At 65.0% G+C, this 109672-nt stretch carries 117 protein-coding genes (2 of these 117 only partly in view); 46 read left to right on the forward strand and 71 right to left on the reverse strand.

The features are described 5' to 3' along the window. From HWV23_RS04265 to HWV23_RS04275, 3 genes are all read left to right on the forward strand, one after another. On the forward strand, positions 1–256 hold the 3' portion of the coding sequence (locus HWV23_RS04265; RefSeq protein ID WP_178289184.1) for a DUF7523 family protein. Its footprint begins 224 nt before the window's first position; only the last 256 of its 480 coding nucleotides appear in the window; its start codon lies beyond the left edge, outside the window; the stop codon is at positions 254–256. A 39-nt stretch (positions 257–295) separates the two neighbouring features. Beyond that, positions 296–1789, forward strand: coding sequence for a cysteine--tRNA ligase (cysS, locus tag HWV23_RS04270; protein WP_178289185.1), 1494 nt, complete (start codon positions 296–298; stop codon positions 1787–1789). A 107-nt stretch (positions 1790–1896) separates the two neighbouring features. Then, a complete protein-coding gene (locus HWV23_RS04275) occupies positions 1897–4233 on the forward strand; it encodes a hypothetical protein (protein ID WP_178289186.1) in 2337 nt (778 codons plus the stop codon). A gap of 23 nt (positions 4234–4256) precedes the next feature. Here the strand turns inward: HWV23_RS04275 and HWV23_RS04280 are convergent, their stop codons facing one another. Together HWV23_RS04280 and HWV23_RS04285 are read right to left on the reverse strand one after the other, a co-directional pair. Further along, positions 4257–4742, reverse strand: a complete 486-nt coding sequence (locus tag HWV23_RS04280) for a PadR family transcriptional regulator (protein WP_178289187.1) — start codon at positions 4740–4742, stop codon at positions 4257–4259. Positions 4743–4861: 119 nt separating this feature from the next. Continuing rightward, positions 4862–6721 carry a metallophosphoesterase family protein gene (locus tag HWV23_RS04285; protein WP_178289188.1) on the reverse strand — a complete coding sequence of 620 codons (1860 nt, stop codon included), beginning with the start codon at positions 6719–6721 and terminating at the stop codon, positions 4862–4864. Positions 6722–6866: 145 nt separating this feature from the next. On the opposite strand from HWV23_RS04285, the gene HWV23_RS04290 reads away from it, so the two are divergent. Next, entirely contained in the window at positions 6867–7502 is a 636-nt protein-coding gene (locus tag HWV23_RS04290; RefSeq protein WP_178289189.1) for a DUF6517 family protein, read from the forward strand. Here HWV23_RS04290 and HWV23_RS04295 read toward each other — a convergent pair. The 6 genes from HWV23_RS04295 to HWV23_RS04320 form a co-directional block, all read right to left on the reverse strand. Next, positions 7491–8714 carry a tripartite tricarboxylate transporter permease gene (locus tag HWV23_RS04295; protein ID WP_178289190.1) on the reverse strand — a complete coding sequence of 408 codons (1224 nt, stop codon included), beginning with the start codon at positions 8712–8714 and terminating at the stop codon, positions 7491–7493. The two genes, HWV23_RS04290 and HWV23_RS04295, sit on opposite strands and share 12 nt — an antisense overlap. A gap of 110 nt (positions 8715–8824) precedes the next feature. Further along, the gene (rpl12p, locus tag HWV23_RS04300) at positions 8825–9169 is read right to left on the reverse strand and encodes a 50S ribosomal protein P1 (RefSeq protein WP_178289191.1); all 345 of its coding nucleotides are present in this window, start codon (positions 9167–9169) and stop codon (positions 8825–8827) included. 6 nt (positions 9170–9175) lie between these two features. Next, positions 9176–10237: a 50S ribosomal protein L10 gene (locus HWV23_RS04305; protein ID WP_178289192.1), complete on the reverse strand. Its 1062-nt coding sequence runs from the start codon at positions 10235–10237 to the stop codon at positions 9176–9178. Next, entirely contained in the window at positions 10234–10872 is a 639-nt protein-coding gene (locus HWV23_RS04310; RefSeq protein WP_178289193.1) for a 50S ribosomal protein L1, read from the reverse strand. Before HWV23_RS04310 ends, HWV23_RS04305 begins: the two co-directional genes overlap by 4 nt. A 124-nt stretch (positions 10873–10996) precedes the next feature. Then, positions 10997–11449 carry a thiol-disulfide oxidoreductase DCC family protein gene (locus tag HWV23_RS04315; protein ID WP_178289194.1) on the reverse strand — a complete coding sequence of 151 codons (453 nt, stop codon included), beginning with the start codon at positions 11447–11449 and terminating at the stop codon, positions 10997–10999. 63 nt (positions 11450–11512) lie between these two features. Further along, positions 11513–12004, reverse strand: a complete 492-nt coding sequence (locus HWV23_RS04320) for a 50S ribosomal protein L11 (RefSeq protein ID WP_178289195.1) — start codon at positions 12002–12004, stop codon at positions 11513–11515. Positions 12005–12152: 148 nt separating this feature from the next. Here HWV23_RS04320 and HWV23_RS04325 point away from each other — a divergent pair, with 148 nt between their 5' ends. Further along, on the forward strand, positions 12153–13046 hold the full coding sequence (locus HWV23_RS04325) for a CbiX/SirB N-terminal domain-containing protein (protein ID WP_178289196.1): 894 nt from the start codon (positions 12153–12155) through the stop codon (positions 13044–13046). Position 13047: 1 nt separating this feature from the next. Further along, positions 13048–14133, forward strand: a complete 1086-nt coding sequence (locus HWV23_RS04330) for a DR2241 family protein (RefSeq protein WP_246282729.1) — start codon at positions 13048–13050, stop codon at positions 14131–14133. Here the strand turns inward: HWV23_RS04330 and HWV23_RS04335 are convergent, their stop codons facing one another. After that, the gene (locus HWV23_RS04335) at positions 14134–14697 is read right to left on the reverse strand and encodes a DUF7524 family protein (protein WP_178289198.1); all 564 of its coding nucleotides are present in this window, start codon (positions 14695–14697) and stop codon (positions 14134–14136) included. An 81-nt stretch (positions 14698–14778) separates the two neighbouring features. After that, complete coding sequence (locus tag HWV23_RS04340) at positions 14779–14973, reverse strand: methytransferase partner Trm112 (protein WP_178289199.1); 195 nt, start codon at positions 14971–14973, stop codon at positions 14779–14781. A gap of 87 nt (positions 14974–15060) precedes the next feature. Between HWV23_RS04340 and HWV23_RS04345 the strand changes: the two genes are divergently transcribed. Continuing rightward, positions 15061–15477 carry a GIY-YIG nuclease family protein gene (locus HWV23_RS04345; RefSeq protein ID WP_178289200.1) on the forward strand — a complete coding sequence of 139 codons (417 nt, stop codon included), beginning with the start codon at positions 15061–15063 and terminating at the stop codon, positions 15475–15477. Between the two features lie 27 nt (positions 15478–15504). On the opposite strand, the gene HWV23_RS04350 is transcribed toward HWV23_RS04345, so the two are convergent. Then, positions 15505–16398, reverse strand: a complete 894-nt coding sequence (locus HWV23_RS04350) for a DMT family transporter (RefSeq protein ID WP_178289201.1) — start codon at positions 16396–16398, stop codon at positions 15505–15507. A 98-nt stretch (positions 16399–16496) separates the two neighbouring features. Between HWV23_RS04350 and HWV23_RS04355 the strand changes: the two genes are divergently transcribed. Both HWV23_RS04355 and HWV23_RS04360 read left to right on the forward strand, forming a co-directional pair. Then, complete coding sequence (locus tag HWV23_RS04355; protein WP_178289202.1) at positions 16497–17357, forward strand: DMT family transporter; 861 nt, start codon at positions 16497–16499, stop codon at positions 17355–17357. A gap of 79 nt (positions 17358–17436) precedes the next feature. Further along, entirely contained in the window at positions 17437–18330 is an 894-nt protein-coding gene (locus HWV23_RS04360; RefSeq protein WP_178289203.1) for an SDR family NAD(P)-dependent oxidoreductase, read from the forward strand. 6 nt (positions 18331–18336) lie between these two features. On the opposite strand, the gene HWV23_RS04365 is transcribed toward HWV23_RS04360, so the two are convergent. Further along, positions 18337–18489, reverse strand: coding sequence for a DUF7550 family protein (locus tag HWV23_RS04365; RefSeq protein ID WP_178289204.1), 153 nt, complete (start codon positions 18487–18489; stop codon positions 18337–18339). Positions 18490–18597: 108 nt separating this feature from the next. On the opposite strand from HWV23_RS04365, the gene HWV23_RS04370 reads away from it, so the two are divergent. Continuing rightward, on the forward strand, positions 18598–19392 hold the full coding sequence (locus tag HWV23_RS04370) for a creatininase family protein (RefSeq protein WP_178289205.1): 795 nt from the start codon (positions 18598–18600) through the stop codon (positions 19390–19392). Positions 19393–19395: 3 nt separating this feature from the next. Here HWV23_RS04370 and HWV23_RS04375 read toward each other — a convergent pair whose 3' ends face one another. Beyond that, on the reverse strand, positions 19396–19863 hold the full coding sequence (locus tag HWV23_RS04375) for a pyruvoyl-dependent arginine decarboxylase (protein ID WP_178289206.1): 468 nt from the start codon (positions 19861–19863) through the stop codon (positions 19396–19398). 89 nt (positions 19864–19952) lie between these two features. Beyond that, entirely contained in the window at positions 19953–20837 is an 885-nt protein-coding gene (locus tag HWV23_RS04380; RefSeq protein ID WP_178289207.1) for a 3-hydroxyacyl-CoA dehydrogenase family protein, read from the reverse strand. A gap of 88 nt (positions 20838–20925) precedes the next feature. On the opposite strand from HWV23_RS04380, the gene HWV23_RS04385 reads away from it, so the two are divergent. The 5 genes from HWV23_RS04385 (at position 20926) to HWV23_RS04405 (ending at position 26168) form a co-directional block, all read left to right on the forward strand. Beyond that, positions 20926–22119 (forward strand): alpha-hydroxy-acid oxidizing protein, encoded by a 1194-nt coding sequence (locus HWV23_RS04385; protein ID WP_178289208.1) that lies wholly within the window; start codon positions 20926–20928, stop codon positions 22117–22119. Positions 22120–22697: 578 nt separating this feature from the next. Next, positions 22698–22961, forward strand: a complete 264-nt coding sequence (locus HWV23_RS04390; protein WP_178289209.1) for a hypothetical protein — start codon at positions 22698–22700, stop codon at positions 22959–22961. A gap of 106 nt (positions 22962–23067) precedes the next feature. Continuing rightward, positions 23068–23232: a hypothetical protein gene (locus tag HWV23_RS04395; protein ID WP_211693312.1), complete on the forward strand. Its 165-nt coding sequence runs from the start codon at positions 23068–23070 to the stop codon at positions 23230–23232. A gap of 269 nt (positions 23233–23501) precedes the next feature. Continuing rightward, entirely contained in the window at positions 23502–24458 is a 957-nt protein-coding gene (locus tag HWV23_RS04400; RefSeq protein WP_178289211.1) for a transcription initiation factor IIB, read from the forward strand. A gap of 123 nt (positions 24459–24581) precedes the next feature. Continuing rightward, positions 24582–26168, forward strand: a complete 1587-nt coding sequence (locus HWV23_RS04405) for a succinic semialdehyde dehydrogenase (protein WP_178289212.1) — start codon at positions 24582–24584, stop codon at positions 26166–26168. Between the two features lie 43 nt (positions 26169–26211). On the opposite strand, the gene HWV23_RS04410 is transcribed toward HWV23_RS04405, so the two are convergent. Further along, positions 26212–27588 carry an adenylosuccinate synthase gene (locus HWV23_RS04410; RefSeq protein ID WP_178289213.1) on the reverse strand — a complete coding sequence of 459 codons (1377 nt, stop codon included), beginning with the start codon at positions 27586–27588 and terminating at the stop codon, positions 26212–26214. Between the two features lie 243 nt (positions 27589–27831). Here HWV23_RS04410 and HWV23_RS04415 point away from each other — a divergent pair, with 243 nt between their 5' ends. Next, a complete protein-coding gene (locus HWV23_RS04415) occupies positions 27832–28137 on the forward strand; it encodes a hypothetical protein (protein WP_178289214.1) in 306 nt (101 codons plus the stop codon). A gap of 66 nt (positions 28138–28203) precedes the next feature. Here the strand turns inward: HWV23_RS04415 and HWV23_RS04420 are convergent, their stop codons facing one another. The 12 genes from HWV23_RS04420 to HWV23_RS04475 all read right to left on the reverse strand — a co-directional run bounded on the left by HWV23_RS04420 (position 28204) and on the right by HWV23_RS04475 (position 41543). Then, positions 28204–30534 (reverse strand): DUF4200 domain-containing protein, encoded by a 2331-nt coding sequence (locus tag HWV23_RS04420; RefSeq protein ID WP_178289215.1) that lies wholly within the window; start codon positions 30532–30534, stop codon positions 28204–28206. A 448-nt stretch (positions 30535–30982) separates the two neighbouring features. Then, positions 30983–31330, reverse strand: coding sequence for a helix-turn-helix transcriptional regulator (locus HWV23_RS04425; RefSeq protein ID WP_178289216.1), 348 nt, complete (start codon positions 31328–31330; stop codon positions 30983–30985). Positions 31331–31356: 26 nt separating this feature from the next. After that, positions 31357–32103: an NRDE family protein gene (locus HWV23_RS04430; protein ID WP_178289217.1), complete on the reverse strand. Its 747-nt coding sequence runs from the start codon at positions 32101–32103 to the stop codon at positions 31357–31359. A 25-nt stretch (positions 32104–32128) separates the two neighbouring features. Further along, entirely contained in the window at positions 32129–33634 is a 1506-nt protein-coding gene (menE, locus tag HWV23_RS04435) for an o-succinylbenzoate--CoA ligase (protein ID WP_178289218.1), read from the reverse strand. A 16-nt stretch (positions 33635–33650) separates the two neighbouring features. Next, positions 33651–34655 (reverse strand): mandelate racemase/muconate lactonizing enzyme family protein, encoded by a 1005-nt coding sequence (locus tag HWV23_RS04440; protein WP_178289219.1) that lies wholly within the window; start codon positions 34653–34655, stop codon positions 33651–33653. Further along, positions 34652–35602 (reverse strand): 1,4-dihydroxy-2-naphthoate polyprenyltransferase, encoded by a 951-nt coding sequence (locus HWV23_RS04445; RefSeq protein WP_178289220.1) that lies wholly within the window; start codon positions 35600–35602, stop codon positions 34652–34654. The genes HWV23_RS04440 and HWV23_RS04445 overlap by 4 nt, the downstream gene beginning before the upstream one ends. A 271-nt stretch (positions 35603–35873) precedes the next feature. Further along, the gene (locus tag HWV23_RS04450) at positions 35874–36569 is read right to left on the reverse strand and encodes a hypothetical protein (RefSeq protein WP_178289221.1); all 696 of its coding nucleotides are present in this window, start codon (positions 36567–36569) and stop codon (positions 35874–35876) included. A gap of 244 nt (positions 36570–36813) precedes the next feature. Further along, a complete protein-coding gene (locus HWV23_RS04455; RefSeq protein WP_178289222.1) occupies positions 36814–37704 on the reverse strand; it encodes a 1,4-dihydroxy-2-naphthoyl-CoA synthase in 891 nt (296 codons plus the stop codon). Between the two features lie 51 nt (positions 37705–37755). After that, on the reverse strand, positions 37756–39519 hold the full coding sequence (gene menD / locus HWV23_RS04460; protein WP_178289223.1) for a 2-succinyl-5-enolpyruvyl-6-hydroxy-3-cyclohexene-1-carboxylic-acid synthase: 1764 nt from the start codon (positions 39517–39519) through the stop codon (positions 37756–37758). Beyond that, entirely contained in the window at positions 39519–40856 is a 1338-nt protein-coding gene (locus HWV23_RS04465) for an isochorismate synthase (protein WP_178289224.1), read from the reverse strand. The genes menD and HWV23_RS04465 overlap by 1 nt, the downstream gene beginning before the upstream one ends. A 67-nt stretch (positions 40857–40923) precedes the next feature. Further along, the gene (locus tag HWV23_RS04470) at positions 40924–41202 is read right to left on the reverse strand and encodes a UPF0058 family protein (protein WP_178289225.1); all 279 of its coding nucleotides are present in this window, start codon (positions 41200–41202) and stop codon (positions 40924–40926) included. A gap of 128 nt (positions 41203–41330) precedes the next feature. Next, positions 41331–41543, reverse strand: coding sequence for a ribbon-helix-helix domain-containing protein (locus tag HWV23_RS04475; RefSeq protein WP_178289226.1), 213 nt, complete (start codon positions 41541–41543; stop codon positions 41331–41333). Between the two features lie 177 nt (positions 41544–41720). Here HWV23_RS04475 and HWV23_RS04480 point away from each other — a divergent pair, with 177 nt between their 5' ends. Together HWV23_RS04480 and rbsK are read left to right on the forward strand one after the other, a co-directional pair. Continuing rightward, positions 41721–42308: a sulfite oxidase-like oxidoreductase gene (locus HWV23_RS04480; protein ID WP_178289227.1), complete on the forward strand. Its 588-nt coding sequence runs from the start codon at positions 41721–41723 to the stop codon at positions 42306–42308. A 292-nt stretch (positions 42309–42600) separates the two neighbouring features. Continuing rightward, positions 42601–43524 carry a ribokinase gene (rbsK, locus tag HWV23_RS04485; RefSeq protein WP_178289228.1) on the forward strand — a complete coding sequence of 308 codons (924 nt, stop codon included), beginning with the start codon at positions 42601–42603 and terminating at the stop codon, positions 43522–43524. 15 nt (positions 43525–43539) lie between these two features. Here rbsK and HWV23_RS04490 read toward each other — a convergent pair whose 3' ends face one another. The 3 genes from HWV23_RS04490 to HWV23_RS04500 are packed head-to-tail and all read right to left on the reverse strand — an operon-like array spanning position 43540 to position 46403. Further along, positions 43540–44004, reverse strand: coding sequence for a MaoC family dehydratase (locus HWV23_RS04490; protein WP_178289229.1), 465 nt, complete (start codon positions 44002–44004; stop codon positions 43540–43542). After that, complete coding sequence (locus HWV23_RS04495) at positions 44001–44441, reverse strand: PaaI family thioesterase (protein WP_178289230.1); 441 nt, start codon at positions 44439–44441, stop codon at positions 44001–44003. The genes HWV23_RS04490 and HWV23_RS04495 overlap by 4 nt, the downstream gene beginning before the upstream one ends. A gap of 6 nt (positions 44442–44447) precedes the next feature. Next, on the reverse strand, positions 44448–46403 hold the full coding sequence (locus HWV23_RS04500) for a 3-hydroxyacyl-CoA dehydrogenase/enoyl-CoA hydratase family protein (RefSeq protein WP_178289231.1): 1956 nt from the start codon (positions 46401–46403) through the stop codon (positions 44448–44450). 182 nt (positions 46404–46585) lie between these two features. Here HWV23_RS04500 and lrpA1 point away from each other — a divergent pair, with 182 nt between their 5' ends. Together lrpA1 and HWV23_RS04510 are read left to right on the forward strand one after the other, a co-directional pair. Continuing rightward, positions 46586–47011, forward strand: coding sequence for an HTH-type transcriptional regulator LrpA1 (gene lrpA1, locus HWV23_RS04505; RefSeq protein ID WP_178289232.1), 426 nt, complete (start codon positions 46586–46588; stop codon positions 47009–47011). A gap of 71 nt (positions 47012–47082) precedes the next feature. After that, positions 47083–47562 carry an SRPBCC family protein gene (locus HWV23_RS04510; protein ID WP_178289233.1) on the forward strand — a complete coding sequence of 160 codons (480 nt, stop codon included), beginning with the start codon at positions 47083–47085 and terminating at the stop codon, positions 47560–47562. A 44-nt stretch (positions 47563–47606) separates the two neighbouring features. Here HWV23_RS04510 and HWV23_RS04515 read toward each other — a convergent pair whose 3' ends face one another. After that, positions 47607–47930, reverse strand: coding sequence for a hypothetical protein (locus HWV23_RS04515; protein ID WP_178289234.1), 324 nt, complete (start codon positions 47928–47930; stop codon positions 47607–47609). A 65-nt stretch (positions 47931–47995) separates the two neighbouring features. After that, entirely contained in the window at positions 47996–48574 is a 579-nt protein-coding gene (locus tag HWV23_RS04520; protein ID WP_178289235.1) for a diacylglycerol/polyprenol kinase family protein, read from the reverse strand. 104 nt (positions 48575–48678) lie between these two features. Here HWV23_RS04520 and HWV23_RS04525 point away from each other — a divergent pair, with 104 nt between their 5' ends. Genes HWV23_RS04525 through HWV23_RS04535 form a run of 3 tightly spaced genes read left to right on the forward strand, consistent with a single transcriptional unit; the run spans position 48679 to position 52723 of the window. Next, positions 48679–50013: a hypothetical protein gene (locus tag HWV23_RS04525; RefSeq protein WP_178289236.1), complete on the forward strand. Its 1335-nt coding sequence runs from the start codon at positions 48679–48681 to the stop codon at positions 50011–50013. 53 nt (positions 50014–50066) lie between these two features. Beyond that, positions 50067–51833: an ABC transporter substrate-binding protein gene (locus HWV23_RS04530; RefSeq protein ID WP_178289237.1), complete on the forward strand. Its 1767-nt coding sequence runs from the start codon at positions 50067–50069 to the stop codon at positions 51831–51833. Then, positions 51833–52723 (forward strand): phosphatase PAP2 family protein, encoded by an 891-nt coding sequence (locus HWV23_RS04535; RefSeq protein WP_178289238.1) that lies wholly within the window; start codon positions 51833–51835, stop codon positions 52721–52723. Before HWV23_RS04530 ends, HWV23_RS04535 begins: the two co-directional genes overlap by 1 nt. Here the strand turns inward: HWV23_RS04535 and purL are convergent. Continuing rightward, positions 52701–54854 carry a phosphoribosylformylglycinamidine synthase subunit PurL gene (gene purL / locus HWV23_RS04540; RefSeq protein WP_178289239.1) on the reverse strand — a complete coding sequence of 718 codons (2154 nt, stop codon included), beginning with the start codon at positions 54852–54854 and terminating at the stop codon, positions 52701–52703. The genes HWV23_RS04535 and purL overlap by 23 nt on opposite strands. A 117-nt stretch (positions 54855–54971) precedes the next feature. Between purL and HWV23_RS04545 the strand changes: the two genes are divergently transcribed. From HWV23_RS04545 to HWV23_RS04555, 3 genes are read left to right on the forward strand one after another with little or no spacing between them, the layout of a single operon-like run. Beyond that, positions 54972–55649, forward strand: a complete 678-nt coding sequence (locus tag HWV23_RS04545; RefSeq protein ID WP_178289240.1) for a PHP domain-containing protein — start codon at positions 54972–54974, stop codon at positions 55647–55649. A gap of 32 nt (positions 55650–55681) precedes the next feature. Further along, positions 55682–56761 (forward strand): asparagine synthase C-terminal domain-containing protein, encoded by a 1080-nt coding sequence (locus HWV23_RS04550; protein ID WP_178291602.1) that lies wholly within the window; start codon positions 55682–55684, stop codon positions 56759–56761. Positions 56762–56795: 34 nt separating this feature from the next. Continuing rightward, positions 56796–56945 (forward strand): hypothetical protein, encoded by a 150-nt coding sequence (locus tag HWV23_RS04555; RefSeq protein ID WP_178289241.1) that lies wholly within the window; start codon positions 56796–56798, stop codon positions 56943–56945. Between the two features lie 7 nt (positions 56946–56952). Here HWV23_RS04555 and HWV23_RS04560 read toward each other — a convergent pair whose 3' ends face one another. After that, positions 56953–57348 (reverse strand): universal stress protein, encoded by a 396-nt coding sequence (locus tag HWV23_RS04560; protein ID WP_178289242.1) that lies wholly within the window; start codon positions 57346–57348, stop codon positions 56953–56955. A 109-nt stretch (positions 57349–57457) separates the two neighbouring features. Between HWV23_RS04560 and HWV23_RS04565 the strand changes: the two genes are divergently transcribed. Continuing rightward, positions 57458–58513, forward strand: coding sequence for a CNNM domain-containing protein (locus HWV23_RS04565; RefSeq protein ID WP_178289243.1), 1056 nt, complete (start codon positions 57458–57460; stop codon positions 58511–58513). A gap of 18 nt (positions 58514–58531) precedes the next feature. On the opposite strand, the gene HWV23_RS04570 is transcribed toward HWV23_RS04565, so the two are convergent. Beyond that, a complete protein-coding gene (locus HWV23_RS04570) occupies positions 58532–59002 on the reverse strand; it encodes an NUDIX hydrolase (protein ID WP_178289244.1) in 471 nt (156 codons plus the stop codon). A gap of 57 nt (positions 59003–59059) precedes the next feature. Beyond that, entirely contained in the window at positions 59060–60025 is a 966-nt protein-coding gene (locus tag HWV23_RS04575) for a transcription initiation factor IIB (RefSeq protein WP_178289245.1), read from the reverse strand. A gap of 252 nt (positions 60026–60277) precedes the next feature. On the opposite strand from HWV23_RS04575, the gene gatC reads away from it, so the two are divergent. Together gatC and gatA are read left to right on the forward strand one after the other, a co-directional pair. Beyond that, entirely contained in the window at positions 60278–60547 is a 270-nt protein-coding gene (gatC, locus tag HWV23_RS04580; RefSeq protein WP_178289246.1) for an Asp-tRNA(Asn)/Glu-tRNA(Gln) amidotransferase subunit GatC, read from the forward strand. Next, positions 60547–61815, forward strand: coding sequence for an Asp-tRNA(Asn)/Glu-tRNA(Gln) amidotransferase subunit GatA (gene gatA, locus HWV23_RS04585; RefSeq protein ID WP_178289247.1), 1269 nt, complete (start codon positions 60547–60549; stop codon positions 61813–61815). Before gatC ends, gatA begins: the two co-directional genes overlap by 1 nt. 17 nt (positions 61816–61832) lie before the next feature. On the opposite strand, the gene HWV23_RS04590 is transcribed toward gatA, so the two are convergent. The 12 genes from HWV23_RS04590 to HWV23_RS04645 form a co-directional block, all read right to left on the reverse strand. Beyond that, positions 61833–62651 carry a CPBP family intramembrane glutamic endopeptidase gene (locus tag HWV23_RS04590; RefSeq protein WP_178289248.1) on the reverse strand — a complete coding sequence of 273 codons (819 nt, stop codon included), beginning with the start codon at positions 62649–62651 and terminating at the stop codon, positions 61833–61835. Between the two features lie 37 nt (positions 62652–62688). After that, positions 62689–62874, reverse strand: coding sequence for a hypothetical protein (locus HWV23_RS04595; RefSeq protein ID WP_178289249.1), 186 nt, complete (start codon positions 62872–62874; stop codon positions 62689–62691). A gap of 4 nt (positions 62875–62878) precedes the next feature. After that, on the reverse strand, positions 62879–63400 hold the full coding sequence (locus HWV23_RS04600) for an Lrp/AsnC family transcriptional regulator (protein WP_178289250.1): 522 nt from the start codon (positions 63398–63400) through the stop codon (positions 62879–62881). Positions 63401–63406: 6 nt separating this feature from the next. Further along, positions 63407–64267, reverse strand: a complete 861-nt coding sequence (locus HWV23_RS04605; protein WP_178289251.1) for an alpha/beta fold hydrolase — start codon at positions 64265–64267, stop codon at positions 63407–63409. Beyond that, the gene (locus HWV23_RS04610; protein ID WP_178289252.1) at positions 64264–65409 is read right to left on the reverse strand and encodes an acyl-CoA dehydrogenase family protein; all 1146 of its coding nucleotides are present in this window, start codon (positions 65407–65409) and stop codon (positions 64264–64266) included. The genes HWV23_RS04605 and HWV23_RS04610 overlap by 4 nt, the downstream gene beginning before the upstream one ends. Before the next feature lie 79 nt (positions 65410–65488). Next, positions 65489–66280, reverse strand: a complete 792-nt coding sequence (locus HWV23_RS04615) for an enoyl-CoA hydratase/isomerase family protein (protein WP_178289253.1) — start codon at positions 66278–66280, stop codon at positions 65489–65491. A 146-nt stretch (positions 66281–66426) separates the two neighbouring features. Next, the gene (locus HWV23_RS04620; protein ID WP_178289254.1) at positions 66427–67143 is read right to left on the reverse strand and encodes an ABC transporter ATP-binding protein; all 717 of its coding nucleotides are present in this window, start codon (positions 67141–67143) and stop codon (positions 66427–66429) included. After that, a complete protein-coding gene (locus HWV23_RS04625) occupies positions 67140–67871 on the reverse strand; it encodes an ABC transporter ATP-binding protein (protein ID WP_178289255.1) in 732 nt (243 codons plus the stop codon). Before HWV23_RS04625 ends, HWV23_RS04620 begins: the two co-directional genes overlap by 4 nt. Next, complete coding sequence (locus HWV23_RS04630) at positions 67868–69013, reverse strand: branched-chain amino acid ABC transporter permease (RefSeq protein ID WP_178289256.1); 1146 nt, start codon at positions 69011–69013, stop codon at positions 67868–67870. Before HWV23_RS04630 ends, HWV23_RS04625 begins: the two co-directional genes overlap by 4 nt. Continuing rightward, positions 69006–69896, reverse strand: coding sequence for a branched-chain amino acid ABC transporter permease (locus HWV23_RS04635; protein ID WP_211693315.1), 891 nt, complete (start codon positions 69894–69896; stop codon positions 69006–69008). The genes HWV23_RS04630 and HWV23_RS04635 overlap by 8 nt, the downstream gene beginning before the upstream one ends. 3 nt (positions 69897–69899) lie before the next feature. Beyond that, on the reverse strand, positions 69900–71240 hold the full coding sequence (locus HWV23_RS04640; protein ID WP_178289257.1) for an ABC transporter substrate-binding protein: 1341 nt from the start codon (positions 71238–71240) through the stop codon (positions 69900–69902). 91 nt (positions 71241–71331) lie between these two features. Beyond that, positions 71332–72087, reverse strand: coding sequence for an SDR family NAD(P)-dependent oxidoreductase (locus HWV23_RS04645; protein WP_178289258.1), 756 nt, complete (start codon positions 72085–72087; stop codon positions 71332–71334). A 107-nt stretch (positions 72088–72194) separates the two neighbouring features. Between HWV23_RS04645 and HWV23_RS04650 the strand changes: the two genes are divergently transcribed. Beyond that, on the forward strand, positions 72195–72479 hold the full coding sequence (locus HWV23_RS04650; protein WP_178289259.1) for a DNA-directed RNA polymerase subunit L: 285 nt from the start codon (positions 72195–72197) through the stop codon (positions 72477–72479). A 646-nt stretch (positions 72480–73125) separates the two neighbouring features. Here HWV23_RS04650 and HWV23_RS04655 read toward each other — a convergent pair. Then, a complete protein-coding gene (locus HWV23_RS04655; RefSeq protein WP_178289260.1) occupies positions 73126–73593 on the reverse strand; it encodes a pyridoxamine 5'-phosphate oxidase family protein in 468 nt (155 codons plus the stop codon). A gap of 168 nt (positions 73594–73761) precedes the next feature. Further along, the gene (hisF, locus tag HWV23_RS04660) at positions 73762–74577 is read right to left on the reverse strand and encodes an imidazole glycerol phosphate synthase subunit HisF (protein ID WP_178289261.1); all 816 of its coding nucleotides are present in this window, start codon (positions 74575–74577) and stop codon (positions 73762–73764) included. Positions 74578–74676: 99 nt separating this feature from the next. Between hisF and HWV23_RS04665 the strand changes: the two genes are divergently transcribed. Beyond that, entirely contained in the window at positions 74677–75264 is a 588-nt protein-coding gene (locus tag HWV23_RS04665; RefSeq protein WP_178289262.1) for an MBL fold metallo-hydrolase, read from the forward strand. 1 nt (position 75265) lies between these two features. Here the strand turns inward: HWV23_RS04665 and HWV23_RS04670 are convergent, their stop codons facing one another. The 4 genes from HWV23_RS04670 to HWV23_RS04685 form a co-directional block, all read right to left on the reverse strand. Beyond that, complete coding sequence (locus tag HWV23_RS04670) at positions 75266–76111, reverse strand: ATPase (protein WP_178289263.1); 846 nt, start codon at positions 76109–76111, stop codon at positions 75266–75268. Beyond that, entirely contained in the window at positions 76112–76375 is a 264-nt protein-coding gene (locus tag HWV23_RS04675; protein ID WP_178289264.1) for a DUF5827 family protein, read from the reverse strand. A gap of 89 nt (positions 76376–76464) precedes the next feature. Next, complete coding sequence (locus HWV23_RS04680) at positions 76465–77046, reverse strand: DUF4382 domain-containing protein (protein ID WP_246282730.1); 582 nt, start codon at positions 77044–77046, stop codon at positions 76465–76467. A gap of 57 nt (positions 77047–77103) precedes the next feature. Further along, positions 77104–77586 carry a hypothetical protein gene (locus HWV23_RS04685; protein WP_178289266.1) on the reverse strand — a complete coding sequence of 161 codons (483 nt, stop codon included), beginning with the start codon at positions 77584–77586 and terminating at the stop codon, positions 77104–77106. A 241-nt stretch (positions 77587–77827) separates the two neighbouring features. Between HWV23_RS04685 and HWV23_RS04690 the strand changes: the two genes are divergently transcribed. Both HWV23_RS04690 and HWV23_RS04695 read left to right on the forward strand, forming a co-directional pair. Further along, positions 77828–78925 carry a helix-turn-helix transcriptional regulator gene (locus HWV23_RS04690; RefSeq protein ID WP_211693317.1) on the forward strand — a complete coding sequence of 366 codons (1098 nt, stop codon included), beginning with the start codon at positions 77828–77830 and terminating at the stop codon, positions 78923–78925. Between the two features lie 49 nt (positions 78926–78974). Next, complete coding sequence (locus tag HWV23_RS04695) at positions 78975–79904, forward strand: RAD55 family ATPase (protein WP_178289268.1); 930 nt, start codon at positions 78975–78977, stop codon at positions 79902–79904. A gap of 69 nt (positions 79905–79973) precedes the next feature. Here HWV23_RS04695 and sod read toward each other — a convergent pair whose 3' ends face one another. The 4 genes from sod to HWV23_RS04715 all read right to left on the reverse strand — a co-directional run bounded on the left by sod (position 79974) and on the right by HWV23_RS04715 (position 85042). Beyond that, complete coding sequence (gene sod, locus HWV23_RS04700) at positions 79974–80579, reverse strand: superoxide dismutase (RefSeq protein WP_178289269.1); 606 nt, start codon at positions 80577–80579, stop codon at positions 79974–79976. A 131-nt stretch (positions 80580–80710) separates the two neighbouring features. Continuing rightward, positions 80711–82102 carry a cryptochrome/photolyase family protein gene (locus HWV23_RS04705; RefSeq protein WP_178289270.1) on the reverse strand — a complete coding sequence of 464 codons (1392 nt, stop codon included), beginning with the start codon at positions 82100–82102 and terminating at the stop codon, positions 80711–80713. 112 nt (positions 82103–82214) lie between these two features. Then, a complete protein-coding gene (locus tag HWV23_RS04710; protein ID WP_178289271.1) occupies positions 82215–83150 on the reverse strand; it encodes a thiamine pyrophosphate-dependent enzyme in 936 nt (311 codons plus the stop codon). A 2-nt stretch (positions 83151–83152) separates the two neighbouring features. Continuing rightward, positions 83153–85042: a 2-oxoacid:acceptor oxidoreductase subunit alpha gene (locus HWV23_RS04715; protein ID WP_178289272.1), complete on the reverse strand. Its 1890-nt coding sequence runs from the start codon at positions 85040–85042 to the stop codon at positions 83153–83155. A 248-nt stretch (positions 85043–85290) separates the two neighbouring features. Between HWV23_RS04715 and HWV23_RS04720 the strand changes: the two genes are divergently transcribed. The 4 genes from HWV23_RS04720 (at position 85291) to HWV23_RS04735 (ending at position 91044) form a co-directional block, all read left to right on the forward strand. Then, positions 85291–86016, forward strand: a complete 726-nt coding sequence (locus HWV23_RS04720; protein WP_178289273.1) for a DICT sensory domain-containing protein — start codon at positions 85291–85293, stop codon at positions 86014–86016. 153 nt (positions 86017–86169) lie between these two features. Further along, on the forward strand, positions 86170–87939 hold the full coding sequence (locus tag HWV23_RS04725) for a COG1361 S-layer family protein (RefSeq protein ID WP_178289274.1): 1770 nt from the start codon (positions 86170–86172) through the stop codon (positions 87937–87939). After that, positions 87940–90405, forward strand: a complete 2466-nt coding sequence (locus tag HWV23_RS04730; protein WP_178289275.1) for an efflux RND transporter permease subunit — start codon at positions 87940–87942, stop codon at positions 90403–90405. It begins immediately after the preceding gene. 81 nt (positions 90406–90486) lie between these two features. Beyond that, positions 90487–91044, forward strand: a complete 558-nt coding sequence (locus HWV23_RS04735; protein ID WP_178289276.1) for a DUF7504 family protein — start codon at positions 90487–90489, stop codon at positions 91042–91044. Here the strand turns inward: HWV23_RS04735 and HWV23_RS04740 are convergent. Continuing rightward, positions 91041–91841 (reverse strand): N-acyl homoserine lactonase family protein, encoded by an 801-nt coding sequence (locus HWV23_RS04740; protein WP_178289277.1) that lies wholly within the window; start codon positions 91839–91841, stop codon positions 91041–91043. The two genes, HWV23_RS04735 and HWV23_RS04740, sit on opposite strands and share 4 nt — an antisense overlap. A 92-nt stretch (positions 91842–91933) precedes the next feature. Here HWV23_RS04740 and HWV23_RS04745 point away from each other — a divergent pair, with 92 nt between their 5' ends. The 3 genes from HWV23_RS04745 (at position 91934) to HWV23_RS04755 (ending at position 94803) form a co-directional block, all read left to right on the forward strand. After that, the gene (locus tag HWV23_RS04745; protein WP_178289278.1) at positions 91934–93031 is read left to right on the forward strand and encodes a glycosyltransferase family 4 protein; all 1098 of its coding nucleotides are present in this window, start codon (positions 91934–91936) and stop codon (positions 93029–93031) included. A 24-nt stretch (positions 93032–93055) separates the two neighbouring features. Next, positions 93056–94147 carry a glycosyltransferase gene (locus HWV23_RS04750; RefSeq protein ID WP_178289279.1) on the forward strand — a complete coding sequence of 364 codons (1092 nt, stop codon included), beginning with the start codon at positions 93056–93058 and terminating at the stop codon, positions 94145–94147. 182 nt (positions 94148–94329) lie between these two features. Further along, positions 94330–94803: an ester cyclase gene (locus HWV23_RS04755; protein ID WP_178289280.1), complete on the forward strand. Its 474-nt coding sequence runs from the start codon at positions 94330–94332 to the stop codon at positions 94801–94803. A gap of 289 nt (positions 94804–95092) precedes the next feature. Here HWV23_RS04755 and HWV23_RS04760 read toward each other — a convergent pair whose 3' ends face one another. Further along, a complete protein-coding gene (locus HWV23_RS04760; protein ID WP_178289281.1) occupies positions 95093–95530 on the reverse strand; it encodes an FxLYD domain-containing protein in 438 nt (145 codons plus the stop codon). A 427-nt stretch (positions 95531–95957) separates the two neighbouring features. On the opposite strand from HWV23_RS04760, the gene HWV23_RS04765 reads away from it, so the two are divergent. Then, on the forward strand, positions 95958–96821 hold the full coding sequence (locus tag HWV23_RS04765) for a GAF domain-containing protein (RefSeq protein ID WP_178289282.1): 864 nt from the start codon (positions 95958–95960) through the stop codon (positions 96819–96821). Between the two features lie 247 nt (positions 96822–97068). Here the strand turns inward: HWV23_RS04765 and HWV23_RS04770 are convergent, their stop codons facing one another. The 3 genes from HWV23_RS04770 to HWV23_RS04780 form a co-directional block, all read right to left on the reverse strand. Beyond that, positions 97069–97275 carry a cold-shock protein gene (locus HWV23_RS04770; RefSeq protein ID WP_178289283.1) on the reverse strand — a complete coding sequence of 69 codons (207 nt, stop codon included), beginning with the start codon at positions 97273–97275 and terminating at the stop codon, positions 97069–97071. 136 nt (positions 97276–97411) lie between these two features. Then, on the reverse strand, positions 97412–97840 hold the full coding sequence (locus HWV23_RS04775) for an FAD synthase family protein (RefSeq protein WP_178289284.1): 429 nt from the start codon (positions 97838–97840) through the stop codon (positions 97412–97414). Beyond that, positions 97837–98340, reverse strand: a complete 504-nt coding sequence (locus tag HWV23_RS04780) for a JAB/MPN domain protein-containing protein (RefSeq protein WP_178289285.1) — start codon at positions 98338–98340, stop codon at positions 97837–97839. Before HWV23_RS04780 ends, HWV23_RS04775 begins: the two co-directional genes overlap by 4 nt. A gap of 107 nt (positions 98341–98447) precedes the next feature. Between HWV23_RS04780 and han the strand changes: the two genes are divergently transcribed. Next, a complete protein-coding gene (gene han, locus HWV23_RS04785; protein ID WP_178289286.1) occupies positions 98448–100355 on the forward strand; it encodes a Hef-associated nuclease in 1908 nt (635 codons plus the stop codon). Here the strand turns inward: han and HWV23_RS04790 are convergent, their stop codons facing one another. From HWV23_RS04790 to HWV23_RS04800, 3 genes are all read right to left on the reverse strand, one after another. Further along, a complete protein-coding gene (locus tag HWV23_RS04790) occupies positions 100356–102011 on the reverse strand; it encodes a phospholipase D-like domain-containing protein (RefSeq protein ID WP_178289287.1) in 1656 nt (551 codons plus the stop codon). It abuts the gene before it with no gap. 39 nt (positions 102012–102050) lie between these two features. Continuing rightward, on the reverse strand, positions 102051–103340 hold the full coding sequence (locus tag HWV23_RS04795) for a HEAT repeat domain-containing protein (protein WP_178289288.1): 1290 nt from the start codon (positions 103338–103340) through the stop codon (positions 102051–102053). A gap of 387 nt (positions 103341–103727) precedes the next feature. Then, positions 103728–104411 carry a protein sorting system archaetidylserine synthase gene (locus HWV23_RS04800; protein WP_178289289.1) on the reverse strand — a complete coding sequence of 228 codons (684 nt, stop codon included), beginning with the start codon at positions 104409–104411 and terminating at the stop codon, positions 103728–103730. A 94-nt stretch (positions 104412–104505) separates the two neighbouring features. Between HWV23_RS04800 and HWV23_RS04805 the strand changes: the two genes are divergently transcribed. Further along, on the forward strand, positions 104506–104931 hold the full coding sequence (locus HWV23_RS04805) for a cupredoxin domain-containing protein (protein ID WP_178289290.1): 426 nt from the start codon (positions 104506–104508) through the stop codon (positions 104929–104931). A gap of 69 nt (positions 104932–105000) precedes the next feature. Here HWV23_RS04805 and HWV23_RS04810 read toward each other — a convergent pair whose 3' ends face one another. The 5 genes from HWV23_RS04810 to HWV23_RS04830 all read right to left on the reverse strand — a co-directional run bounded on the left by HWV23_RS04810 (position 105001) and on the right by HWV23_RS04830 (position 108182). Next, the gene (locus HWV23_RS04810) at positions 105001–105630 is read right to left on the reverse strand and encodes a 30S ribosomal protein S3ae (RefSeq protein ID WP_178289291.1); all 630 of its coding nucleotides are present in this window, start codon (positions 105628–105630) and stop codon (positions 105001–105003) included. After that, complete coding sequence (locus tag HWV23_RS04815; protein ID WP_178289292.1) at positions 105627–105857, reverse strand: KEOPS complex subunit Pcc1; 231 nt, start codon at positions 105855–105857, stop codon at positions 105627–105629. Before HWV23_RS04815 ends, HWV23_RS04810 begins: the two co-directional genes overlap by 4 nt. After that, complete coding sequence (locus tag HWV23_RS04820) at positions 105854–106927, reverse strand: hypothetical protein (protein WP_178289293.1); 1074 nt, start codon at positions 106925–106927, stop codon at positions 105854–105856. Before HWV23_RS04820 ends, HWV23_RS04815 begins: the two co-directional genes overlap by 4 nt. A 6-nt stretch (positions 106928–106933) precedes the next feature. Beyond that, entirely contained in the window at positions 106934–107398 is a 465-nt protein-coding gene (locus tag HWV23_RS04825) for a 30S ribosomal protein S15 (RefSeq protein WP_178289294.1), read from the reverse strand. A gap of 226 nt (positions 107399–107624) precedes the next feature. Further along, a complete protein-coding gene (locus HWV23_RS04830; RefSeq protein ID WP_178289295.1) occupies positions 107625–108182 on the reverse strand; it encodes a DoxX family membrane protein in 558 nt (185 codons plus the stop codon). Positions 108183–108313: 131 nt separating this feature from the next. Between HWV23_RS04830 and HWV23_RS04835 the strand changes: the two genes are divergently transcribed. The 3 genes in view from HWV23_RS04835 to HWV23_RS04845 are tightly spaced (at most 48 nt apart) and all read left to right on the forward strand, a layout consistent with a single transcriptional unit that may run on beyond the window. After that, positions 108314–108586, forward strand: coding sequence for a ribonuclease P protein component 4 (locus HWV23_RS04835; RefSeq protein WP_178289296.1), 273 nt, complete (start codon positions 108314–108316; stop codon positions 108584–108586). 48 nt (positions 108587–108634) lie between these two features. Further along, a complete protein-coding gene (locus HWV23_RS04840; RefSeq protein ID WP_178289297.1) occupies positions 108635–108883 on the forward strand; it encodes a YhbY family RNA-binding protein in 249 nt (82 codons plus the stop codon). Then, positions 108880–109672, forward strand: the 5' portion of a protein-coding gene (locus tag HWV23_RS04845; RefSeq protein ID WP_178289298.1) for a mechanosensitive ion channel family protein. 110 nt of this gene lie beyond the right edge of the window; 793 of the gene's 903 nt are visible here — the first part of the coding sequence; it begins with the start codon at positions 108880–108882; its stop codon lies off the right edge, out of view. Before HWV23_RS04840 ends, HWV23_RS04845 begins: the two co-directional genes overlap by 4 nt.

Below are 109672 nucleotides of genomic sequence, written 5' to 3' on the forward strand. Positions count from 1 at the left end.
CGACGAGGAAGGCGAGTCCACATCCAGTGCACTGCTACAAATCGGCGAAATCGCCTTCACCGCTGACGGCGGGGACTACACCGCAGTCGTCGCCGAGGGCGACGTCGATGCGAACGCGCTCGCGGACGTGTTGGGTCGGCTTCGAACCGCCGACGTCGAGGTCGAAGCCGCCGGCGCTTCCGGGGGAACGCTGACGGTCGTCGTCGGCCGTCGTGCGGGCGCCAACGCCGTCCGAGCGGTCGAGGACGCCCTGTAAGCGACGGATTGAAACCGTCCGCGGGCGAGCCTTCGACTAATGACGCTCCGCGTGCTGAACACCCTCTCGGGCGAGCGTGAAGAGTTCGAGCCGGCCGACCCCGACGATGTCTTACTGTACTACTGTGGGTTGACCGTCTCCGATTACCCACATCTCGGGCACGCGCGCACGTGGACACACGTCGATGTAATTCACCGCTGGCTGGAGCACCTCGGCTACGGCGTCCGCCACGTCGAGAACATCACCGACGTCAACGAAAAAATCGTCGCCCGCATCGGCGAGCGAGTCGACGACGATACCCTCGGCGACAGCGAGAACGACGTCGCCCGCCACTTCATCGACCAACTGCTGACCGACATGCGGTCGCTCAACCTCAAGCGTGCGGAGGTCTATCCCCGCGTCTCCGAGCACGTCCCCGAAATCATCGACCTCATCGAGACGCTCATCGAGAAGGGCTACGCCTACGAGTCGGAGGGGTCAGTCTACTTCGACGTGACCGAGTTCCCCGACTACGGCAAACTCTCGAATCAGGAACTCGACGAGGTCGAAGCCCAAGGGCCGGACGAGGAACGCGCCGAAAAGCGCCACCCTTCCGACTTCGCCCTCTGGAAGGCCGGCGGCGTCTCCGAGGAGGCAGTCCACGAACACCGCGACGACGAGGGCGAGTACGAGGCCGATACCCCCGAAGGGACGACGTGGGATTCCCCGTGGGGCGAGGGGCGGCCGGGCTGGCACATCGAGTGTTCGGCGATGTCGATGACCCACCTCGACGACACCATCGACATCCACATGGGTGGCCGCGACTTGGTTTTCCCGCACCACGAGAACGAAATCGCCCAGAGCGAGGCCGCGACCGGCCAGGAGTTCGCCCGCTACTGGCTTCACGCGGACCTCTTCGAGATGGGCGAGGAGAAGATGTCCTCCAGTCTCGGGAACTTCATCCCCGTCGGCGAGGCCGTCGACCGCTTCGGGACGAACCCGCTGCGGATGTTCTTCCTGTCGGCTTCGTATAACTCCACCCAGACCTACAGCGAGGAGGCCATCGAGGAGGCCCTGGAACGCTGGGACCGCCTCGAAAACGCCTACGACCGCGCCGCCGAGGCCGTCGATTCCCCCGACGCCCACACGAAGGTCGAATCCGAACTCCGGGAGGTCGTTCCGCAAGTCCGCGCGGAGTTCACCGAAGCGATGAACGACGACTTCAACACCCGCGAGGCCATCGCCGCGCTCTTCAACCTCGCGGCGGCGGTCCACACCCACCTCGACGAGACCGACGACCACGACTACCGCGGCCTGCGAGCGGCCGTCGAGGCCTTCGAGGCGTTCGGCGAGGACGTTCTCGGCTTCGACTTCTCGGGGACCGCCGAAGGCGAAGCCACCCTCGCCGAGGAACTGGTCGGACTCGTCCTCGACGTCCGCGAGGCCGAACGCGAGGCGGGCAACTACGAGCGGGCCGACGACCTCCGTGACGACCTCGAAGCCCTCGGCGTCGAGGTACAGGACACCGACGACGGGCCGACCTATCGACTGTAGCGGTCTGTCTTTGGTTTCGACACTTCGACCGCGTTGAGGCCGCTCGCTTATAATAAACAGTAAACTTGTGGTAGAAATCCTAAACGTGGGGAGATGCATCACCGGATATGCCAGACGAACTATCACGTCGAGCAATCCTTCGGGCGGCCGGGGCGGCCGGCGTCGCTCCCGCACTCGTGAACCAGGCCAGCGCGAACCCCGTCGAGGACGCTATCGACGAACTCCGAAACCGTGACCCGGGCATCGAGAACGCCCTCGTGAAATCGACCGCCTGTGTCAAACCACAGGAAGACCCCGAACTCTACGGGCCGACCGATATCGATGCCCAATCGGGCAACCGGGGCCTGTCGGTCGCGCTCAACGACGAGGGCACGGTCACCGTCTGCAAGTGGCCCTCGCCGTCCTTCTACGACCATGTCAAATACCACACTACTTCCCGCGACGAACCTCGGTGGGGCGTCAACGCCAACGAGGGAATGTTCCTCGGCATCCATACGGGCGATGAAACGACGTGGCTCCGCGAGATGGACACGGAACAACGCTACGAGAAAGACCGCTCGGACAGCATCGAAACAGTCCACCGCGACGACGAACTCGGACTGACCGTCCGGGTGCGCTCAGTCGTCGCTTCGGACGCCGACACCTTCGTCCGCGGAGTCACGGTCGAACGGGCTGCCGACGGTCCCGAATCGGTCGGCCTCGTCGCCTTCGCGAACGTCAATCCCGTGACGACCAAGCACGTCGGCAACCCGACGCAGGACTGGTGTTTCGAGGAGACCAACGACGGCCTCGGCCGCTACGACGCCGACGCGGACGCCGTCTTCGTCGAGGGAGAGGGCGTCGATGATTCGACCGGTGAACGGACACAGGTCAACCTCGCGCTGGGCTTCGACGGCGACTCGGCAGGACATCAGGTCGGCGGCGACGCCCACGACCCGGCGGCCGCGCCCGCCGACGCAGGTCCAACCCGTGACGCCTACGACGCTGCCAGCGAGGGCACGTTCCCCGGCAACGACCAGTACGTCGGTCAGGTCACCGCCAGCCTCCTAACGGATCTCGACCTCTCCGATGGTGGGGCGACCGAGACGGTGACGCTCGCGGCCGGCGAAACCGCCAGCGAGGCCACCGAAGCCCTCCGAACGGAACAGGACCGGGCCATCGACTCGGTCATCGACGCCAAACGCGAGTGGTTCGCCGACTTCCTCGCCGACGCGCCGATGCCGAACACCGACGACCAGCGCGTCCGGACGGTCTGTAACCGCGCGCTTGTGACGCTCATCACGAACGCCGACCGCGAAACGGGCGCCATCGTCGCCTCCATCGCGACCCAGCCGCCCTACGGCGAGGACTGGCCCCGCGACGGCGCCTTCTTCAACCACGCACTGGACCTCATCGGCCTCCACGACGTCGTCGACACGCACAACCGCTGGTACGCCGGCCTCCAGCAGCGGGCCGGCGACCCCAATCTCCAGGACCCCAAGACGCCGCCCGGCAACTGGGCGATGAACTACTACGCCGACGGCGCCGTCGGCGGCCCCGTGCCGTGGGAAATCGACCAGACCGGTTTCACGGTCTGGACGCTGTGGGACCACTACGAGGCCACCGGCGACCGCGAGTATCTCGAAGACGTCTATCCGGCTATTCAAGCAGCAGCGGACTTCTTCGTCGAATACCGTGACCCCGAAAACGGCCTGCAGGGACGTGCCCACGAGGACGACAATGCGGCCTACACCCAGACCATCGTCGGCGCCGCGCCGGTGTGGCTGGCGTTGGATTGTGCGGTGGCTGCGGCGAACGAACTCGACAACGCCGAGGACGCCGCCCGGTTTGCCGCCCGAAAGACCGAACTCGGCGCCGCCATCGACCGCGAACTCTATACTGACGGCGCCTACCGCAAGGACCCCGACGTCCCACGTCCGGGCGGCATCCCCGTTTCGCCGTTCCCCGGGATTTACGCGCCCGTCGCCTGGCCCGTCTGTTTCAAGGACTTCGACAGCGACCGGATGCAGAGCCACCTCGACATCATGTGGGAGGGCGTCTCCGAGACGTTCGACCAGCCGAAACCAGACAGTGATGGCGCCTTCGGTGGCTACGAACTGAAATCGCTCGTCGTCCTCGCGAAGGCCTGGAAGGACGATGAAGAGAAACTCGCGCAAGTCCGTGAGGGCATCGATTGGGTCGCCCACGAACACGCCCGGCAGTCGGGTATCATCGGCGAGTTCTGGATGGTTGACGACAACGAGGTCGTCTCCATCAACGCCCAACCCCACACCTGGGAGCAGACCCTCTTTTATCTCGCCGCGCTGGAGGCGTACCCGCCCGCGGACATCGCGGCCCGCGCCGAGCAGTTCGCTGACTGTGGCGGGGCTATCGAGGCACTCCGGAACCGTGACCGCGGAAAGGCCGACACGAACGGCAGAAACACCAACCGCTCAGCGGAGTAAGTCGACCGAAAAGCGAGGAGTCGTTATTCGTCGTCGGCGTCGAACTCGTCGAGGGCTCGGTGGAACACCATACCGAGGGCGAGATGCTGGGTCATCGCCTCGCGGAGTTCGTCGCGAACGGCGTCGGCGTCGTCGATGGCGTACTCCTTGGTCTGGACCAGTTCGCGCATCTCGAGGAAGCCTTCCTCTTCGAGGTCGTGAAGCAGCGGGTAGACCGTCCCCGGACTCAGTTGTGCACCGAAGAAGCGGTTGAGGTCCTCCATGACGCCCTTGCCGTGGGTGTCGCCCTCGCGGAGGCCGACAAGCAGCATGAGCAGTTCCGGTAGGGATTCCTTTACCAGTCCGTCGTCGATGGTCGGCGTTCCGTCATCGAAGAGGTCAGTGGACGCATCCTGAACGACGGTTTCGGTCCGAACCGCCGGGTCCGACGAGGAATCCGACTGGTTGATGCCGTTCAGTTCGCCTATCAGGCTCTGTAACGTCGCGTCGGAACCGCCCTGTGAGCTCATTTGTCCGCCTCCTGCGAATCTTCCATACCTGCTGGTGGACGTCATGGCATATAAATTACTGGTAATGAACCACTAATAGTACGCGTGGAAGAAACCCTGAACCGGCCACTACCGGGCGGTTAGTGCTGCTTACCGGCAACGGTGGCCGAAGCACACGCGACTATTATATCGTGGGTCTCGCCGGCGGGAACCGAGAAGGCTACACGAACGTCCTGCCGGTCGCCATCGATGCGCTGCCAGCGCTTTTCGCCCCCATCGACGCGCACGCCGGGACAGGCGCCGAGCGGGACCGTCACCGCGCCTTCGAACTCGCGCGCGAGGTCGTTTTCGAGCCGAACGACCGTCCGCTCGGCGGACCGCTCGACGAACGACGCATCGAAACGATAGGACGGCATCGAGTAGAGTCCGAGGTCGGCGTTCGTCGCACTCCAGAGACCCGGTTCAAGCGCCCGCCCGCTCAGGAACCCGTCTGTCGCCGGATAGCCGAACGTTCGCGGGTCGACGCGGCTCCCGTCCCGTGCGAGCGGGACGGTCCGCCAGCCCCAGTACTGGGTCGTTCCTGAGGCTGCGGTCGTCGCCTCGACGAACAGCGTCCCGTCGCCCTCCGCGAGGACGGCTTCGGCGTCGCCCTCAACCGGGTTGCCGTCGGGGTCGACGTATTCGAGGCCGGTCCCTGTCGTCGCAGCGATGTTGTCCGCCCCGTCGTTGCGGGCGATGCGGTCCCGGTGGGCGTGGCCGGAGACGTGCAGCGAGACGCCCACATCCCGGAGGAGCGTTCGTATCGCCTCGCGGTTCTTGCCGAGCCAGCCGCCACCGGACCCTTCGGCGCCGCGGCCGACCTGCTCTGCGGCCGGGATTCCATCGGTCGTCCGGGTCACCTCCCCGCCCTCGGTCTGTCGCCACGAGGGGTTGTGATGCGAGAGCGTCAGGATGGTGCCGTCGTTTTCGGCCCGCCACGAGCGGAGGTCCTCGGCGACCCACGCGAACTGCTCGTTGCGGACCTGTCCGCCCCACGTCGAGGGCACTGCCGACGGCGCGATGCGGTCCAGCGCCGGCCAGTCGTAGGAATCCATCGAGAGGAGATGGAAATCGGGCCGAATATCGACGCTGTAGTGCCACGGCGCGAAGTAGCGCCGCCAGAGTTTCTTGCCGTCGATGCCCGCGCCCGGCGAGATGTAGCCGTCGTGGTTGCCCAGCGTCACGAACGTGGGGGCGTCAATCTGGTTCAGAACCCGGTAGGCATCCTCGTATTCCTGATAGTAGCCCGGCGACCCGAAAGCGAGGTCGCCGATGACGAGCACGATATCGGGGTCGGAGGCGTTCACTTCGGCGTTGGCCCGCTGGAAGGCGCCCCAGCGGTCCTCCTCGGTGCCGGTCCCGAACGTCTCCCGATAGCGAAACAGGAACGGTTCGGGACCCCGCTCCTCAACCGATTCCCGTCCGCCATCCTGAAACGGCCGCGGGTCGCCCACATGGGGGTCGCCCATAATGGCGACATCCGGTTCGTCGGGGAACGATTCGTGGATGCTCACCGCCAGTGGTTGGCCGTCGACTTCGCCGTCGACGGTCACGCGGAGGTCGTACATCCCCTCGGTGAACCGCCGGTCGAGACTCGGAATCTCGAACTCGGCGACGGTGTATTCCTCGCCGGTTCGAACCCAGATATTGCTCGGTTTTCGGCCGTCGGACAGGGATTCCAACCGTAGGTCCGTCTCCGGTTTCGCGGTACCGAAGGAAGGAACAAGTGTCGCCGATACCGACTCGACGTCGGCATCGAGTTCGACCCGCAGTGTCTCGTTCGGTTCCTGAACCGCGGGGACGCCGACCAGCGGATAGCGGAGCGTGTCGATTCGCCGGCCGACTTCGCCGAAGACGCTGGGGGCGGTTCGGGCGGCGGCGTCGACCGCGTCGCCGACGGGGGCGGCGGCACCCCCACCTATCGCGAGGGGAAGTAGTCCGGCACCGGCTCCACGAAGCACCGTTCGTCGGGTAGGACGGGACACGGATACCGACTCATCGAAACCGCCGTGCTAAATCTTGACGCGGGGTAATACCGGCATATTAAGTGAGAGGTGCCGAGCGATGGCCACGTAACTTATGGGCGCCCGATGGGTATGAATCGGCATGAAACGTCGCGCGCTACTGGCAGGTATTCCGATGGCGCTGTTCGCTGGCTGTACGAGCCTCGTGGTCGACGGGGAAGCCGAGTTCGAGGCCCAGACGGCGACCGTCTCCGAATCGGCCCGCTCCGAGACCGACTACGAGGAGGTCGAAGTCACGGAGAACACCGTCGAGCGGGAACTACCGGCTGGTCGAACGGTTCGCGTCGTCAACTCCCTCGCGGAATACTCCCGGACGGTCAATACCGGCCTGGGTGTCAGCGGCGAACTCGCCCGCTTTACGGCAGTCGCCACCCCGGAAGTCGATATCGCCGGGCAGGCGATGAACCCCGTCGCTGACATGGATAACGACGAACTCGCCGAACGGGTCCAACAGCAGTACGACAACGTTCGGAACATCGAAAGCGTCGGCGACCGAACCACGACGGTCGGCGATACCGAAACCACCGTCTCGAAATACGACGCGGAGGCCCAGACGAACGGCCAGAACGTCGATATCAACATCCATATCTGCCGTATCCAAAACGAGGGCGACTTCGTCATCTGTGCCGCGGTCCACCCGCGCGATATCGACGAGGAATCCCGCGTCGACACGCTTCTCGCGGGTATCCAGCATCCGACGAATTCCTCATCCGAGTAATATCGGCCCGATGAGCACCCCCATCAGGTGGACGCGCCGAGCGTGAAACCGGGCGGGGACCAGCCCGATTACCGCCGCTGCGATATAACACCCGATACCGACGGGACCCGCGAACAGATACCCGATAGCGCCGAGGCCGACCAGCACGGTGACCGATAGTCGCGTCGGGTCGATGCGACCGACCACCCGGAGGTACCGGTCACCGAGGGTCACCACGAGACAGAACCCGACTACCGCAGCGAGAGCCACCGCGGCGAGCAGGTGCGGGACCGAAAGCGGCACGCTCGCCTCCTCGACGGCGACGAGCACGCCGGTTCGTGGCGCACCGAGTGCGACCAGCGCGAAGAGGGCGAAAATCGTGTTCGCAGTGTTGACCCCGGACGTCGTCACGACGAATCCCCGGGCGCCGTAGCGGCCCGGCACCGCGAGCAGGGACAGCGTCGCGGCAACGGCACTGGAGACGGCGGGCACGTAGCCGACGATAGCACCGGCGACGGTTCCGAGCCCCGACAAGCCAGTCATTCCGAGTTTCGAGACGGCGACGGCAGGGTCGTCCTGCGGTGGGACTCCTTCGCCGCCGATGGCGTCGATGAGTACGGGCGCGCCGAACAGGCCAGCGAAAAGCGGTGCGAGCACGCCCCCGGCCGCAAGCGGGGCATCCGGTGAGAGGTCCAGCGTCGCAATCCCGAGCATCGCGCTCGTGACGAAGGCGAAGGCCCCGACGGCCATCGAGACGAAGTCCCGTTCGGTCAAGAGAAGGACGCCGACGAGGGCCAGCAGGACGACGGAGAGGTTCGCCCGCACCAGCGGCCACAACGAGACCATCGTCCGTGTGACCGGAACCGCGAGCGGGACCGCAAGCAGAACGGCGATGCCACTACCCAGCGCCGACAGGCGGAGCGCCTCCCGCCCCCGCCCTTCGAGGACGAGTCGGTGGCCCGGAAGTGCCGCGACGGCCATCGCCGGGTCGGGGACGCCCAGCGCCAGCGTCGGCACGATTTCGAGGAACGTGTGGACCACGCCGGCCGACAACATCGCCATCCCCACCGACAGCGGCGGTCCCGGTACCGACGGCGCGATGCCGGCCAACAGCAGCGCCATATTGTTCGCGTGAAGCCCCGGAATCAGTCCGCTGGCCGTTCCCAGCGCGATACCTCCGGCGACGAACGCCAGCGCTGTCAGCGTGCTTCGGGGCGCGAGGGCCACCTCCATCGCGAGTGGGTGGCCGCGTGTTCGTACTTAAATCCGCGCTCGGTCGGCGGCGCGAACGACGGCGCTGCGGCTATCCGGTCGATAAATAGAGAAGGTTGCTGTTGGCCAGTTTAGCCGAACAGTTCGCCGAGGCCCTCGCCGCCGTCCTCGTCGTCGCCGTCTTCCTCTTCGTCGGCTTCGGCTTCTTCTTCGGCTTCTTCCTCGGCCTCGTCGGCCTCGGCCTCTTCGTCGGCAGCACCGGAAGCAGCGCCGCCAGCAGCGGCGCCGCCCGCGGGTGCGGCCGCGGCCGTCTCGATGGCCTCTTCGACGTCAACGTCCTCCAGCGCGGCGACGAGCGCCTTGACGCGGGATTCCTCGACGTCGACACCGGCCGCCTCAAGGACGCCCGTCAGCTTGTCTTCGTTGATCTCTTCGCCAGTCTCGTGCAGGATAAGTGCTGCGTAAACGTATTCCATGATGTATCACCCGAACATGTCGCCGAGAGCGTCGCCGCCGTCTTCTTCCTCGTCGTCGGCGCCTTCCTCGGCTTCCGCTGCTTCTTCGTCGCTCGATTCTGCTTCTGCGTCCTCGTCCTCCTCGTCGGACGCCTCGGATTCGGCTTCCGCCTCTGCTGCGGGCGCCTCGACGCCGCGGAGCTCCTCGGGGAGCGCCTCCTCGTCGTCGATTTGCGCGGCCAGCGCGCGAACCTGCGCGTCAGCCGTCGAGACGAGGTCGTCCGCGAGGTCCGGGCTCTCGACGGACGCCGAGAGACCGACGGACTTGGCCTCGCCCGCTGCCTTCGCCAGCAGCGAGGGGACCGTCCGTGAAGTCGGGTACTCGGAGTTGACCGCGAGGTTCCGGGCTGCGGCCGCGGCGGACTCGATGTCCGCGCGGTACTCCTCGACGTCGATGGCGAGTTCCTCGGGCGCGAACAGCACGCCGTCGGAGAACACGCCACGCAGGTCGAGGCCGACCTCTTTCGGCTCGATGCCGAGTTCGCTGAGGACGTTCGCGAGGTCCTGGGAGACCTCCTCGCCAGCGTCCAGAACCTTCGAGTCCTCCATCACCTGGATGGAGCCCTCTTCGATGCGAGCGTTCGCACCGACGGCCTGGAGGTCGCCGACGAACGGACCCGGGTCGACGCCCGTGTCACCCTCGGGGATGACGATGTCGTTGGGCGCGACCTCACCGGCGCCGATAGGCGCGGGGGTCTTGGATTCCTCGAGCTGCTGGTAGAGCCCGAAGGGGTTGTCGTTCGTGCCGATGAGTCCGACCTGTCCGGAAACGTGTTCGGTCAGGTCTTCGAGGCCGTCGTCGACCTCTTCGAGGGCACGAACCACGAGCGTGTTCCGCGAGACGCGCAGGGCTGCGGTACCGTGCAGGCCACGGCGCATGTCCTGCAGTTGGCGGCTCGGGATGCCGGCGATGTCGACGACGCCGACCGAATCGTATCGCTCGACGAACTCGATGAGGTCGTCGACTTCCTCACGCTTCCACTGCGGAATCGTTTCGGTTTTGCGTTCGGATTCGGCTTCGGCGCTCATGCGGGCACCTCCACGGCCGGCCCCATCGTCGTCTTCACGTAGACGGCGTCGATGTTCTGCGGCCCCTTCTCGAGGTCCGTGAACAGCCGACGCAGAATGACGTCGATGTTGTCGGAAATGTTCTCGGCGTCCATGTCCTCGGCACCGACGCGCGTGTGGAACGTACGTCGGTCACGGGAACGGACCTGAACGGTGTTCTTCATGCGGTTGACCGTCTCGACGACGTCGTCGTCGGGGTCCAGCGGGGTCGGCATCTTCCCTCGGGGACCGAGCACGGTACCGAGGTAGCGACCGATGTCCTGCATCATGTTCTCTTCCGCGATGAAGAAGTCCGTCTCTTCAGCGAGGTCTTTCGCCGCGTCATCGTCGTCGCCGAGGTCTTCAAGGTCGTCGCTGTCAAGCACGTCGTCAGCAACGTCCTCGGCCTGGAGGGCCGTTTCACCTTCGGCGAACACGACGATACGCGTGTCCTGGCCCGTACCCGCAGGTAGGACGATACTCTCGTCTACACGGTTGTTGGGGTCGTCTAGGTCTATGTCGCGCAGGTTAATCGCGAGGTCGACCGTTTCACGGAAATTCCGCTCAGGGGCCTCCTCGAGTGCGCGATTTACTGCGTCCTCTATCGAATTTGCCATCGTTCACCTCCGTAGTTGCAGCCACAAGGGCTACTACGGTGTGAAACAGGCTGCGCCTGTCTCGTGCGAAACGACGGGGATGACGCACTTAAGGCCGTCGAACCAGCGGTGTCCGAACCGGGTTTCACCGCGCGTCGCCGTCGATAAATCGGTCTTCGAGGTCCGACGGCGGCACCAGACATCGGTCCCGCTGGCCGAACCAGTCGTAGCGGTTGGCCGCCACGAACTCGTAAACCCGGTCGCGAATCGAGCGCGGAACGGCGACGAAGGGATAGAGGAGCGAATACGGGAACCCGAGCCGCTTCAGCATCCGAAGCGCGGCGGTCGACTTCGTATAGTAATCCTCGCCCTCGATGAGCACGAACGTCTCGAAGCGTTCGGTCGGCAAGCCATGCCGTTCCAGCAACTGCTGGCCGGCCTCGGACTGCAGCGCCGCGAACCGGAAGCGTGCCTCGGGGTCCCGCTCGATGACCCACTGAACGAAGCCGTTACAGAGGTTGCAAACGCCGTCGAACAGCAGTATCGGCTTGTCAGTTGGGATTGCGACGCCGCTGTCGACTGGCTCGCCGTTTGCCACACACGATGCTACGCCTGCGAGGAGTAAAAAGAACGCGAGAAACGCACCGAAAATCGAACCGGTTTACGCTGCCGCTTCAGCCTCGGCGAAGGTGTCGTCGTACTCGCCGTCTTCGAGCCGCTGCTTGTAGGTACGGGCGTCCTCGCCTTCGATGGTGACACCGAGGGAGACACACGTACCGGCGACCTCTTTGGAGGCGCCGCGGGCGTCGTAGGCGAGCAGGTCCGGGAGCTTCTGCTCGGCGATTTTCTTGAGCTGTTCGACGGACATGTCGGCGACGAAGTCCTCCTGAGGTTCGCCCGAACCCGTCTCGAAGCCGAGTTCGTCCTTGATGAGGGCGGCCGTCGGCGGGACACCGACCTCGATTTCGAAGGAGCCGTCGTCCTCGTATTCGACGGTCACGGGGACTTCGGTGCCGTCGAAGGCTTCCGTCTGCTCGTTGATTTCGTTGACAACCGCCTGCACGTCCACGGGCGTCGGGCCGAGTTCGGGGCCGAGCGGCGGCCCGGGGTCGGCCTGCCCGCCGGGGACGAGCACTTCGATAGTTCCAGCCATACACGACACGAGTGTCGCCGCGGTTTTAAGGGTTGTCGATTCCGTTCGCCGTGCGACTGCGGGGCATAGCGCCCGAAACCCCGCGAGAATCCAGCAAGCGACAGCGGGTCCCGAAGGTCATAAGCCCGCAGTTGCCCACAGTAGAGGTATGCAGGCGCTCGTCATCGTCGCCCACGGGTCGCATCTGAACCCGGACGCGAGTACCCCGACCTACGAGCACGCCGACACCATCCGCGAGGCCGGCGTCTTCGACGAGGTCGAAACCGCGTTCTGGAAGGAGGAACCGTCGTTCCGCGAGGTCCTGCGAACCCTCGAGAGCGACGAAGTGTACGTCGTCCCGCTGTTCATCTCGGAGGGATACTTCACCGAGGAGGTCATCCCCCGGGAACTCCGCCTCGACGACTGGGACGTCGAGGAATGGGATTCGGACGGTACGAGCGCCACCCACGCGACGCTGGAAGCCGACGACGTCGCAAAGACGGTCCACTACTGCGGGCCGGTCGGTACCCACGACGCGATGACCGACGTCATCGTCCGCCGCGCGGAGACGGTTACCGGCGACCCCGACGTAGGGGACGGCTTCGGCCTCGCCGTCGTCGGCCACGGCACCGAGCGCAACGAGAACTCCGCGAAGGCCATCGAGTACCACGCCGAACGCGTCGCCGAACGGGACCGCTTCGACGAGGTGAAGGCGCTGTTCATGGACGAGGACCCCGAAATCGACGACGTGACCGACTTCTTCGAGGCCGAGGACGTCATCATCGTCCCGCTGTTCGTCGCCGACGGCTACCACACACAGGAGGACATCCCCGAGGACATGGGCCTGACCGACGACTACCGGAAAGGCTGGGACACGCCCGCGGAGGTCGACGGCCACCGCATCTGGTATGCGGGCGCCGTCGGCACCGAGGCGCTGATGGCCGACGTCGTCCTCGAACGGGCGGCGGATGCCGGCGCCGATGTCGGCAACGCCATCGAGGAGATTCGTCGCCGCACGCGCGTTGCGGGAACCGAAGATGCCAGCGCGAGCGCGGGGGACTGACGTGAACGACACACAACTCACCGCGCTCGTCGAGGCGACCGACGAGGGCATCGACTACGACGGACTCTCCGTCGCCCGCGACGGCGACACCTACACCTTCGAGACCCCCGGCACCTCCCACGAGGGCCTCGACGAGGACGGCCTCCACGAGGTGGCTACCGAGAACCCGTGGTTCGTCTCGAACTGGTACTTCTGGACGCAGGCGGATCGCCCCGACCCCGAAGAGGCGTTCCTCCGGTGGCTGGAGGGCGCCGACGAGACGCCCGTTCCGGAGCGCTACGAGGCGATGGCCGACGGCGGCCTCACCGAATCGTGGGGGCAACTCCACATCGACATCTCGCTTGGACAGGACGGCCAGCGCGTCTACACCCTCCGAAACGAGGAAGACAGCGACGCCGACGTTGAGGCCCTGGAAGTCCACACCGACCCGCTGGACGCTCGCGAACTCGTCAAACACGACGACCGCGGGCGCTACCGGCCGCTGAAAACGGCGCCGACGCTCCCGACCGGATGGGCGTTCGTCGACCTGGACGGCCGGGCGCTCGGTCGCGCCGTCGACGTCATCTATCCGGTCACCATCGCCAACTGGCATCTCGAACGGCAGGGCGACCTCGACGTCTCCCACTGGGTGCCGACCATGGAACGGCAGACCGGCATCTACGGCGTCATCCAGACGTGGGACCGCGGCGAGGGCCACGAGCACGTCAACTGGGTTGCCGAGGCCTGTTGTGACGACTCTCAATGCCTGAAGCGCCGCGAGTGGGAGTACGACGAGGAGACGGACCTCGACGTCGACGGCGGCGACGGCGAGTTCCCGTGTCGGGAGCCCTGTTCGATGGTCGTCGCGGCCGCACGCCAGTGGACCAAGCTCGAAGCCGAGGAGCCGAAAACCTACGAGTTCGAACTCACGCCGAGCGAAAAGGAGCAAATCGAGGCCATCATCGACACCGTCGCCGAGGGCGAGGCCGACGAGGTCCGAGAGGCCGACGTCTACGACGACGCCAACCGCTACCGGACGCGCTTTTTGCGGGCGAAACGGTTCGACGAGGAAGGAAACCTCTGTGGCGTCCCGACCGACGACGAGTAATCAGCCCAGCAGGAAATTCGCGGCGACGGCACAGCAGACGCCCGCCAAGATCGCGAAGGCACCGAGGATGAAGTTGATGCCGTCGGCGGCGAACAGCGCGCCGATAGCGAGGAGAAGTGCAACGGCGCCAAGGACGCCGACGGGCAGGGCGCGCATCGCCGGCGAGACGCCCGTTTCTTCGGTTTGCTGCGGTTTCGAAAGGTCGGGATCGACTTCGACCGGCTCCTTTTCGGGGGTGCGGTCGAACCGGACGTCGGTGTAGTGGGTCTCCCGTCCGTGGCCGGTGACGACTTTCAGTTTGCCGCGGACGATATCCGAGGGCCACTCCGTCGGGTCGCGGGCCTTGACCTCGATGTGGCGCGTCTCGTCGGATTCGAGGTAGTGGTTCGTGGCCTCGATGCGCGCTATTTCCGAGAGACGGTCGTCGAGATGGACGTGAACGTGGGCCGGCTCGCCGTGGTTCGTCAACGCGATGGCGAAGGGGCCGTTCGCCTCGAAGGTGGTCTGCGCTTCGAGCGTATGCAGCCCCGTCCGGTTGACATCGACGCCGAGCGTTTCGGTCACGGCCAACGACTCGCGGGGTGGCCTAAAAAAGGCTGCTGCTAGACGGGCTTGCGGCGGGTATCGGAGGTAGCCCCGTCGACGTCAGGCTGCCGCTTCCTCGCGCATGTCCGGCGGCAGGAGGTTCGGGATGCCGTCCTCGATGGGGTATTCCTCGCCGCAGTCGGTACAGACCAGCCGCCCCTCCAGAATCTCGTCGTCGTCCTCGCGGATGACCTCCAGTTCGAGGTCGCTTTTGTCGAGCGGACAGCACAGGATATCCATGAGCGACTCCTTCATGTAGCAGTCTCCGGCGGGCCGGGCCAAAAGTATGGCGGGTCACGCCGCTTCGGGGGAGTTTTGCCGACCGGCGACGAAGGCGGGGGTGTGACCGGCGGTACCTACACCCTGCTCGTCGAGGTGCCCGAAGCGACGACCATCAGCGTCGGCGCCCTCGGCGACCAGCAGTTTCCCGCAGGCTGGTACGCATACACCGGCAGCGCGCTCGGAACGGGCGGCTTCGGCCGCGTGGACCGCCACTACGAACTCGCCGCTGGCGACCGGGAGACCCGCCACTGGCATATCGACTACCTGCTGGGCCATCCCGAGAGCCGGATTCGCGGCGACGTGCGAACGCCCGATTCGGACATCGAGTGTGCCGTCGCCAGCGGGCTCCCTGAAGGGCCAGTCGACGGCTTCGGCGCCTCCGATTGCGATTGTGAAAGCCACCTCGCCTACGCCGAGACGGGCGCCGAACTGCAAACGGCCGTCGCCGACGCGCACCGACAGGCCCGGTCGGAGTAAGCGACACGCTCACGTCTCAAGCCGAAATCAGGCGCGCGCAGTCGACGTGATATAAATGCCGAACAGCACGACGGCACCGCCGGCGACGGTCGGCAGGCCCGGGACTTCCGCGAGTAACAGCACACCGAGCAGCGTCGCACCGACGGGTTCGCCCAGAAGGGAGACGCTGACGACAGATGATTCGACGTGTTCGAGCGCCCAGTTGATGACCGTGTGGCCGAAAATCCCCGGCCCGACGGCCATCCCGAGGAAGATGAGCCACTCGCGGGTCGGATAGCCCGTCAACTGGAGGTCCTGCACCAGCGCGACGACGAACAGCGTGAGCGCGCACGCGGAGTAGACCACCATGACGTAGGGGACGAGGGCGATCCGCTGCCGGAGCGACCGCCCGACGAGGACGTAGATAGCTGCCATGAACGCGCCGAGGACGGCCAAAGCGTTGCCGAACAGCGGGCGGGTTCCGGCGACGGCCGCCCCGGAAACGAACTCGCTTGCCGACATCGCCACGATACCGACGATGGCGATGGCGATGCCGACGGCCTTCCGGGCGCCGATACGCTCGCTCAAAAGCAGCGCGGCGCCCAGCGCGACGAAGACGGGCTGGGACTGGACCAGCGTGACGCTGGCGGCGACGCTGGTCCATTCGAGGCTCTCGAAGTACGCCGAGAAGTGGACCGCAAGCGCCGCACCTGTCAGTCCCGCAATCAGCAGGTCGCGCAATCCGAAGGCGTCGAACTCCCCCCGGTATCGAGTGAAGACCAGCGGCGCGATGAGTAGCGTCGTCAACAGCACCCGATAGAACGCCAAGACGACGGCGTCGGCCGCGCTCCAGCGGGCGAGAATCGCGCTCGTCGAGACGGCGACGATGGCGACCGCCAGCGCGGCAAGCGGCGGCGTCCGGGCTTCGAGACGGGCCAGCACACACGGACGAAACAGGGGCGGTGACAAGTCGGTTCCGCAACCGGCCGCGCCCGCGGGCGATTCACAATCGCTTTCCCCGCCCGGGCGGTGCCTCCCACATGAATGATGCCCGCGTCGGCGCGCTGTTCGTGCTCTGTTCAGCCGTGGGCTTCGGTACGCTCGGCATCTTCGGCACCGTCGCCGGCGACATCGGCCTCTCGATTCCGACGGTCCTCTTCTTCCGCTTTTTGCTGGCGACGGTGCTGGTGTGGGCTCTCCTCGGCGTTCGCGGCCGCCTGAAACTCCTCCGGGGGCGCGACCTGCTCGCGGGCGTCGCTCTCGGTGCCTTCGGCTACGCCGCCATGTCCGGGCTCTACTTCCTCGGCCTCGAATTCATGACCGCCGGTATGGTCGGAATCATCCTCTATACCTACCCCGTCTTCGTCCTCGTGCTCGCGGCGGCCTTCCTGAACGAACCCGTCGGCCGCCGAAGCATCGCGGCGCTGGCGGTCACCCTCTCGGGCATCGCCCTCATCACCGGCGCGGACCCCGCGGCCGCTGACCTCCGCGGCGTCGGCATCGTTCTGCTGGCGGCACTGGTCTACGCCAGTTACATCACCGCCAGCCGAACCACACTGGAGGACGTGGCCGCGCCGATTCTGACCGCCCACGTCATGCCCGCCGCTGCGATTACGTTCCTCGTTATCGGCCTCGGCACCGACTCGCTTGCGATACCCTCCGGTACCGTCGCGTGGGGAACCATCCTCGCTATCGCCGTCTTCGCCACTGCCGTCCCGATTTTCACCTTCTTCGCCGGCCTCTCGCGTATCGGCGCCGGCCCGGCAGCGATTCTCAGCACCGTCGAGCCCGTCATCACCGTCGCGCTGGGCGCGCTCTTCCTCGCCGAACCCGTTTCTGCTGTCGTGGTCGGCGGTGGGTCACTCGTGCTACTCGGCGTCCTGCTCGTACCGCGACGGTAGGCGGGACTCGAGTCTCCGGCTAAAGCCACCGCCCGTAGACGGCACCAACTTATAACGGGGTGCCGGCGAACCCGAAGGCATGCTCGACGACACGGTCTGTATCGTCTGCGGTGGCGGCGGCGGCATCGGCGAGGAAACGGCAGCGGCGTTAGCCGACGAAGGCGCGAGGGTCGTCGTCAACGACCTCGGGGTCGACGTCTCCGGCGAAGGCTCCGACGAACAACCAGCCCAAGAGACGGTCGATAGAATCGAGCAGGCCGGCGGCGAGGCGATGGCTCACTTCGGCGACGTGACCGACCTCGACTATACGGAACGACTCATCGCCGACACCGTCGACGAATACGGCGCCGTCCACGCGGTGGTCAACTTCGCGGGCATCCTCCGTGACGGCATGCTGTTCAAGATGGACGAAGACCAGTGGGACAGCGTCATCGACGTCCACCTCAAGGGCCATTTTTCCCCGCTCCGCAACGCCGCCGCTCACTGGCGAAAGCGCTACAAGGAGTCGGACGGCTTCGAGCGTGAGCGCTCGTTCATCTGTGTCTCCAGCGGCGTCTCGGTCGGCAACATCGGACAGGCCAACTACTCGGCGGCGAAGGCGGGCATCCTCGGATTGATGCGAACCGCCGCCCTCGAACTCGACCAGTACGACGTCCGCGTCAACGCCATGTGGCCAACGGCACTGACCCGGATGACCGAGGACCTGCCCGGCATGGCCGGCGTCGACGAGGGGGATATGGGCCCGCAGCACACGACGGGTGTACCCGTCTTCCTCGCCAGCGGCGAGGCCGAAGGAATCACCGGTTGTACCCTCGCCGTCGCGGGCGACAGCGTCTCCATCGTTTCGGACCCCGAACGCGAGCGGAGTCTCTCGACGGATTCGGAAGAGGGCTGGTCCGGAGACGAACTCGCCGACCGATGGGAAGAACTCACCGACGGTTACGAGACGCGGCGGTTGAACAGCGGCTATTAAAAGGCCTCAGGCCAGCAGGAACGGGATGCCGAAAATCACGAGGAGGCCGATGACGGCGACGACCGCGCCGATGGCGACATCGCGGCCCGAGTAGTCGCTCTGCGGTGCGGTGGTGCGTCCCTCTTCGGCCTCGTCTACGTGGTCGTCGTGGTCAGTCATACGCGGTTCTGCGGCGGGCGGCTACTTTGTCCTATCGTTCCCGACTCGGCCGCCAAACAAGCGCAGCGTCGGGCGGGATTCTTTGTGGAGCCAGTCCATAGCGGAGATATGTATCTCGCAGACGCCGCCTGGCCCGAGGCCGGCGAGCAACTCGACGACGAGTCGTTGGCAATCGTCCCCGTCGGTTCGACCGAACAGCACGGCCCGCATCTCCCGCTCGCGACCGACCACATCATCGCCCAGGGGCTGGCCCGCGAGGCCGCAAGCAGGGCGGACGTGGTCTGTACGCCCACCGTCAAAATCGGCGTGAGCCCCCACCACCAGCAGTTCCCGGGGACGCTGTCGGTCGACCCGCCGGCCTTTCGCGACTACATGGAATCGCTCGTCGAGAGCCTCGCCTATCAGGGCCTGAACCGCGTGGTCTTCGTCAACGCCCACGGCGGCAACGTCGACCACCTCCGGGAGGTCGGCCGCCGCGTCCGCGAGGACCGGACCGCCTACGCCATCGAGTGGATGTGGGACGAGTCCATCCCCGATCTCGTCGACGACCTGTTCGACCACAACGGCCCCCACGGCGGCCCCAAGGAGACGGCGATGGTGATGCATCTGGCCGAACGCTTAGTCCACGAGGACCGACTGGCCGAAGCCCGCGACGGCGGCGTGCTGGATTTCGACCCGCACACGACCGGCCGCCAGTTCGGCGCCCGGACGTTCTACGACGCTATCGACAACAGCGACAACGGCGTCTTCGGCGACCAGACCGACGCGACACCTGAAAAGGGCGAAGAACTGTTCGAGGCCGCGACCGAGCAACTCGTCCGACTCTGTGAGTGGCTCGACGACCAGCCCTTCGAGAGCCTGATGCCGAAAGACCGGGTCGACGTCGACAACCGAGACCGATAACCGCTACTCCAGCGACAGCGGCCGGTAGACGGCGGCGGTGACGACCGACGTGACCTCCTCGGTCGTCGCCTCGACGATTTTGGTGCGTGGTTCGCCCGTCCAGTTCCACTCGCGAGTCTCGCGGGCGTCTTCGAGGTTCCGCAGCAACTCGTGTTCGCACTCCTCTCGCGTCCCGCAGGAATGCTCCATGAAGACGCCGCCTTCCTCAGCAGTCATCCAGCCGAGACCGGCGGCGATTTTCTCGCCAGGTTCGGTGCCCGTCTTTTCGGCCGTGACGACGGCGACGACCTCACCGACGCCCCAGCGCCCGGGTTCCAGTGCGCCGCGTTCGACGACGGACGCGCCCTCGGGGATGACCGACGAGAGGGAAACGAGATTGTAGTTGTGGATGTTGGCTTCGCTGAGGGCCCGGTCGAACGACCCGAGGGAGGTCCGGCCCTCGCCGACGCCCCAGACGAGATCGATTTCCATCGTGGTGGCCTACCCGATTGCCGGATAAGTCACTTACGAGAGCGGCCTCGGAGGACGAAAGCGACGCCCTCGATGTGGGAGCGTCGCCGTCAGTTCTCGGGCGGTTCGTCGGCCGGTCGGACGGCCTCGCCGTCCTCCCAGACGTAGAAGCCCTCGCCCGATTTCTTGCCGAGGTTGCCGGCGCGGACCTTCTTACGGAGCGTCTGCGGTGGTCGGAAGCGTTCGCCCAACTCCTCGCGGAGATATTCGGCGATATCGAGGCGAACGTCCAGCCCGACGAGGTCGGTGAGTTTCAGCGGCCCCATCGGGTGGCTGTAGCCTTCCTCCATCGCGGTATCGATGTCCTCGACGCTGGCGACGCCGCTTTCGACCATCCGGATGGCTTCGAGGCCGAGCGCGACGCCGAGACGGGAGGACGCGAATCCGGCGCTGTCCCGAACGACGACGGCCTCCTTGTCGAGGCCCTCGACGTACTCGATGGCGGTATCCTCGACGGCCGCGCTCGTCTGTTCGGCGATGACGACCTCGACGAGGTCCATGATGTGCGGCGGATTGAAGAAGTGGAGGCCGACCGCTCGTTCGGGATGGTCCAGCGCGCTGGCGAGTTCGGTGACCGACAGCGAGGAGGTGTTCGACCCGATAATGGCGTCCTCGGGGGCGGCCGCCTCCACGTCGGTGAAGACGTTCTTCTTGAGGTCCATGTCCTCGGGGACGGCCTCGACGACGAGGTCCGCATCCGAGACGGCATCCGCGAGGTCCGGGCCGGCCTCGATACGGTCCAAGGCGGCGTCCCGTTCCTCTTCGGTGACTTTGCCGCGCTCGACGCCGCCGCCGAGGTTCTCCGCGATGGACTCGATGCCAGATTCGATGCGGTCCTCGTCGACGTCGTTCAGTCGGACGTCGTGGCCGGCCATCGCCGAAACCTGCGCGATGCCGTGGCCCATACTACCAGCGCCGATGACGGTTATCTGCATACTAGAGTGGGCGGCCGCCATTACCGAGAAAGTTCGCTTCTCGGATGCGGTCTGAAAGTATATGCCACACCCGGACATGAGACGGCACATGAGCGAGTCCAACCGCGGGTCGGACCGACAGGTCGAGATATTCATGGAGGGGATGGCCGACATCACGCCGGACGTCCCCCCCTCCTTCGAGGAACTGGAGGAAGCCGCTCTCGAAGTGATGGACGAGAAGGCCTACGGCTACGTCGCGGGGGGTGCCGGCGGCGAGCGGACCATCAGCCACAACCGCGACGCGTTCTCGGAGTGGCGCCTGTGGCCCCGGATGCTCCGGGACTTCTCCGAGCGTGACCTCTCCGTCGAACTGTTCGGTACCGAGTTCTCGGTGCCCGTCCTGCTTGCGCCCATCGGCGTCCAGTCCATCATCCACGAGGAGGGCGAACTCGGTACGGCACGGGCGGCATCGAACCTCGACGTTCCGCTCGTGGCCTCCTCGGCCGCCTCCCACACCATGGAGGACATGGCCGACGAATTGGGCGATACCCCGGGCTGGTTCCAGCTTTACTGGTCCTCGAACGACGACGTCGCCAAGAGCTTCGTCCGCCGGGCCGAGGAGGCGGGCTACGAGGCGCTGGTCGTCACGCTGGATAACAACATCCTCGGATGGCGCGAACGCGACATCAGCGACGCCTACCTCCCCTTCCTCGACGGCGAGGGTGTGGCCAACTACTTCGCCGACGGAGCGTTCCGCGACCTGTGTGACGCGCCGCCCGAGGAAAACGAACTGCCCGCCATCCGCACATTCATCGATATCTTCGGCGACGCCTCGCTCACCTTCGACGACCTCGAATGGCTCTGTGAGTTCGCCGATATCCCGGTCGTCGTCAAGGGCGTCCTCCACCCCCAGGACGCCGTCGAATGCGTCGACCGCGGCGCCGAGGGCGTCATCGTCTCGAACCACGGCGGCCGACAGGTCGACAACGCCGTGCCGGCCATCGACGCCCTGCCGCACGTCATCGAGGCGCTGGACGGCGAGGACGTGCCGGTCCTCTTCGATTCGGGTATCCGCCGCGGCGCCGACGCGCTCATCGCCTTGGCGCTCGGCGCCGACGCCGTCCAACTGGGGCGCCCCTACGCCTACGGCCTCGCTATCGACGGTCAGGACGGCGTCGAAGCCGTCGTCAAGAACTTCCTTGCCGACCTCGACCTCACGCTGGGCCTCATCGGCTACGACGACGTGAGCGACGTCGACCGCGAGGCGGTCATCCGCGCGGCCGAGTTGCAGGACGGGCCGTAGGTTCGCGCGCGCTCGCTGAGATTCTCATAGACGGTGGACAGTCGGCAGAACCTGTTATTCGATAGATAAGACGTGCCGAACAGATTCGTCTGCCGATGGACAGTTCCGTCCACGAGAGTGGCGGAAATAACCGTGTTAGGACCTCACACCCCGGGGAAACTACTAATACGAACCCGCTTACACGCTGAAATAACTCGGAGCGATTCCCAATGACCACTCGCACTCGCATGCTCGTGTATGCCGCCGCTGCCAAGCGGTGCGTCACGGCTGCGAACGGGTGGTCCCTCGCTCCGTCCGCATCCGTGATTCGCGCCGCATAACCCGGTTCGGCGGCGCGGCGGGCTTTCTCCTGCCGACTACGAGGGAAAGCCCGTGCTGCGGGTGCGGACCCGCTTTCTGCGCCGTCGATACTCGGGAGCCGAGGGTCTCGCTGCGCTCCGTCCCTCGCTACTGAGGTCGAGGGTCTCGCTGCGCTCCGACCCTCGCTACCCCTCGCGCGAATCGCAGAGAGACATCCATCCCCGTTAGCAGCAGGTCCCGCCATCGTGCGGGGCGGGTTCGACTCCCGCCGGGGACCTATGCTCGCACAGACCTACCGAGCACGGCTGTCGGTCCGCGTCCCCCGGGGCGCGGCCGGCGACGTAGAGGGCGGCGTCCGCGACCTGCTCGCGGACGTCGACGGTGTCGAACACGTCGACGTCGAGGATTTGGAGGGCGTCCGCCCGGACGCGCTCGACCTCTACGTCGACGCTCGCGCGACGGTCGGCTTCGCCGACGCGACCGACGCACCCGAAGCCCGGCTGCAGGACGGCTTCGGCGTCCTCGAAGCGACCGTCGAGTGATGCCGTCGGACGGTTCCGGGCCAGTCGGGGCCCTGCGGGTTCGACCCCCGCCGGAACCCTGGGGCATCGCCCCGTGATTCGAATGCGAACGGCACTTCGGCCCTCCATGCTGTACCGCTCCGACCGCCCCCGCGAACTGCCCGCGATGTCGGCCCTCCTAGCGCTCAACGCCGCCTGCGTCCTGCTGCTGTTGGCGGCGCTGTCGCCCTTCCTGGCCGTCTCGGGCCTGTTCGCCGGTGCGGTCTGTCTCGTCGCCGTCCGGAACTCCTGACCGGACGTCGCTTACTTACCTTTGGTCGTTCCGTAACTTGAAGCGCATCCTATCGGATGTCGGTCATGACCGTGCGTTCGGACCGCGCGCGAACTGACTTTCGACGTGAATTCGACCCAACCGCCCCCTCGCCCGCCCCGAATAGGAGCAGGAATTTCCGGAATCGTGTGATTCGGTGCCGTCCGACGGGAACGAGGTGGACGTTTTTGGGGCAACAAGCGAGTAGTGCAAAGACTTTATATGTGGAGTAGGCAAACCATATAAGCATAATGCCAGGGCCCACCCGCCAGCGTGAGCGCACCAGCGAAGACGAGACAGAAAGCGAGGAAGAAACTGGCTGTCCGGAGTGCGAATCCGATTCACTCGTCAGGAGCGCCGATGGCGGGGGTGAGCTCGTCTGCGAGGACTGCGGGCTCGTTATCGAGGAGGAGAACATCGACCGCGGCCCGGAATGGCGTGCGTTCAACCACTCCGAGCGGCAATCGAAGTCCCGGGTCGGCGCGCCGACCACCCAGACGATGCACGACAAGGGGCTGACCACCCAGATCGACTGGAAGGACAAGGACGCCTACGGCCGCTCGATTTCTTCGGAGAAGCGTTCCCAGATGCACCGACTCCGCAAGTGGCAGGAACGCATCCGGACCAAGGACGCCGGCGAACGAAACCTGCAGTTCGCCCTCAGCGAAATCGACCGGATGTCCTCGGCGCTGGGCGTCCCTCGCTCGGTCCGCGAGGTCGCCTCGGTCATCTATCGGCGTGCGCTCGACGAGGACCTCATCCGTGGCCGCTCCATCGAGGGCGTCGCCACCGCCGCGCTGTATGCCGCCTGCCGACAGGAGGGCATCCCGCGCAGCCTCGACGAAGTCGCCGAAGTCGCCCGTGTCGAACAGAAGGAAATCGGCCGGACCTACCGCTACATCGCACAGGAACTCTCCCTCGGCCTCGAACCGGTCGACCCCGTCCAGTACGTCCCGCGCTTCTGCTCGGAACTCGGCCTCAGCGAGGAGGTCGAACAGAAGACCCGCGAAATCATCGAAGTCACCGCCGAGAAGGGCATGCTCTCGGGCAAGTCCCCGACCGGCTACGCCGCCGCGGCCATCTACGCCGCCTCGCTGCTCTGCAACGAGAAGAAGACCCAGCGTGAGGTCGCCGAAGTCGCACAGGTGACCGAGGTCACCATCCGCAACCGCTATCAGGAGCAGATCGAAGCGCTCGGCATCCACTAATCGGTATTCGCTGATTCGTTTTCATCGGTACTTCGCCCGCTACCGGCAGGTACCGTCGGCAACGCTCCCCGCGTTTTCGCTCGTTCCCGTATGGTTAACACACCGTAGAGCGAATACCTCACCATGACAGTTTCCGAGTCCACGACAGAGCCGGATATCGGCTCAACCGAACACGAGTCACTCGAAGGGCTCGAATCGTACGTTACCACCGCCGGTGGCGTCGACGAACGCTTCGATGTCGAGGCGCCGTTCGACGGCTCCATCATCGGCCGGTTGCCCGCCTGTGACGCCGACGACATCGAACTCGCCTTCGAGCAGGCCGACCAGGGCCAGACCGCCTGGGCCGACTGGAGCGTCGAGGAACGCGCCGAGGTCATCATCGACTATCACGACCTCGTCCTCGAACACGCCGAGGAACTGCTGGATATCGTCCAACTCGAAAGCGGGAAGGCCCGCCGCCACGCCTACGAGGAAATCCTCGACGTGGCGATTACGGCCCGCCACTACGCCTACCGTGCCGAGGACTACCTGAAAATCGAACAGCGCGATGCCGCGATTCCGGGCCTGACCGAAACGACGGTCCACCACCACCCGAAGGGGACTATCGGCATCATCTCGCCGTGGAACTACCCCCTCTCGCTCGCGGTCTCGGACGCCCTCCCTGCCATTCTGGCCGGCAACAGCGTCGTCCTCAAACCCGCCGAACAGACCTCTTACACCGCACTGAAGGCCGTCGAACTGCTCCGGGAGGCCGGCGTCCCCCGCGACGTCTTCCAGGTCGTCACCGGCTTCGGTCCGACGCTCGGCGAACCGCTCGTGAAGAATTCGGATTACGTCTGCTTTACGGGCTCCGGCAAGACGGGCCGTATCGTCGCCAGTCAGGCGGGCGAACACCTCACCGACGTCTCGCTGGAGTTGGGCGGCAAGAACCCCGGTATCGTCTGTGAGGACGCCGACATCGACCGCGCGGTCGAAGGCCTCATCCGCGGCTGTTTCACCAACGCCGGCCAGCTGTGTATCTCGCTGGAACGACTCTACGTCCACGAGGACGTCTACGGGCAGTTCGTCGAGGCCTTCGTCAGCGCAATCGAGGACCTGCATATCGGCACGGGCTACGGCCACGACGTCGACGTCGGCAGCCTCATCTCCGAAGACCAGTTCGACAAGGTCACCGAACACGTCGAGGAAGCCAAAGCCGAGGGCGCGACCGTACTCACCGGCGGCACCGCACGCCCCGACCTCGGCCCGTACTTCTACGAACCGACTGTCCTCACCGATGTCGACGAGTCGATGGCCCTCTGTACCGAGGAGACGTTCGGTCCCGTCGTCTCTATCTACAAGTGGAGCGACGAGGACGAGGTCATCGAGCGGGCCAACGACACCGACTACGGCCTCAACGCCTCGGTCTGGACCGAAGACACCGAGCGCGGTAAACAGATTGCCAAACGAATCGAGGCCGGCACCGTCAACGTCAACGAAGCCTACGCCGCCGCGTGGGTCTCACTGGACGCCCCGATGGGCGGGATGAAGAACTCCGGTATCGGCCGTCGCCACGGTGACGAGGGCTTCATGAAGTATACGGAACCCCAGACCGTCGCCGTCCAGAAGCACCTCGGCATGACGAACCCGCCGGGCGTGCCGCATTGGCTCTACGCGAAAATCATGACGAAGGCGCTGAAAATTCAGCGCCACATCCCTGGCATGCGCTAGGACTTCGAAACGACTGCCAGCAGAAACCGACGGCCGAGCGATTCTAGGTCAGGTCTTCGACGACGATGGTCTGCTCGCGGCCAGGGCCGACGCCGACGGCGTAGACGGGCGTGTCCAGTTCCTCGGCGATGTAGTCCAGATATTCGCGAGCGTTCTCGGGGATGGCCTCGTATCCTTCTTCAGCGACGGCGTTCCAGTCGACGTCCTCCCAGCCCTCGAAGGACCGGAGGTTCGCCTCGCAGTCGCCCCACTTCTCGGTCGTCGGGGGCATCGTGAAGACTTCCTCGCCGTCGAGGGTGTACGAGTGGCCGACTTTCACTTCGTCGAGGCCGGCGAGCACGTCGATGTGGTTGATGGCGAGGCCGGTAAAGCCGTTCGCGCGGGCGGCGTGGCGGAGCATCGGGATATCGAGCCAGCCGACGCGGCGCGGGCGGCCGGTGACGGTGCCGTATTCGCCGCCCTCGTCGCGGATGTACTCGGCGAGGTCGGCCTCGGAGGGTCGGCCGCCGTCGTCGGGCGTCTGGCCGTCGACGGAGCCGAGTTCGGTCGGAAGCGGGCCGGTACCGACACGGGAGAGGTAGGCCTTGACGATGCCGACGACTTCGCCGTCGCCGATAACGGTGGGACCGAGGCCAGTGCCGACGGTCGCGCCGCCAGCGGTGGGGTTCGAGGAGGTGACGTAGGGGTAGACGCCGTGGTCGATGTCGATGGAGGTGCCCTGTGCGCCCTCGAACATGAGTTCCTCGCCCGAATCGAGGCGGTCGGCGAGGAACTCACCGCAGTTGACGGTCATGCCTTCGTTGGCGAGGCGGTCGCCGAAGTCGCGGTACTGCTCGAAGAGGGCCTCGATATCGAAGGCGTCGGCGTCGATGTCCTCGTGGTCCTCGATGGAGATGTCGTAGACCTCTTCGAGGAGCGCGCGCTTCTGGGGAACGACGTATTCGAGCCGGGAGCGGAGCGTCTCGGGGTCCAGCAGGTCGCCGATGCGGACGCCGCGGCGGCCGGCCTTGTCCTCGTAGGTCGGGCCGATGCCGCGGCCGGTCGTACCGGCGGCGAGGTCGTCGTCGGATTTGACGTCCTCTTCGAGGGTGTCGATAACGCGGTGGTAGGGAAGAATCGCGTGAGCGCGTTCGGCGACCCGGACGTCGGGGTCGAGGCCGCGGTCGCGGAGCGTGTCGATTTCCTCGAAGAGCGTGCGCGGGTTGACGACACAGCCGTTGCCGAGGACGCCAATTTTGCCTCGGACGGCGCCCGACGGAACGAGGGAGAGTTTGTACTCGTCGCCTTCGTGGACGACGGTGTGGCCGGCGTTATCGCCGCCCTGATAGCGAACGACGACATCGGCGATATCGCCGTAGACGTCGACGATACCCCCTTTGCCCTCGTCGCCGAGCTGCGAACCGACGATGGTTACGGTCATCGGGACGACGTTTCGCCCAAGGTGGTAAACCGATTACGGTCTGGCCAGCCTCCCGCCGACGCTCCGCCGCGCGCGAGGGCGGATTCCGCCGCCTGCACCGCTCTGAACGCCTGCCATATGGGCCGGCGTCACAAGGCATATAAACAGCACTCTCGAACTACGTTTCAATACCCCAGATGTGCCGGGGATGGGCCCAAACGGACAGCAACTTTTAAACCCTGCAAACACGAGTTAACAAATGCCATGATAGATCGGCTTGAGAAGGAAGTAGACATGCTGGAGCGCCATCTGCAGGTGCTGCGGATGGTCATCGAGAACGAGCCTATCGGCATCGTCAAGATGTCCAACGAGACCGGCTACCCCCACCACAAGGTTCGCTACTCGCTGCGCGTTCTCGAAGAGGAGAACCTCATCGAACCCTCCAGCCAGGGCGCAATCACGACCGAGGATACCGTCGAATTCGTCTCGGAACTGGATACGAAGGTCGACGAAATCATCGAAAAGCTCGAAGGGATGAAGATCGACGAAGTCCCGGAAATCGAGAACTGAACGGCTTTTCTCTACGTTTCTCGCTTTGCTGGAAAGCGCGGGCTACCGCGCGATATCGCCTGTCGCCTACAACTCCGGCATCGTCATGTGGAACGACTCGTCGCGGGACTCCACCAGACAGAGGTGGAAGCCCTTGTTGCGCGAGAGTTTCACGAAGTTGCGGTATTTCTCCCGGCTGAGGAGGCTCCCGCTCGTCGCCTCGCGGGCGGCCTCCAGCGCGTCCGGTTCGAAGTAACTCGACGTGACCGCGAAGGCGCCGGCAAATCGGTCGGCGTCCATCCCGATGTCGGATGCGTCGTCGATGAGCGGCTCCAGCGAATCGGCATGGGTGGGGTCGCGGCTCTCGTCCATGTTGGCGACGACGAGCGGGTCGCCCATCCGGTCGCGCGCGACGACGTCGAACTCGATGTCCCGGCCTTCTTCGTCCTCGCCCACGGCAACCGTATCGTCGAAGCTTATGCGGTCGATTTCCGGCAGCGCGTCGTAGAGCGGCCGCATCACGCTCTCCGAACGCGTCGACTGAATCTCGAACAGGAGGGAAGTGAGCAACCACTCCGCGAAGGCATAGCGCGGCGACGACGTGAGGAACGCATCGAACGGTTCGCCGTCGACGGTTGCGCCTTCGTCTTCGAACTGGGTGTGGTACTCGATACGGAGATTCTCGTCCAGTTCGTCCGCGTCGACGTTGCCTGCGTGTGCGTCCTCCAGCGTCGGGCCACCGGGTCCCTCATCGCGGACGAAGAGGCTCGTCCCCGCGAGCGCGCGGTCCGGCGTCAGGCTGACGCCGCTTGCGCCTGCCCCCGCGCCGCCAGCCGATTCTTCGGCGGCTTCGAGCGTTTCGACCCGCTCCTGTAGTCGGTCGCGCTCTGCTCGCAAGGCGTCCAGTTCCGACCGCAGGGAATCCAGTTCCGCCTCGTATTCCTGCCGAACCTCCATGATGCGGTCCTGAACCTCGTCCTCCGGGACCGTCTCCTCAGCCGATTCGGCATCCGGGGGCGCAGCCGCTTGTTCGGACGCCGGTTCCGATTCCGGTTCGGGTTCCGGCTCCGGCTCGGAGGTTGCCTGTGTCCGTTGGGTCTCCGCCGCCGACGTCGCCGCAGCAGCACCTCCGGCGGCCGTTTCACCGTCGCTGGTCTGCCCGCGACCGGTGTTCTCCGGGTCGATGGAGGGGACCGACCGCGCGGTGATACCGTCCATGACCGACCCGGTCGGGTCCGACGTCGAATCGCTGGTCGGAGGCTGTGACTCCGTCGAGTTCCACGAGGAGCCCGACGGCTCCCGCCCGTCCGATTCGGTGTCCGCCGCTGGCGTCGTCGACTCCTCGGTGTCAGTCGCCGTCTCCGTAGCCTGTGTCGATACCGGCTCCGTTTCGGGTTCGGTTGCCGCCGCGGCATCCGACGGGTCGTCGGGTTGCGGCGTCGCGGCCGACCCCGGGGACGCGTCGTCGTCCTCGCTATCGGTCTCGGTGTCGGCTGTGGGCGACGTCTCTGCCTCCGAGTCGGCCGTCGGTTCTGCCGTCGGTGCCGGTTCGGCCGGCGATTCCGGCCCCGTTTCCGGTTCGACGGCGGGGTCGGATTCTGCCTCTCCTGTCGGTTCGGCTGCGGGTTCCGACTCCGACTCGGGTGCCGGCTCCGAGGCCGGCTCCGAATCCGCTTCGGGTTCCGAAACCGAAGCCGTAGTCTCCGATTGAGCCTCGGCATCGGACTCGGGGGCGGGTTCGCTTTCCGGTTCGGGACCAGAGTCAGCTACCGGCGTTGGTTCAGTCGTCGATTCCGGCTCCGACTCAGGTTCGGTGTCCGAGACCACGCCCGCAGCGGCCGTCCCGGCATCCGGTTCGGATGGCTCCGGAATCTCGACGTCGGGCAAGGAGACGGCAACGACGTCGTAGATGCCGATTTCACCCTCGGCTTTCTGCTGGGCCTCCTCGTCGGTAATCAGCCGCCCGCTGGCGCTGATGTAGCCGATGTAGTCCTCGTCGCCGTCCTCGTAGACGACGAAGTAATCGCCGCTGAGAACGTTCTCCGAGAGTTCGATATAGCCCGTGAACCCGCCGCCCGAAAGCGTCTCGTGGACTCTCGATATCGGCGTGTCGTCGCTGAAATACCGACCCCGAACCTCGCCATCGAGAGCGAGCATCGCGGCCAGCGACGCCGTCGCCGGCGCCGACGCTTCGTGAAGTCGGCCGGCAGCGTCCTCGAAGACGTCGATGCGTCCCTCCCGGGGATCTTCCTCGAAGTTCGAGACGACCGCCAGCGGTTCCCCCTCACGGAGGAATAACCGGCTGTCGCCGACCTCAACGGCGCCGCTGAACCGCCGCGACTGCAGGTCGCGGAGGCCGTCGAACCCGCCGTCGAAGGGCGAAACCTCCCACTCCTCAATTACGGTGTGGGCATCCATACACGCCGAAAGCCACAGGACGGGTATATAGGCTTCGCCCCAACCTTTTTTAGCGGGGGCATCGGCGGCGCGAAGCGCCGCCTCAACCCCCGCTAAAAAACGTTGATGAAAAAAGGCCGGACGCTCACTCCGTTCGCGTCCGGGGAACCGCGCTCGCTTCGCTCGCGCGGATGCTACCTGACTATTGCTGTTTTATTCGTCTGAATAATGATGAGGGTAACCGCCACTGTTTCGAACTATTGAATTCAAAGTCAAGAGTGCATCCGCCGAGGGGGCGTCCGGAGGTCGCCCCCGAGGCGGTTCCCGGCGCCGACCGCAGGGAGGCGCCGTAGCGACGAGCGACTACCGCGCCGCGAAGCGGCGCGACAGGAGCGAGTCGCGCATATTTTCACCATGTTTTTGCCCGACTGAGCGCGCCGCAGGCGCGCGAAGGAGGTGCAAAAAGTGGTTATTGATAGGCGAGATTCATCACCCAGTGCGAGAAGGCGTCGCTCTGGGGGTCGATTTCCTCGTCGCCGACGAACGGCGAGAGCATATCGCCGGCCATCAGGAGGGAGAAATCGAGGTCCTTCGGGTCGCGAACGGGGGTGATGTAGTAGGTGTTGTGACCCTCGTAGACGGTTTCCTCCCGGTCGACGAGGCCCATGTCGGCCAGTTTGTCGATGATGCGGCTCCCCTTCCGGGAATCGACGTCCAGTTCCTTCCAGAAATCGCTCTGATGAATACCGCCGCTCTCGCGAATCAGTTCGAGGCCTTCGCGTTCGGTCTCCGAGAGGTCCTCCTCAGAAGCGCTCATTGTGTATACGTGGGCCTGCGAGCCTTTTAAAGCCTCTCTTCGACAGCCTCGTAGGGAGTCTCGCAGGGCGGGCCGTCGGCAAAGGCGAAATGCTGCTCGTCGCCGAGGCGGACGAGCGACGACGAGCGGGTGCCAAAGCCGTCGCGGTGGACGCAGACGCCGTAGTCGTGGTCACCGAGATACTCGCTTGCGCGGGCGGTCCAGTCGGCGGCCGTCTCGCCGTCACGTGGCTGGAGGTCGGTCTGGAGGCGCTCGGCGTTGGCGGCCTGCTGCTTGCCGACGTCGGGGCGTGCCGAGGGGACGAACCACTCGTCGGCAGTGCCCACGTTGACGATGACATGAATGCCGGGGGCGAAGGACTCGGTAACGTAGCCGCCGCCGGTTTCGTCGCCACGGTTCGCGACGAACAGGCAGTCCTCGCTGTCGGCAAGCAAGAAATGGAAGGGCGCGTATTCGCGTTCGTCGAGTTCCGCCTCGACCCGGGCGAGGGCGTCGTCAGCGGTCGGTTCCGCGAGGGCGTCGTTTACCAGCAAGCCGCGGGAACGGTCGCCCTCGCCGGCCTCCCAGCGGTTAGTGACGGCCGCGAAGACGCCGTGTTCGTTGTAGCCGATCCACGTCCCGCCGGCCCGCTCGTCGCGGGGTGCGAGCACGCGGGGCGGCCCCTCACGGACCGTCGGCGGCGTGGCTGGTCGGTCGAACGCCTCGTCGCGGTTCGCGGCGACACAGATCGGCGCATCATCGAAGACGCGCCATGCAACAGTGAGGGTGCACACGCCTCAGGCTAGGGCCGGCACCGGTTTAAATCTCGTCGGCATGCCCGTCGGCTTCACGGAGTCGCGCCGTAACGGCCTCCCGGTCGACCGTGCCCGAGGCAGTGCGAGGCAACGCCTCGGCGAAGGCGATGGTTCGGGGGAGCTTGTAGCCCGCGAGTCGATCTCGGCAGTGGTCCCGAATTGCGTCGGCGGAGGTTTCGGCGCCGTCGACTGGGACGACCAGCGTGGCGACGCGCTCGCCCCACTCCTCGTCAGGGAGGCCAACGACCGCACAGTTCTCGATGGCTTCGTGGGCGCGAATCGCAGCAGCCACCTCGGACGGGTCGACGTTCTCCCCGCCGGTGATAATGGTGTCGTCAACCCGCGCGTGGACGTAGACCTGCCCCTCCTCGTCGCGATGGCCGAGGTCGCCCGTCCGGAGGCCGCCGTTAGTGAAGGCCTCGATAGTCGCCTCATCGTCCAGATAGCCGGGCGTGACCATCGGGCCGGTGACGACGAGTTCGCCCGTCTCGCCGGCCTCACAGATTGCGCCAGCCTCGTCGACGACGGTTAGCTCGGCGAACATAACGGGGTTGCCGACCGTCTCGGGGTTGCGCCGGGCCTGTTCGGGCGTCGCCGTCGCTATCTGGGAGGCGGCTTCGGTCATCCCGTAGGTCGGCGCGACCGGAACGTCCCGATTCTGGGCGCGCTCCAGCAGGTCCGGCGGGCAGGCGGCACCGCCCAGCAGGACGAACCGGAGGTCCGAAAGCGGGCCGGCGTCGACATCGGTATCGAGCAGTCGCTCCAGCATCGTCGGGACCAGCGAGACGGCGGTCGTGCCGGCCGCTTCCATCGCGGCCAGCGCCGCTCGGGGTTCGAAATCACGCTGAACGGATATCGTCGTCCCGTAGAGCGTCGACCGATAGACGGGCGCCAGTCCGCCCATGTGGTACATCGGCAGGCAGACGTGCCAGCAGTCGGTATCCCGGAGGCCGAGCCGGAACGCCGAGGCCGTCGCGCTCGCGAGGACGTTGCCCATCGTCAGGACGACGCCCTTCGGGTCGCCGGTCGTTCCCGAAGTGAACATGACGACGAGCGGATTGTCGAGTTCCCATTCGGGGAGGTCGAAGGGTTCCGGCTGGACGCTCGCCAGCGCCTCGGCGCTCCCTTCAGGCTCGTCGACCGACAGAACGTTTGCGTCGGTGGCCTCGGTGACGGCCGCCTCCGTGTCGGCCTCGCAGACGACGACTGTAGGATTCACGCGGTCGAAGCGAACCGACAGTTCGGCGGCCGACAGGCGGGCGTTGACCGGCACCAGCACGGCCCCGAGCCGCTGGGCCGCGTGGGCGAGTTCGACGAACTCCGCGCGGGTTTCGGCACAGACGACCAGCGCGTCGTCGACGCCGACGCCGCGTGCGGCGAGGCGGCCGGCGAGTACCTCGACCCGCTCGTCGAGGTCCGCGTACGTCTTGGCCCGGTCGACGTCGCCAGCGGCGGCTATCGCGGTTGCCGTCGGCGTCGCGCTCGCCCGGGTCGCCAGCCAGTCTCGCATCGTAGCGTAGCCTCTTTCACGAGGGGGGAATATTTCCTTTTCCTTGTGGAACGACGGCCGCCCCCGACCGTATCGGGGCGACGTTCTCCCGGATATCCTCGACGAGGAGGCTTCTCGTCGCCAATCCACAGGCACGAACCCGCGGGAGTGCAGCCGCGAGGTGGACCGCGGCAGCCCGGGCCACCGCGCCGTCGATGGTCGTCGTGACAACGACATCGAGGCCCTCATCGAGAGCACGGCGAGCTACATCCGCAGCCCGGTCGATACCGCCCAGCGCCATCGGCTTACAGACCACGACGTCGGTGGCCCCCGCCTCCAGTACCGCATCGATACCGTGCTCGTGGAGTCCCTCGTCCAGGGCGATACCGACGGTACCACCGCTGAGAGCGGCATGGCCAGACAAATCGTCGGCTGGCAAGGGCTGTTCGACGAAGGCCACATCGAGGTCGGCGAAGGCCGACAGCGCACGCTCGGCGGTCTCGCGGTCCCACGCACCGTTGGCGTCGGCCCGGAGTTCGATATCCGGGCACCGCTGTCGGACGGCTTCGAGACGGTCGATATCCTCCGAGAGCGACCGCGAACCGACCTTGAGTTTCACTGCCGGATACCCTTCGGCGACGGCATCGGCGGCCGCCTCGGCAGTCGCCTTCGCGTCGTCGTCACCGACCGTCGCGTTGACCGGGACGCGTTCGATGCGGGAATCGGCGCCAAGGTAGCGATATAGCGGCACGTCAGCAGCGCGTGCGCGGGCATCGAGAGCGGCCAGCGAGACACCGTGTCGAGCGGCCGGTGTCCCATCGAGCCGGCCGCTATCGAGCGCGGCTTCCGGGTCCGCGACATCCCGGAGTGCGGCCTCGCAATCGTCGAGCGATTCCGTCCAGCCCGGAAGCGGCGTCGCCTCGCCGAGTCCCGGCGTGCCGTCGATATCGAGACGTACGAGGAAGCCCCGGCGCTCGTCGATAGTACCGGCGGCGGTCTCCAGCGGCGTCGACAGCGACAGGGAAAAGGGGTCGATTCTCATACGAGCGTCGGGAAGGCGAACCCGATGGCAAAGAGCAGCGAGTGGGCAAAGAGGAGCTTCCCGGTCTGCTCCAAGGCGGGATTCAGCGCCGCACCCTCGGTGTGGGTCCAGACCGTGTGGCCGAGACGAGCGGCGAGCGGCGCGGTCAAAAGCGGCAGCAGGACGGCGGGCGTGTAACCGTCCGCCCAGAAGACGACCGGGACGACGTAGGCCATCCCGACCATTGCGGTCCACTCGATGCGACTGAGACGATAGCCGAGCATGACCGCCAGCGTCCGTTTGCCGGCGGCGGCGTCGGTCTCCTTATCTCGGATGTTGTTTACGACGAGGATGGCCGTCGAGAGGCCGGCCACGGGCAGCGCGGCGACGACGGCGGCGACGGGGAGCGTTTCAGGCGGGACCGAGAGCGGAAGCGGGTCGGCAACGTAGGTGACCGCCTGTACGTAATAGGTGCCAGCGACGGCGACGAGGCCGAAGAAGACGAAGACGAAGACGTCTCCGAGGCCGCGGTAGCCGTAGGGCAGCGGCCCGCCCGTGTAGGTGATACCGGCGACGACGCTGGCGAGGCCGATGACGACGATTGGGAGGCCGCCGATATAGACGAGATAGACCCCGATAACGATAGCGAGGCCGAAGGTCGCGTACATCGCCGCCTTGACGCGACCGGGGTCGATGATTCCGCCGGCCGTCACGCGGGTAAAGCCCTCCCGGTCCTCCGTGTCGGCGCCGCGGACGGCGTCGTAGTAGTCGTTGGCGAAGTTGGTCCCGATTTGCAGCAGGAGCGCGCCGACGAGCGCGAAGACGGCGGGCAGCGGTGCGAAAACGCCTTCGTGAATCGCCAGGCCGGTCCCGACGATGACGGGCGCGGCGCCAGCCGGGAGCGTCTGGGGCCGTGCCGCCATCAGCCACGCCTTCACCGGAGAAACCGCCTCGGTCGTTTCGGTCATGGATACCTGATTGTCGATACTCGGGCCGGACGCAGTATAAGGCCCGGTGGTCCGCCCTGACGTTTCGTCCATCAGTCGGGAGACGTTTTCGTGGGACGTTCCGCAGTCGGATGTCGGCCGCCACTACTGCGATTCCTCGCAGGCGGACGAGGAAACGATGGAATACCTCGAAGGAGACGCTCTCGGCCGGGAAGTGCGGCCGCTGTCGGCGGTGGCGTCGAAAGGGAGGAATGGGATACGAGGGTGCCTACGGGAGGACGGGGACTGCGACTTAGGCGGAAGTCGCTTCGTCGGCGGCGTCCTCGACCTGACTTGCGACGTCGTCGGCAGCGTCCTGAACCTGCTCGGAGACGTCCTCGACCTGTTCGGTCACGTCTTCGACCTGTTCGGAGACGCTTTCGGCCTGCTCCTCGAACTGCTCGGAGATGGTGTCGAGCTGGTCTTCGACCTGCTCCTGGAAGTCGTCGCCCTGCTCTTCGAGCTGTTCCTGAAGGTCCTCGATCTGCTCTTCGAGCTGTTCGAGGGCGTCGATAGTCTGGTCTTCGAGGTCCTCGTTGGCCTCGAGAAGCGCGTCGACCTGCTCGTCGAGCTGGTCGAGGAAGTCATCGAGGAACTCCTCGAGGGAGTCGTTGCCGTCACGGAGGTTCTCCTCGAGCGTGTCGAGGGCGTCCGTCTGGCTCTCTTCGAGCGTGTCGAGCTGCTCGTCGATGCTGTCGCGGAGGTCACCGAAAACGTCCTGTTCGGCGGGGACAGCAGATTCGACGGCGTCGAGGTAGCTGTCGACGGTCGTCCGCAGGAGGTCGTTGCCGCGGTCGGAGACGTCGCGGGCCGGGTCGATGGTGTCGAGGACCGTGGAGTTGACCTGCTTCTGGATTTCGACGCCGCGGGAGACGGCGTTGTGGGTCTGCTCGATGGTGTTACGCTGCAGTTCGAATACCGTTTCGACGGGGTTCGTGTTCTCGCTCATCGTATTACCGATTAGTACCCCTTGGCATATAAATTTGACTCTAAAAACCACTCAGAACCATTGAGTTACATTGAGTGTCTCAGGAAAGTGGACCAATGGTTGGCGGGTGGAGGTCACCCGCCGGACAGCCCGACATGGTGTCGGCGCTGACAGGCGTCTCTACGGATTCCATCTCCGAAGGGGTACTGCCAGCAATTGCCGCCGGGTTTATGAGACAGATAGGAAGCAGACGGGCGTTCGCGCCTCAGTAATACCAATCGTACTTCTCGAAGTTCGGTTCGCGGTTCTCGTTGAACGCCTGCCGCCCCTCGCGGGCTTCATCAGTCATGTAGCCGAGACGCGTCGCCTCCCCCGCGAACACCTGCTGGCCGATGAGGCCGTCCGTATCCATGTTGAAGGCGTATTTGAGCATCCGGATCGCCATCGGCGACTTCGAGAGGATTTCGTCGGCCCACTCTAAGGCGACCTCCTCCAGTTCCTCGTGGGGGACCGCCTCGTTGGCCATCCCCATATCGACGGCCTCCTCGGCGGAGTAGGTCTTTCCGAGGAAGAACACCTCACGAGCCTTCTTCTGGCCGACCTGTTGGGCGAGATACGCCGACCCGAAGCCGGCGTCGAAGGAAGCGACGTCGGGGTCGGTCTGGAGGAACTTGGCGTTCTCCTCGGAGGCCAGCGTCATGTCACAGACGACGTGCAGCGAGTGACCACCGCCGACGGCCCACCCCGGCACGACGGCGATGACCGGCTTCGGAATGTGCCGAATCAGCCGCTGGACTTCGAGGATGTGTAGTCTGGGGGCATCCTGCTGCTCAGCCTCGTTCTCATCGTCTTCATACTCGTAGCCCGCGTCCCCGCGAATCCGCTGGTCGCCGCCCGAACAAAACGCCCAGCCGTCGTCCTTCGGCGAGGGGCCGTTGCCCGTCAGGAGGACACAGCCGATGTCGGTCTGGCGCTTGGCGTGGTCCAGCGCCGTGTAGAGTTCGTCGACAGTCTCCGGGCGGAAGGCGTTCCGCACCTCCGGACGGTCGAAGGCGATTCGGACCGCGTTGACGTCCGTCCCGCGGTGGTAGGTGATATCCTCGAAATCGTCCGTAATCGGCTCCCAGCGGTCGGGGTCGAAGAGGTCTGAGACCATACCGGAACCGGGAGCGCCGACAGCAAAAACCCACCCGACTGCGGCCAGTCGTTAGGACAGTTCGGCGAGGACGCGCTCCTGGAGGGCCTGGCGTTCCTCGTGGCTCCGCTCGCTGTCGGTGACGACTTCGATGACCTGCGTACCCTCGCTGCCGACGGACTCGGTATACAGGTCGCGGAACCCCTCACGGTCCCTCGTGCGCGCGAACTCGATATCGTAGATGTCCGCGGACCCCTCGAAATCCAGTCCGTGCGGCGTCCGGAACCACTCCTCGAAGGTGTCGTGGTCCTCGATTGGGAGCAGGCGGAAGATGCCGCCCCCATCGTTGTTGATACAGACAATAGTTGCGTCGACGTCACAGCGCGAGACCGCCAGCAGGCCGTTCATGTCGTGGTAGTACGCGAGGTCTCCCAACACGGCTATCAGCGGGTCGTCAGTTCCGGACCCGGCACCAAGAGCGGTCGATACGATGCCGTCGATGCCCGACGCGCCGCGGTTTCCGAGGACGGTCAGATTCGCTTCACGCGGCCGGGCGAATCGGTCGAAATCCCGGACGGGCATCGAGTTCGAGACGAAAACCGTCGCCGGGTCCGGCGCCAGTTTTGCGATGTCAGCAAGCACAGCACCCTCCTCAGGTTCGTTCCCTTCGACCACACCCCAGTAGTCGGCTTCGGCCTCGCGGAAACGTTCGCTATAGGCGCCCGGTTCGCGGCCGACCGCACTCGCCAACTCCGTCGCCAGTCGCGTTTCGTCGGCCACCACGAGGTCCGTCGCCGTGAACGTCGCCTCGCGCCACCCGCCGGCCGGGTCGACGACGAACTGCCGGGCACCCGAGTCACGGAGGTACTGTCGCAGCGGTTTCGAGGTCGGTGAAGCGCCGAACCGGAGAACGACGTCCGGCGACTCCTCGATAGCGCCGATATACGAATCGTAGCCGCCGCAAATCGGCGTCTCGGCCATCCCCAGATGAGCGCCGAACCGCTGGCCCGAAAGCGGGTCCGCGAGTACCGGAAAGCCCGTCTCGCGTGCGAGGCCGAGCAGGGCATCGCGGGCCGGCGTCGGACGGTTGGCCGGTCCACAGACGATGAGTCCCGAGGTAGCGTCCTCGATTGCGTCGGCCATCGTTCGCCGGTCGGTCTTCGAGAGGCCAGCGCGGCCCTGCGTGACGTCGACGAACGGTCCGTCACGGCCCTCGATGGCGAGGGGATGCTCCGCGGCAAAATCGTCGGACACGGTCGCATCGGGGACTGCCTCGGAGAGGTCCGCCGCGCGGGCGCCCGGTTCCAGCGGCTTTCGGAGCGGGACGTTCAGGTGGACCGGACCGGGTTCGGTGCCAGTCGCCGTTCCGACGGCCCGACAGAGCGTCGTCCGCAACGAGCGGAGTTTTCGGTCGGCAGCCTCGGGTTCGGGGAGCGTCCGATAGTCCCGAACCGCATCGCCGTAGATGTCGTGCTGGTCGATGGTCTGGTTGGCACCGCTGTCCTGCAGTTCGGGTGGCCGGTCGGCCGTCAACAGCAGCATCGGGACGCGGGCCTGATTGGCCTCGACGACGGCCGGATGGAAGTTTGCCAGCGCGGTTCCGGAGGTACAAATCAGGGGGACGGGGTCGCCGGTCCGTTTCGCTCGGCCAAGCGCAAAGAAGGCCGCCGACCGCTCGTCGAGCAGCGACAGCGCCTCGATATCGGGGTGTTCCGCGAAGGCGACCGTTAGCGGCGTCGACCGACTTCCGGGCGCAAGTACGGCCGTCTCGATGCCCGCCTTCGCCAGTTCGCCCGCAATTATTTCGGCCCAGAGGCTGTTGACGTTCCGGGCCATTACTCCAGTTCGTCCAGAATCGGCCGATATTTCAACTGTACCTCGTCCCACTCGCGGTCCGGGTCCGAATCCGCGACGATGCCGACGCCCGCAAACAGTGTCGCCATGTCGCCGCGGGCAACCGCCGAACGAATGGCGACCGAAAACGAGCCGTAGCCTGCGGCGTCGAACCAGCCGACGGGGGCGGCATACCAGCCGCGCTCGAAGGGTTCGGTATCCCGAATCGTCCGCAGCGCCTCGTTCGGGGGGAGGCCGCCGACGGCGGGCGTCGGATGCAGCGCCTCCACCAGCGTCAGAACGTGTTCGTCGTCCGCCAGTTCGGCCGTAATCGGCGTCTCGATGTGCTGGACCGTCGCCAAGCGCCGGATGCGGCGCTGGCCGGTCTGGATGGCCGCGGCGTAGGGGTCCAACTGCTCGCGGATGGCGTCGGCGACCAGTTCGTGTTCGTGGACGTTCTTGTCGTCGGCCAGCAGTTCCTCGGCGAGCCACTCGTCTTCCTCGGGAGTGTCACCACGGCCAGTCGTCCCCGCGAGCGCGCCGGTCTCGACCGTCCGACCGCGGAGGCCGACCAACTGCTCGGGCGTCGCACCGAAGAAGCCGGCACTCCCGTCGTCGGGTTCGAAAAGGAATCGGAAACAATCCGGGTAGGTGTCGCCGAGTCGGGCCAGCACGTCCGGCAGCGAGAGCGGTCGTTCCAGCGACGCCTCCAGCGCCTGTGCGAGGACGACCTTCCGGAGTTCGCCGGCCTCGATGCGGTCAGTCGCCGCGGTGACACTCTCGCGCCATTCGCCCTTCGAGGTGGTCCGCTCGCGGGCGCGAACCCCCGGCGGGTCGGTGCCCTCGCCGGCCGGTGGGAGCGAGGCGAGGTCCTCCTCGGCGGCCTCGAGTCGCTGCTCGACGGCGTCGGGGTCGGCATCGACCGCGTTGACGGTGAGCCACGCGCCGTCGTCGGTGTAGGTGAGTTGGATGCGCGGCAGGACGAACCCCGCGCCCGGGTAGCCCGCCCACGGGTCGTCGCCGGTGTGTTCGTCGTGAAACGCGAAGCCGCCGAAAAACCGAGGGCGGGCCGCGAGCGCGCCAGCGTGGACGTCCCCGACGGCGAACAGGTCAGCGGCCGATTCCCGGACGGCCCGAAAACGGTCGGGGCCGTCGGCGGTTATCGTCGCCGCCGTTCCGCTGCCGACGACCGTCGCCTCGTCGGGCGCCGCCCAGAAGGTCCGGGGGGCGTCCGCCGCCGCAAGCGCCGCCTTCGGCTCTGGCGCCGCGGGCAGTCGCATCGACCGGCTGACGAGCCCCGCCGAGGACGGGGCGGCCTCCTCGCTCCGCAACGGTTCCATTACCACCGTCTTGGGACCCCACCGTTTTAGGTTACCCGTTCAGGGACGGCGCCATAGAAGAGCCGACTTACAGTTTCGATTCCGCGTCGTCCGCGAGTTCCTGCATCCGCTTGCCGATACGGCCGGCATCCGAGAACTCGTCTTCGCTCATCACGTTCGCCAGGGCGTTTCCGAGGACGAACACCGCGTGTTTGTGTTCACTTTTGGACTTGTGAACGTCGTCCGGCGTCACGTCCAGACCTTCGTAGGCGTCGAAAATCGAGCTATCGACGCTGTCCATGTCCTGAAAGTGTTCCATAATCGACACCATCTTGGCGTGCAGCTCCAGAAGCTCGTCTTTGTGCATATTCGTGGGTACTGGAAGACGGCGTTTAACGCTTGCGCGGCAACGCGGCACACACCAGCACGCGGATACCGAACTGTACGTACGAGTACAGCGCAGCCGCTAGACGGGCGACAAGCCGGAAAAACGGGTTAGAAGACGTACTCGTCGTCGTGGCCCATCATACCGTCTTCTTCGAGACCGGGGTCTTCGTCCTCCATCGGACCGCTCGTCTTGTAGGCTCGAAGACCGGTCGAGAGTAACTCTTCGATTGCTTCCTCCCGGTTTACGAATTCGCCCTTCTCTACGAGCTGGGCGATCTGCATCTCCAGATGCTCCGGGATAGTCAGGTGTACCTTCGGCATCGGAACGTTGGAAGCTTCGGGGATGGGGTATTTAACGTTGACGGGCTTTTTTTGCCGCGAGCAAATTCAACCCTCGGTGACCGAAAGTATCTTTTGTGAACCGTTCACTCCCGTTGCCCGCGAGAGGTGCCAACCCCGAACGACAGGCCTACCTGTTTTCGACTCGAATCGCCGGCCATGAAGGACGTTACGGACCTCCACCGGGAGTTCGACGGCAAACGCCTCCCGCCCGGCCAGCGGGAAACCAGTCGCTTTCCCGTCCTCTCGAAGGGCGAGACGCCATCGGTGCCGACCGACTGGACCTTCGACGTCTGGGGAGCCGTCGACGACGAACTCGCCCTCTCCTTCGCGGAGTTCAAAGACCTCCCCAGCGAAACACAGACGCAGGATTTCCACTGTGTAACCGGCTGGTCCCGCTTCGATTGTGAGTTCCGCGGCGTCACCTTCCCCACGCTCGCCGAGCACGCCGGGGTCACCGACGACGCCGTCCACGTCATGTTCCACGCCCACGACAGCTACACTACGAACCTCCCACTCGAAGACTGCATGCGCGAGGAGGTCCTCTTCACCTGGGAACTCGACGGCGAACCACTCCCCGCCGAACACGGCGGCCCCATGCGCGTCGTCACGCCACACAAATACGCCTACAAGGGCGCCAAGTGGGTCTCCGGCGTCGAGTTCCTCACCGAACCCGAACGCGGCTACTGGGAGAAGCGCGGGTATTCGAATACGGCGAATCCGTGGGAAGAACAGAGATACGCATAGCCACTTTTTGCACGCTCCGGCGGCCTGGCGCGCTACGGCGCCAGACCCGCCTCCGCAGTCATCAGATTCCCGCGGGAATCTGATGGGCAATCAGACCGCTTCGCGGTCTGATGACGGCAAAAACATGGGGAAAATATGCGCGACTCGCTTCGCTCGTCTTCCAACGCTCTCGTTCGCTGCGCTCACGAGACCTTCGGACGCCCCCTCGGAGGATGCTATCCCTATTGATTTTATAATCAAGCTACGCCCGTCCGCCCCCACGCTTTTCGTCGCGCCGGACGCTGGTTCGCACATGTCGAACGACGAGTCGGCCTCTATTGCCGTCGTCGGGTCCTACAACCACGACATGTCCGTGACGGTACCGGGGATTCCGGTTCCCGGCGAGACGGTTATGGGCAAGGATTTCGAGCAGAACGCCGGCGGGAAAGGCTCGAATCAGGCCATCGCGGCCGCACGAAGCGGTGGCGAAGTAGCGTTTATCGGAGCCGTCGGTGACGACCGATTCGGCGAATTCGCACGGGAGTTGTGGGACGAGGAAGGTATCGATTGCTCGGATGTCGTCACTGCTGATTCGTCAACGGGTGTCGCACTCATCCACGTCGAAGAGGGCGGCGAGAACGCAATCGCCGTCGCACAGGGGGCGAACCACGAACTCAATGGGGCTGACGTCCGCGAGGCGGCGGCGACCATCGGGGGTGCTGACGTTCTGCTCACACAACTGGAGACCACCATCGACTCCGTTCGAGCGGCCGCTACGGTCGCCGACGAAGCGGAGACGGAGGTCATCCTCGACCCCGCACCCGCCCAGGAACTCCCCGACGAACTCATGGCCGCCGTCGACGTGGCGACGCCGAACGAAAGCGAGGTGCGCATGCTGGCCGGCCACGACCCCGACGCTGCCATCGACGAGGAACGGGCTGCCCGCGACGTGCTGGACCGGGGTCCCGACGCCGTCGTCGTGACGCTCGGTGCCGACGGCGCGCTCGTGGTGACCGACGGGGAGTCGACGACAGTATCGCCCATCGAGGCCGAAGTGGCGGATACGACTGGCGCCGGCGACGCGTTCAACGGCGCGTTCGCGGTCGCTCGCGGTGAGGGACGCGGCATCGTCGAGGCAGCCGAGAGAGGGGTCGCTGCGGGCGCGGCCGCTTGCACCGAACGCGGTGCCGTCCCGTCGCTCCCCTCGCGTTCGGCCATCGACTCGTATCTCGACTGAAAAAGGAAGAACAGCCTACTTCAGCAGCGAAATCATCTCACAGGAGATGACCGTCTGGTCGCGCTGATTGACGATTTCGACCTCGTTCTTGACGGTGCCGTTGCCGGGGCCCTCGTCTTTCTCGCGGGTTTCGACGACTTCCGTCTCGACGTGGATGGTGTCGCCGATGAGGACCGGTTGGCGGAACCGGAGGTTGTCCATGCCGTAGAAGGCCACGACGGCCTCCCGTTCCTCCGGTGTGCGGTTCTGCCACAGCAGGCCGGTCGCGGCGGAGAGGACGAGCATGCCGTGGGCGATGCGCTCGCCGAACGGCGAGTCGCTCATCCGCTCTTCGTCGGTGTGCAGGTGGTTGAAGTCCCCGGAGATGCCCGCGAAGTTCATCACGTCCGCTTCGGAGATGGTTCGGCCCTGCGTGCGGTCGGTGTCGCCTTCCTCGATTTCGTGGAAGACGCTGGGTTCGTCGGTGTTAGTGTCGCTCATTGGTCTCTGAAGAGTCGGTAGCTGGTGCCGCCGGTAGCGACGACTTTCTCCTCGCCGTCGTGCAGCGTCGTGACCTCGCTTTCGGTAAAGCCCATCGAGCCGCCCGCGCGGACGACTTCGGCTTCGACCCGCAGGTCGTTGCGGGCGGGCCGGACGTAGCGGACGTTGAGGTCCGTCGTCGTCAGCATCGCGGACTCGGGGTTCTCGAACGTCGACCGGAGCGCAAAGCCCGAGGCGGTGTCGATGACCGTCGCAGTGACGCCGCCGTGGACCGTCCCCGAGGCGATGTTGGCGAACTTGTCGTCGAAGGGCAATTCGAAGACGACGTGGCCGGGTTCGACCGTCTCGATGTCGAGGTTCAGCCACTGGAAGAGGCCGTGCTCCTGAAGTGCGGCCTCCAGCACGTCGTCGTGGTCGGCGGCACCCTCGCTACTCATCGTGGCTCACTTCCCTTCGAATTCGGGGTCGCGGTCCTCCATGAACGCCGAGGCGCCTTCCATCATGTCGTCGGTCGACAGCAGGAGGCCGAAGGCCTGCGATTCGAGTTCGAGGCCGGCGGAGATGTCCTGGTCGCGGCCCTCGTTCATCACCTTCTTGGCCTTCCGGAGGGCGATGGGCGCGCCGTTGACGAGGTCATCGAGGAACTCCTCGACGGTCTCGTCGAACTCGTCCTCGGAGACGGCGCGGTTGATAAGGCCCCAGTCCTCGGCGGTTTCAGCGTCGATGCGCTCGCCGCGGAAGACGAGTTCCTTCGCGCGGGCCTCGGTCAGCATGCGGATGGCGCGCTGGGTGCCGCCGCCGCCCGGCAGCAGGCCGAGATTGATCTCGGGGAAGCCGAACGACGAATCCTCGGTGGCGATACGGAGGTCACACGCCAGCGCGAGTTCGTGGCCGCCGCCGAGACAGAAGCCGTCGATTTTGGCCAGCGTGGGTCGCGGGAAGTCGTTGACCGTCTGGAAGACGGGCGTGACCTCGACCTCGTGGGGGTCGATACCGGAGAAGCCGGTGATGTCCGCGCCGGCACAGAACGCGCGGTCGCCCGCGCCTTCGAAGGTGACTGCGCGAACCTCGTCGAGGTCGGCGTTCTCGAGGACGTGGACGATTTCGTCCATCATGTCGTCGTTCAGCGCGTTCATGCGGGCCTGCCGGTCGAGTTCGACTTCGAGCAGGCCGTCGTCGTTCAGGTCGACGTTGATGGTCGTGTAATCACGCTCGCTGTCCTCGCCGTACTCGTAGAAGCCCTCGCCGGCGTCCTCGCCGGTCTTGCCGTCCGCGACGAGGTCTTCGAGGTAGTCGGCGGGTTCGTAGCGCTCGGCACCCGTCTCCTCGTGGAGGGTTTCGAGTTTGTCGAGCACTTCGTCGAGGCCGATCTTGTCGGCGCGGCGGCAGGGGCCTTCGGGGAAGCCGGCACCGAGACGGAGACCGGTGTCGATGGCGTCGGGCGTCGCGACGTCGTTGCCGATGAGTTTTGCAGCCTCGTTGATGATGCGTGCCTCGACGCGGAGCCAATCGAAGTCATCGGAGACGTCCTCGGGGCCGTAATCGGCACCCTCGCCGTCCTCGTAGTCGTAGTAGCCCTTGCCGGTCTTCTGGCCGAGTTCCTCGGCTTCGACCTTCTCCTCGACGATGGGCGGCACGGGCTGTCCGGCTTCCTTGCGGACGTGATAGCCGATGTCGATGCCCGTCAGGTCGCCGAGTTCGAACGGTCCCATCGGGTAGCCGCGCTCGTGGACGAGCGTGGCGTCGGCCTCCCGAATCGTGGCCTCGCCGTTGCTGACCATCCAGCCGGCCTCGTCGCCGAACGGGCCGAGCACGGAGTTGACGACGAACCCGCGAACGTCCTTCCGGACGTAAATGGGCGTCTTGTCGATGGATTCGACGAAGTCGTAGGTTGTCTCGGCCGTCTCGTCGGAGGTTTCCTCGCCGTAGATGACCTCGACGAGGTCCATCTTCACCGGCGGGTTGAAGAAGTGCATCCCGACGACCTGTTCCGGTCGGTCGGTCGCCTCCGCGATGTCCGTGATGGGAAGCGAGGAGGTGTTGGAGGCGAGGATGGCGTCCTCGGGAGTGTACTCGTCGAGGTCCGAGAAGATGTCGTGTTTGATGTCCATCTCCTCGGGCGCGGCCTCGATGACGAGGTCGACGTCCTCGACGGCCGCTTCGAGGTCCGTCGTCGTGTCGATGCGGTCGAGGACCTCGGCGGGCGCCTCGTCGATGCGGCCCTTCTCGGCGAGTTTTTCGAGGGACCACGAGATGTCCTCGTAGCCGTCCTCGACGAACTCCTCTTTGATGTCACGCATCGTGACGTCATAGCCCGCGAGCGCGACGACTTCCGTAATACCGTGTCCCATGTTGCCCGCGCCGAGTACGGCGACGCGGTCGATGGCATCGAGAGTCATACGACTGCTTCTGTCGGCGGAAACCCCTTAAGGCTACCTCATGTCGTTATCGTTGTTAGGCACACAGCCAGATGTGCTAAGGGTTGTAAACCAGACGTCACCGAAACGAATCCGTTGTCCGAGGTGTTGAGAGTGTTTTCCGGTTCGGAAGATATTTTTTCACGCACGGAAAAGAAACACCCATGAGCGCGGAGACGGAGGATCGCATTCTCGAGGTCCTCGAAGACGATGCGCAGGCCTCCTACGCGGAGATTGCCGAGCGCGCCGACGTATCGAAACCGACCGTCCGGAAATACATCGACAAACTCGAATCCGAGGGCGTCATCGTCGGCTACTCGGCCGACATCGACCCCAAGAAGCTCTCGGGGAAATCCATCGCCCTCGTGGGCATCGACGTGGCCAGCGAACGCTACGTCGAGGCCACTCAGGAACTGAAGGCTCTCGATGCCGTCGAGTCGCTGTACACCTCCAGCGGCGACCACATGCTGATGGCCGAGGTCCGCGCGCCCGACGGCGACGCCGTCGGCGAGGTCATCGCCGAGGAAATCCTCGAAATCGAGGGCATCGAGGCCGCCCACCCCTCCTTCCTGCAGGAACGCCTGAAATAACCCGCCGTCCGTCTCCGCCCGCGGCTTTCCGTCGCCCGTGCTGTTTTGCCGGTCGCCGCCCAACAGTAGCTATGGCCACCTACCAGCGCGAGACCTGGGTCGACGCCCCGCTCGAAGACGTCTGGGCGTTCCACTCCACCATCGAGGGCCTCGAAAATCTCACCCCCGAATACATGCATCTCGACGTCCACGAGGTCGTCGGCCCGGACGGCCAGTCGGACCCCGAGATTCTGGCCGCCGGCACGCGCATCGAGATGTCCATCCGGCCGTTCGACGTGGGGCCACGACAGGTATGGACCTCGCTCATCACCGAGCGCGCCGAGTGGGAGGGCGCCGCCATGTTCCACGACGTGATGGAGGAAGGCCCGTTCCCGACGTGGGAACACACCCACCGCTTTTTCGCCGACGACGGCGGGACAGTCGTCTCCGACCGCGTCGAATACGAACTCCCGGGCGGTCCGCTCGGGAAGGCGGTCTCGCCGCTCGGCTGGGTCGGCTTCGAACCCATGTTCCGCGGCCGCCACCGGACGACGAAGCAACTGCTAGAGTAACGTCCGGAGATGCGGCGTCACGCGAGAAGTGAACCCACGAACCGCTACTCGACTGCTCGCCAGGTGGGAGCGGCCTCGAGTTCCCGCATGGCTGTCCGAACCTCGGAACGGATAGCGCCGTAAAACTGCTCGCGTCCGACCGGCGTGCGAATCCGGATGACGGCCGTCTCGCCGGTGACGCCGAAGACCGATAGCGACCAGTTGTCGTTCCGGCGTTCCCAGCGCCCGAGGGGCTCGGCCGTCTCGTCCTGAACGGTTCGCGACCCGAGTTCCCAACTCATCCGGGTCAGATGGGACAATTCGAATGGAACGAGGGATGGGAGAGAAGCGGCACCAGCGGTCCCGTTCGGACTGTCATGAACTGCCATATCACGAGAAGTGGCGTCGCGCGGCAAAAACCCATCTATTTCCACGAGAGGAGTTGCCAATGCCCTTACAGGCTCAGTGCGGCCCACATCAGGACGCTAGCGAGGATAGGTATGGTGAGGTTGTCGTCGACGACCCATCCGCGGATTATCGGCTTGACGCCGTCGGCGACCATCGCACCGAAGGCGCCGGCGGCGGCCGCAAGCGGCGGGACGAACGGGTAGGCAAGCGCGAAACTCACGAGGAACATACTGACGAGCACCCGCGGGCGGGCGACCGGGCGGAGTTCGTCGCTGGAGAGGATACCGCCGATGGGGTCGGCCAGCATCAGCATGAACAGCGCCGGAACCGCGATATCCGGCCGAAAGACCAGCACGACGATGGTACTGCTGAGGACGTACAGCGCATACCCCGCGACGGAATCCTGTTCGTACTCCCGGGTCAACTGCTCGTAGATGGCGTGTTCGAGGCCGCCGTAGAGGCGGGCGGCTTCCAGGAGGGCCGTCACGACGAGTCCGACGGCCGCGAGGGCCTGCACGACCCGCCAGGTGACGAGTCCGACCCCGTAGTGGGCGTCCAGCAGATAGGCAGCGGGGACCACCGCCCCCGAGGCGTGGACGACCCGGCGGCGAATCTCGAAGGACATATCCGGTCCGTCGGCAGCGGGGGACTTAGATTCGGTCGGTTTCGACCGCGGCGACATCCCAACGGCCACCAATATATTTGTCCGTTCCATCCAACGGGGGGATGATGAGCCAACAGGACCCCCCGGTCGACCTCGGGAGCGACGCCGCATGGGTCGCCGCCGCAATCTTGCTTGCGGCGTGTCTCAGCGGCGCCGTCGTCCTCGCCGAGTGGCCCTTCTGGGGGGTCCAGATCGACCAACCGGAGGACCCCGACCTCGTTACCGTCGGCGACGCCGAAACCGAACTGTGGCCCTACACGGCCCGCGCAAAGCGGTTCGAGGCGCGCACGCTCGGCATCAACGTCGTCTTCTACGACGACCCCGAGAGCGTCGAAACCGCACTCAGGGAGCGGTCGGCGTTACGCTGGGAGGAACAGTCCATCGATACCGTCGGCAACGAGACGACGAACGGGACGGCAACCGAGACAGCAGCCGAACCGACAAACGGGACGGCGGACGGAACGTCGAACGGAACAACGACGGAGACGCCCGCCGAAGAGCGCGTGGAGTTCGACCCCGACGCCGAGCGCATCGAGGACGCCATCAAGTTCCGCGAAGCAGAGGGCGCAAAGCGGTACACCTACGTCGAAACCGACGGCGAGGGCGTCTGGCTCGAAGAATCCTACCAGTTACACTCCGGGGACTATCTCGGCGCCCGGATGCATATCCGGGCCTACAACGACCCCAACGACGAGTGGACGGCAGTACAGGTCCACGAGGAGCACTGGGACTGGTTCCGCCTCCGCCATACCGTCACCGGCATCGACGACCCCCAGCGGAAACTGGAGGCGGACTTCATGGGTGAACCCTACGTTGCCGAAGTGGTCAGACAGCCGTTCGGCAACCGGACGGCCGACGGCGACGGCTGGGCGTCGGTCATCTCGCTCGCGGCCGCTTCAGTGATGTTCTTCGGCCTCATGGGACGAATCCGACACGTCAAACGAGCAACGCGCCGGTTCACCCGCCGTCAGCGCCGCGAACTCGCGCTCGGTGTCACCGTCTTCGCGCTGTATCTGAGCGTTCGTGCTCTCGGCATCCTCGGCGAAACGCTGGCGACCGACCTCTCGCCGAAGGTCATCGCCGCGCCGCTGTATCTCCTCTTGGCGGTGGGGACGCCGACCGTCGCGTATCTGCTCGGCCGGGGGACCGACCGCACGTGGGGCTTTGCCTTCGCCGCTGCGGGCCTCGGGACGGCCTTCGTCGTCGACTTCGCCCTGATGGGCGTCTCGCTCATCCCGCTTCGGGTCGTCCTCCACCGGGGGGCGGTCGTCATCGCGCTCGGCCTCATCGCCCTCGGCGGGGCGCTGGCCGCCAAGCAGGACGAATACCCATCACCGCTTTTCGTCGGCGTTCTCGGGTGGTTAGCGGCGCTTTTCGCCCCGCTTTTCGGCTACCTCTGAGGCTCGGCCGACGAAGAAGCTTATAAGCATCCACATGTGAGATATCCCTATCCGTGGCATCCGACCCCTCCCTCCAGCGCAGGGCCTTCCTGACTGGTGCAGCCGGCACGGCAGCGGCGACCAGCGGCTGCATCGGTAACCTGCGAAACCTCATCGGCCGCGACGCCGCCCAGCAACTCTCCCTGAACATCGCGACGCTGCCGGCATCGGCGGACCCCTATGCGGTCCGGATAGCCAACCAATTGAGCAAGAACCTGAATCTGGCCGGCATCGACGCCGGGCCGCCGGAGCCGATGGAACCCGACGTCCTGCTTCGGAACATCCTCATCAACCAAGATTTCGACCTCTACGTGCTCCAGTACCCGAGCGAGGGCTATCCCGGCGAACTCCGGTCGATGCTCTACTCGGCGTACGGCGAGGAGGCCGGCTGGCAGAACCCCTTCGGGTTCAGCGACCTCGAGATGGACGACCGCCTCGACGCCCAACAGGCCGCCGGGCCCGACACGCGCGTCGAGGCCGTCCGCGAGACACAGCGACAGGTCGTCCGCGTCCAGCCGTTTACTGTCGTCGCCTTCCCCGACCACATCGCCGGCGTCCGGACCGACCGGTTTACCGGCTGGGATGCGGGCGGACTGCCCGAGACGGCGAACTACTTCCAGCTCGAATCTACCGGCGAAACCGACGAACTGTCGCTGCTGTTGCAGGACCCCCGTGCGACGAAAAACCGGAACCCCATCGCCGTCGAACACCGGAACCGCGGCGTCGTCATCGGCCTCTTCTACGACCCGCTGGTGCGGCGCATCGGCGGGACGCCGACCCCGTGGCTGGCCAGCAGCGTCGAGTGGGACGAACGCGGCGACGGCCTCGCCGCGACCATCCGCCTCCGCGAGGCCGACTGGCACGACGGCGAACCGCTCACTGCCTCCGACGTGGCCTTTACCTACGAGTTCCTGAACGATACCTCGCTCGGAACCTTCGAGACGTCGGTGCCGACGCCGTGGCGTCGCGGCCGGGTCGACCTCGTCGACGACGTCGAGGTTCAGGACGACCGGACCCTCCGGATGGCGTTCACGACCGAAAACGTCGACACCGCAAACCGTGCGCTGGAGGTGCTGATGTTGCCCGAGCACGTCTGGTCCGAACGGACCGACCCCGCCGACCTGGCCGGCGTCGAACTCGCCGGCCAGACCACCGAAGCCCTCGTCTGGGCCAACGAGGACCCGGTCGGCAGCGGTCCGCTCCGGTTCGAATCCGCCCAGCGCGACGAGAACCTCAACCTCGTCCGCTTCGAGGACCACTTCCTCCACCGCGGCGACACCGAGGGGATTCCAGATCCCTACGCCAGCGGCATCGACTTCGAGCGTCTCAATTTCGAGGTGATGCCGTCGGCCGACACCGCCGTCGAGGTGCTCGAAAACGACAACGCCGATGCCTCCGCGAACAGCCTTGAGGCGTCGGTTGTCCCACGCATCGGCCGCAACGACGACATCACGCTAACGATTACCCGAGGACAGTCCTTTTATCACATCGGATATAATTGTCGTGAAGCACCGATGTCCGACCCCCGTTTCCGCCGCACCGTCGCTCGCCTCATCGACCGCGAGCACCTGATATCGTCGGTGTTCGACGATTACGCGGAGGCGAGCGAGGTTCCCTTCACGGGCGAGTGGACGCCGGAGGGACTCGAATGGGACGGTACCGCGGAACTGTCGTTCCTGGGGGCGGACGGCGAACTCGCCGTCGACGCCGCTCAGGAGGCCTTCATGGACGCCGGCTACCAGTACGAGGACGACCGACTGGTCCGACGAGGTGGTGACTAATGCTGCAACAGGTCCTGCCGCAACTGCTGGCGGTCATGCTGGTGATGCTCGCGACGGCGGCGCTGGTTTTCGTCGGCCGCGAACGCCTTTCGCGGACCCGCTACGAATACCGCGACCGGTTCAGTGCGGTCGCGCCGTACGTCGGCCTGCTCTGTATCGTCCTCATCGCCAACAAGATAGCCCGCGACATCGGCCCCGAACTGTCGTGGCTCATCGGCATCAGCATCACGCCGCTGCTTCAGCGCGTCGACGGGGTGATTCTGTGGCCGCTGTTCGGCACCGAGACGCCACAGTTCGTCATGTGGATTCAGACGCTGGCGACGCCGGAACTGACCGCGTACTTCTCCTTTATATACATCTACGGCTACGTCTTCCTGCTCGTCTTCCCGCTAATCGCGTACTTCGCGCTACCGAAGCCCGAACCGCTCCGGCGAACCATCGTCGCCTACGGCGCCAACTACATCATCGGCGTGCTCTGTTATATCGTCCTCATCGCCTACGGACCCAGGCTCATGATTCCGGAGCAGGTCGACGGCCTGCTGTTTACCCACTACTCGGAGTATCAGTTCCTCACCAAGGAGATCAACGACCAGACGAACGTGTTCCCGTCGCTGCACACCTCGATGGCCGTCACGGCGGCCCATCTGGCGTGGCTGAGCCGTGACGAATACCCGACGTGGGCGCCCCTCGCGGCGGTAATCGCGGTCAGCGTCGTCATCGCGACGATGTATCTCGGCATCCACTGGGCGACCGACGTCATCTTCGGCATCATGCTCGGCTACGTCAGCGTCCGTATCGGCGTCTACATGGAGGACACCCCGCCGAGTCTCGAAAAAATCCGCGGCCGTGCGGACAGCCTCTGGCGCGCTATTCCAGGTCGTTCGCGATAACGTCCCGCAGCGCGGCGATTTCTTCGGCGTCGTAGACCAGTTCTTCCTCGCCGACGCCCAGTTCGAGACGGCCCGAATCCGTCGCTTCGCCCAGACGCTCGACCGGCGCGATGCCGTCGAAGCGTTCGCGGACCGCCTCGGGGTCGGTCGTCTCGACGACGACGCGGCCGACACACTCCGAGAAGAGCAGTTCCGCAGGGGAAGCGTCCCCATCGAGTTCGACGTCAGCGCCGGCCTCGCCGACCATCTCGGCGAGCGCGACCGCGAGGCCGCCGTGGCTCACGTCGTGGGTGGACAGCGTCGACTCGTCGTTGGCCACGTCGGCGATGGCCGCGACCAGTTCCCTCGCGTGCTCGGGCGGTTTGGGGAAGCGGTCGGATCCGCCGAACTGCGCGAGGAGTTCGGAACCACCGAGTTCGGTTCGGTCGGGGCCAACGACGAGTAGTTCTCCGTCGCCGTCCAGTTCCGCGGTCGGGGCGTCGTAGCCCTGTTTCGTCCCAGTCATTGCCAGCGTCGGCGTCGGTGGGATGGGCCCCGAGGGCGAGTCGTTGTACAGCGAGACGTTGCCGCCGACGACGGGCACGTCGAGTTCGCTGCACATGTCCGCGAGGCCGTCGACGATGTTCCGGAAGCCGCCGTAGACGTCGGGTTTCTCGGGATTGCCGCCGTTGAGACAGTCGACGGCTGCAAGCGGCGTCGTCCCCTTCGCCGCGAGGTTCGTGGCGTTCTCCAGCGCGATGGCGCGGGCGCCGTCGTAGGGCGCCGCGTCGGTCCAGTTGGGGTCGGCGCCGGAGGAAAAGCCGAGGCCGACGCCGGGCGAATCGTCGTCGCCGACCTCCCGGATGGCCATCAGTGCCGCGTCGTCGCCGGGCTTCATCGCCGTTCGGGTGCCAACCTCGTGGTCGTACTGCCGGTAGACCCACGATTTCGAGGCGGTGTTCGGCGAGGCGACGACGGCCTCGAAGGCCTCGGTGAGGTCGACGTCGGGCAGGTCCCGCTCGGACTCCTCGGGTTCGACGTGGTCGAGGTCGTTCATCGGCGCGCCCTCCGCGAGGTAGTAGGCGTCGACGTCGACGACGGTCTCGCCCTCAAAGGTACAGACGTAGTTGCCCTCGGTCACCTCGCCGATGACCGAACAACCGAGGTCGTACTTCTCGGCGATTTCCTCGACGGCCTCGACGTCCTCGGGACGGACCTCGTAGCACATTCGCTCTTGGGATTCCGCCAGCAGGATTTCCAGCGCGTTCATGTTCGGTTCGCGCTGGTGAACGCGGTCGAGTTCGATGTGGGCGCCCAAATCGCCCTTGGCGACCAGTTCGGAGGAGGCACCGCCGAGGCCGGCCGCACCGAGGTCGCGGGCCGCGCGAATCAGGTCCGCATCGACCAGTTCCTCGTTGGCCTCGATGAGTCGTTTCTCGGCGTAGGGGTCGCCGACCTGCACGGCGGGCCGGTCCTCGGTTTCGGCGTCCTCGCTCAAATCCTCGCTGGCGAAGGACGCGCCACCGAGGCCGTCGCGGCCGGTGCCGTTGCCGACCAACACGAGTTTGTTGCCGGGCGTTTGGGCCTCGGCGGTGACGAGTCGCTCCTCGTTGGTCAGGCCGACACAGGCGACGTTGACCAGCGGGTTGCCCTCGTAGTCGTCGTGGAAGGCGACGCTACCGGTGACGGTGGGGACGCCGATGCAGTTGCCGTAGTGGGAGATACCCTCGACGACGCCTTCGAAGAGGTACTTGGAGTGTTCGGCCTCGAAGTCGCCGAAATAGAGGCTGTCGGCGAGCGCAATGGGGTAGGCGCCCATCGACATCGTGTCGCGGACGATGCCGCCGACGCCCGTCGCGGCGCCGTCGAAGGGGTCGACGTACGAGGGGTGGTTGTGGCTCTCGATGCCCATCGTGATGTACGTCTCGCTGTTGTCGCCCGACGCGTCCGGGAGGGCGACGACGGCGGCGTCGTCCCCGGGGCCGACGACGACCTGTGAGCCCTCACTGTCGAAGGCCGACAGCAGGGGCCGCGAGGAGCGGTACGCACAGTGTTCGCTCCAGAGGTTCTCGAAGAGCGTTTCTTCGGCCGGAGTCGGGTCCCGGCCCAACTCCTCGACGACGAGGTCGCGGTCCGACGGCGAAAGAGGCATTCACCTGTATGCTGTCTTTACCGGGATAAATCGCTTTTCATATGCACGTTTATGGATATAAATACCGTCCGACGCCCAACCGGGGCGCTTTTCTCGGGGGGTGTCCTATGCCCGCCCGTGCTGTCGGTCGAGCTTCATACGCATTCGGCGCTGTCCTACGACGGGCGCGACCCCGTCGACCTCCTGTTGGAACAGGCGGAAGCGGTGGGTCTCGACGCGCTCGCCGTGACGGACCACGACGAAATCGACGCCTCGCTGGAGGCCGCCGCGAAGGCCCAGGAATACGACCTCGTGGGTATTCCCGGCATGGAGGTCTCCAGTTCCGCCGGCCACGTGCTGGCACTCGGCGTCGAGGAGTTGATACCCGCCGGCCTCTCCTTCGAGGAGACGCTCGACCGCATTCACGACCTGGGTGGTATCGCCGTCGTTCCCCACCCGTTCCAGAAATCTCGCCACGGCGTCGCGCCGCATATCTCGCGGGAAACCCTCGCGAGTGCCGACGCCATCGAGGTGTACAACTCGCGGCTCTTTACCGGCCGCTCGAACCGGCAGGCCGAACGCTTCGCCGAGGACCACGGCCTGCCGATGACCGCCGGCAGCGACGCCCACATCGCCGAGATGGTCGGACAGGCCGTCACCGAGGTCGACGCCTATCACCCGAGCGCCGAGGCGATTCTCGACGCCATTCAGGAGGGCCGCACCAGCGTCGTCGGCAAGCGCACCCCGTGGTTCATCAGCATCGAGCAGTTCGGGGGCGGGGTGAAACGACGCATCGCCTCCATGCTGCCGTGGTGATGACGGGAGACACTACGAGCGCCGACGACTCCATGCAAGGCGCCGCCCCCGCGACGGTCAGACAGGCGCTGGATACGCGAAACCCGCTAATCGGCACCCGTGGGTTCGCCGGAACAGTCGACGGCGCTCTCGTCCGGGACGTGCTCGGTCGCTATCCCCTCTTTTCGGAAGCCGGCACACCGTCCGTTTTCAGCGCCGACCCGACCGACCTCCGCGAACCCGAGGCCGTTCCGGCAGGCCACCGCCGTACGGAAGAGGGGGATACGCGCGTGTGGACGCTGCCGAACCCCGACCCCTACGTGGCCGCCGAACGGGCAATCGAGACGGTTCGGGCGGCCATCGTCGATTCGGTCGACGACGCGGGCGAGGAAACCGACGGCGAGGTGCCCGTCGCCTTCTCCGGCGGTATCGATTCCTCGATTCTCGCCTCGAAACTGGACGGCCCGCTCTACGTCGGCGGCTTCGCCGAGAGCCACGACGTCGAGGCTGCGCGGACGGCCGCCGGGGCGCTGGACCGGGAGGTAAACGTCGTCGAGTTCTCTCACGACGACCTCGTTCGCGCGGTCCCCGAACTGGTACGTGCGACCGGCCGGACCAACGCGATGGACATCAACATCGCCCTCCCGCTGTATCTGGTCGCCGAACGGGTCGCCGCGGACGGCTACGACCGACTGGCGGTCGGACAGGGAGCCGACGAACTGTTCGGCGGCTACGCGAAGGTCGCCAAGGCTCCCGAGGACCCCCGCGTTGACGCCGAAACGGTCCGGGGCGCTACCCGCGAAGTCATCGCCTCGCTGCCCGACCAACTGGAACGGGACGTGCTGGCCCTGCGGGCGGCGGGCGTCGAACCCGTCGCGCCACTCTTGGACGACCGGGTGGTCGAAACGGCGCTTCGGCTGCCAGGCGAGTTGCTCGTTTCGGGCGAAACCCGAAAAGTGGCCCTCCGGGAGGCGGCCGATTTCCTCCCCGACGCGGTTCGCGAACGGGATAAAAAGGCCGTCCAGTACGGGACGCTGGTCTCGCGAGAACTCGACCGACTGGCCCGGCAGGCCGGCTTCAAGCGGCGGATGGACGACCACGTCGGCCAGTATATCGACTCGCTGTGTGAGTGAGACGTTTTAATAGGGCGGTCGTCCAGCCCCGGATATGGCTCGGCTCACGATACAGGGGCGACTCGTCGTCGCGGGCATCGGGCTACTCTTCGTCGTCCTGTTCGGCCTGCTGATGCCGTGGTGGCTCTTCGTCCTCTTCGTCGTCGTGATGCTGCCGATGTTCTACAAACTGCTGGCGACGTGAGAAGGGGTTACTCCCCGGACGGACAGAACAGGACCGGGACGTCGCTGTCCAGCATGACCGACTGGGAGACGCTGCCGAAGAGGGCCTTGCCGGCCGGCGAGCGCTTGCGCCCGGCGACACAGATGACGTCGGCGTCGGTTTCGTCCGCGTAGGAGAGGACGCGTTCGGCAGGGTCGCCGCTGGATTCGTCGGCCGACACCTCGATGTCCGCCGCCTCCAGAATGTCGATGGCCTCGCGGGCGGGGCGGAACTGGGTGATGCCCGCCCCCTCGATGTTGTCGGTGAAGACGTGGAAGACCGTCACCGAGAGGTCCTCACGGTTCAAATCGAGGTCGACTATGCGTTCGGCCTGCAGTTCCGCTCGCTCCTCGTCGTCGTCGACGGCCAGTAGTACGTGCGTCATGCCTCGTCGGGGCCTACGAGCGCCTCCCCCATTATAGGTCGCCACGAATCCCGACCGGAAAGACCGAATCCGGGGTTTCTTTCATGTCGGCAGACGAACCCGTCCGACGATGACGCCGCTCGAAATCGGGCTTCGGCTGGTCGCAGGAATCCTGCTCATCCTCGCGAACGGATTTTTCGTCGCCATCGAGTTCGCGCTGACCCGGGTTCGTCAGTACACCGAATCGGAGTTCGACGAACCCAGCCTCCGCCGGGCCTGGGAGATGACCCACGAACTGGAGATCTATCTCACCAGTTGTCAGGTCGGCATCACCGCCTCCAGTATCGCGGTCGGTATCGTCGCCGAACCGGCGCTGGCAGCCCTCTTCGAGCCGCTTTTCCGCGGGAGCACGCTCGCGGCTATCGGTGCCGGCGGTATCATCGCCTTCGTCATCATCAACCTCGTCCATCTGACCCACGGCGAGCAGACGCCGACCTATCTCGGCGTCGAACGCACCAAGACCGTCTGTCGGTACGGTGCGACGCCGCTGTACTACTTCACCAAACTCATCCGCCCGGTGATGGAGATCGGCGACACCGTCGCCAAATGGACCCTCAGCCTCTTCGGCGTCGAGATGACCGGCGCGTGGCTGGAGACCGGCGAGGAGGTCATCGAGAACCGCGCGCAGTTGCGCAACCGGCTGGACTCGCTGCTGGAACGCGGCGACCTCTCCGAGGAGCGCCACGAGGAAATCGTCGGCGCGCTCGATGCCGGTCAGATTCCCGTCGAGAGCGTGATGGTCGACGCCGACGACGTCGTCTTCCTCTCGACGGCCGACAGTCCCGAGGAGAACTTCGAGCGAATGTTCGAGACGCCGCACACGCGCTATCCGCTGGTCGGCGAGACGACCAACGACTTCGTCGGCATCATCTACGTCCCCGCGGTTCTCGACCGTATCGACGAGATTCGAGCGGAGGAGACCACTTTCGAGGAAATCGCCGCGCCGCCGATGACCGTCTCGCCCGAAACGAGCGTCAGCGACGCCATCGACCAGTTTCAGGCCGAAAGTCAGGAACTCGCTCTAGTCATCTCCGAGGGGGAGGTGGTCGGCCTCGTCACGGCGACCGACGCTTTCGAGGCCGTGATGGGCGAACTCGAAGACCCCCTCGACGAAGCCATGGGCTGACCCTCGCCGGGGTCCGTTCTATCCCAACTGCTCGATTGCCTGCTTGCCGAGGTCGCAGATATCGGCCGCCAACTCGTCGTGTGCGTCCAGTTCCTCGGCGGTGAACCACGCCCACGCGTCCGCCGCGGTTTCGTCGTGGCCCGCCGGGTCGATTTCGCGGCTTTCGGCGCGCCCGAAGTAGACGAAATCCATGTGCTGGTGAGCAACGCGGCCGCTCTCGTGAACGTCGATGTCCTCCAGCAGGAAGGCGTCAGGCTGCGGCAGGGATTCGGCCTGTTCGGTGTCGTAGGGGCCGGTTTCGGCGACGAGGTCGGGTTCCAGTCCCGTTTCCTCGTAGGTCTCCCGGAGGGCGGCCTCGTGGGGGAGTTCGTCGCGGTCGATGTGGCCGCCCGGCGGCAGCCACATGTCCAACTTCTCGTGTTCGTGCAGCAGAGTTGCGCCGTCGTTGACGGCGTACATCGTCGCCACGAAATGTCGTGTCGTCTCCATACCGACAGCGGGCGGCGAGGCGGTTTCGGCGTTTCGCTCTCGGCGAGAAAAAGCCCGTCAGACGTCCAGGCCTTCTTCGGCTTCCAGCAGTTCGTGATACCGGTTCCGAATCGTCACTTCGGAGATATCGGCGACTTCGCTGACCTCGCTTTGGGTCACTTTCTCGTTGACCAGCAGCGAAGCGGCATAAACCGCGGCGGCAGCGAGGCCGACGGGCGATTTTCCGGAGGTGATGCCGGCCTCGGCGGCGCTGTCGAGCAACTGACGGGCGCGGCGCTCGGCTTCGTCGGAGAGTTCGAGGTCGCTGGCGAAGCGCGGGACGTAGCTCTTGGGGTCGGCGGGTTGGATTTCCAGGCCGAGTTCGCGGACGACGTAGCGGTAGGTGCGGGCGATTTCGTCCTTGTCGACCCGCGAGACGTTCGTGACCTCGTCGAGACTCCGCGGAGTTTTGGCCTGTCGGGCGGCGGCGTACAGCGACGCGGTGGCGACGCCCTCGATGGAGCGTCCGGGCAGGAGGTTCTCGTCGAGTGCGCGGCGGTAGATGACGGAAGCAGTCTCGCGGACGTTATCCGGGAGGCCGAGTGCGCTCGCCATCCGGTCGATTTCGCCCAGCGCCTGCTTGAGGTTGCGCTCCTTGGAGTCACGCGTCCGGAAGCGCTCGTTCCAGGTCCGCAGGCGTTGCATCTTCTGGCGCTGGCTGGACGAGAGCGAATTGCCGTAGGCGTCCTTGTCCTGCCAGCCGATATTGGTCGACAGGCCCTTGTCGTGCATCATGTTCGAGGTAGGGGCACCGACCCGGCTCTTTTCGTCCTTTTCGGCGCTGTCGAAGGCGCGCCACTCGGGGCCGCGGTCGATTTCGTCCTCGTCGACGACGAGACCGCACTCGCTGCAGACGGTCTCGCCGTGTTCGGTATCCGCCCGGAGGGACCCGCCACACTCCGGACACACCAGTTCGGACTCGTCGCTCTCGGTGGTTTCCTCCTCTTCCTCGCGTTGCGAACGTCTGACGGTACTGTCAGTCATTTTGAACAAACGGCAGTTGGTGGAGGAACTGCGCTATTAATCTGTTGTCGCGTCACCGACTTAAATATTGGGGCCGAGGAAGGCGCTGAAACGCGGTTTAGACCGCTTCTAGCGGCCGTTCTGTCCGAGGCCCGTCATCGGTGAGAATCAGGGAACGGCGCGGTATTTCCCTAAATAGTCGTGACGGTGGTTCGAAACCGGCGCGCAGGGCCATTCGAAACCCTTAGTGACACCCCACGCCCACAACCGACCATGACCGTCGACGAGGAGGAAGTCCGCCACGTCGCCTCGCTGGCCCGCGTCGACCTCGACGAGGAGGAGGTCGACCGGTTCACCGAGCAGTTCGCCGACATCCTCGACTACTTCGAGGCCCTCGACGAGGTGCCCGAAGTCGAGGCCGAAGCGGAGTTAGCCAACGTGATGCGGCCCGACGAGGTCCACGAGGGCCTCTCTCAGGAGGAAGCCCTCCAGAACGCGCCGGAGACCGAGGACGGCTACTTCAAGGGGCCGAAGGTATCGTAATGAGCCACAACGCATTCATCACCGAGGAGACCGTCGAGGGCGCCGACGAGGGGCCCCTCTCCGGCGTCACCGTCGCCGTCAAGGACAACATCTCGACGGAGGGCGTCCGCACCACCTGCGGGTCGAACATGCTCGAAGACTACGTCCCGCCCTACGACGCCACCGTCGTCCAGCGCCTCAAGGACGCCGGTGCGACCATCGTGGGCAAGGCCAACATGGACGAGTTCGGCATGGGGACGACCACCGAAACCTCCGCATTCGGCCCGACGGAAAACCCCGCTGCCGAGGGCCGAGTCCCCGGCGGTTCGTCGGGAGGCTCCGCCGCTGCCGTCGCCGCCGGCGAGGCCGACATCGCACTCGGCTCCGATACCGGTGGCTCGGTCCGCTGTCCGGCCGCCTTCTGTGGCGTCGTCGGCATCAAGCCGACCTACGGCCTCGTCTCCCGCTACGGACTGGTCGCCTACGCGAACTCCTTGGAGCAAATCGGCCCGCTGGCCCCGACCGTCGAGGAGGCCGCCGAGGCGCTGGACGTCATCGCCGGCCCCGACGAGAACGACGCGACGACACGGGAGAACGGCGCCGGGTCGAACTACGCCGCCGCCGCGGACGGCGACGTCGACGGCCTCACTATCGGCGTCCCGACCGAACTGCTGGAAGGCGCGGACGAGGGCGTTCGTGAAACCTTCGAGGCCGCCCTCGAGGACCTCCGGTCGCAGGGCGCGACCACCGAGGAAGTCTCGCTTCCCTCCGTCGAGACGGCCGTGCAGGCCTACTACGTCATCGCGATGTCCGAGGCTTCCTCGAACCTCGCGCGCTTCGATGGCGTCCGCTACGGCAAGTCGGGCGGCCACGAGGGCAACTGGAACGAATCCTTCGCCAACGCCCGTGAGGAGGGCTTCGGCGAGGAGGTCAAACGCCGCGTCCTGCTCGGTACCTACGCCCTCTCGGCCGGCTACCACGACAAGTACTACAAACAGGCTCAGGACGCCCGCGCGTGGGTCAAGCAGGACTTCGATTCGGCGTTCGAGGACGTCGACGTACTCGCCTCACCGACGATGCCCGTCCCGCCGTTCGAGATGGGCGAGAGCCTCGATGACCCCCTCCAGATGTACCTCGCGGACGCCAACACCGTCCCGGTCAACCTCGCGAACCTGCCCGCCATCTCGGTCCCGGCGGGCGAAACCGATGAAGGGCCGGTCGGCCTGCAGTTGGTCGGGCCCGCCTTCGACGAGGAGACGATTATCCGCGCCGGCTCCGCGCTGGCCTGATTTCCTGACGCTCCCTTTTATACCCCGACGATTGCTGCGACCGTCCGCAGAGTGACAGCGGCTGCCTCGGGGTCGCTGAACCGAACGCCGAGATACCCGAACGTTGCCTGCGTCAGGTTGTAGAGGCCGTGAATGGCCGCGACGACGACGAGGTTATCCGTGAACTCGTAGACGAGCCCCAACACGAGGCCGACCAGCAACAGCACCGACACGCTCAACAGTGCGCCGCCGATGCTCCCCGGCAGAAAGCCGGTGATGTGGGCGAACGCGAACAGCGTCGTCGCGATGCCGACCCCTCCGACGGGACCGAACGTCTCCCGCAGGCGCGTCTGGATGACGCCACGGAAGAGCAGTTCCTCGGCCGGGCCGACGATGAAAAGCGAAAGCACCCCGATGAGCAGGAAGATGAGCGGGTCCTGCTGTGCGATTTCGATGATGCCCTGCTGTTGGCGCTCGATGCCGAGGCGGTTGCCGATGATGAAGGTCCCGATGGCGCCGACGAGCCAGACGACTACCATCCCGACGTAGCCGGCGCCGAGGGAAATCCAGCCTTCGAGGGAGGGCACCTCGACGCCGATATCGGCCAGCGTGCGGTCCCGATAGCGGAGATACCCGAGCGAGACGGCACTGAACGCGACCAGTTGAAGCGTCACCACCGACAGGACGACCGCCCGGCGCGGCGTGATGTCGATACCCGCCGAATCGAGCGCGATAGCCAGAAGCGCTGCGGCACCGTTACCGACGATGAACGCCAGCGCCGCGAGGCCGATGGCGACGGCCACCGCGAGGACGGGCGCGGGAAGCCGGTCGGCAAGCGCGGCATCGATATCCGACATGGGCGGGCCTACGGCCGGTCACGCAAAAAGGTCGTCCCTACCCGTAGCGGACGTACCAGTAAATCAGTCCGAGGACGGCCGGGATTACGATTACGAGCGGCAGGGTCAGCACGCCCTCGGGGCGGCCCGCGAGCTGGACGGCCACCAGCACGGCGGCGAAGACGAAGGCGAGCGAACCGACCACGAGTGCGACCGTCGAAAACGGGTCGCCGTCCGCGTCCATCACGTCAATCGTCGGCGTCGTGGAGGCTCTCGAGGATTTCGGGGTCGGTACGGAACTTCAGGACGTTCGTCACGACGGAGTTGCGGAGGTTGTGGACGATATCGCCGTGTTCCTTGTAGAACTCGTGAATCCACTGGGACTGGGCGTCCCGGGTCGGGAACATCATGACCGACTTCCACTGGTATTCCCCATCCGAGAGGAAGTAAAACAGCGTGTTGGGCGAATCCCGGATGAACTCCATCGCCGGACGCCACTGCTCGTCGAAGTTCTCGGGGTTGAACTTGAACTCGAAGAGCGCGAAGTGAAAGTACTCCTCGTTGGGGATGATGGCCTCCCGAAAGACGCCCTCCTCGCGCATCCCTCGGATGGACTCCGAAACGGTGACGTGGGAGACGTCGATGTCGTACTTCTCGTCCAGAATCCGGGCCAGGTCCCGCGAGGACAACTGCGGGTCCCGGGAGAGTTCCCGAAGGACCAGCACGTCCCGTTCTTTGAAATCCCAGCTAGGGGCGTCACTCGATGGCATGGCCGGCTACTCACTCCCCTCCAAGGTGTCAGTTTCGGTGAGGAACCGCCGCAGTTCCTCCCGGTAGGTCTCCGAGCGGTCCTCGACGACCCAGTGGTAGGCCTCGTCGAGTTCGACGACCTCACCACCGAGGTCCTCGGCGAGCCGCTGGCCGTACTCCAGCGGCTGCATGACGTCGTCTGTCGCCCACAGACACAGCACCTCGGCGTCGATAGCGTCGTAGGGAATCTCGGTCGTGTGGTTGGTGTTCGTAGCGACGGCCGCTCGTGCGATAGCGCGCTTGCCGTTCTCGCGAAGCCACGGCGCCTTCATTCCCGCGACGAACTCGGGGTCGGCATCGCCGTAAGCGCCCTCGGCGAAGGCGAAATCGAGTTTGGCCTCGAACTCCTCGTCGTCGAGTTCCTCGGTTCCCGGCAGGCCGAGGTTCGAGATGAACTCGACGGGCCAGGAATCGTAGCAGACGATGTTCGACGCGACGAACCGGTGGACGCGCTCGGGGCTGTGGGCCGCGAAACGAAGCGCCGCACCGCCACCGATGTCGTGCGCCACGAGCGTTACGGAGTCTTCGCCGAGCGTATCGAGGAGGTCTTCGAGCATCGCCTCCTGAGCGCGAATCGAGCGGTCGAAGCCCTCGTGGCTCGCGGAGTTGCCGTACCCGAGCATGTCGGGGACGACGACGCGGTAGTCGTCGGCGAAGGCGGGTGCGACGTCACGCCAGAGGAACGACCACGTCGGCACGCCGTGGACGAAGACGAGCGTGTCCTCGGGGTCCTCGGGGCCGTCCTCGTAGTACGCGACCGACAGGTCGTGGCCGTCGACGGTGACAGTCGTCTCCGACTGTGCGTCGGTCCACGCTTCGTGATTCATAGGAGGCGGTCGGAGATGATGTTCTTCTGGATCTCGCTGGTACCCTCGTAGATCTTCGTGATACGGGCGTCACGGTAGATGCGCTCGACGGGGTGGTCCGAGACGTAGCCCGCGCCGCCGTGTACCTGAATCGCCTCGTCGGCGATGTCGACGGCGTTCTCGGAGGCGAACAGTTTCGCCATCGAGGCCAGGCGGACGGCGGTGTCGTCCTTGTCCTCCTCGACGTGGGAGGCCGCACGGTAGGTCAGCGAGCGGGCGGCTTCGAGGTTCGTCGCCATGTCGGCGATCTTGTGCTCGATAGCCTGGAACTCCTTGATCTTCTGGCCGAACTGCTCGCGGTCGTTGGCGTAGTCGATAGCCGCGTCGAGCGCGCCCTGTGCGGCGCCGACCGCCTGGGAGGCGACGCTGGTTCGACCGGAGGCGAAGAAGTCCATCAGCTGGTAGAATCCCTTGTTCTTCTCGCCGATGATGTTCTCCTCGGGGACGCGCACGTCGTCGATGACGACCTCCGCGAGGTCCGATGCGCGGATACCGAGCTTGTTGTTGATTTTCGTCGGCTTGAAGCCGTCCTTGTCGGTGGGGACGAGGAAGGCGGTGATACCGCGGTGTGGCGGCTCCGCGTCGGGGTCGGTCTTGGTCATGACGACCGCGACGTCGGCGACGGTGCCGTTGGTAATCCACATCTTGTTACCGTTGAGGACGTACTCGTCGCCGTCCTTCTCGGCGTGGGTTTCGATGCCGGCGACGTTCGAGCCGTGGGCCGGCTCGGAGATACAGGAACAGGATGCCGATTCGCCGCTGGCGATTTTCGGCAGCCACTCCTCTTTCATCCACTCGTCACCGTACTCCACGATCATCGAGGAACCGAAGCCGGCCGAGCCGATGGCCGAGCCGATGCCGGGGTCCGCACGCCACAGTTCCTCGGTGACGATGGTGCGGCCGATGGCGTCCATGCCCGCGCCGCCGTATTCGACGGGGATGTGCGGGGAGACGAAATCCAGTTCCGCAGCCTGCCGGCGCAGGTCCTCGGGATACTCCTGACTTTCGTCGTGTTCACGGGCGACGGGCGCTATTTCTTCCTGTCCGAACTCGCGGACAGCCTCACGAATCGCCTCGTGCTCAGCGTTGAGCTTAAAGGACATGTACGGACCATTAGCTTCCGATGCAAAATAGATTGCCCCTCATATCGAACAGCGTTAATTCGATGCGCGGACGGACGTACTATTCTCCCTTGAAGTCGGGTTCGCGGCCTTCCATGAAGGCGGTCGCGCCCTCCTCGTGGTCGTCGGTCGCGAAAACGGCCGCCTGCGCGGACGCCTCGTTGTCGAGGGCCTCCTTCAGCGAGGCGTCGAAGCCCTGGTTGAGAGCCTGCTTCGAGTTCCGGAGCGCGATGGTCGGGCCGTTCGCGATGGGGTCGATGAACTCCGCGGCCTGTTCCTCGAAGTCCTCCTCGAAGACGTGGTTGAAGAGGCCGAGGTCCGCGGCGTCGTCCGCGTCAAGCAGTTCGCCGGTGAAGACCAGTTCCTTGGCCTTGCTGAGGCCGACTTCGCGGGGCAGCAGGTAGGAGGTGCCCGTGTCGACGGCGAGGCCGACCTGCCGGAAGCCGAAGGAGATGCTCGCGTCGCCCGAAGCAAGCGTGATGTCCGCGGCGATAGCGAGGTTCGCGCCCGCACCATAGGCGACGCCGTCGACCTTCGCGATGGTCGGCAGGTGGAACTCGGCGATGCGCTGGATGGCGCGGCTCGTCTCGTGTTGGATGCGTTCGACGGCCTCGTGGAGTTCGGCCTGGTCGCTCATCAACTCGACCATGGAGTTGACGTCGCCGCCCGCACAGAAGGTGCCCTCCTTGCCCGTGATGACGAGACAGCGCACATCGTCGCTGGCTTCGGCCTCGTCGACCGCATCGACGATAGCGCCGGACATCTCGCTGGACAGCGCGTTGCGGCTGTCCGGGCGGTTGAGCGTAATCGTCGCGATGCCGTCCTCGATATCGAGGGTCGCTGCGTCACTCATGATACACCACCACATACGACCCCTCCCTCTAAAGCCTTCCCAATACGCTGACCAGCGTTTAGGCTTTGTAGTATATTCCTAACGATTGAAAGAATAGAACCGCACGTGGTTTCGGTTGCTCAAAGCGGCCGTTCGCGAGGGACGCCCTATGTGACGCCGATGTAGGCGTCGCGGACGTACTCGCTTTCCTTGAACTCCTCGGCGGTCCCGGAGAGTTCGATGCGGCCGTTCTCGATTAGATAGAGGCGTTCGGCGTGTCGCAGCGCGAACGTCGAGTTCTGCTCGACCAGCAGGATGGTCAGGCCCTCGTCGAGCAGTCGCTCGATGGCGTCGCTGATGTCGTCGATGATGACCGGCGCCAACCCGAGCGTCGGTTCGTCGAGCATCAGCAGTTCGGGGTCGCTCATCAGCGCGCGGCCGACGGCGAGCATCTGCTGTTCGCCGCCGGACATGGTTTCGGCTTCCTGCTCGCGACGCTCGTCAAGGCGGGGAAAGAGGTCGTAGACCATCTGGAGGTCCTCTTTGACCGCCTCGCGGTCGTCGCGGAACTGCGCGCCCATCAGCAGGTTCTGCTCGACGGTGAAGAACGGGAAGAGGTCCCGGTCTTCCGTACAGTAGACGAGGCCGTCCTCGATGAGTTGTTGGCTCGATACGGCCGCGACGTCCTGGTCGTGGTAGTTTATCGACCCCTCGAAATCGAGGAGGCCGGCAACCGTATCCAGCATCGTCGTCTTGCCGGCCCCGTTCGGGCCGATGACGCCGACGATTTCGCCGCGGTCGACCGACAACGAGACGTCGTCGAGCGCTTGGGTCTTCCCGTAGTATACGTCGAGGTTTGCTATTTCGAGTAGTGGGTCGCTCATATGTCGCCCTCCGTCGAGAGGTAGGCTTCCTGTACGTCCTCGTTGTTCGCGATCTCCTCTGGCGTGCCTTCCGCGAGTTTGGCGCCGTTATGCAGGACGACGACGCGGTCGACCAACTCCATGAGACTGCTCATGTTGTGGTCGACGACGACCATCGTCATGCCCTCCTCGCGGAGCCGTTCGATCTGGTCGGAGAGTTTGCGGATCTCCGCCTGATTCATGCCGGCAAAGGGCTCGTCGAGCAGCATCATCGACGGCTCCGTCGCCAGCGCCTTGGCGATTTCGAGTCGCCGCACGTCCGCGTGCGGCAACTCATCGGGTGTCTCGTGGAGCACGTCGTCGATGTCGACCCGCTTGGCGTAGCCGGCGATTTCCTCGTCGGAGGCACCGCCGTGTAGCGACGTGATGCTGTTCGGCAGCGTGAACAGCTTGATGTTGCCGGCCACGGGCAGGATGTCGATGGGGTTCGACTCCTGGGAGACCCGCGAGAGGCCCTGATTGACGATTTCGTGAGTATCCAGTTCGGTGATATCCGCACCGTCGAACCGGACGTGACCGTCGGTCACGTCGTAGATACCCATCGTACAGTTGAACACCGTCGACTTCCCGGAGCCGTTCGGGCCGATGAGGCCGAGGATTTCGCCCTCCTCGACGTCGAAGGAGAGGTCGTCGACTGCGACGAGGCCGCCGAACCGCTTGGTCAGCCCGTCGATTTCGAGGATGCTCATTGTTCGTCACCTCCGACGGCGCCGAGTCGATGCCAGACCTTGCGGAACAGGCCGTTCCGCGCGAACACGAGCACGGACAGCACGGCCGTCCACAGCAGGAGGTACCGAACCGATGTTTCGAGGTCACCGAGAATCTCGTGGTTGAGGAACTCGAAGAGGAAGGCTCCACCGAGCGGACCGAGGATGGAGCTCATCCCGCCGAGGACCGCAATCGCGATTATCTCGATGCTGTTGTCGACGATGACGAAGGTACTCGGGTCAACGTTGCCCGTAAAGCCGACGAGCAGAACGCCGCCGATACCCATCGGAATCGAACTGAGGACGAACGACCCGATCTTGAACTTCGTGGGGTTGATGCCGGCAGCCGAAACCGCCGCCTCGTTTTCCCGAATCGCGATCAGGATCATCCCGAGGTTCGACCGCGCCAGATACGTCAGTACCAGCGCGATCAGCAGCATCGGGATGACCATGTAGTAGTACCGCAGCATGGGGTCCCACGTGAAGACGCTCGGCTCTTGGAAGCCGGGAATCCCGCCGAGCGCGCTGTAGGCGGTCGTCAGCCGATAGAACAGCAGGACCGACACGAACGTAATCAGCGAGAAGTACGGTCCTTCCAGCCGTAGCGTCGGCAGCGCAACGAGCAGGCCGACGATGAGCGCCGCAAGCACCGACAGCGGTGCCGTGATGAAAAGCGACATCTCGGGGTTGACATTGACCAGCAGGAGCGCGGTCGTGTAGCCGGCGGCACTCGACAGCACCGAGTGGCCGAAACTGATGTAGCCGGTGTAGCCGCTCTGGATGTCCCAGCTCATGGCGAAGATGGCCCAGATGCTGGCCAGCGCCAGCGTCCGGAGCATGCTGCCGCTGACGAGCGGGGCCCAGACGCCGGCCGTCAGTAGGCCGACGAACGTGACCAGCAGGAAGAGGAACTGTAACCCCGTCAGTTCGCCGAAGTAGTCGCCGAGCCGTGCGTTGAACGCGTTCGCGACCGGCGACAGCGCGCGGTCGACCGGCGCCAACACGCGGTCGAAGACGCGGCCGAGCGGGGCCAGTACGTTCTCACGAATCGATCCGACCGCCTCCTGAACCGAACCGGAGGCGGCAGCCAGGATAGTACCGATGAAGAAAAGCGGGTTAGTCATGGACGAACTCCCTCCCGTAGATGCCTTCCGGCATGTAGAGGATGAACAGCAGGAGCAGCGCCAGCGAGAGGATGCCGCGGAACTCCTGCCCGATGAAGGTGACCGTGAACTGTTCGAGGAACCCGACGAGGTACGCAGCGACCACCGAGCCCTTGACCGAGCCGATACCGCCGATGACGACGATGATAAAGGCCAGCGCGAGCGGGTTGAGCCACATCAGCGGCGTGGCGCCGTTCGACGAACCGAGGAAGACCCCGGCGATGCCGGCCAGCGCACCCGCGATGAGCCACGTCTTGGCTCGCACCGAGTGCAGGTCGACGGCCGTGAGCACCGCACCGCGTTCGCTCATCGAGGCCGCGAGGATGGACCGGCCATCGTCGGTCTGGGTGATGTAGTAATACAGCAACCCGATGGCGATCCACGAGACGACGAAGCCGACGATTTCGACGTTACGGATGCGGATACCGATACCGTACTGTCCGAGGTTCTGTGCCCCCGAGATGAGCGTCATCCCGAATGGGGTCGAACCGAACTGGTAGATGACGAACTCGGTGGCCATCGTCGCGAGGATGACCGTCGCAAGGAACGTGATGACGACGTCGTCCTCGATGTATTTGATCAGTATTTCGTACATCGCCAAAGAGAGAACCGCGATAGCGATGACGGCGATCGGAAACGCGATAGCCGGATGTATCGCCGGGACGACCGCATCCCGGACGAGGAGGCCGAAGACGTAGGCCCCGGCCATGATAAGCGCGCCGTGGGCGAGGTTCAGGATACCCCCCACACCGAAAATCATCGTAAAGCCGATTGCGATCAGGGCGTAGACGGCACTAATCATCGCGCCCTGAATAATCAGCGAGGATACCTGGCCGAAGACCATCGCTTACCGCATCCACGCCGGCATGACGTGTTCTTCCGTACGGTTCTTCGACGGATAGACACACTCGATTTCCCCGCCCTCCTGCCACTGGGTAACCGGGAAGTTCGAGATGTCACCGTTCTCGTCGCGGGTCTCCTTGAGGTCATGCGGGTAATCCGAATCCTGCCCGTAGAACTCGATGTTGCCGGCGACACCCGTGTAACTCGTATCCAGCATCGCGTCGATGAACGAGTCGAGGTCCTGCCGGGGCACGGCGCCGTTGGCGACGGCGTTCTGTGCGATAAAGAGGCCGTCGTAGGTGTTGAAGCCCATGTACATCGGCGCCCGGAACGGCGGGTTCTCGGCGTCGCCGTACTGCTCGCGGTAGGCTTCGGTGAACGGAACCGTCTTCTCGGTGATGTCGGTGACGCCGGCTGCCCCCGTCTGCGAGGTCGTCTCGTAGAGCGCGACCCCTTCGGTCGCGTCGTAGTAGGCGGGCAGCATCGACGCGACGTGGATGCCCTCGATACCGAACTCGTATTCGCCGTCGTGCCAGAGGCCGAGCATCTGGCCGGCCTGAATGTGGGCGAAGAAGCGCAGGACGTAATCCGCACCCGAATCGTCCACGTCGCTCATGATGGGCGAGAAGTCCGAGGTGTTGATGTTGAGTGCGCTCTCGTGGACGATTTCGATGTCGCGCTCTTCGAGGTAGCCCGGAATCAGTTCGGCGAACGGTTCCGTCCAGGCCGCCTGGTCGCGCAGGAAGGCGACCTGGTCCCAGCCGTGTCGCTCCTTGAGGTACTCACAGTAGCCGGCCATCGCTTCCGCCTGGAAGTCGGAGTTGACGGGGCCGATACGGAAGACGTTCTTGTACGTCTCGTAATCCTCGCCCGCGAAGTCGGCCGTCAGCGCCGGCGATGCGGAGCCGGTGATGAAGTACGGAACGTCGAAGTTGGAAGTCAGGTCGACGACGGCCTGTGAGGCCTCGGAGGCGAACCCACCGATGAGGAGGTCGACTTCCTCCTGCTGGATGAGTTCCTCGGTGACCGACTGCGCCTCGCTGGGGTCGGCACGCGTGTCTTCGGTGACCAGTTCGACGTCGCCGTTGTTGATGCCACCGTTTTCGTTGATTTCCGCGATAGCCATCTCGGCGCTTCGGGCCGAACCGATACCGAGGGGGTTGGACATCGGCCCAATGTGGCCGATCTTGAACCCGTCCGATTCACCGCCGCCGCCATCACCGAGACAACCGGCCATCGAGACACCGGCCGCGCCGGCCCCGGTTGCTTTCAGGAAGGCCCGGCGGTCGACGCCGCGGTACCCAGTTGTGTCCGTTGACCGACTACTTTTGCCATTGTTAACCATTGGTCCGGTACCTTCTTACAGAAGATACCCCTTAAATCTGCGGTACGTTTTGGACCAGTTGCCCAGATGAAATAAACCGCCGTCGCAAGTTTTACCGCGCCGTCCAGCCACCGTCGACCGCGAATACCGACCCCGTGGCATACGACGCGAGGTCGCTGGCCAGGAACACGGCCGGACCGGCGATTTCCTCGGGGTCCGCAAAGCGGTCCATCGGCGTCCGGTCGAGAATCGACTGCCGGAGGTCCTCGTCTTCCTGCAGGTCCTCGGTGAGGTCCGTCGCGACGTAGCCCGGCGCGAGGCAGTTGACCCGTACCTCGGGAGCCCAATCCAGCGCGAGGCTCTTGGTCAGGCCCACGAGACCGTGCTTCGAAGCGACGTAGGGGTGCTGGCGGGGGAGGCCGACCAGCCCGCCGACCGAGGCGACGTTGACCAGCGAACCGCCGGATTCCCGCAGCGACGTTTCGGCGGCCCGAGCACAGGCGAAGGCCCCGCCGAGATTGACGTCCATCACCTGCTCGTAGCCCTCCTCGGGGACCGACTCGGGAGTGCCGAGCGCCGATGCCGGATTGATGCCCGCGTTGTTCACCACGACGTCGATACCGAGATCCTCGTCGATGCGCTCGAAGACCGCCTCGACTGCCTCGGTGTCGGCGACGTCGACGGTTTCGACGCGGCTCTCGACGCCGCGCTCGCGGACCTCGTCGACGACTGCTTCGACGGACGATTCCGTCCGGGACAGCGGGACGACGTTCGCGCCAGCGTCGGCGAAGCCAAGCGAAATCGCCCGCCCGATGCCACGCGTGCCGCCGGTGACGACGGCCGTCGTGCCGGAAAGGTTCAGGTCCATATCGGGACTCGCGTGGCGGGCCGGCAAAAAGCCCGTGGCGCGGCTCACCATCCGAGCGTCCGTCCGGTTCGTAACGCTCATACGGCCGATGGGTCTACATACCCGTAATGGACCTGCGCGTCATCGAGAACCTGGAGACCGAACTGTCCATCGAGATTCAGGACGAAGACCACACCTTCATGAACGTCCTCAAGGACGCCCTGCTGGAGGTCGACGGCGTTGCCGCGGCGACCTACGACATGAACCCCGAACAGTCCGGTGGCCAGACCGACCCCATCGTCACCATCAAGACCGACGGCAGCATCGACCCCCTCGATGCGCTCGAAGCGGCCGCCGACGGCGTCAAATCCAAGACCGACGCCTTCCGCGACGCCTTCCAGTCCGCCGCCTGAATTTTTCGGTGAATCCGTATGATGTCGGTTTTCCTTTCAATCCCGAATAGACACTAGTTCTATTTTATAAACCGAACTTGGCGACTGCTCGGGCACAAACAGCCGGAAGGAGTAGTTGGTAGCACGGGTTCTTTATTCGGCATTGGTCGAAGTAGCTGTAAGGACGAGCGTGGAGATCGGCCGAACTCTCTCTGCCCCCAAAGGTAGATAGTCAGAGGTTCGAACTGTGAACGATTCTCGGGTTGGTCATACGTCTCGGACGAATCAGTTTGTCCAATAGAGTCTGCCACCGTTTGCCAGAAGAGTGATTCCCAATAAGGAGGCCAGAATGAAGACTGGCCACGCGAAATCGTATACATACTGGCATCTTCGGTACACGATTTGACCTGCCTCATTCAGATGTAACCCTTGCGGTGGCACCGTCCTCTCACAGGCATGTTGCCCCAGAGTGACGAACCCAAGACCCTCACCCCAACCGACATACAGCGTCAAAAATCCAGCAAGAATACTTCCGAACGCGAGGATGTTGGTTCGTTTCACAGGGCCACACACCAGCCCATTTGTATATTAATTCGGGGTCTTGTACTGGCTGGTTCGTAGATTCCCTCTACTGAACGATTTCTCTCACTAGTCGATTATACCGGGATTACTCGTTGTCGCCCCGAACAGGGAGACTAGCCGCAGTCGCATCGATTTCGAAATCTGGCCCTTTCCTGCCAGAGACCGACCCTGGTTCAAGAACGAATGCCCTGACTGTTGAGGTATCTTGGCCCGGAAAGACATGGCTGGAGGGGAACTGGTCATTTTGTGCGAGGGCCATTCCGGCTTCTTGGCCGTCTTCGGAGAGTTGGTCGAGTGACCCCTGAACAATCACACTCGCGAAGTCACGCGCTGTTTTCGCATCCTGAACGGTGAAGCAGGCGGTGTCTGTTTGAGTTAGAAAGGTTCGTCGTTTGCTCTCTGCGGGCATCGCTAACTCGAAATAGAGCTTTCCGTTCCGATAGCCGAAGGATTCGGGAGTACCGTAGGCTTCTGCGTCGGCACAAGTAGAGAGGACACCGGTTTCCTGCTGCTGAAGGAAGGCCCCAATCTCATCGGCGGTCATCTTGAGCATACTGTTAATTCAAATAGCAGACACATATGTTATTTCCCCGGGACGAGCCGAATATGAATTCTGCATTGATTACCCCACCGCCCACCCCATCAACCGATTTCGTTTTTCGACCTTCCGAGCAGCAATCACCCGCGAGTCGGCAGATGAGAAACGAAAAAGAACCGCTGGTTAAATCCGAACCGGAACGCCCCGCTCGTCGAGGTACTCCTTGACTTCCTCGATGGTGTACTCGCCGAAGTGGAAGATAGAGGCCGCAAGCGCGGCGTCAGCGCCTGCCTCCTCGAAGACTTCGTAGACGTGTTCGGGGCTGCCACAACCGGAGGAGGCGATGACGGGCGTCGAGACGTTGTCGCAGACAGCCTTTATAAGCGGAATATCGTAGCCGTCCTTCGTACCGTCGCGGTCGATGGAGTTGACGAAGAGTTCGCCGGCGCCGCGGTTCTCGGCCTCGCGGGCCCATTCGACGACGTCGATACCGGTGCCCTCGCGGCCACCCTTCTTCGTGCATTCGAACCAGACGTCCTCGCCGTCGGCCTCGAAGTAGTGTTCGCCCTCGTCGTCGTAGCGCCGGCGGGCGTCGACGCTGATGACGATACACTGACTGCCGAAGGCCCCTGCGCCCTCGGTGATGAGTTCGGGGCGTTCGAGGGCGCCCGTCGTGATAGAGACCTTGTCCGCGCCAGCGCGGAGCGTCTCCTTGATGTCGGCTTTCGTGCGGATGCCGCCGCCGACGGTCAGCGGGATGAACACCTCGTCGGCGACCGAGGAGACGGTATCCAGCATCGTCTCTCGGCCCTCGGCGGAGGCGGTGATATCGAGGAAGACGAACTCGTCGGCGCCCGACTCGTTGTACTTCTCGGCGAGTTCGACCGGGTCGCCGGTGTATTCGAGGTTCTCGAAGTTGACTCCCGTATACACCGCGGCGTTCCCCTCCTCGTCGACGTCGACGTCGATGCAGGGGATGATGCGCTTGGTCAGAGCCATTTAGTCGTCTCGACGTACGCCACCTCGCCGCTTGACCGTTTCGGAGTCACGACCCCCGTGTAGAAAGGCACAAACGCGCCGACGAACAACCCACGGCCGATGACCACCGTCCACAATATCGCACAGGGTGTCCGCTCGTTTACGAGCAACGCCTTCCTCATCGAGGGCGACCGCACCGTACTCGTTGATGCGGGCAACGAGTTCGACGCCGTCGACCGCATCGAATCGGTGACCGACGACCTCGACGCGCTCGTGCTCACCCACACGCACCCGGACCACGTCGGCAACGTCGCCAGCGTCGTCGACGCCTTCGACGTCGACGTCTGGGGCTTCGACCCCGACCACGAACTCGTCGACCACGCCATCGCCGACGGCGAGACGGTCGCCATCGGTGACGGCGACTACCGCGCGCTCCACACGCCGGGCCACAAGGACGACCACCTCTGTTTCTATTCGACCGACGACGGCCTGCTCTTTGCGGGCGACCTCGTCTTCGCCAACGGTGGGTTCGGCCGCACGGACCTCGAAGAGGGCGACCGCCCGACGCTCATCGAGAGCATCGATTACCTGCAGAAAGAAGTCGGCAACGCCCTCTCGGCGATGTACGTCGGCCACGGTCCCGCGGTCGAAACGAACCCCGCACACCATATCGAACTCGCCGGGCAGGCGGCCCGGATGGGCCAATAACTCAGACCGCCGAAAGCAGGGCGTCGTAAGCCTCCGAGTACGCGTCGGCGACGACCGGCAGATCGCCTCGTTCTTCGCTCGATAGCGCCGGGAGCGTCACCGAGGCCACCGGGTCGAGTAACTCGATGACGTGGTCGACCCGCTCTTCGAGGCGGCCCTCGTGGGCGCTCCCGCTTGCGACCTCGCAGGCCTTCGCGTATCGGTCCCCGGGGTAAATCCGACAGCGACGCGGTTCGACGACCGCGACGGCATCCGGTTCGAAGCCAGCCAGCGGCCGGGCGATATCGGAATAGGATTCGACAATCGCGTCCTCGCGGGTAGCGATTTCATCGCTGAGCGCGGCCAGCGCCGGTTTGTGCTTCTCGGCCATCAGGTCGTTCAGCGCCGCCAGCGACTCCACTTTCGGCGCCGAATCGAGCGGGAATGCCCGCTCGGCCGCCGGCGGCACCGTAACGGTGCCGTTGACGACGTACTCGTCGCGCGGGTCGTTTTCCCCGCCGTTGTCCCCTTCGACATCGCCAAGGCGTGTCACCCGGTCGACGACGAAGGCCCGGCCCTCGCGTCCGAGCAGGCCCTTCCCCTTGCCCGGGGTCGGCAGCCAGAGACGATGAATCGGGTTGATGGCCTCGGGCCGCACGTCGCCCGGTGCGGCGGCCGCGAGTCGCTTGGCGTCCTTGCCGTAGAGGCGGCCACGGTCGACCGCATCGCGGTAATCGTCCTGGTCGTACCAGTAGTCGTTGCCGGCCCGCGGTTTGTAGCCGCGAACGCCGGTCCGCTCGATGAGGCCGGTCGTAAAGGTCGTCTTGCCAGCATCGACCTCGCTTGCGCCTGCGACCAGCAGTTGCATCTATTTGAGGCCGTAGTAGCCCGGTTCGTTCTCGTCGTCCGGTTCGGCGAAGACGAACGCGTCGCTGTGGTCGAGCATCCACGGGATCGCCCAGTCCAGCAGGATGTTCTCGGTTTCGACGTCGAGTTCCCGCTCGGGGTCGACCCCCTGCAGGCGGCGGGCGATTTCGTAGACGGTGTACATCTGGTCGTCCTCGAGAACCTCCTCGGGGTCGCGGAACTGGAACTCCCGGAGGTCATCGAACTCCTCGCGCGGTCGTGGCATGGCTCCGGGTAGGTCGTCACGCCTTTTAGGCGTTGATTACCGTCGCTCCCCGGAGCGGGAACAGAAAAAGGACCGACGTCGGCGACGCGCTATTCCGGGGTAGCGGTGCCGTCGTCGCCCTCATAGTCGACGGTGATACCGTCGGGCACTGGCTGGAGGACGTAGCTACCGGTCTGGCCGCGCTTGACCGGCGTGAAGTCCGCCGTGAACACCGTCCGGGTGTTCTCGCGCACCTCGAACGACTGGTTGAACGTCAGCGGGGCCTCACCCGGCACCTCGACGGTCGCCTCGCTGCCGTCGTTCAGCGTCGCGTCGACGCCGTCCGTGTCCAGTTGCAGGAACTCGTAGGTGCCCGTCTCCAGTTCCCGCTCGTCGACCAACTGTGTCTCGCCGTCCTGCAACTGGACGAGGTCGGCCTCCTGCGGTTCATCGTACTCGTAATACTCCCGCTCGGAGGGCGTCTCGCCGGATTCGGTGCCGGAGTCGGCGCCGTCCGGACCGAGCCACATCCCGACGACGGTAACGATACATTCCTCGAAGTCCCCGATATCGCCGGGCTGGTCGGTAACCCGCGTCGCGAGCGTCCCGGTGGAACCACCGAGACAGCCCGCGAAGCCGACCATGCTCGCCGTCGCTGCGCCCGTCGTTACAAGGTACGTACGTCTGTCCATGTTCATAGTTGTTTAATAAAACCGATAGTCGCTAAATCCTAACGGCCAAAACCCAGATTACGCGTCCGAGTCGGACGTTTCGGTGGGTTCGTTGCTATCCGTGTCGTCGTCAGCGTCGCCGTCGTCAGCGCTTTCGTCAGCGTCACTATCGCCGTCCTCGCTGTCGGCCGCCTCGTCGTCAGCGGCGTCGTCCGCGAGGAGGTCGTTCAGCGACTGGCCGAGGTTGTCGACCTCACCGTTGAGGTACGACTCGATGGTGTCGTGAATCTGGCTCACGTGGTCCGGGACCTGCTCGGGCAGCCCGTCGCTCGGGCCGACACCGTCGGCGTTACCCTCACGGGCCTCGCTCGCGTTGGCTGCGTCGCCGTCCTCGGCGTCGTCAGCATCGTCAGCGTCCGCATCGGCCGGCACGTTTTCGTCGTGCGCGTCCGTGGCGTTGTCGTTCGCTGCGGCACCGGGGCTGGCGGCACCGAGCGCCGCCGCGCCACCGATGAGCAGCATCGTTGCGACCGCGACCGTGATGAGTTGTTTCGCTCTCATTGCACTCGGGTCTGGGACGGACAGCCACTTAACGGGGGTAGACCCCGAAGTCGGATTTAGCCGGTTTGAACGCTTCTAAAGCCGAATTAAGCCGGATTAAATCGCCTTTCGAGCGGCAGCGTCGCCGGCCCGATTCATGTATTTAGCTCTGTTGGCCGGGCCGAATCGCCGCCCGGGTCGGCCGCACGAAACGGTTGCTTCGGCAATAATGCCTTTATATACACGCATCCTTCTCACGGACGTGAACCGGGGATTCGTCGCCGTAGTAATCGTGTTCGTCGTCGTCGCTGGCGTCACCGTGCCCGGGCTTGCGGCCGCCTCAACGGGCACCGCCGCAGCACCGACACTCCAGGAGGACATCAACCCCGACGACGTCGTGATGGAAGTCGACGTCGAGGCGGACGGCGATGCCGCCTGGCGTATCGAATACCGGATGCGACTCAATACCGACCAGGACGAACAGGCATTCGAGAACCTCTCGAACGACATCGAATCCGACCCCGGCCCGTACGTCGAGCGGTTCCACAACCGGATGAACGCGACGGCTGACAGCGCCGCCAACGCGACGGGGCGAGAGATGGCCATCACGAACGTCTCCGTCTCGGCCACGCGGGAGGAACTTCCGCAGGAACGCGGCGTCGTCACCTTCACTTTCCGGTGGTCGAACTTCGCCGCCACCGACGGGGACCGCCTGCTCGTCGGCGACGCCATCGACGGCCTCGTCCTCGACGAGAACACCTCGCTGTTGATCACCTGGCCCGACGAATACGCCCTCCTCGATGCGAATCCCTCACCGACCGAATCACGGGACGGGACGGCAAGCTACGACGGCCCGACCAACTTCGCGACCGGCGAGCCGCGGCTCGAACTCGGTCCCAAGGATGCCACGCCCGCCGATAACGGGCTGGCCGGGTCCTCCTTCCTCGTCGGGGGTCTTCTCGTCCTTCTGGTCTTCCTCCTTGGGGGGCTGCTGCTCGTCTGGCGGCGTGGCGGCATGTTTGGCGTTGGAGGTGAGAACAACGAGAATGACGGAGATGGCGGCGGTGGCAGTTCCCCAGCCGCCGCGGCCGAAGACGAAGCCGAACCCACACCAACCGACCCGGACCTACTGAGCAACGAAGAGCAGGTCCTCCAACTCATCGAGCAGCACGGCGGGCGCATGAAACAGCAGGCCGTCGCCGAGGAGTTGGGCTGGACCGACGCCAAGACGAGTCAGGTCACGAAGGGCCTCCGCGAGGAGGGCGACCTCGAAGGCTTCCGACTCGGCCGGGAGAACGTGCTGGCGCTACCCGACGAGGACATCACGGAGGACGCCGACGGCAGCGACCGCGAGCAGTAGCGAGGGCGGCCGCCCCAACACTATACTTCTGGCGGGCCGTTCCGAACGTATGGTACCCGGCTCCGCCTCGGCGGCGCGCGACCTCAGCGACTCGATCGATTACATTCCCTTCGGAATCCGCGGATTGGACGGCGACGTTCGCGGCATCCCGACGGGCAGTTGCGTCCTGTTGGCCGGCGCACCCGACGCCGGCGGCGACGCGTTCACGTATACGAGCCTCGCACGCCTGATGGCCGCGAAACACCGCCCGGAGACGGTCCGCAGCGAACTCGCCGACCGGGCCGAACACGTCCCCGAATCGGTGACCTACCTGACCCTGAGCAACGACCGCGAACACGTCTACAGCGAACTCGACGCGGTCCTCGACGACGAGAGCTTCGACGTACTGGCCGACCACATGACCGTCGCCGACTACTCACAGCGGTTCATGGACCTGCTCCCGGTCCCGTCGGCGCTGTTCGAGGCGCGTCGAAAGACGCCGAACGACTCCGAGGAAGCGTCCCCGCTCGAAGCCGCCGAGGGGGTGGATGAACCGGCCGACCCCGACCCCGACGTGGAGACGTTCGGCGACCTGCTGGAGGATATCGGCGACCGCCTCGCCGAGGCGAGCGACAACCTCATCGTCGTCGATTCGCTGTCGGACCTCGAACGCGCAACGGAGTTCGGCCTACCGCGGAACCACAAACTCGCCTTTTTAATCGGGCTTCGTGAGGCCGTCGTCAACTGGGGGACCGTCGCCTTCGTCAAATACGACAGCAGGGCGGCCGAAGTCCGGCAAAACGACACTATTCACGGGCTCCTGCACGGTCACATCTACTTTTATTCGAACGACGAAGGATATACGACCTATCGAACGGTCCGTGTCGGCTCCTTCGGCGGGGCCCTCGACATGAAACGGCAGACCGTCTTCGACTCGATTATCGACGAGCACGGCTTCCGAGCCAAGGCGACGAAGAAGATCGGCCGCAAACACTGGTGAGGCAATCGCGACAACTGTGGCTATCCGGTGTGGCGCGCGAAAGAAAATCGATGGTGTGACTACGGTACCTTACTGCTGCGTGGCCTTCTCGTACTGCTCGGCGACGTTGTCCCAGTCGACGACGTCGAAGAAGTTGTCGATGAAGCTGCCGCGGTCCGGACCGTAGTCGTAGTAGTAGGAGTGCTCCCAGACGTCGACCGCCAGGATGGGGTGGCTACCCCAGAGCGCGCCCTGGTCGTGCTTGTCGACGACGAGGTTACGCAGCTGGTCGGCGACGGGGTCGTAGACCAGCAGCGCCCAGCCACCGGCGGCGCCGGCAGCGGCCTTGAACTCGCCCTTCCAGGCATCGAAGGACCCGAAGTCCTCCTCGATGCGGTCGGCGAGTTCGCCGTCGGGTTCGCCACCGCCGTTCGGGGCCATGTTCTCCCAGAACAGCGTGTGGAGATAGTGACCGCTACCGTTGTGGGTCACGTTGCGGATGGCTGCGGGGGAGCCACCGAAGTCGCCCGCCTCGCGGTTCTCCGCGAGGGTCTCCTCGGCGCTTTCGAGGCCGTTGACGTAGCCCTGATGGTGGGTGTCGTGGTGCCACGTCATGACCTGCTCGGAGATGGACGGTTCGAGGGCGTCGTAGTCGTACGGGAGCGGCGGTAGTTCGGGGTTGGAATGTTCAGGCATTTATATCGTCCTCCATTTCTAGGACTCTCCGCGATGACTGTTAAAACTTCGTTGTCAGAGGCTAACATGCACCGAACCAAAGACCGACAGATAGCGTGCGGACGGGGCCGAAGAGATGGCGCCGAAACCGGCTACGTCTCCTCCTCGCCACGGGCACGCTTGAACATCGCCAGCGCTTCCTCACGGCGCTCGCCGTGGTCGACCACCGGTTCGGGGTAATCAGGAGCGGCGGCCTCGCGCTCGTCCTCGGAGAGTTCGTGCCACGAGTGAATCGTCTCGGGGTCGGTTTCGCGGAGTTCGGGGACGTACTCTTTAATATAGGTCGCCTCGGGGTCGTACCGCTCGCCCTGTGACATCGGATTGAAGATACGGAAATACGGCTGGGCGTCGGTGCCCGTCGAAGCCGCCCACTGCCAGCCGCCGTTGTCGTTGGCCGTGTCGTGGTCGACCAGATGCTCCCGGAAGTGGTCGTAGCCCTCGCGCCAGTCGATGAGCAGGTCCTTCGTCAGGAACGAGGCGACAATCATCCGCACTCGGTTGTGCATGTACGCCTCCTCGCGGAGTTGGCGCATCCCGGCATCGACGATGGGGTAGCCCGTCTTTCCGGCCTTCCAAGCCGCCAACAGGTCCTCGTCGTTTTCCCACTCGATTTCGTGGTCGTATTCCTTGTAGTTCTCCGTGACGACGCTCGGGTTGAAGTGGAGGACGTGCGTGTAGAACTCCCGCCAGGCCAACTGCGAGCGGAACTCCGCGACGGATTCGGCGGCCTCGTCTTCGGCGTGGGCTTGCGTCTCCCGCACCGCCGCATCGACTTCCCGAATGCCGATGGTCCCGAACTTCAGATGCGGCGAGAGTCGGGAGGTGGCTTCTTCAGCCGGGTAATCGCGGGCTTCCTCGTACCGGGTGACGTCCGTCGCGAGAAAATCATCGAGCAACTCCCGGGCCGCCTCGGTGCCTGCCTCGGGGATGGACGCTGCCGGGGCATCGAAGCCGAGATTCGACAGCGTCGGAATCGGTTCGCCGTCGGAGGCCTCGGCCAACTCCGGCACCTCGTAGGGATCGGCCTTCTCCCTATCGCGCCACTTCTTCCAGAAGTAGGTGTACACCGAATAGGGGTCGCCCTGATTCGTCGTGATGGAGCCGGGTTGGTGGCAAATCGCGTCGTGGAACTGCTGGGGGAGGACGTCCCACTCCGTCAGTTCCTCAGCGACCAGTTCGTCGCGGCGCTGGGCCAGCCCCGAATAATCCCGATTCCACGAGACGGTGTCGACGTCGTGCTCCTCGGCGAGATCCAACAGCACGTCGGCGGGAGCGCCGTGGCGGACGAAGAGGTCAGACCCACGCTCCCGGTAGGCGTCTCGCAGGGATTCGAGCGCATCCAGCAGGAAGGCCACGCGCGGCGCGCCGGCGTGTTCGAGGACGTTCTCATCGAAGACTAACACTCCCGCAGCCGGCTCGGAGGGGTCGGCCAGCCCGCGGTTGTCGGCCACGCGAAGGTCCCGCCGGTGCCAATGCAGGCGCATTGGCTTTCGAATCGGGCGTTCGGCGTGTAAATCTCCGGGTCGGACCGCTCGTCTCCTGGTTCAGGATACAAATCGCGGAACCGAACAGCAGTAACGGGCGAAAAATGACGCTCTACTTATGCGGGTCCAGCAGGTCGTAACTGCGTTCCCACTCGTAATCGTCGTCGTGGTAGCGCTCGGCCAGCGGTTCGTCGGGCATCTCGCCGAGTTCGCGTTTCTCCTGCCCGTAGGAGGGTCGGTCCGCCTCGTGGTAGAACCGGCCGGTCAGCACCTCGCCCTCGTAGAGGGCTTCCTCGGTCTTCTGCATCATGTCGGCGGCCTCTCGCCGGTCCGAGACGTCGAAGTCGTAGTCGTCGCTCTGCTGGACGTCGACGTAGGGGACGTACTGCTTGGCGTCCTTGTTCCAGGTCGGACACTGGGTCAGGAAGTCGATATGCGAGAAGCCGTCGTGTTCGATGGCTTCCACGAGGATTTCCTGAGCCTGATTCGGGTTGACGGCAGCGGTTCGGGCGGCGTACGTCGCGCCGGCGGTCAGTGCCGTCGTCAGGGGCCGAATCGGCGACTTCGCGGAGCCGTGGGGCTGGGTCTTCGATTTGTGGCCCTTCGGGCTGGTGGGCGAGGTCTGGCCCTTCGTCAGCCCGAAAATCTCGTTGTTGAACACGATGTAGGTGAAATCGTGGTTCTCCCGGGCGGTGTGCATGAAGTGGTTGCCACCGATACCGTAGCCGTCGCCGTCGCCGCCCGCCGCGATGACTTCGAGTTCGGGGTTGGCGAGTTTGGCGGCCCGGGCGATGGGCAGCGCACGGCCGTGAATGGTGTGGAAGCCGTAGCTGTCGAAGTAACTGCTCAGTTTGCCGGAACAGCCGATACCGGTCACGAGCAGGATCTCTTCGGGGTCCTTGCCGAGGTCGGCCATGGCGCCTTTCAGCGCCTTGAGGACGCCGAAGTCACCACAGCCGGGACACCAGGTCGCCTGTGGCTCGATACCGGGTGTGTACTCGTCGCGTTCTACCTCGCGGTCCTCGCCGATTGCGTTGAATGCGCTCATGGTCAATCACCTGCCGCGGGGACGAACCGGGTGGTCGGCGCGGGTTCGCTCCCCTCGATGATGGTTTCGAACCCCTCGACGATTTCGTGGGGTTCGAACGGGTTGCCGTTGTACTTCAGGAGGCTGTTCATCTTGGGCCCGAACCGACCGATTTCCTTCTGGACGAGTCCGCGGAACTGTGCGGAGGCGGTCATCTCGACGACGAGCGCCTCGTCGACCGATTCGAGGAATTCGGTGATTTCGGCTTCGGCCAGCGGCATGACCCCGGAGACACCGAGGGACTTGACGCTGTGGCCGGCCTCGTTCAGGCGGTCGACGGCCTCCTCGACGGTGCCCTGCTGGCTGCCGAAGGTGAGGATGCCGTAGTCGGCGTCCTCGGGGCCGTGGTAGGACTGGTGGCTGCCCTCCTGCTCGTCGAGGTCATCGCGAATCGTGTCGAGTTTGCCGAGGCGGCGCTCCAGTTGGGCCACGCGGTTGTCGGGGTCCTCGCTGATGTGGCCCTCGGGGGTGTGTTCGTTGCCGGTCGCGAGGAACTTGCCGCCCTTCTGACCTGGAATCGAGCGGGGGGAGACGCCCTTGTCGTTGTCGGGGTCGTGCTGGAACCGCTGGAACTTGCCGGAGGCGTGGTGGGCGGCCTCGGCGAGTTCCTCCTCGGTGAGCGTCTCGCCGAGGTCCGGGTTCGGTTCGCGGTCGAAGAACGACTCGTCGACGTTCCGCAGTTCACCGGAGAGTTTCTGGTCGTAGAGGACGATGGCCGGCAACTGGTACTCGTAGGCGATGCGGAACGCCTCGCGGGTCTGCTCGTAGGCCTCCATGACGTTGCCCGGCGCGAAGACGACCCGCGAGGAGTCACCCTGACTCGTATACAGGACGTGTTCGAGGTCGCTCTGTTCGGGTTTGGTCGGCATCCCCGTCGACGGCCCGGCGCGCATGGCCTCGATGAGGACGACCGGCGTTTCGGTCATCTCGGCGAGGCCGAGCGGTTCGGACATGAGTGCGAAGCCACCGCCCGAGGAACCGGACATGGCCTTGACGCCAGCGTGGGACGCCCCGAGCGCGAGCGCGGCCGCGGCGATTTCGTCTTCGACCTGTTCGGAGACTCCACCCATCTCGGGGAGGTACTTGCTCATCAGCGTGAACACCTCGGTCCACGGGGTCATCGGGTAGCCCGAGATGAACCGACAGCCCTCGTCGAGGGCGCCGAAGGCGATGGCGTTGCTGCCCGACAGCAGGACCTGCTCTTCGTCGTGGTCGCCGGTCGGCATCCGGAGGTCATGGGAGAACTCCATCTCTTTGACCTGCTGGTAGGCGGCTTCGAGGATTTCGAGGTTGGCCTCCAGTACCTCGCCGGACATGGCGTCTTCCATGAGGTCCTCGACGTGTTCGAGGTCGTAGTCGAGCAGGGCGGCGGTCGCGCCGACGCCGGCGGTGTTCCGCATGACCTCGCGGCCCTTCTCGCGGGCCATCCCACGGAGGTCGAGCGGGTAGACGTTCCAATCGTTCTCCTCGACGCGCTCCTCGAAGTCGGGAATCTCCTCGGGGTCGATGAGTCCCTCGTCGTAGACGATGACGCCCCCCTCGCGGAGTTCGTCGAGGTTCTCCGCCAGCGGTTTGGCCTCCTCGTTGCCGTAGTAGGCGTCTTCCTGTGGGTTACGGGCGAAGGAGTCACCCAGCGCCAGTAGGAAGTTGTAGCCGTCGCCCCTCGATGCGACGTCGTCGGGGCCGGCCCGGACTTCGACGTAGGTGTGGCCGCCGCGAATCCGCGACGGATAGTGCCGGTGGGTGAATACGTCGAGTCCGGACCGCATCAGCGCTTTCGCGAAGTTCTGGCTCGTCGAGTCGATTCCGTCGCCGGAACCACCCGCGATTCGCCAGACGATTTCCTCTGTCATTGATATCACTGCGCCCGGAAGGGCGCCTTGATCGAACTTCGGGTGCATCGACTAAAGGGTTTGCGAACAATTCACACAGATTAATAATGACATAGGTGTTTAAACACGGCCGCTATCATGCGTTTCGTATCAATAGTTCGTTATAAATAACGGACGTTTGACGGTAATCGGCGCGATAAACGGGGGCGTTTTCGGGAACGGTTGGCACAGGCTTATTAGGTGGAATGACTTGCGTGTATCACAAGCGGATGTCTCTGACCGAACTCATCGCGGGGGTCGAGGAACACGAGAAGACGCTGACCGTCTTCAACGGTGACGACGCCGCCGTCGCCGCCCTCCGCGAGCAATTCCACGACCGGAACCTCTCGGTGACCGCCGAGCGGACGCCGAGCGGCAAACCCAACGCCTTCGCCGTGCTGTCGGAGGACGGCGAGTTCGTCACCGCCGCCAGCCTCGACGAGATTCGCGGCCCCGAATCCGACGAGAACGACCCGGACTTCGCCGAGGAGGCCTACCGGCCCATCCTCGACCATCTCGACGAGACGATGTTCACCTCCTACGATATCGGACAGATGGTCGCCGCCTCCCGGGAAATCGAGGACCGTGCGTGGCGACTCGGCAAGGGGTCGCTCCACTCGGGGTTCCAGAAACTCTCCATCCTCGAAGACCAGATGGACATCTACGAACAGTTGGCCGAAAAGGGCACCCTCGACGTCTACGCCTACGCTGTCCCCGATACCGACGTGCCGAAACACGACAGCGACCTCACGATTCACGTCGAACGCACCGACGAAATCGAGCGGTCGTGGTTCGTCGTCTACGACGGCGCCGGTATCGACGTCAACAAGTGCGCCCTGCTGGCCGAAGAGCGTGAACCCCGGTCGTTCTACGGCTTCTGGACGTACGACCCGGATACGGTCGACTGGATTATCGACCACCTCGAATCCACCTACGGCCTCGTCGAATCCCAGTAGGTCGACCGACGAATCGGACCGAGCGCTTTCCGGCGGCCCATCCCGGACCCCGTCGTCTCGTTCGACTCGCCCGCGTCGGGACGTTTCCTCGATAGCCGCGCACGCGAGAAAGTAAAAATGCTTTTCCGGGAGGTGATTGAACGTTCAATCAACATGGACCGGACGGAGTCGACCGATGGAGAAAGAACTAGTGATGCGACCTGTGCTGCGAACGCGGGTGACGACAGCAAGAACGACCAGCGCGGCGGCACCGGAGGGAACGGATACGGCGGGCGTATCCTCGATGGGATCGGGACGCGCTCTATCGGCTCCCGAATCGCGGTCGTGGCGCTCGTCTCGCTGCTCCTCGTTTCCGCGGTCGCTCCGTTTTTCGCCGGCACCGCGGCCGCGAACGTCACCGGCGAACCGGACATCTCGCTCACCATCGCCGACAACCGCGTCGACGCCGGCGAAAGCACGAGCCTCGAAGTCCGCGTCGTCAACCGCGGCGAACTCGAATCCGGTAGCGACATCGGCAACGTCCAGGCCGAACGGCGCGCCACGACGGCCCGCGGCCTGACGCTCGAGCCGAAGAACAACGGCCCGATTACCGTCCACACCAACACGCAGGCCATCGGGAACGTCCCCGACGGCGAGGCGGTTCCGGCCCGTCTCGACATCACCGTCGCAGAGGACGCCGACCCCGGCACCTACCGCATCCCCGTCGAAGTCAGTTACAAATACAGCCCCTTCGTCTCCGAGCGGGCCAGCAACTCCCAGCGAAACGAGGTTCGCAGTCGGACCAAGCACGTCCGGGTCGTCGTCGACGAGGAGGGCCACTTCGAGGTCACCGGCGTGGAATCCTCCGCCGAACCCGGCAGCGACGGCCGCGTTTCGGTAACCCTCAACCACACCGGCGACCGCACGCTGGACGAGACCACCGTCGAGTTCCAGTCCCGGAGTTCCGGCCTCGCCTTCGGGGCCAGCGACCGAACGGCAGCGTATCTCGGCACCGTCGAACCCGGCGACCAGCGAACCGTTCAGGTCGAAGCCTCCTTCGCCGAGGACGCCCGCACGCGGGAGTACCCCGTCGACCTCACGATGAACTACGACGAGCGCGGCAGTGACGGCACCGGCGAGCGGGACGTCATCGGCGTCGCACCCGACGACGACCAGACGTTCGACTTCGAGAACGTCAGTTCCACCCTCCGAGTCGGACAGGACGGCACGGTCCGCGGCACCGTCGTCAACGAGGGCCCCAACGAGGCCCGCAACGTCGTCGTGACCCTCGTACCGCCCAGCGAGAACGTCCGGGTCCTCGAACCCGAGGTCGCACTGGGCGAACTGGAGGCCGGCGAAGAGGTCCCGGTGGCCTTCGACGTCGAAGTCTCCAGTGCCGCCCGGGAGGGGCCCCGACAGTTCACCCTCCAGACGGACTACGAGAACCTCGACGGCGACACCCGGAGCGCCGACGACGTCCGCTTCCGACAGACCGTCGAACAACGGCGGGACGTCTTCACGGTCGAACCCGTCAACGCCACCCTCACGGCCGGTGGCTCGGACCGCGTCGTCCTCGCGGTGACGAACAACGACGACGAGACGGTCACCGACGTCTCGGCGAAGGTCTTCGCCTCCCAACCGCTGTCGATGAGCGACGACGAGGCGTTCATCGACGAACTCGAACCCGGCGAAACCGCGCGAATCCCCTTCCGGGTCAGCGCCGCCGACAACGCGATGGAGAAGGCCTACCCGATATCCATCGACTTCCAGTACGTCGATGAATCCGGCGAGACGCGCCTGACCGACAGCTATCGGGTTCCGGTCGACGTCGAGGAGCAAAGCGGCGGCCTCTTCGGCTCTATCGGCCCCGCTATTCCCCCCGCGCTGGCCGCCCTCGGCCTCGCACCGCTTGCCCCCGTCGCCCTCCGCTACCGGCGCCGATAGATGGACGTCAACTACCAACGCTACGTCGACCGGGTCAACACCCTCATCACCGAGCGGCCGGGGACCGTCATCCTCGTCTTCCTGCTGGTGACCGCCGGGTTCGCCGCCGGCCTCGGCAGCGTCGAAACCGCGGCGGGCACCCAGCAATTCGCCCAGAACGTCCCCGCCGAGCAGGCCTTTCAGGAGGTCAACCGCCAGTTCACCCCCACCTTTACCGCCGATACCGGGAGCACACAACTGATTCAGAGCGGCGAGAACGTGCTGGGTCGAACCGAACTCCTCCGGATGCTCCGGGTTCAGGAGGAACTGGCCGACCGGCCGGCGATGCGCGTATCCAGTACCTCCAGTGCCGCCAGCATCGTCGCCCAGCAACTGGACCCCTCGGCGACGACGCCGGAAGAACAGCAGCAGGCCATCGAGGGCGCGACCGACACGGAAATCCGCGAAGCCGTCCGGCAGGCCGACGAGCAGAACCCACGGTTTTCGGGCCTGCTATCGAACGACTTCAACCGCGGGTCCGCGAGCGCTTCGGCGACCATCGGCGTCGTCACCCACCAACTCCCGGCCGGCCTCGAAGCCAGTTCCGGGCAGGGCGGCGCGAGCCCGCTGACCCCGATTCAGGAGCGGGCCCAGTACGTCACCGAGAGCGCGGGCGGCGACATCCGCGTGTTCGGGTCCGGCATCACCGCCGCCGAGTTCACGATGGTCATCACCGACACGCTCCGTATCGTCGTCCCCGCCGCACTCCTGCTGATTACGTTCTTCCTGATGGTCGCCTATCGGGACCTCGCGGACCTGCTTTTGGGCGTCGTTTCCCTCCTGATGGCGCTGGTCTGGACGTTCGGCTTCATGGGCCTGGCCGGCATTCCGTTCAGTCAGGTGCTGATAGCGGTGCCGCCCATGCTGCTTGCGGTCGGCATCGACTTCGGCATCCACGCGGTCAACCGCTATCGTGAGGAACGCGACGAAGGCTACGACATCACCGAGGGGATGCGCCAGGCCAACGACCAGGTGCTCGTCGCCTTCTTCATCGTCACCGGGACGACGGTCATCGGCTTTGCCGCCAACCTGACCAGCGACCTCGTTCCAATCCGTGAGTTCGGTATCGTCGCCGCCATCGGCATCGTCTTCACGTTCCTCATCTTCGGTATCTTCCTCCCGGCCGCGAAGGTGAAACTGGACCACGCCCGCGTCAAATATCCGATTCCGACCTTCTCGACGGCGCCGATGGGGTCGGGCGAATCCCGACTCTCGGACGTACACGAGGTCGGCATCACCATCGCCCGGGCGGCCCCGTTCGCCTTCGTCATCCTGTTGCTCGTCGGCAGCGGGTTCGCGGGCGTCTACGCGACGGGCATCGACACTACCTTCGAAAACGAGGACTTCCTGCCGCCCGAGGAACCCCCGGAGTATTACGAGTACGCGCCCGAACCGCTCGAACCCGGCGACTACAGCGTCACGCAAAACATCAACTTCCTGCAGGACAACTTCCAGTCCGGACAGGACGACACCGTCACCGTCTACGTCGAGGGGCCAATGGAGGCGCCACACGCCCTGAAGTCGATTCATCGCGCCGGCGACGACCCGCCCGATAGTTTCGTCCGCGAGGGCGGCCGCGCCGACGAAACCAGCCTCGTGACGGTGATTCAGGACCACGCCGAGCGCGACCCCGAGTTCCGCCGACTGGTCGACCGCAACGACATCGACGCCGACGGCGTCCCCGACCGCAACCTCGGGGAAATTTACGACTACCTGCTCGACTCGCCGGCCAGCGGCCAGACGCGGCAGTACCTCACCGAGGACCGCCGGGCGACCCGGGTCGTCTACTCCGTCGAGTCCGACGCCTCCCAACAGGAGATTACGGCCGACGCACGGACCGTCGCCGACAGACACCGATACGAGGCCACCGCGACCGGCAACACCGTCGTCTTCCAGGCCATCTCCGACCTCATCCTCCAGTCGGCGCTGGTGAGCCTCACCGTCGCGCTTACGGGGACCGCCGTCTTCCTCGTCTTCATCTACTGGCTGTTGCTGGGGCGGGCGAGTCTCGGCATCGCCAACGTGATTCCCGTCGCCATTACCGTCACGCTCATCGCCGCCTCGATGCGCGCGCTCGGCATCGCGTTCAACGCCTTCACCGCGACCATCCTCGCGATTACCATCGGCCTCGGTATCGACTACTCGGTTCACATCACCCACCGCTTTGCCGACGAGTACGAAAAGCGGGGTCAGGAGGTCTACGCGGCGCTCGAACCCACGATTCTGGGGACCGGCGGCGCCCTCGCGGGCAGCATGCTCACGACCGTCTTCGGCATCGGCGTGCTCGTCCTCTCGCTGTTTCCTGCAATCGGCCAGTTCGGCTTCTTGACCGCGCTGAGCGTCTTCTACTCGTATCTGGCGTCGATTTTCGTCCTCCCGTCGGTACTGGTCGGATGGGCGTGGGCGACCGACCGCATCGCGGGCTGAGGGCGACGGGCTATCGGCCGTCTATCCGGTTTCGATACCGGCGTAACGGCTTTCGGGACAGACTCCTAACGGGCCTGCATCGTGGCATCGATAGACGAGTGGCTGGCCGACGCGACGGGGAGTTACATGCTTCAGGCACCGGCGCTGTCGGGCGCGCCGCTGTTTCTCGGCCGGGTCGGCAAACGACGCGCCGGCGAGACGCTGTTCGTGACCGCGACGCGGAGCGCCGGGCGATTGCACCCCGAAATCCGGTCGGCGATGACCGAGGTCATCGACTGTGCTCCCGGCAACTCCGACAACCAACCCGACGTGGGGTCACCGGCCGACCTCACCGGCATCTCGATGCCCCTCTCGGAGTTCATGAAACGGAGCGACGCCCCGGCCGTCGCCTTCGATTCCGCGTCGACGCTACTCTTCTACACCGAGGAAGCCGCCGTCTTCCGGTTTTTAAGCGTCCTCACGGCTCACCTTCGCCGATACGACGGCCTCGGCCTGTTCGTCCTCACGCCCGCGGCCCACGACGAACAGACGGTCCGCACGCTCGCGCAGGTGTTCGACGGCCGCATCGAGTTCGATGGAGAGGATGACCGCATCCGCGTCGACGCACCCGGCGCTCCTGAGGGCTGGCAGGCCCGCTAGAGGCCGCCCCGAATCCGCTCGAACTGGTCGAGGTCGTGGCCGTAGATGACCCGCGCGTCGTGGCGGCGTTCGAGGTCCTGTAGGAACCGCTGGCTTTCCTCGCAAGCCCGCGAGTCGGTCAGCAGACTGGCGCCCATCGACCGGCCGGCCTCGTAGTTGGCTTCGAGAAAGGCGACGTCACCGGCTATCAGGACGTTTTCGGCGCCCTCACGCTGGATGAGTGCGCCGAGCGACCCCGGCGTGTGGCCGGGGACGTGGAGCAGTTCGATGCCGTCCAGCAACTGGTAGCGGTCCTGGTCGATGACCTCCCACGCGAGGTCGTGGTCGAAGTCGGACGCGAGATAGGCGTCCCCGCCGGCCGGCGATTTCGCCGACAGGTAGGCGAATTCGAGTTCGCGACGGTGGACGTAGACGGGGACGTCCGTTCCGTCGAAATGATAGAGGCCGCCGGCGTGGTCGAGATGGAGGTGTGACTGGACGACGCAGTCGATATCGTCCAGCGAGTAGCCGACGTCGTCGAGTGCGGTTTCGAGGTCGTGGTCGCCCGCGTCGGGATGGGCGAACGCCTCGTACAGCGGGTCGGGCCAGTAGCCATCGGCCGCATCCGGGTGCGAACCCGTATCCCAGAGGACCGTTCCTTCAGGGTGGTCGATGAGCAGGTTCCAGACCGCGAACTCCTCGTATTTCAGGTCCGGGTTGCGGTCGCTGTGGGTCGCGGCCACCTCGCCATCCAGCGCGTAGTTCACGTCGGCGTGGATGCGACCCCTGTCGAGAACGTGGATACCCATACCACTCATACGGACTCGCGGCGTTTTGCTTTTCCCCCCGTCGAGTACCGCTGGCGGCCAATCACCGAAAACTAAGTCCGAGTACCCCGGAGGGCCGACAAGTGCGCGTCCTCAACTATCTCGAACTCGAATCCGAACTGCAGCGAAGCGGCATCGGGACGGCGGCCCGCCACCAGCGCAAGGCGCTGGCCGACACCGACCTGCAGGTGGTCACCTCGCCGTGGAAGGGCGGCGGCTTGGCGAAAGCGACCGCCAAGCGTGCCGTCGGCGATTCGTTCTTCGAGTCCTACGACCTCGCACATTGCAACCTCGTGGGCCCGGGCTCCGTCGCCGTCGCCCGCCACGCGAAGCGAAACGACATCCCGCTGGTCCTGCACGCCCACACGACCCATCAGGACTTCGCCGAGAGCTTCCGCGGGTCGACGACCGTCGCCCCCGCCTTCGGCAAGTACCTCAAGTGGTTCTACTCGCAGGCGGACCTCGTGCTGTGCCCCAGCGAGCACACCAAATCCGTCCTCGATTCCTACCCCCTCGATGCCCCGGTTCGGCCGATTACGAACGGGGTCGACATCGAATCCCTGGAGGGCTACGAGTCGTTTCGCGAGGAGTACCGCGAACGCTACGACCTCGATGGGACCGTCGTCTTCTCCATCGGCAACGTCTTCGAGCGGAAGGGCCTGACGACGTTCTGTCGGCTGGCGGAGACGACCGACTACGAGTTCGCGTGGTTCGGCCCCTACGATACGGGGCCACTTGCCTCCTCGACGGTCCGCAAGTGGGTCCGGAACCCGCCGGAAAACGCCACGTTCACCGGGTGGATACCTGACATTCGTGGCGCCTTCGGCGCGGGCGACATCTACCTCTTCGCGACGAAATCCGAAACACAGGGTATCGCCGCCCTGGAGGCGATGGCCTGTGGCAAGCCCGTCGTGTTGCGGGATTTACCCATCTTCGAGCAGTTCTACACCGACGGCGTCGACTGCCTGATGTGCGACGGTCTAGAGGAGTTCCGCGAGGCGATTAATCGGCTCTCCGAGAATCCCGAATTGCGCGACCGACTCGGCGAGAACGCTCGCGAGACTGCCCGCGAACACAGCCTCGAACGGGTCACCGAGGAGCTACAGGACGCCTACGCGACGGCCCAACGGGTGGCCGACGGCGAGGAGACGGCCTCAGGCGACGAAGTCATAACCGATTAAACCCCGGTCGGCCAAGCCCCGTCCATGAAGACCGTCGCGGTATTTACGGATACGTACCTCCCGACGGTCAACGGTGTCACCTACACCGTCAACACCTGGCGGGACCGCTGGCTCGACCGCGACGGCCGGATGCCCGTCGTCTATCCCGACGCCGACGGCTACCAGCCGGATGCCGGCGAGTTCCCGGTTCGAAGCCTCCCGTTCCCGTTCTACGAAGGGTTCCGGTTCGGCGTTCCGAGGATACCCGACGACCTGCCGGACCCCGACGTCGTCCACGCCCACACCCCCTTCGCGCTCGGCTTGGCCGGCCGACGCCTCGCCGGGAAACGCGACATCCCGCTCGTCGTCTCGTATCACACGCCCGCCCACGAGTACGCCGATTACATCAGCGACGCCCTCGCGGGCGTGATTCGGCGGGCCGCCGACCGCTACGAGAAATGGTATTTCAGCGAGGCCGACGCGGTCGTCGTCCCCTCGGAAACCGCCGCGGAGACGGTCGATACCGGGTCGACGCCGACACACGTCATCTCGAACGGCGTCGACACCGACCGGTTCCAGCCAGCGGACGAGGAGACGGTTTCGGCCTTCCGTGACCGACACGGCCTGCCCTCGGGGCCGATAGTCGGCTACACGGGACGACACGGCTACGAAAAGCGGCTGCAGGACCTCCTGACCGCGACCGAGGGCCTCGACGTGACGGTCGCCATCGGCGGCGACGGCCCGGCCCGCGAGGACCTCGAAGCCCAGGCCGGCGACCGCGAAGACGTCCATTTCCTCGGGTTCCTCGACCGCGAGGACCTGGCGACCTTTTATACGATGCTCGATGCGTTCGCGTTCCCCAGCCCCGTCGAAACGCAGGGACTGGTCGCGCTGGAAGCCATCGCCTGTGGGACGCCCGTCGTCGCCGCCGACAGCGGCGCGCTCTCGGAGACCGTCGACGACGGCGTCACCGGCTACCACTTCCCCGTGGGCGATACCGACCGCTTCCGGGCGGCCATCGACCGCACGCTATCCGACATCGAAACCCTCTCCGGGAAATGTCTCCAACAGCGTGACCGCCTCTCCGTCGAGCGGTCCATCGATAAGCTCGCCGACGTATACGACGACGTCAGTTAATCGTCGTCAGTGGGCCACTCAGCCCGTATCGTGGGTAGTTTCTTGATTCGGTCAGTACAGGTGGTCTATGAAGTAGTTCGCAGGAATGGAGGAACAGTCGTAAAGGCTTCTCTTGAAGGGCTGATTCTCGGGGAGAATTATTATGTTACCACATCACACTATATTCGTGAGGTGGGGACTCAATGGCTCAAACTCAGTCGAACATCGAAGACGTCATCGCTGACTACGAGGCGTTGTGGAACGGAGACTTTTCAAAAATCGGGGTGATTGCAGAGTCTGCTGCCGTGTACGACCCAGCGGCGCCAGATGGAGAAGTCCACGGCCGGGACGCCATCGAAGCGTTCCTCCAAGAGACCCGTGAGGCGTTTCCCGATTTCACCCTTCGCACACAGGAAATGCTCGTAAAAGACGAGATGGTCATGGTCGAGTGGACGGTGACCGGAACTCTCGAAAACGAGTTCTATGGTGCGCCCCCAAGTGGTCGGTCAATGGAAATCAGCGGAATGGCAAAAACCATCGTGAGAGATGGACAGGTACAGGAAGACCGTCTCTACTATGACCAAAAAGACATGCTCGCTCAGCTCGGGTTTACCTTTCCAGACGTGATTTTCCTGCTGCCGAAATTAGTATGGGGCAAACTTGCTGGAGGTCGGTAACTCGTCTTCTTGACAGACAGCAGAAGAACGAGTCGGTCAGTAAGCACGCTCGACCTTGCGGCTGGTTCGTTGCTGGCACTCTGAAATATAGTGCGTCGTATTCCAGCGGAGTCTCCGTCGTATTCTCAGGCATTCGCCGAGACCGGGGCAAATATAGCCAGCACAGCACGCGCTTGAATCGGCCGATGCAGCCGAACAATGAATAGTTATTCCGCGAATCTGGATTGCAGCGCGTGTAGCTCGCCACGTACGGCCACGGCCCACAGAACCCGACAGCAGAACGAGCCTGTTAGGACGGGCTCGTGCTCGTCTCTACCTCATATCGCGCCGGTTCACTATCCACCTGCGCGGGAATCGTCTCAAACTGCACCTCCCTTCCCGCACTCACATCAGTAGCATTCCACATCCCCTCACCAACACGCGTATCCGACTCATCGAAGAATCTTGCTTTGACCTGTATGTAGCCCTGTTCCGAGTCGGTCGTGTTCTTCACCGTCCCGACGACTTTCACGCCCATCATTTCATCGTACTCCATCGAATGGTCGAGAATCTTTACAGCTGGCTCGTCTGACTCCGGGGTTGACGTACTCGTCTGCTGCTGCGTGTTAGTGTCTGTTGCCTCGCCACCATCGGCGTTCCCGTTGCCACCGCTCGCTGTATCACCCGACTCGGTACAGCCAGCCATCACCGTCATGGCTACGCCAGAAACAACGGTCGTGACGAACATACGTCGTTTCATCGTACGCTCAGCCTCCCTCGCATATCCGTCCAAACAAGGGAGGTCACCAAAGTAATGCAATGGATACGGGGTGTAATCGGTAAATAATGAGGTCGCCCACACTCGGAGACAGAATAATATAACTCACTACCACCGACCCTTACACGGCCTCCACCCGCGTTATCATCCAATTTGACCTACTTCGTCGGTCGGTTATCGAAAACTGGCTCAGTTAAAATCCTCAGCAATTGATACATCTTACCCCAGTTTCGGTCAATAAAGAGTGTTGATTTAGCAGTCAGAATACTCGCAAAGAACACCCACTGGGTGCAAGTTCAGGGTTCCCAACAAAAGTTACATGTTACCACACAACGTACCTTTGAGTGCAAGCTACCAGAACGAGCACGAAACCCACCACGGCCACAGAGTTCATCCAATGGCACATAGCATCTGTACACCGGAAGCGGGCGGAGAGTTGCCCTATTTTCAGCGGCTGTGGCGAACATTGTTGGCCCCCAATATCGACCCAAAATCCAGAACCGAACAACTGTTCGACCACGAGACCATCGAATTCGACCTTGAATACGCGTTTCTGTCGTATATCGACCTCGAACACGAGACGGAACGCTTCGACATTACACATGGCTCCCACGAGGCACTCAACCCGGGGACTACCATCCCCCTCTCGAAGACCTACTGTCGGAAAACCATCGCAGACCCCGAAGGGACACTAGCAATTAGTGATGCCATCGCAGAAGGCTGGGAAGACGACCCAGCATACGAAGCATTCGGGATTAGCAGTTACCTCGGGACGACGGTCTCCGTTGACGACGAACTCTATGGAACGCTCTGCTTTGCGAATACTGCCCCCCGTGATGACCCAATCAGGGACGAAGAGAAAGCCCTCGTCGAGATGCACGGCCAATGGGTTGGGCATACATTGGATCTCTGGGAGGGTCCACCGATTCGGGAGCAAAATATCGATCGCGTTGAGAAACGCGTCGTTTCTTCGGACGCAATCGATTCGATGATGGACGCACTCAGAAAGCCCACACGGCGCGTTATTCTCATGGCGCTGTTAGATGACACCACTGAGACTACCATCGCTACCCTTGAACGAAAGCTAAACCATGAGCACGCCCGAATGCGCCTGGCCCATAGCGATTTACCCAAATTAGCAAACGCCGGATACATCACGTGGGACAATGAGACGGAGACCATCTCCAAGGGGCCGAGATTCTCCGAGGTGGAACCACTCGTTCAATTGCTCCACGAGTATAATACGGCATTCCCTGAGTAGAGGCTCCGACTCAGTCGAACGTTTTCCCCCGGCTCATTTCACGTTGAATCTGCGAATGGAGAAATAGAATTTCACAGGAACACTCGATAAGCAAGCGCATTCTTTCGGCTGATTCAGCCAAACTCATCTGCAGTCGTTAGCAACGACGGATCGGTCGATGTAGCGTCGAGATAGCACCAGCTAAGGGGCGTAATCATCTGAAAAATCGAAATTGGTGTCCGTCGCTATGGGCGACGGGTGTGTCGTATTACTGCCGGACGACGTTCGCCGCGCGGGGGCCCTTGGGCGAGGACTCGATGTCGAACTCGACTTCAGTACCTTCCGTGAGGTCTTCGCCGCCGACGTCCTCCATGTGGAAGAACACGTCTTCGTCGTCGTCTACTTCGTCGCTGTCAGTCGAAATGAAACCGTAGCCGCCTGTGTCGTTGAAGAAATCAACCTTTCCGTTAGCCATTACAGCCAAACGGAGGGTGCAGCAGGGGATAACCCTTCCGAGGGTCGAGGTACCACGACTCCTCACGCTACATGCGGACACGATGTCATGGCTGATTCGGCCAGTATCTGTCTAAAGAGGATGCGCGCGAGTCCGTTCAACACCGTTGCTCGCAGACCCGGTCGATGATACGCCCGGTCGAGAGCAGTTCCCCGTCGTATTTCTGGTCTCTGGCCGAGGCGCGGGCGACCTCACAGTCGATGCCCTCCTCGGCGAGCATCGCCGACAGCGTCTCCTCGTCGTGGTGTTGGTCGTGGCCCAGTACGATGACGTCGGGGTCGATGTTCCGGATGGGGACGAAGAAGTCCTCGGTGTGGCCGAGGTGGGCCTCGTCCACCGGGTCGAGCGCCGCGACCATATCCCGGCGCTGGCGGTCGTCGAGGACCGGCTTTTCTTTATGAGTGACGTTGGCGCTCCGGGCGATGATGACGTGGAGCTCATCGCCCATCGACTTCGCGTCGGTGAGATAGTGGAGATGGCCCGGATGGAGGATGTCGAAGGTGCCCTGAGCGACGACGCGCCTCATCGTAGCTCCCGGTCGATGTCCGCCTGCGTGAAGTCGAAGAACTGGTCGTCGGGCAGTTCCACGTCGATGACCTCGAGGTCGCGGGGCTGGCCGTCGTTGTCGAAGGCCTGCCAGTCGTCGCGGCCGTAGGGCGCGCCGACGATGATGTGGACCTGTCCGCGCGTGAACGTGGCGAGGTCGGCGTCGCTCGGGCGCAAAACGCCGTTCGGATGTGAGTGGACCGACCCGACGCTTTTGACGTCGTTCGGCATGTAGCTCGGGTTGAACTCCGCGCTGACGGGGTTGGTCTTGGTCCCCGGCGCCAGCAGGACGTCGGTGATGACCGTCCCCTCGCGGTCGAGGTCGAGTTTTCGCGCGTCGGTGCCCCGCAGTTGGCCCATGTACTCGTTGGGGTGGGCATCCTCCGAGGCTTCGAGGGCGAACTGCAAGGCGTCATCGGCGATACCGATGACCTTGCTCGACCGGAACAGGTTCGGCGTCAGCGACCCGAGCAGACCCATACGTACGTCTCCGGCATCGCGCCAACTAAGGCTTCCGGACCGTCCGCCGAAGCCCGACGGAACCAACAACAACACTCTTAAACCCAGTCGGGGCCGAAAATTTAGTAATGACTCGTTCCGCCGCCGGCGACGCCGGCAACCGGCCCGATGGGGCCGTCCACGACCTTGCTCCCGCCTGTACCCTCGACGACATCGAGGAAGGCACGCAGTACGTAGCGACCGTCAACGGGGTCGTCGAGTACGGCGTTTTCGTTGACCTCTCCGAACACGTCTCCGGCCTCGTTCACGAATCGAACCTCAAGGGCGACTACGACGTCGGTGACGACCTCGTCGTCGAACTCGTCGAAATCCGGGAGAACGGCGACCTCGGATTCGAGGAAGTCGACGCCGACCCCGAGGACGTCGAGACCGTCGCCGTCGAACACGGCGACGACGTTCGCGTCCCCGACCTCGGCGACCGCATCGGCGATACAGTCCATCTGGAGGGCATCGTCGTCCAGATCAAACAGACCGCCGGCCCGACCATCTTCTCCATTCAGGACGGCGCGGGTACCGTCCCGTGTGCCGCCTTCGAGGAAGCCGGTGTTCGCGCCTACCCCGACATCGAACTCGACGACACCGTCCGCGTGACCGGCACCGTCGAGACCCACGAGGACGCCCTGCAACTCGAGGTCGACAAACTCGTCCGCCTCCGCGGCGAGGCTGCCGAAGAAGCCCACGAGGCCGTCGAACAGGACCTCGAAGCCCGCGCCGAACCTGCCGACGTCGAACCGCTTATCGAGTGGCCTGCCTTCGAAAAACTCCGCGACGACCTCGCCGAGGTCGCCCGCGAACTCCGCCGGTCGGTGCTGGACTCCCGCCCGATCCGCCTCCGCCACCACGCCGACGGCGACGGGATGTGCGCGTCCCTCCCCGTCCAGTACGCTCTGGAGAACTTCATCGCGGAGGTCCACGAGGACCCCGACGCACCCCGCCATCTCTTCAAGCGTCTGCCGTCGAAGGCCCCCTTCTACGAGATGGAGGACGTCACCCGTGACCTCAACTTCGCCCTCGAAGACCAGGAGCGACACGGCCAGCGCCTCCCGCTCCTCTTTATGGTCGACAACGGGTCGACCGAGGAGGACACGCCCGCCTACCGCGCGATGGACCAGTACGACATCCCCATCCTCGTCGTCGACCACCACCACCCCGACCCCGACGCGGTCGGCCCGCTCGTCGAGGAACACGTAAACCCCTACCTCCACGACGAGGACTACCGCATCACGACCGGCATGATGTGTGTCGAACTCGCGCGGATGATCGACCCCTCCATCACCGAGGACCTGGAACACGTCCCCGCCGTCGCCGGCCTTTCGGACCGCTCGAAGGCCGACGCGATGGACGACTATCTGGGACTCGCCGAAGAAGCCGGCTACGACGAGGAGGACCTGCAGGACATCGGCGAAGCCCTCGACTACGCGGCCCACTGGCTCCGCTATCAGTCCGGCGAGAACCTCATCAACGACGTGCTCAACCTCGATTGTGACGACGAGGACCGCCACCGCGAACTGGTCGAGTTCCTCTCGACGCGCGCGGCCGAACGCGTCGAATCCCAACTCGACGACTCCGAACCACACGTCGAACACGAGCGCCTCGACAACGGTGCCAACCTCTACCGCCTCGACGTCGAGAACCACGCCCGCCGATTCACCTACCCCGCGCCCGGCAAGACGACGGGCGAACTCCACGACCGGAAGGTCCAGGAGACCGAAGAGCCGGTCATCACCATCGGCTACGGCCCGGACTTCGCCGTGCTCCGCTCCGACGGCGTCCGTCTCGACATCCCGAACATGGTGACCGAACTGCAGGACGAAATCGAGGGCGCGGGCGTCTCCGGCGGCGGCCACCTCGTGGTCGGTTCCATCAAGTTCGTCTCCGGCATGCGCGAACCCGTCATCGATGCACTGGTCGAGAAGATGGAGGACGCCGAACTCGACGAGGCGCTCCGCAGCACGCTCCTCCGCGACGAGGAGTAATCACCACTCCCAGTCGGTTACGACGCTGTCACGGCCGACGAACGTGATTTTTCTGGCGACCAACAATCCACCAGCCCCGGCGACGGCCACCGCGCCGAGCAGGCCGGCCGGGAGTGGCCGGTCCGTCGCATCCGGTTTCGACCAGTCTTCCTCGAAGACGTCCGCGTAGTAGGCCGCCACCGCCTCACCCTCCAGTGCAACGACGACTTCGCGGTTTTCCGTTCGCGCGGTCGGCCCCCAGTTGAGACTCCCCAGGAGGACCGTCTCGTCGACGACGACGCCTTTCGTGTGAATCTTCTCGTAGCCGCGTGCCTCGTCGACGCGGGCCTGCAGGTCCCAGCCCTCCGCTTTCGCCCGTCGGTTGAGCCACGAGACGAGGGCCGCGTTGTCCTCCTCGGCGTACCACGCACCCGAGAGATGGATGCGGACGGTAACACCGCGGTCGGCGGCCCGAAGCACGGCCCGCAGGAGACGCTCGTTGCGGCCGTCGATACGCATCTGCTGGACGAGGACCCGCTCGTCGGCGGTATCGATTCTGTCGACCATCCCGTCGGCAGCGTTGTCGGGTGCCACCAGTACCGTCGCCGAATCGACCGGCAGTTCCTCGGGCGGATGCCGCGACTCGAACTCACCGAGGGCGGGGTTGGCCTCGGCGAAATCACGGCCTGCGCGATATTCCTCCCACGGCGTCGCCGCTCGCCAGCGCCAATCGGCACCGTGGAGGTCCGCAAGCGACGCCGCTGCCTCGCCGTTATCGAGGATGACGCCCCATCCACGACTCGACATGCCGCCGGTGCCCGCGGGCTTGAAGTTCTCCGTGAGCACGAGCGCGCGGTCGTCGACGACCGCGTATTTCGGGTGGTGATGTTCGTAGCAAGTATGTGGCCCCGACAGCAGTCGGACCGAAACTCCCGCCTCAGTGAGGCGGTCGAGTTGGCGCTGCTGGCGGACCGTCATCCCGCCGACCGGCGACCCATCGAGCAGCACGCGAACCGCGGCACCGTTTTCGTGGGCCTCGACAAGCGCGTCGGTTACCCGTGCGGAGGTGAGCGTGTAACCGGCAAGGAGGAGGCGCTCGTCCGCGGCCGCGAGCGTCTCGACAGTCACGTTGTCGCCATCCGGGAGCACGAACGCCGTCGCTGTCCCGCCAGCGGTTCGGACCGGTTCGAACGTCGTCGCACCGACCGGCCGCCAGCGGCCGGCCTCGAAGTCCCGAACCCGCGATTCCGGCGCGTCCCGGTACTGTGCGCTGTCGATGGTCCGGTTTCCGGCACGGAGTACGAGTCGGTCGCCGCCGTTCGCTAGCAGGAGCCGGCCGCCGAGCGGCGCGACCGCGTGGTCAGTGTGCCGGCGCGCTGCTGAGGGGTCCATTGCGAAAGCGACCGTCCCCTCGACTGTCCGGTTCGGCAAGCGGGCCGTCGTTTTGCCGTCCGTCAGCGTCCAGCCGGTCGTGTTCGTCGGGTCGGGAAAGCGGACGGTGACGAACTCGCCGGGGTCCTCGCGGGCAACCGGGGATGGATACGCCGAGACGAGCGTCGCATTCGAATCTTCGTGCTTCGGGGTCGTGCCGTTCGGCGCTCCAGCAGCGTGGCCGACGCCGACGCTACAGACCAGCAGTACGATGACGAACGCGAGCGCGGCGCGACGGACGAACACGAACCGGGTTGGTCCCGGCCTGGTACAAAAAGGGTCGGCTTAGGCGGCGGAGGCGTCGCGGGCCTTTTCGGCTTCGACCTGCACGGTGTAGGCGCGGTCGTCGTCGTACTCGGCGGCGGCTTCAAGCGCGAGCTCGGTGCCGATCTGAACCAGCGCCCACGCGGCGGAGGCCCGAACCTCGTTTTCTTCGCTTTCGTCGCCCAGCACGTCCGAAAGCGGGTCGATGGCGCGCGTGTCGCCGATAAGGCCGAGCGCCCGGGCGGCCTGCGAACGGACGACCGACTGCTCGTCGGCCAGCGCGTTCGCGACGGCCTGTGTCGCGTCTTCGCTGCCGATTTCGCCGAGCGCACGGAGCGTCACCTTCTGGAGCGGCGGGTTGCCGCTGTCGACGTATTCGACGAGCGTGTCGACGGCGCGTTCGTCGCCGATTTTCCCGAGCACCTCGATTTCGGGGCGGTTGCGCTTCTGGGCACGCTCGTGCATGATATCGAACGCCTCCTCGGACCCGAGTCGTCGGAGCGCGTCGATGCAGTTCTCCTGCATGAAGTCGGACTCGAACTTCTCGAGGGCCTGCACGATACGCTCGGGGTCGTTTTCGGATTCCGCGACCCGGATGACCGTCAGTTCAGGCGGGTAGTCCTTCCGGTTCTCGGAGTTCATCCGGTCGTAGAACCCTTCCGCGCGGAGCTGTTCGACCACCGTCAGGTCGCTCCACTCCTCGGCATCCTCGAGGCCGGTTTCCAGTTCCTCGGCCGCTTCGAGCAGCGCGTCGATGGTCTCGGCGTCCTCGTCGGGGTCGAGTCCGCCCTCGACGGCCGACCCGCCTTCGACGATGGTCTCGCCGACGTCCTCAAGCGCCGCCGCGAGGTCCTCCAGTTCGTCGCTGGCAGCCGAGAAGTCGGCATCGAGTTCCTCGCCTGCCGCATCGAGGAACGTTTCGGCGGCCGTCGCTGCGTCCGGTTCGCCGTCCTCCGTCCAGCGCGTCTCTCGGAGCTTCGTCGCCGCCTCGTCGAGGATGTCCTGTACGTCCTCGGCGTAGGGGCCGCGTGCCTCTTCGAGGGCACCGCGAAGCTCCTCGATGCGCGAGGTCAACTGCTCCTCGCGGGACTCTTCGTCTTCTTCCTCCGGTTCCGGGAGGTCTGCCGCCTCGACGTCGGCCTCGACCGAATCGAGGTCCGCCTCGGCGTCGTCGAGGTCGGCCTCCGTTTCGGCCGCTTCGATGGCGCTTTCGACGTCATCGAGGCGGGATTCGAGGGTGTCGGCGTCGAGGGCCGTCGTCTCCTCGGACGCGTCGGCGTCCTCGGCGTTCTCGTCGTCCCCGTTGCTCATACACGCCTATCCGGAAGAACGGGGCAAGAGCGTTTCCCTTCGTTCCCACTTTTTGCACGAGAACGCGGGTCGCACCCGCTCCAGGGTGCGACCCCGGTTGCGTGGCGGCTTCGCCGCCACGTTATAAGGTCGCGGCTCTGCCGCGACCCACTCGGCAAAAACTTGGGGAAAATATGCGCGCCTCCCTCCAGCCGCGGCCCTGCGGGCCGCGTTAGTCGGTCGACGCTACCGGACTGCGGGCGCCTCCGGCGCCATTGTCCGGCGAACCGCCTCGGGGGCGTTCTCAGGAAGACTCGCTTCGCTCGTCTTCCAACGCTCTCGTTCGCTCCGCTCACGAGACCTTCGAACGCCCCGCTCGGCGGATGCTATCGCCAGCAAAATCCGGCCTCACGCCTCGCGCCAGTATATAAACGGCGCGAGGACGAGATACGCGACGGCGAACAGCAGTAGCGACCGGGGGAACACGCGGTTGACGGCGGTGGGGAAGAACACTGTCAGGGCCTGCAGACCGCCGAGGATGAGCGCGTCGCGGGCGTACAGTTCGGGGTACGTGATGGCCGCGACCATCAGATAACAGAAGACGGCAGTGATGCCGAGCAGGGCCGCCGGGTTAGTGAGGCCGGCGAGGTAGGCGACGGCGAGGATCGTCGCCGCAAGCGTCGTCTGGACGCCCTCCGTCGTCGGGTCCTCGCGGTCCTGAAGCATATAAAAACCGAGTCGGACGACCGCCATCGAGACGAAGAGGGCGGGGATGGCGACCGACGCAGCGCCGAGCGGCGTCCCGAGTACGGGGAGGCCGCCGTCGGTCGCGACCGCGTAGACGAAGACGGCGGGGGCGACGCCGAAGGAGGCCACGTCGGCCAGCGAATCGAGATAGTCGCCGACGGCGGTGCCACCGCGGGCGCGGGCGATGACCCCATCGAGGCCGTCGGCGATGGCTGCAAGTAGGATGAGCCGCGCGCTGAGTGCCGGGTCGACGAGGGCGACCGCGGCCGCGACGAATCCCAGCGCCGCGTTGGCGACCGTGATAGCGTCGGCCAGCCCTAACTGTCCCAGAAAGCGCGGCTGCATGGCTCTTGTCGGGCGGTCGAAGACGGCGGCCTTAGTACGTTCGCTTCGCGCCGGAACCGGGGCGCCTTTGGCCATCGGGTCCCGAATTGGGCGTATGGACCGACGGGCGTATCTCCGGACCACGGGCGCGGCCCTCGCCGTCGGCAGCGCCGGCTGTCTCGATGCCTTCGGCGGCGGCCTCGACGACGAGGACTACGACATCGGTATGTCCGCCAACGCCTTTCTCCCCGAGGAGTACGAGATAGCCACGGGCGAGACGGTCGTCTGGGGCAATAACGGCTCCCGCGGCCACACCGTCACCGCCTACGAATCCTCGCTTCCCGAGGGCGCCGCCTTCTTCGCCAGCGGCGACCGCGAATCGACCGACGCTGCCCGCGAGGCCTGGCACGACACCGGCGAGGGTGACCTCGCGCCGGGCCAGACGTTCTCCCATACCTTCGAGGTAGCCGGCGAGTACGAGTATTTCTGTGTCCCTCACGAGCAAGGCGGAATGGTCGGCACCATCGTCGTTACCGAATAGCGGCGGAATCGGTGCGGACGACGGTCGCACGGCTACGCGGCGGAAAATAAAACGGGAATATCGGTCGGATTACTCTTCTTCGGCGTCGACGTCGACGCTGGCCTCTTCTTCGGCGGCGACCTCTTCGGGTCGTGCCTCGAGGCGCGTCTTCTGGACTTCGACGCGGCGGAGCGGGTAGACCGTCTTCGCGTCGTTGTAGATAGCCGACGAGAGACGACCTTCGACGATGCTCTCGAGGAGGCCCTCGAAGGTGCGCTCCTCGGCGGCCTCTTCGACGAGATCGACCATGATCCGTCGGATGGCCTGCTCCTGGCTGCGGTCCGCAGACTTCGTCGTGTAGGCGACGGGCTGGACCTGCAGTCGGTAGTCGTCGGTCGTCAGGACCGTCACGAAGGCGTCGACCTTCGAGGTGCCGCGGCGGGTGAGGCTGCGGAGGTAGTCACGGGTGAGTTCGTGCTGGATGAACTCCGTGTAGGCGGCGTCGCTGCCGACGTCCGTGACCTGGAAGGTCAGCTTCGTGTTGTTCTCGCTTTGGTCGCCCTGAAGGTCGCCGAGCGTGGTCTCGATAGTCCGGTCGTAGACCTGCTCGGGCTCCTCTGCGGGTGTTTCACCGAGTTCGGCCCGGTCGAACATCTCGGGGGCCATAATGGTGTACCATCGCTTCTCCTGTTTCCGCTTGGATACTGAACGTTCGCTCATGATTGGGTTGTCGTATCGGTTATCGTCTGTGCTACGGTGAGGTTCGTCACGTAATCGTCCGCCGTCGTCCGGAGGCCGCCGGTCGAATCGCGTTCGATGGTCGTCACGATAGACGACCCCTCGACGCGCGTGTCCATCTCCGCGGTGTTGTCCGGAATCAGCGCCGCTGCCACGACATCGGTTTCGTCGTGTTCCGTCCGAATCGTCACCTCATGGCTCGCGGTCATAGCGCCTCCCGGAAGGCCGCGATGTAGTCGGTTGCCGTCCCGTCGAACGTCGCCCGTCCGTGGGTGCCGCGCGCCGTCGCGCGTCCGTCGAGACTCGTCGCCGCCTCGCGGGCCGCTCCCTCGATGTCGCCGTCACCGGCGACTGCCGCACCGCCGTCGGTCGCGACGAGTGCGACCGGTTCGGGGGCGCGATAGGCGAGCAGGAGGCGAGCAACGGTGCCAAGCGGCGCGTCGGGGGCGACCCGGGCCGCGTAGACGCCGTTGTATCGGCTCGTGTCGGCCTCGCGGACCGCGTCGTGGGCCCGCTGGCCGTGTGCGCGCCAGGCCTCCAGCGCCGTCTCGTCGACGTCGTTGCCGAGCGCGAGGGCGAGGCCAGTTCCGGGCTGTTCCCGGGCGACCGCATCGAGCACGTCGGCGTAGCCGCCGAGCGTCTCGAACCGGTCGGTCTCGTAGGGATACAGCGCGCGTTCGACGGCCTCGGAGGCACGCGGTGGCGCGTCCTCGACGGCCGAAAGTGCGACGTACGAGGCGAGTTCGCGACCGGCGTCGACCGCCGAAACCGCGTCTTCTGCTGCCTCCGTATCACCCGAGAAGTCGGCGTGAACGAGCGTCGACCCGGCGAGGCCGTCGGTACGGTCCTCGGTCGGGACGGCGACGCCGGGGCCTCGATCGAGGTCAGCCCGTTCGAGGTAGGTCCCCGACGGTTCGGCGCCGGCACAGACCGCGCCGGCAAGCGCGAGCGTCGGGTCGACCGCCTCGCTTGCGAGGTCAGCAGCGATATCGGCGGCCGCGAGAGCAATCGGCTCCTCGCGGAGCGGGACGTCCGCGTAACTGTCGGCGTGGCCGACAGCGACGGTGTAGTCGGCGTCGGTCGCCGGGGCATCGGGGACGGCCGCGAGGCTGGCCTGATAGGGCACCTCGGCGGCATCGAGTGCGCGGGCAAGCAGGCCCGTCGCGGCGAGCGCGTCGCCGTTGGCGGTCGCGACGAGCCGAACGAAGTCGGCATCGCGCAGACCGGCGGCTACGCGGTCGGGGGTGCGGTCGTCCTCCGAGCGGCCGGCGGCGGACATCGTGACTTACTCCAGTAGCTCTTTGGCTTCGTCGTATTCGTAGGTGAACTCGGCGTCGAGTTTGTCGCCGCGGTAGTAGTCGACCAGCCGGCGAATCTTCGACTCCGTGTTCTGGAGCGCCCGCTTGTTCTGGGCGTCGCCGGGGTGTTCTTCCATGTGGTCGCGGAGGCGGACGGCCCGCTCCATGAGGTTCCGGAGGTCCTCCGGGAAGTCGGGGGTAACCTCGTTCTCCTCGAGGATTTCGGTGACCTTCTTGCCGGTCGCCAGCTTGACGTCCGGCACCGGGGTCCCCTGAACACCCTCGTCGCGCAGCTTGAGGCCGATCTGGCTGGGGTCGTACCCCTCTTCGGCCAGCTCGACGACGCGCTCTTCGATTGCGTCTTCGTCTACGTCACTCCACTCCGGCGGTTCGTCGGCCGCAGGTCGGTCCGAACCGGACGACCCACGGCGGCGGGAATGCATTCGTGCCATTGTTCTAAATTGGAACTGCACGGACCGCTGTAGTCGATTGGCGCGGTTGCGAAACTGGTCGGCGGATGGCCGCCAGCGTGGCGTTACGCCAGCACTACCGCAATCCCAAGCCAGCCAATCGGCCGGCGAGTCGGATTTGCGGTCGTGCGGTTCCCATGTGCGAGTCGTGGCTTCGCGCACAAAACGGTTTCTACTCGTCGGAACCCAAATCGCGAAAAAAGCGCCCTCAGCCGAGGACGTACCGGAGTCGCGGGAACCGCTCGATAAGCGGCATGCCGCCGACTTCGACCTGTTCGAGGTAGCGGTCGACGCCGAGGATGCGGCCCGCGGCGAAGGCCCCGATGGCGAGGAAGACGACCATGTAGACCAGCGTCGAGTCGAACAGCGCCAGCCAGTCGCCGGCCCAGCCGCCGAGGTAGAACGCCGTCATCTGCATGGCGCCACCGAGGGCCGCGAGTCGGACGAACGCGCCGACGATGAGCGCCGTACCGATGAGGAGTTGCGTCATCGGGATGATGACGTTGACCGCCTCCATAACCGCCGGGGTAGCGGCCATCGAAGCGTAGAGCCCGCTAACCGGGCTCGCGGCGTCGACCCCGTGGACGAGGTAGCCGCTCGCGTCGAACGGCCACTCACTGACCTTGCCGAGGCCCGCGAAGAGGATCATACCGCCCATTACCAGCCGCAGAGCGACGACGAACCACGCGCTGAGGGCGTGGGGGTCGCCGGTGAGGGTCAGCCCACCGTAGCGGCTTTCGAGCCGGTTTCGGGTTGTAGTTGACATCTGTTTCACCTTACAGTTGAATATGGGAGTGCAACGACCATATATACCGAACCGGCGTCCCACCCGGTGGGATTCAGCAGACATCGACCCGTGACGGAACGCCTAAACGCGGCCGCCGAGAACGACGGCCCGTGAGCGTCGCCGAGGAACGCATCGAGCGGTTACACGAGTTGGCACGCGAGGCCGCCCGCGAGGGTAACGACGACCTCGCGCGCCGCTACGTGCGCCGGGCCCAGCGGGTCGCCGAGCGGAACCGCCTGTCGCTGCCGAAGCGGTTCAAGCGGTTTACCTGCGATGGGTGTGACGCCTACCTGATTCCGGGGCGAAACGCACGGGTGCGAACGCAGGACGGCCACGTCGTCGTCACCTGTGATTGCGGCGAGCAGGCGCGATTCCCCTACTAGACGGCCGTGTCTGCTACTCTTTTAAGAGAGGAAACCGAACGGCGGTATATGTCGGACAACGACCTGCGACAGCGGGCCCACGACCTGGACGTGACCGTCTGGGTGGGCAAATCCGGTCTCGACCCGGTCGTCGATGAATTAGCAGATCAACTGGAAGACCGAGAGCTCGTCAAAGTGAAATTCCTCCGGGCCGCCCGCGGCGGCACGAACACCGAGGAGTTAGCCGAGGAACTGGCAAACCGCGTCAACGCTGAGGTGTTCGACACCCGTGGCCACACGGCGGTGATTCGTCGATGATGCCGCTGCAGGCAGCCCCCGAGGCCGCCACCAGTTTCGTCGGGCAGTTCCTCAACGACTACTTCGGGCTTGATCCGACCATCGCCGACCCCATCGGCTACGCCGTGCAGGGCATCATCGCCTTCGTCATCCTGTATATCATCGGGAGGGGCTTCATCATGCCCGTCGTCGACCGAGCGCTAGACCGGCGGGGACTCGACAGACACGCCAAGAAGCCGATTACCAAGGTCTCCTTCTTCATCGTCGTCTTCATCGCCATCGCCATCGCCTTCAGTGCGGCCGGGCGGGGCAACATCCTGACCTCGCTTGCGACCATCGCCGCCGCCGCGACGCTGGCGGTCGGGTTCGCGATGCAGGACGTCCTCAAGAACTTCGTCGCCGGCATTTTCATCTTCACCGAGAAGCCGTTCCGTATCGGCGACTGGATCGAGTTCGAGGACCAGTCGGGCGTCGTCGAGGATATCAGCCTCCGCGTGACGCGCCTGCGCACGTTCGACAACGAACTGCTGACCGTTCCCAACTCCAAACTGACCGAAAACGTCGTCAAAAACCCCGTCGACGCCGACAAACTCCGCCTGAAGTTCGTCTTCGGCATCGGCTACGACGACGACATCGAGAAGGCGACGGACATCATCCTCGAAGAGGCCCAAGAACACGACGGCATCATGGACGACCCCGAGCCGTCGGTTCGGCTGACCGAACTCGGCGACTCCTCGGTCGGCCTGCAGTCACGCATCTGGATTTCGAACCCCTCGCGGGCCGACTTCGTGAAGATCCGCGCCGAGTACG

Source organism: Natronomonas halophila (assembly GCF_013391085.1).
GTDB lineage: Archaea > Halobacteriota > Halobacteria > Halobacteriales > Haloarculaceae > Natronomonas > Natronomonas halophila.

Excerpts from the sequence above, each read along its gene's own strand:
- HWV23_RS04555 (WP_178289241.1), top strand. The coding sequence starts at position 56,796 with ATGGCTCGGCTCACGATACAGGGGCGACTCGTCGTCGCGGGCATCGGG.
- HWV23_RS04475 (WP_178289226.1), bottom strand. The coding sequence starts at position 41,543 with ATGCCGAAGGTACACCTGACTATCCCGGAGCATCTGGAGATGCAGATC.
- HWV23_RS04370 (WP_178289205.1), top strand. The coding sequence starts at position 18,598 with ATGTATCTCGCAGACGCCGCCTGGCCCGAGGCCGGCGAGCAACTCGAC.
- HWV23_RS04725 (WP_178289274.1), top strand. The coding sequence starts at position 86,170 with ATGGACCGGACGGAGTCGACCGATGGAGAAAGAACTAGTGATGCGACC.
- HWV23_RS04680 (WP_246282730.1), bottom strand. The coding sequence starts at position 77,046 with ATGGACAGACGTACGTACCTTGTAACGACGGGCGCAGCGACGGCGAGC.
- gatA (WP_178289247.1), top strand. The coding sequence starts at position 60,547 with ATGAGCCACAACGCATTCATCACCGAGGAGACCGTCGAGGGCGCCGAC.
- HWV23_RS04520 (WP_178289235.1), bottom strand. The coding sequence starts at position 48,574 with ATGTCCTTCGAGATTCGCCGCCGGGTCGTCCACGCCTCGGGGGCGGTG.
- HWV23_RS04810 (WP_178289291.1), bottom strand. The coding sequence starts at position 105,630 with ATGAGCGAACGTTCAGTATCCAAGCGGAAACAGGAGAAGCGATGGTAC.
- HWV23_RS04400 (WP_178289211.1), top strand. The coding sequence starts at position 23,502 with ATGCCAGGGCCCACCCGCCAGCGTGAGCGCACCAGCGAAGACGAGACA.
- HWV23_RS04415 (WP_178289214.1), top strand. The coding sequence starts at position 27,832 with ATGATAGATCGGCTTGAGAAGGAAGTAGACATGCTGGAGCGCCATCTG.
- HWV23_RS04640 (WP_178289257.1), bottom strand. The coding sequence starts at position 71,240 with ATGGTTAACAATGGCAAAAGTAGTCGGTCAACGGACACAACTGGGTAC.
- HWV23_RS04715 (WP_178289272.1), bottom strand. The coding sequence starts at position 85,042 with ATGACAGAGGAAATCGTCTGGCGAATCGCGGGTGGTTCCGGCGACGGA.
- HWV23_RS04655 (WP_178289260.1), bottom strand. The coding sequence starts at position 73,593 with ATGCTCAAGATGACCGCCGATGAGATTGGGGCCTTCCTTCAGCAGCAG.
- HWV23_RS04280 (WP_178289187.1), bottom strand. The coding sequence starts at position 4,742 with ATGAGCTCACAGGGCGGTTCCGACGCGACGTTACAGAGCCTGATAGGC.
- HWV23_RS04615 (WP_178289253.1), bottom strand. The coding sequence starts at position 66,280 with ATGAGTGACGCAGCGACCCTCGATATCGAGGACGGCATCGCGACGATT.
- menE (WP_178289218.1), bottom strand. The coding sequence starts at position 33,634 with ATGCGAGACTGGCTGGCGACCCGGGCGAGCGCGACGCCGACGGCAACC.
- HWV23_RS04355 (WP_178289202.1), top strand. The coding sequence starts at position 16,497 with ATGAATGATGCCCGCGTCGGCGCGCTGTTCGTGCTCTGTTCAGCCGTG.
- HWV23_RS04295 (WP_178289190.1), bottom strand. The coding sequence starts at position 8,714 with ATGGAGGTGGCCCTCGCGCCCCGAAGCACGCTGACAGCGCTGGCGTTC.
- HWV23_RS04740 (WP_178289277.1), bottom strand. The coding sequence starts at position 91,841 with ATGAGTGGTATGGGTATCCACGTTCTCGACAGGGGTCGCATCCACGCC.
- HWV23_RS04840 (WP_178289297.1), top strand. The coding sequence starts at position 108,635 with ATGTCGGACAACGACCTGCGACAGCGGGCCCACGACCTGGACGTGACC.
- gatC (WP_178289246.1), top strand. The coding sequence starts at position 60,278 with ATGACCGTCGACGAGGAGGAAGTCCGCCACGTCGCCTCGCTGGCCCGC.
- HWV23_RS04610 (WP_178289252.1), bottom strand. The coding sequence starts at position 65,409 with ATGTCCTTTAAGCTCAACGCTGAGCACGAGGCGATTCGTGAGGCTGTC.
- HWV23_RS04310 (WP_178289193.1), bottom strand. The coding sequence starts at position 10,872 with ATGGCAAATTCGATAGAGGACGCAGTAAATCGCGCACTCGAGGAGGCC.
- han (WP_178289286.1), top strand. The coding sequence starts at position 98,448 with ATGACTCGTTCCGCCGCCGGCGACGCCGGCAACCGGCCCGATGGGGCC.
- HWV23_RS04705 (WP_178289270.1), bottom strand. The coding sequence starts at position 82,102 with ATGCGCCTGCATTGGCACCGGCGGGACCTTCGCGTGGCCGACAACCGC.
- HWV23_RS04410 (WP_178289213.1), bottom strand. The coding sequence starts at position 27,588 with ATGACCGTAACCATCGTCGGTTCGCAGCTCGGCGACGAGGGCAAAGGG.
- HWV23_RS04420 (WP_178289215.1), bottom strand. The coding sequence starts at position 30,534 with ATGGATGCCCACACCGTAATTGAGGAGTGGGAGGTTTCGCCCTTCGAC.
- HWV23_RS04775 (WP_178289284.1), bottom strand. The coding sequence starts at position 97,840 with ATGAGGCGCGTCGTCGCTCAGGGCACCTTCGACATCCTCCATCCGGGC.
- HWV23_RS04340 (WP_178289199.1), bottom strand. The coding sequence starts at position 14,973 with ATGAAGGAGTCGCTCATGGATATCCTGTGCTGTCCGCTCGACAAAAGC.
- HWV23_RS04820 (WP_178289293.1), bottom strand. The coding sequence starts at position 106,927 with ATGTCCGCCGCCGGCCGCTCGGAGGACGACCGCACCCCCGACCGCGTA.
- HWV23_RS04395 (WP_211693312.1), top strand. The coding sequence starts at position 23,068 with ATGCTGTACCGCTCCGACCGCCCCCGCGAACTGCCCGCGATGTCGGCC.
- hisF (WP_178289261.1), bottom strand. The coding sequence starts at position 74,577 with ATGGCTCTGACCAAGCGCATCATCCCCTGCATCGACGTCGACGTCGAC.
- sod (WP_178289269.1), bottom strand. The coding sequence starts at position 80,579 with ATGCCTGAACATTCCAACCCCGAACTACCGCCGCTCCCGTACGACTAC.
- HWV23_RS04755 (WP_178289280.1), top strand. The coding sequence starts at position 94,330 with ATGGCTCAAACTCAGTCGAACATCGAAGACGTCATCGCTGACTACGAG.
- HWV23_RS04405 (WP_178289212.1), top strand. The coding sequence starts at position 24,582 with ATGACAGTTTCCGAGTCCACGACAGAGCCGGATATCGGCTCAACCGAA.
- HWV23_RS04275 (WP_178289186.1), top strand. The coding sequence starts at position 1,897 with ATGCCAGACGAACTATCACGTCGAGCAATCCTTCGGGCGGCCGGGGCG.
- HWV23_RS04440 (WP_178289219.1), bottom strand. The coding sequence starts at position 34,655 with ATGAGAATCGACCCCTTTTCCCTGTCGCTGTCGACGCCGCTGGAGACC.
- HWV23_RS04625 (WP_178289255.1), bottom strand. The coding sequence starts at position 67,871 with ATGAGCATCCTCGAAATCGACGGGCTGACCAAGCGGTTCGGCGGCCTC.
- menD (WP_178289223.1), bottom strand. The coding sequence starts at position 39,519 with ATGGCCCGGAACGTCAACAGCCTCTGGGCCGAAATAATTGCGGGCGAA.
- purL (WP_178289239.1), bottom strand. The coding sequence starts at position 54,854 with ATGCCTCTTTCGCCGTCGGACCGCGACCTCGTCGTCGAGGAGTTGGGC.
- HWV23_RS04560 (WP_178289242.1), bottom strand. The coding sequence starts at position 57,348 with ATGACGCACGTACTACTGGCCGTCGACGACGACGAGGAGCGAGCGGAA.
- HWV23_RS04445 (WP_178289220.1), bottom strand. The coding sequence starts at position 35,602 with ATGACCGAAACGACCGAGGCGGTTTCTCCGGTGAAGGCGTGGCTGATG.
- rbsK (WP_178289228.1), top strand. The coding sequence starts at position 42,601 with ATGTCGAACGACGAGTCGGCCTCTATTGCCGTCGTCGGGTCCTACAAC.
- HWV23_RS04570 (WP_178289244.1), bottom strand. The coding sequence starts at position 59,002 with ATGGAGACGACACGACATTTCGTGGCGACGATGTACGCCGTCAACGAC.
- HWV23_RS04760 (WP_178289281.1), bottom strand. The coding sequence starts at position 95,530 with ATGTTCGTCACGACCGTTGTTTCTGGCGTAGCCATGACGGTGATGGCT.
- HWV23_RS04500 (WP_178289231.1), bottom strand. The coding sequence starts at position 46,403 with ATGACTCTCGATGCCATCGACCGCGTCGCCGTACTCGGCGCGGGCAAC.
- HWV23_RS04695 (WP_178289268.1), top strand. The coding sequence starts at position 78,975 with ATGGTACCCGGCTCCGCCTCGGCGGCGCGCGACCTCAGCGACTCGATC.
- HWV23_RS04360 (WP_178289203.1), top strand. The coding sequence starts at position 17,437 with ATGCTCGACGACACGGTCTGTATCGTCTGCGGTGGCGGCGGCGGCATC.
- HWV23_RS04450 (WP_178289221.1), bottom strand. The coding sequence starts at position 36,569 with ATGAGCGAGAACACGAACCCCGTCGAAACGGTATTCGAACTGCAGCGT.
- HWV23_RS04325 (WP_178289196.1), top strand. The coding sequence starts at position 12,153 with ATGCAGGCGCTCGTCATCGTCGCCCACGGGTCGCATCTGAACCCGGAC.
- HWV23_RS04465 (WP_178289224.1), bottom strand. The coding sequence starts at position 40,856 with ATGGAACCGTTGCGGAGCGAGGAGGCCGCCCCGTCCTCGGCGGGGCTC.
- HWV23_RS04750 (WP_178289279.1), top strand. The coding sequence starts at position 93,056 with ATGAAGACCGTCGCGGTATTTACGGATACGTACCTCCCGACGGTCAAC.
- HWV23_RS04535 (WP_178289238.1), top strand. The coding sequence starts at position 51,833 with ATGCTGCAACAGGTCCTGCCGCAACTGCTGGCGGTCATGCTGGTGATG.
- HWV23_RS04425 (WP_178289216.1), bottom strand. The coding sequence starts at position 31,330 with ATGAGCGCTTCTGAGGAGGACCTCTCGGAGACCGAACGCGAAGGCCTC.
- HWV23_RS04595 (WP_178289249.1), bottom strand. The coding sequence starts at position 62,874 with ATGGACGCGGACGGCGACCCGTTTTCGACGGTCGCACTCGTGGTCGGT.
- HWV23_RS04730 (WP_178289275.1), top strand. The coding sequence starts at position 87,940 with ATGGACGTCAACTACCAACGCTACGTCGACCGGGTCAACACCCTCATC.
- HWV23_RS04305 (WP_178289192.1), bottom strand. The coding sequence starts at position 10,237 with ATGAGCGCCGAAGCCGAATCCGAACGCAAAACCGAAACGATTCCGCAG.
- HWV23_RS04630 (WP_178289256.1), bottom strand. The coding sequence starts at position 69,013 with ATGACTAACCCGCTTTTCTTCATCGGTACTATCCTGGCTGCCGCCTCC.
- HWV23_RS04720 (WP_178289273.1), top strand. The coding sequence starts at position 85,291 with ATGTCTCTGACCGAACTCATCGCGGGGGTCGAGGAACACGAGAAGACG.
- HWV23_RS04290 (WP_178289189.1), top strand. The coding sequence starts at position 6,867 with ATGAAACGTCGCGCGCTACTGGCAGGTATTCCGATGGCGCTGTTCGCT.
- HWV23_RS04800 (WP_178289289.1), bottom strand. The coding sequence starts at position 104,411 with ATGCAGCCGCGCTTTCTGGGACAGTTAGGGCTGGCCGACGCTATCACG.
- HWV23_RS04805 (WP_178289290.1), top strand. The coding sequence starts at position 104,506 with ATGGACCGACGGGCGTATCTCCGGACCACGGGCGCGGCCCTCGCCGTC.
- HWV23_RS04605 (WP_178289251.1), bottom strand. The coding sequence starts at position 64,267 with ATGAATCACGAAGCGTGGACCGACGCACAGTCGGAGACGACTGTCACC.
- HWV23_RS04780 (WP_178289285.1), bottom strand. The coding sequence starts at position 98,340 with ATGGGTCTGCTCGGGTCGCTGACGCCGAACCTGTTCCGGTCGAGCAAG.
- HWV23_RS04575 (WP_178289245.1), bottom strand. The coding sequence starts at position 60,025 with ATGACTGACAGTACCGTCAGACGTTCGCAACGCGAGGAAGAGGAGGAA.
- cysS (WP_178289185.1), top strand. The coding sequence starts at position 296 with ATGACGCTCCGCGTGCTGAACACCCTCTCGGGCGAGCGTGAAGAGTTC.
- HWV23_RS04495 (WP_178289230.1), bottom strand. The coding sequence starts at position 44,441 with ATGAGTAGCGAGGGTGCCGCCGACCACGACGACGTGCTGGAGGCCGCA.
- HWV23_RS04685 (WP_178289266.1), bottom strand. The coding sequence starts at position 77,586 with ATGAGAGCGAAACAACTCATCACGGTCGCGGTCGCAACGATGCTGCTC.
- HWV23_RS04320 (WP_178289195.1), bottom strand. The coding sequence starts at position 12,004 with ATGGCTGGAACTATCGAAGTGCTCGTCCCCGGCGGGCAGGCCGACCCC.
- HWV23_RS04665 (WP_178289262.1), top strand. The coding sequence starts at position 74,677 with ATGACCACCGTCCACAATATCGCACAGGGTGTCCGCTCGTTTACGAGC.
- HWV23_RS04365 (WP_178289204.1), bottom strand. The coding sequence starts at position 18,489 with ATGACTGACCACGACGACCACGTAGACGAGGCCGAAGAGGGACGCACC.
- HWV23_RS04480 (WP_178289227.1), top strand. The coding sequence starts at position 41,721 with ATGAAGGACGTTACGGACCTCCACCGGGAGTTCGACGGCAAACGCCTC.
- HWV23_RS04590 (WP_178289248.1), bottom strand. The coding sequence starts at position 62,651 with ATGTCGGATATCGATGCCGCGCTTGCCGACCGGCTTCCCGCGCCCGTC.
- HWV23_RS04600 (WP_178289250.1), bottom strand. The coding sequence starts at position 63,400 with ATGCCATCGAGTGACGCCCCTAGCTGGGATTTCAAAGAACGGGACGTG.
- HWV23_RS04710 (WP_178289271.1), bottom strand. The coding sequence starts at position 83,150 with ATGAGCGCATTCAACGCAATCGGCGAGGACCGCGAGGTAGAACGCGAC.
- HWV23_RS04670 (WP_178289263.1), bottom strand. The coding sequence starts at position 76,111 with ATGCAACTGCTGGTCGCAGGCGCAAGCGAGGTCGATGCTGGCAAGACG.
- HWV23_RS04510 (WP_178289233.1), top strand. The coding sequence starts at position 47,083 with ATGGCCACCTACCAGCGCGAGACCTGGGTCGACGCCCCGCTCGAAGAC.
- HWV23_RS04525 (WP_178289236.1), top strand. The coding sequence starts at position 48,679 with ATGAGCCAACAGGACCCCCCGGTCGACCTCGGGAGCGACGCCGCATGG.
- HWV23_RS04550 (WP_178291602.1), top strand. The coding sequence starts at position 55,682 with ATGCAAGGCGCCGCCCCCGCGACGGTCAGACAGGCGCTGGATACGCGA.
- HWV23_RS04390 (WP_178289209.1), top strand. The coding sequence starts at position 22,698 with ATGCTCGCACAGACCTACCGAGCACGGCTGTCGGTCCGCGTCCCCCGG.
- HWV23_RS04380 (WP_178289207.1), bottom strand. The coding sequence starts at position 20,837 with ATGCAGATAACCGTCATCGGCGCTGGTAGTATGGGCCACGGCATCGCG.
- HWV23_RS04455 (WP_178289222.1), bottom strand. The coding sequence starts at position 37,704 with ATGGTCTCAGACCTCTTCGACCCCGACCGCTGGGAGCCGATTACGGAC.
- HWV23_RS04770 (WP_178289283.1), bottom strand. The coding sequence starts at position 97,275 with ATGGCTAACGGAAAGGTTGATTTCTTCAACGACACAGGCGGCTACGGT.
- HWV23_RS04815 (WP_178289292.1), bottom strand. The coding sequence starts at position 105,857 with ATGACCGCGAGCCATGAGGTGACGATTCGGACGGAACACGACGAAACC.
- HWV23_RS04635 (WP_211693315.1), bottom strand. The coding sequence starts at position 69,896 with ATGGTCTTCGGCCAGGTATCCTCGCTGATTATTCAGGGCGCGATGATT.
- HWV23_RS04830 (WP_178289295.1), bottom strand. The coding sequence starts at position 108,182 with ATGTCAACTACAACCCGAAACCGGCTCGAAAGCCGCTACGGTGGGCTG.
- HWV23_RS04825 (WP_178289294.1), bottom strand. The coding sequence starts at position 107,398 with ATGGCACGAATGCATTCCCGCCGCCGTGGGTCGTCCGGTTCGGACCGA.
- HWV23_RS04515 (WP_178289234.1), bottom strand. The coding sequence starts at position 47,930 with ATGGCAGTTCATGACAGTCCGAACGGGACCGCTGGTGCCGCTTCTCTC.
- lrpA1 (WP_178289232.1), top strand. The coding sequence starts at position 46,586 with ATGAGCGCGGAGACGGAGGATCGCATTCTCGAGGTCCTCGAAGACGAT.
- HWV23_RS04765 (WP_178289282.1), top strand. The coding sequence starts at position 95,958 with ATGGCACATAGCATCTGTACACCGGAAGCGGGCGGAGAGTTGCCCTAT.
- HWV23_RS04490 (WP_178289229.1), bottom strand. The coding sequence starts at position 44,004 with ATGAGCGACACTAACACCGACGAACCCAGCGTCTTCCACGAAATCGAG.
- HWV23_RS04675 (WP_178289264.1), bottom strand. The coding sequence starts at position 76,375 with ATGCCACGACCGCGCGAGGAGTTCGATGACCTCCGGGAGTTCCAGTTC.
- HWV23_RS04565 (WP_178289243.1), top strand. The coding sequence starts at position 57,458 with ATGACGCCGCTCGAAATCGGGCTTCGGCTGGTCGCAGGAATCCTGCTC.
- rpl12p (WP_178289191.1), bottom strand. The coding sequence starts at position 9,169 with ATGGAATACGTTTACGCAGCACTTATCCTGCACGAGACTGGCGAAGAG.
- HWV23_RS04385 (WP_178289208.1), top strand. The coding sequence starts at position 20,926 with ATGAGCGAGTCCAACCGCGGGTCGGACCGACAGGTCGAGATATTCATG.
- HWV23_RS04645 (WP_178289258.1), bottom strand. The coding sequence starts at position 72,087 with ATGGACCTGAACCTTTCCGGCACGACGGCCGTCGTCACCGGCGGCACG.
- HWV23_RS04375 (WP_178289206.1), bottom strand. The coding sequence starts at position 19,863 with ATGGAAATCGATCTCGTCTGGGGCGTCGGCGAGGGCCGGACCTCCCTC.
- HWV23_RS04470 (WP_178289225.1), bottom strand. The coding sequence starts at position 41,202 with ATGCACAAAGACGAGCTTCTGGAGCTGCACGCCAAGATGGTGTCGATT.
- HWV23_RS04795 (WP_178289288.1), bottom strand. The coding sequence starts at position 103,340 with ATGAGCAACGGGGACGACGAGAACGCCGAGGACGCCGACGCGTCCGAG.
- HWV23_RS04650 (WP_178289259.1), top strand. The coding sequence starts at position 72,195 with ATGGACCTGCGCGTCATCGAGAACCTGGAGACCGAACTGTCCATCGAG.
- HWV23_RS04620 (WP_178289254.1), bottom strand. The coding sequence starts at position 67,143 with ATGAGCGACCCACTACTCGAAATAGCAAACCTCGACGTATACTACGGG.